121 protein-coding genes, 2 tRNA genes, 1 pseudogene and 1 riboswitch (2 of these 125 running past the window's edge) are annotated in these 115,343 nt (G+C 45.5%); of the genes and pseudogenes, 76 read left to right on the forward strand and 48 right to left on the reverse strand.

The genetic code is table 11. The features are described from left to right. The 22 genes from CD05_RS0100610 to CD05_RS0100715 all read left to right on the forward strand — a co-directional run. On the forward strand, positions 1-1,124 hold the 3' portion of the coding sequence (locus tag CD05_RS0100610) for an energy-coupling factor ABC transporter ATP-binding protein (RefSeq protein WP_028508860.1). The gene continues 358 nt to the left of window position 1, outside the view; only the last 1,124 of its 1,482 coding nucleotides appear in the window; its start codon lies off the left edge, out of view; the stop codon is at positions 1,122-1,124. 160 nt (positions 1,125-1,284) lie between these two features. Further along, on the forward strand, positions 1,285-1,914 hold the full coding sequence (locus tag CD05_RS0100615) for a GNAT family N-acetyltransferase (protein ID WP_028508861.1): 630 nt from the start codon (positions 1,285-1,287) through the stop codon (positions 1,912-1,914). Between the two features lies 1 nt (position 1,915). Next, positions 1,916-2,413 carry a hypothetical protein gene (locus CD05_RS0100620; RefSeq protein WP_028508862.1) on the forward strand — a complete coding sequence of 166 codons (498 nt, stop codon included), beginning with the start codon at positions 1,916-1,918 and terminating at the stop codon, positions 2,411-2,413. A 105-nt stretch (positions 2,414-2,518) separates the two neighbouring features. Further along, complete coding sequence (locus CD05_RS0100625) at positions 2,519-2,932, forward strand: hypothetical protein (protein ID WP_028508863.1); 414 nt, start codon at positions 2,519-2,521, stop codon at positions 2,930-2,932. A gap of 9 nt (positions 2,933-2,941) precedes the next feature. Further along, a complete protein-coding gene (locus CD05_RS0100630) occupies positions 2,942-3,439 on the forward strand; it encodes a hypothetical protein (protein ID WP_028508864.1) in 498 nt (165 codons plus the stop codon). A gap of 15 nt (positions 3,440-3,454) precedes the next feature. Continuing rightward, on the forward strand, positions 3,455-3,955 hold the full coding sequence (locus CD05_RS0100635; RefSeq protein ID WP_028508865.1) for a hypothetical protein: 501 nt from the start codon (positions 3,455-3,457) through the stop codon (positions 3,953-3,955). Between the two features lie 31 nt (positions 3,956-3,986). Then, the gene (locus CD05_RS16835; RefSeq protein ID WP_051588738.1) at positions 3,987-5,072 is read left to right on the forward strand and encodes a 2-dehydropantoate 2-reductase N-terminal domain-containing protein; all 1,086 of its coding nucleotides are present in this window, start codon (positions 3,987-3,989) and stop codon (positions 5,070-5,072) included. A gap of 4 nt (positions 5,073-5,076) precedes the next feature. Then, the gene (locus CD05_RS0100645) at positions 5,077-5,847 is read left to right on the forward strand and encodes an alpha/beta hydrolase (protein WP_028508866.1); all 771 of its coding nucleotides are present in this window, start codon (positions 5,077-5,079) and stop codon (positions 5,845-5,847) included. Beyond that, a complete protein-coding gene (locus CD05_RS0100650) occupies positions 5,844-6,566 on the forward strand; it encodes a DUF6796 family protein (protein ID WP_028508867.1) in 723 nt (240 codons plus the stop codon). The genes CD05_RS0100645 and CD05_RS0100650 overlap by 4 nt, the downstream gene beginning before the upstream one ends. Continuing rightward, positions 6,563-7,177: a hypothetical protein gene (locus CD05_RS0100655; RefSeq protein ID WP_198021556.1), complete on the forward strand. Its 615-nt coding sequence runs from the start codon at positions 6,563-6,565 to the stop codon at positions 7,175-7,177. The genes CD05_RS0100650 and CD05_RS0100655 overlap by 4 nt, the downstream gene beginning before the upstream one ends. Before the next feature lie 10 nt (positions 7,178-7,187). Next, positions 7,188-8,177 carry an alpha/beta hydrolase gene (locus CD05_RS0100660; RefSeq protein WP_028508869.1) on the forward strand — a complete coding sequence of 330 codons (990 nt, stop codon included), beginning with the start codon at positions 7,188-7,190 and terminating at the stop codon, positions 8,175-8,177. Beyond that, positions 8,174-8,746: an MptD family putative ECF transporter S component gene (locus CD05_RS0100665; protein ID WP_028508870.1), complete on the forward strand. Its 573-nt coding sequence runs from the start codon at positions 8,174-8,176 to the stop codon at positions 8,744-8,746. Before CD05_RS0100660 ends, CD05_RS0100665 begins: the two co-directional genes overlap by 4 nt. A 49-nt stretch (positions 8,747-8,795) precedes the next feature. Continuing rightward, a complete protein-coding gene (locus CD05_RS0100670; protein ID WP_028508871.1) occupies positions 8,796-9,047 on the forward strand; it encodes a heavy-metal-associated domain-containing protein in 252 nt (83 codons plus the stop codon). Between the two features lie 12 nt (positions 9,048-9,059). Continuing rightward, the gene (locus tag CD05_RS0100675) at positions 9,060-9,845 is read left to right on the forward strand and encodes a class I SAM-dependent methyltransferase (RefSeq protein ID WP_028508872.1); all 786 of its coding nucleotides are present in this window, start codon (positions 9,060-9,062) and stop codon (positions 9,843-9,845) included. Positions 9,846-9,847: 2 nt separating this feature from the next. Next, the gene (locus tag CD05_RS0100680; protein WP_028508873.1) at positions 9,848-10,360 is read left to right on the forward strand and encodes a hypothetical protein; all 513 of its coding nucleotides are present in this window, start codon (positions 9,848-9,850) and stop codon (positions 10,358-10,360) included. Between the two features lie 6 nt (positions 10,361-10,366). Continuing rightward, complete coding sequence (locus CD05_RS0100685) at positions 10,367-10,855, forward strand: isoprenylcysteine carboxylmethyltransferase family protein (RefSeq protein ID WP_084262058.1); 489 nt, start codon at positions 10,367-10,369, stop codon at positions 10,853-10,855. A gap of 3 nt (positions 10,856-10,858) precedes the next feature. Next, a complete protein-coding gene (locus tag CD05_RS0100690) occupies positions 10,859-11,473 on the forward strand; it encodes a DUF6796 family protein (RefSeq protein WP_156947239.1) in 615 nt (204 codons plus the stop codon). A 17-nt stretch (positions 11,474-11,490) separates the two neighbouring features. Next, the gene (locus CD05_RS0100695; RefSeq protein WP_009985257.1) at positions 11,491-12,135 is read left to right on the forward strand and encodes a DUF6796 family protein; all 645 of its coding nucleotides are present in this window, start codon (positions 11,491-11,493) and stop codon (positions 12,133-12,135) included. A 60-nt stretch (positions 12,136-12,195) separates the two neighbouring features. Further along, a complete protein-coding gene (locus CD05_RS0100700) occupies positions 12,196-12,840 on the forward strand; it encodes a class I SAM-dependent methyltransferase (protein ID WP_028508876.1) in 645 nt (214 codons plus the stop codon). Between the two features lie 17 nt (positions 12,841-12,857). Further along, positions 12,858-13,508 carry a DUF6796 family protein gene (locus CD05_RS0100705; RefSeq protein ID WP_028508877.1) on the forward strand — a complete coding sequence of 217 codons (651 nt, stop codon included), beginning with the start codon at positions 12,858-12,860 and terminating at the stop codon, positions 13,506-13,508. A gap of 23 nt (positions 13,509-13,531) precedes the next feature. Then, entirely contained in the window at positions 13,532-14,155 is a 624-nt protein-coding gene (locus tag CD05_RS0100710; RefSeq protein WP_028508878.1) for a class I SAM-dependent methyltransferase, read from the forward strand. A gap of 25 nt (positions 14,156-14,180) precedes the next feature. Further along, positions 14,181-14,681 carry a hypothetical protein gene (locus tag CD05_RS0100715; protein WP_028508879.1) on the forward strand — a complete coding sequence of 167 codons (501 nt, stop codon included), beginning with the start codon at positions 14,181-14,183 and terminating at the stop codon, positions 14,679-14,681. Positions 14,682-14,744: 63 nt separating this feature from the next. On the opposite strand, the gene CD05_RS0100720 is transcribed toward CD05_RS0100715, so the two are convergent. The 7 genes from CD05_RS0100720 to CD05_RS0100750 all read right to left on the reverse strand — a co-directional run bounded on the left by CD05_RS0100720 (position 14,745) and on the right by CD05_RS0100750 (position 21,489). Further along, entirely contained in the window at positions 14,745-16,478 is a 1,734-nt protein-coding gene (locus CD05_RS0100720; protein ID WP_028508880.1) for an ABC transporter ATP-binding protein, read from the reverse strand. Beyond that, positions 16,478-18,238 (reverse strand): ABC transporter ATP-binding protein, encoded by a 1,761-nt coding sequence (locus CD05_RS0100725; protein ID WP_028508881.1) that lies wholly within the window; start codon positions 18,236-18,238, stop codon positions 16,478-16,480. The genes CD05_RS0100720 and CD05_RS0100725 overlap by 1 nt, the downstream gene beginning before the upstream one ends. 58 nt (positions 18,239-18,296) lie before the next feature. After that, positions 18,297-18,914: a TetR/AcrR family transcriptional regulator gene (locus tag CD05_RS0100730; RefSeq protein WP_028508882.1), complete on the reverse strand. Its 618-nt coding sequence runs from the start codon at positions 18,912-18,914 to the stop codon at positions 18,297-18,299. A gap of 33 nt (positions 18,915-18,947) precedes the next feature. Continuing rightward, positions 18,948-20,258, reverse strand: coding sequence for a site-specific integrase (locus CD05_RS16840; RefSeq protein ID WP_084262059.1), 1,311 nt, complete (start codon positions 20,256-20,258; stop codon positions 18,948-18,950). Positions 20,259-20,438: 180 nt separating this feature from the next. Next, on the reverse strand, positions 20,439-20,780 hold the full coding sequence (locus CD05_RS0100740) for a MobC family plasmid mobilization relaxosome protein (protein WP_028508883.1): 342 nt from the start codon (positions 20,778-20,780) through the stop codon (positions 20,439-20,441). Between the two features lie 237 nt (positions 20,781-21,017). Next, the gene (locus CD05_RS16845; protein WP_037322704.1) at positions 21,018-21,305 is read right to left on the reverse strand and encodes a helix-turn-helix domain-containing protein; all 288 of its coding nucleotides are present in this window, start codon (positions 21,303-21,305) and stop codon (positions 21,018-21,020) included. Beyond that, positions 21,283-21,489, reverse strand: a complete 207-nt coding sequence (locus tag CD05_RS0100750) for a hypothetical protein (protein ID WP_028508841.1) — start codon at positions 21,487-21,489, stop codon at positions 21,283-21,285. The genes CD05_RS16845 and CD05_RS0100750 overlap by 23 nt, the downstream gene beginning before the upstream one ends. A 323-nt stretch (positions 21,490-21,812) precedes the next feature. On the opposite strand from CD05_RS0100750, the gene CD05_RS19305 reads away from it, so the two are divergent. The 4 genes from CD05_RS19305 to CD05_RS0100775 all read left to right on the forward strand — a co-directional run bounded on the left by CD05_RS19305 (position 21,813) and on the right by CD05_RS0100775 (position 26,090). Further along, the gene (locus CD05_RS19305; protein ID WP_028508884.1) at positions 21,813-23,630 is read left to right on the forward strand and encodes a helix-turn-helix transcriptional regulator; all 1,818 of its coding nucleotides are present in this window, start codon (positions 21,813-21,815) and stop codon (positions 23,628-23,630) included. A 75-nt stretch (positions 23,631-23,705) separates the two neighbouring features. After that, positions 23,706-24,599, forward strand: coding sequence for a hypothetical protein (locus CD05_RS0100765; protein ID WP_028508885.1), 894 nt, complete (start codon positions 23,706-23,708; stop codon positions 24,597-24,599). Further along, positions 24,592-25,449, forward strand: coding sequence for a hypothetical protein (locus tag CD05_RS0100770; protein ID WP_028508886.1), 858 nt, complete (start codon positions 24,592-24,594; stop codon positions 25,447-25,449). Before CD05_RS0100765 ends, CD05_RS0100770 begins: the two co-directional genes overlap by 8 nt. A 2-nt stretch (positions 25,450-25,451) precedes the next feature. Then, entirely contained in the window at positions 25,452-26,090 is a 639-nt protein-coding gene (locus CD05_RS0100775) for an ATP-binding cassette domain-containing protein (protein WP_028508887.1), read from the forward strand. Positions 26,091-26,164: 74 nt separating this feature from the next. Here the strand turns inward: CD05_RS0100775 and CD05_RS16855 are convergent, their stop codons facing one another. Then, positions 26,165-26,800, reverse strand: coding sequence for a site-specific integrase (locus CD05_RS16855; RefSeq protein ID WP_084262060.1), 636 nt, complete (start codon positions 26,798-26,800; stop codon positions 26,165-26,167). 268 nt (positions 26,801-27,068) lie between these two features. On the opposite strand from CD05_RS16855, the gene CD05_RS0100785 reads away from it, so the two are divergent. From CD05_RS0100785 to CD05_RS0100815, 5 genes are all read left to right on the forward strand, one after another. After that, positions 27,069-28,781: an EAL domain-containing response regulator gene (locus tag CD05_RS0100785; RefSeq protein WP_028508888.1), complete on the forward strand. Its 1,713-nt coding sequence runs from the start codon at positions 27,069-27,071 to the stop codon at positions 28,779-28,781. Beyond that, entirely contained in the window at positions 28,768-29,103 is a 336-nt protein-coding gene (locus tag CD05_RS0100790; RefSeq protein WP_037322714.1) for an Hpt domain-containing protein, read from the forward strand. The genes CD05_RS0100785 and CD05_RS0100790 overlap by 14 nt, the downstream gene beginning before the upstream one ends. 23 nt (positions 29,104-29,126) lie before the next feature. After that, the gene (locus CD05_RS16860; protein ID WP_051588739.1) at positions 29,127-31,574 is read left to right on the forward strand and encodes a PAS domain-containing hybrid sensor histidine kinase/response regulator; all 2,448 of its coding nucleotides are present in this window, start codon (positions 29,127-29,129) and stop codon (positions 31,572-31,574) included. Positions 31,575-31,587: 13 nt separating this feature from the next. Then, positions 31,588-34,374, forward strand: a complete 2,787-nt coding sequence (locus CD05_RS19310; RefSeq protein WP_051588740.1) for an amino acid permease — start codon at positions 31,588-31,590, stop codon at positions 34,372-34,374. A 392-nt stretch (positions 34,375-34,766) separates the two neighbouring features. Further along, entirely contained in the window at positions 34,767-35,135 is a 369-nt protein-coding gene (locus CD05_RS0100815) for a hypothetical protein (RefSeq protein WP_028508890.1), read from the forward strand. 41 nt (positions 35,136-35,176) lie between these two features. Here CD05_RS0100815 and CD05_RS0100820 read toward each other — a convergent pair whose 3' ends face one another. The 4 genes from CD05_RS0100820 to CD05_RS0100835 all read right to left on the reverse strand — a co-directional run bounded on the left by CD05_RS0100820 (position 35,177) and on the right by CD05_RS0100835 (position 37,218). Continuing rightward, positions 35,177-35,467, reverse strand: coding sequence for a hypothetical protein (locus CD05_RS0100820; protein WP_028508891.1), 291 nt, complete (start codon positions 35,465-35,467; stop codon positions 35,177-35,179). A gap of 501 nt (positions 35,468-35,968) precedes the next feature. Further along, on the reverse strand, positions 35,969-36,130 hold the full coding sequence (locus CD05_RS20475; protein ID WP_156947241.1) for a hypothetical protein: 162 nt from the start codon (positions 36,128-36,130) through the stop codon (positions 35,969-35,971). After that, entirely contained in the window at positions 36,127-36,735 is a 609-nt protein-coding gene (locus CD05_RS19315) for an NAD(P)H-dependent oxidoreductase (protein WP_028508892.1), read from the reverse strand. The genes CD05_RS20475 and CD05_RS19315 overlap by 4 nt, the downstream gene beginning before the upstream one ends. Before the next feature lie 9 nt (positions 36,736-36,744). Next, complete coding sequence (locus tag CD05_RS0100835) at positions 36,745-37,218, reverse strand: HD domain-containing protein (protein ID WP_028508893.1); 474 nt, start codon at positions 37,216-37,218, stop codon at positions 36,745-36,747. Between the two features lie 162 nt (positions 37,219-37,380). On the opposite strand from CD05_RS0100835, the gene CD05_RS0100840 reads away from it, so the two are divergent. The 3 genes from CD05_RS0100840 (at position 37,381) to CD05_RS0100850 (ending at position 39,483) form a co-directional block, all read left to right on the forward strand. Beyond that, positions 37,381-37,935 carry a hypothetical protein gene (locus CD05_RS0100840; protein ID WP_028508894.1) on the forward strand — a complete coding sequence of 185 codons (555 nt, stop codon included), beginning with the start codon at positions 37,381-37,383 and terminating at the stop codon, positions 37,933-37,935. A 350-nt stretch (positions 37,936-38,285) separates the two neighbouring features. Then, complete coding sequence (locus tag CD05_RS0100845; protein ID WP_028508895.1) at positions 38,286-38,771, forward strand: hypothetical protein; 486 nt, start codon at positions 38,286-38,288, stop codon at positions 38,769-38,771. Between the two features lie 295 nt (positions 38,772-39,066). Next, entirely contained in the window at positions 39,067-39,483 is a 417-nt protein-coding gene (locus CD05_RS0100850) for a YjdF family protein (protein WP_028508896.1), read from the forward strand. 68 nt (positions 39,484-39,551) lie between these two features. Here CD05_RS0100850 and CD05_RS16885 read toward each other — a convergent pair whose 3' ends face one another. Then, positions 39,552-40,997, reverse strand: a complete 1,446-nt coding sequence (locus tag CD05_RS16885; RefSeq protein WP_051588741.1) for an MATE family efflux transporter — start codon at positions 40,995-40,997, stop codon at positions 39,552-39,554. Positions 40,998-41,125: 128 nt separating this feature from the next. Here CD05_RS16885 and CD05_RS0100860 point away from each other — a divergent pair, with 128 nt between their 5' ends. The 9 genes from CD05_RS0100860 (at position 41,126) to CD05_RS0100905 (ending at position 50,066) form a co-directional block, all read left to right on the forward strand. Beyond that, a complete protein-coding gene (locus CD05_RS0100860; RefSeq protein ID WP_028508897.1) occupies positions 41,126-41,872 on the forward strand; it encodes an AraC family transcriptional regulator in 747 nt (248 codons plus the stop codon). 258 nt (positions 41,873-42,130) lie between these two features. Further along, positions 42,131-42,319, forward strand: a complete 189-nt coding sequence (locus tag CD05_RS16890) for a hypothetical protein (RefSeq protein ID WP_028508898.1) — start codon at positions 42,131-42,133, stop codon at positions 42,317-42,319. A gap of 15 nt (positions 42,320-42,334) precedes the next feature. Beyond that, entirely contained in the window at positions 42,335-42,895 is a 561-nt protein-coding gene (locus tag CD05_RS16895) for a hypothetical protein (RefSeq protein ID WP_037322717.1), read from the forward strand. 173 nt (positions 42,896-43,068) lie between these two features. After that, complete coding sequence (locus tag CD05_RS16900) at positions 43,069-44,160, forward strand: helix-turn-helix transcriptional regulator (protein WP_037322718.1); 1,092 nt, start codon at positions 43,069-43,071, stop codon at positions 44,158-44,160. Between the two features lie 41 nt (positions 44,161-44,201). Next, complete coding sequence (locus CD05_RS0100880) at positions 44,202-44,789, forward strand: hypothetical protein (RefSeq protein WP_028508899.1); 588 nt, start codon at positions 44,202-44,204, stop codon at positions 44,787-44,789. Positions 44,790-44,806: 17 nt separating this feature from the next. Continuing rightward, complete coding sequence (locus CD05_RS0100885; protein ID WP_028508900.1) at positions 44,807-45,178, forward strand: hypothetical protein; 372 nt, start codon at positions 44,807-44,809, stop codon at positions 45,176-45,178. Positions 45,179-45,651: 473 nt separating this feature from the next. Continuing rightward, the gene (locus tag CD05_RS0100895; RefSeq protein WP_028508901.1) at positions 45,652-47,298 is read left to right on the forward strand and encodes a hypothetical protein; all 1,647 of its coding nucleotides are present in this window, start codon (positions 45,652-45,654) and stop codon (positions 47,296-47,298) included. Continuing rightward, positions 47,291-48,082, forward strand: coding sequence for a hypothetical protein (locus CD05_RS0100900; protein WP_028508902.1), 792 nt, complete (start codon positions 47,291-47,293; stop codon positions 48,080-48,082). Before CD05_RS0100895 ends, CD05_RS0100900 begins: the two co-directional genes overlap by 8 nt. A gap of 163 nt (positions 48,083-48,245) precedes the next feature. After that, positions 48,246-50,066 (forward strand): hypothetical protein, encoded by a 1,821-nt coding sequence (locus tag CD05_RS0100905; RefSeq protein ID WP_156947243.1) that lies wholly within the window; start codon positions 48,246-48,248, stop codon positions 50,064-50,066. 91 nt (positions 50,067-50,157) lie between these two features. On the opposite strand, the gene CD05_RS0100910 is transcribed toward CD05_RS0100905, so the two are convergent. Continuing rightward, positions 50,158-50,847, reverse strand: coding sequence for a hypothetical protein (locus CD05_RS0100910; RefSeq protein ID WP_028508904.1), 690 nt, complete (start codon positions 50,845-50,847; stop codon positions 50,158-50,160). A 471-nt stretch (positions 50,848-51,318) separates the two neighbouring features. Next, positions 51,319-51,684 (reverse strand): TIGR04076 family protein, encoded by a 366-nt coding sequence (locus CD05_RS0100920; RefSeq protein WP_028508905.1) that lies wholly within the window; start codon positions 51,682-51,684, stop codon positions 51,319-51,321. Between the two features lie 206 nt (positions 51,685-51,890). Between CD05_RS0100920 and CD05_RS16905 the strand changes: the two genes are divergently transcribed. Next, the gene (locus tag CD05_RS16905) at positions 51,891-52,544 is read left to right on the forward strand and encodes a GTP-binding protein (protein WP_051588742.1); all 654 of its coding nucleotides are present in this window, start codon (positions 51,891-51,893) and stop codon (positions 52,542-52,544) included. A gap of 53 nt (positions 52,545-52,597) precedes the next feature. Here CD05_RS16905 and CD05_RS0100930 read toward each other — a convergent pair whose 3' ends face one another. The 4 genes from CD05_RS0100930 to CD05_RS0100945 all read right to left on the reverse strand — a co-directional run bounded on the left by CD05_RS0100930 (position 52,598) and on the right by CD05_RS0100945 (position 54,764). Beyond that, complete coding sequence (locus CD05_RS0100930) at positions 52,598-53,032, reverse strand: GNAT family N-acetyltransferase (RefSeq protein WP_028508906.1); 435 nt, start codon at positions 53,030-53,032, stop codon at positions 52,598-52,600. A 6-nt stretch (positions 53,033-53,038) separates the two neighbouring features. Next, the gene (locus CD05_RS16910; RefSeq protein ID WP_051588743.1) at positions 53,039-53,470 is read right to left on the reverse strand and encodes a GNAT family N-acetyltransferase; all 432 of its coding nucleotides are present in this window, start codon (positions 53,468-53,470) and stop codon (positions 53,039-53,041) included. After that, a complete protein-coding gene (locus tag CD05_RS0100940) occupies positions 53,467-53,877 on the reverse strand; it encodes a hypothetical protein (RefSeq protein ID WP_156947245.1) in 411 nt (136 codons plus the stop codon). The genes CD05_RS16910 and CD05_RS0100940 overlap by 4 nt, the downstream gene beginning before the upstream one ends. Positions 53,878-54,146: 269 nt before the next feature. Next, positions 54,147-54,764, reverse strand: coding sequence for an acyltransferase family protein (locus CD05_RS0100945; protein ID WP_028508908.1), 618 nt, complete (start codon positions 54,762-54,764; stop codon positions 54,147-54,149). A 102-nt stretch (positions 54,765-54,866) separates the two neighbouring features. On the opposite strand from CD05_RS0100945, the gene CD05_RS0100950 reads away from it, so the two are divergent. The 6 genes from CD05_RS0100950 to CD05_RS0100980 all read left to right on the forward strand — a co-directional run bounded on the left by CD05_RS0100950 (position 54,867) and on the right by CD05_RS0100980 (position 61,740). Continuing rightward, positions 54,867-55,085 (forward strand): hypothetical protein, encoded by a 219-nt coding sequence (locus tag CD05_RS0100950; RefSeq protein WP_028508909.1) that lies wholly within the window; start codon positions 54,867-54,869, stop codon positions 55,083-55,085. A gap of 38 nt (positions 55,086-55,123) precedes the next feature. Further along, positions 55,124-55,939: an MBL fold metallo-hydrolase gene (locus tag CD05_RS0100955; protein ID WP_028508910.1), complete on the forward strand. Its 816-nt coding sequence runs from the start codon at positions 55,124-55,126 to the stop codon at positions 55,937-55,939. Between the two features lie 194 nt (positions 55,940-56,133). Beyond that, positions 56,134-56,217, forward strand: a riboswitch (cyclic di-GMP riboswitch). A gap of 287 nt (positions 56,218-56,504) precedes the next feature. After that, complete coding sequence (locus CD05_RS0100965) at positions 56,505-57,275, forward strand: hypothetical protein (protein ID WP_028508911.1); 771 nt, start codon at positions 56,505-56,507, stop codon at positions 57,273-57,275. A gap of 83 nt (positions 57,276-57,358) precedes the next feature. Then, positions 57,359-57,652 carry a hypothetical protein gene (locus CD05_RS0100970; protein ID WP_028508912.1) on the forward strand — a complete coding sequence of 98 codons (294 nt, stop codon included), beginning with the start codon at positions 57,359-57,361 and terminating at the stop codon, positions 57,650-57,652. Between the two features lie 138 nt (positions 57,653-57,790). Beyond that, positions 57,791-58,981 carry an anti-sigma factor antagonist gene (locus tag CD05_RS19320; protein ID WP_051588744.1) on the forward strand — a complete coding sequence of 397 codons (1,191 nt, stop codon included), beginning with the start codon at positions 57,791-57,793 and terminating at the stop codon, positions 58,979-58,981. Between the two features lie 20 nt (positions 58,982-59,001). After that, positions 59,002-61,740 carry a glycoside hydrolase family 3 protein gene (locus tag CD05_RS0100980; RefSeq protein WP_028508913.1) on the forward strand — a complete coding sequence of 913 codons (2,739 nt, stop codon included), beginning with the start codon at positions 59,002-59,004 and terminating at the stop codon, positions 61,738-61,740. Positions 61,741-61,796: 56 nt separating this feature from the next. On the opposite strand, the gene CD05_RS0100985 is transcribed toward CD05_RS0100980, so the two are convergent. Next, on the reverse strand, positions 61,797-62,093 hold the full coding sequence (locus tag CD05_RS0100985; RefSeq protein WP_028508914.1) for a hypothetical protein: 297 nt from the start codon (positions 62,091-62,093) through the stop codon (positions 61,797-61,799). Between the two features lie 235 nt (positions 62,094-62,328). On the opposite strand from CD05_RS0100985, the gene CD05_RS0100990 reads away from it, so the two are divergent. The 4 genes from CD05_RS0100990 to CD05_RS0101005 all read left to right on the forward strand — a co-directional run bounded on the left by CD05_RS0100990 (position 62,329) and on the right by CD05_RS0101005 (position 68,194). Continuing rightward, positions 62,329-65,055, forward strand: coding sequence for an ABC transporter ATP-binding protein/permease (locus CD05_RS0100990; RefSeq protein ID WP_028508915.1), 2,727 nt, complete (start codon positions 62,329-62,331; stop codon positions 65,053-65,055). A 222-nt stretch (positions 65,056-65,277) separates the two neighbouring features. Then, positions 65,278-66,366, forward strand: coding sequence for a radical SAM protein (locus CD05_RS0100995; RefSeq protein WP_028508916.1), 1,089 nt, complete (start codon positions 65,278-65,280; stop codon positions 66,364-66,366). Between the two features lie 21 nt (positions 66,367-66,387). Further along, positions 66,388-66,537, forward strand: a complete 150-nt coding sequence (locus tag CD05_RS20480; RefSeq protein ID WP_156947247.1) for a hypothetical protein — start codon at positions 66,388-66,390, stop codon at positions 66,535-66,537. 724 nt (positions 66,538-67,261) lie between these two features. After that, positions 67,262-68,194 carry a hypothetical protein gene (locus CD05_RS0101005; protein ID WP_028508918.1) on the forward strand — a complete coding sequence of 311 codons (933 nt, stop codon included), beginning with the start codon at positions 67,262-67,264 and terminating at the stop codon, positions 68,192-68,194. A gap of 115 nt (positions 68,195-68,309) precedes the next feature. On the opposite strand, the gene CD05_RS20810 is transcribed toward CD05_RS0101005, so the two are convergent. Continuing rightward, positions 68,310-68,552 carry a hypothetical protein gene (locus tag CD05_RS20810; RefSeq protein ID WP_198021557.1) on the reverse strand — a complete coding sequence of 81 codons (243 nt, stop codon included), beginning with the start codon at positions 68,550-68,552 and terminating at the stop codon, positions 68,310-68,312. A 163-nt stretch (positions 68,553-68,715) separates the two neighbouring features. Between CD05_RS20810 and CD05_RS19325 the strand changes: the two are divergent. Continuing rightward, a pseudogene (locus CD05_RS19325) lies at positions 68,716-69,366 on the forward strand (site-specific integrase); the annotation flags it as partial. Between the two features lie 188 nt (positions 69,367-69,554). Here the strand turns inward: CD05_RS19325 and CD05_RS0101015 are convergent. Both CD05_RS0101015 and mobC read right to left on the reverse strand, forming a co-directional pair. Next, positions 69,555-70,577, reverse strand: coding sequence for a site-specific integrase (locus CD05_RS0101015; protein ID WP_198021558.1), 1,023 nt, complete (start codon positions 70,575-70,577; stop codon positions 69,555-69,557). 425 nt (positions 70,578-71,002) lie between these two features. Beyond that, positions 71,003-71,350 (reverse strand): plasmid mobilization relaxosome protein MobC, encoded by a 348-nt coding sequence (mobC, locus tag CD05_RS16925; RefSeq protein ID WP_242841213.1) that lies wholly within the window; start codon positions 71,348-71,350, stop codon positions 71,003-71,005. Between the two features lie 1,040 nt (positions 71,351-72,390). Here mobC and CD05_RS0101025 point away from each other — a divergent pair. Continuing rightward, positions 72,391-73,779, forward strand: a complete 1,389-nt coding sequence (locus CD05_RS0101025; protein ID WP_028508921.1) for a Mur ligase family protein — start codon at positions 72,391-72,393, stop codon at positions 73,777-73,779. Then, positions 73,754-74,464 carry a hypothetical protein gene (locus CD05_RS0101030; RefSeq protein ID WP_028508922.1) on the forward strand — a complete coding sequence of 237 codons (711 nt, stop codon included), beginning with the start codon at positions 73,754-73,756 and terminating at the stop codon, positions 74,462-74,464. Before CD05_RS0101025 ends, CD05_RS0101030 begins: the two co-directional genes overlap by 26 nt. 19 nt (positions 74,465-74,483) lie before the next feature. Here the strand turns inward: CD05_RS0101030 and CD05_RS21015 are convergent, their stop codons facing one another. Further along, complete coding sequence (locus CD05_RS21015) at positions 74,484-75,020, reverse strand: hypothetical protein (RefSeq protein ID WP_028508923.1); 537 nt, start codon at positions 75,018-75,020, stop codon at positions 74,484-74,486. Between the two features lie 46 nt (positions 75,021-75,066). Beyond that, a complete protein-coding gene (locus tag CD05_RS21020; RefSeq protein ID WP_028508924.1) occupies positions 75,067-75,405 on the reverse strand; it encodes a hypothetical protein in 339 nt (112 codons plus the stop codon). A 217-nt stretch (positions 75,406-75,622) separates the two neighbouring features. On the opposite strand from CD05_RS21020, the gene CD05_RS0101045 reads away from it, so the two are divergent. The 4 genes from CD05_RS0101045 to CD05_RS0101060 all read left to right on the forward strand — a co-directional run bounded on the left by CD05_RS0101045 (position 75,623) and on the right by CD05_RS0101060 (position 78,742). Beyond that, positions 75,623-76,294, forward strand: a complete 672-nt coding sequence (locus tag CD05_RS0101045) for a hypothetical protein (protein ID WP_028508925.1) — start codon at positions 75,623-75,625, stop codon at positions 76,292-76,294. A gap of 3 nt (positions 76,295-76,297) precedes the next feature. After that, complete coding sequence (locus tag CD05_RS0101050; protein WP_028508926.1) at positions 76,298-76,840, forward strand: HAD-IIIA family hydrolase; 543 nt, start codon at positions 76,298-76,300, stop codon at positions 76,838-76,840. Beyond that, a complete protein-coding gene (locus tag CD05_RS0101055) occupies positions 76,837-77,673 on the forward strand; it encodes a VanW family protein (protein ID WP_028508927.1) in 837 nt (278 codons plus the stop codon). Before CD05_RS0101050 ends, CD05_RS0101055 begins: the two co-directional genes overlap by 4 nt. Positions 77,674-78,475: 802 nt before the next feature. Then, positions 78,476-78,742, forward strand: coding sequence for a DUF6809 family protein (locus CD05_RS0101060; protein WP_028508928.1), 267 nt, complete (start codon positions 78,476-78,478; stop codon positions 78,740-78,742). A gap of 253 nt (positions 78,743-78,995) precedes the next feature. On the opposite strand, the gene CD05_RS0101065 is transcribed toward CD05_RS0101060, so the two are convergent. From CD05_RS0101065 to CD05_RS0101110, 11 genes are all read right to left on the reverse strand, one after another. After that, positions 78,996-80,543, reverse strand: coding sequence for a serine/threonine-protein kinase (locus CD05_RS0101065; RefSeq protein ID WP_028508929.1), 1,548 nt, complete (start codon positions 80,541-80,543; stop codon positions 78,996-78,998). 27 nt (positions 80,544-80,570) lie between these two features. Then, positions 80,571-81,560, reverse strand: coding sequence for a restriction endonuclease (locus CD05_RS0101070; RefSeq protein WP_028508930.1), 990 nt, complete (start codon positions 81,558-81,560; stop codon positions 80,571-80,573). Between the two features lie 33 nt (positions 81,561-81,593). Further along, positions 81,594-82,406, reverse strand: a complete 813-nt coding sequence (locus tag CD05_RS0101075) for a hypothetical protein (RefSeq protein ID WP_028508931.1) — start codon at positions 82,404-82,406, stop codon at positions 81,594-81,596. Beyond that, positions 82,390-83,430 carry a DGQHR domain-containing protein gene (locus CD05_RS0101080; RefSeq protein WP_051588745.1) on the reverse strand — a complete coding sequence of 347 codons (1,041 nt, stop codon included), beginning with the start codon at positions 83,428-83,430 and terminating at the stop codon, positions 82,390-82,392. The genes CD05_RS0101075 and CD05_RS0101080 overlap by 17 nt, the downstream gene beginning before the upstream one ends. Positions 83,431-83,549: 119 nt before the next feature. After that, positions 83,550-83,894, reverse strand: a complete 345-nt coding sequence (locus tag CD05_RS19330; protein ID WP_278244786.1) for a Fic family protein — start codon at positions 83,892-83,894, stop codon at positions 83,550-83,552. 3 nt (positions 83,895-83,897) lie between these two features. Next, positions 83,898-84,155, reverse strand: a complete 258-nt coding sequence (locus CD05_RS19335; RefSeq protein WP_156947249.1) for a hypothetical protein — start codon at positions 84,153-84,155, stop codon at positions 83,898-83,900. After that, on the reverse strand, positions 84,152-84,352 hold the full coding sequence (locus CD05_RS0101090; RefSeq protein ID WP_028508933.1) for an antitoxin VbhA family protein: 201 nt from the start codon (positions 84,350-84,352) through the stop codon (positions 84,152-84,154). Before CD05_RS0101090 ends, CD05_RS19335 begins: the two co-directional genes overlap by 4 nt. A gap of 123 nt (positions 84,353-84,475) precedes the next feature. Beyond that, a complete protein-coding gene (locus CD05_RS0101095) occupies positions 84,476-87,451 on the reverse strand; it encodes a DEAD/DEAH box helicase family protein (RefSeq protein ID WP_028508934.1) in 2,976 nt (991 codons plus the stop codon). Beyond that, positions 87,448-88,680, reverse strand: coding sequence for a restriction endonuclease subunit S (locus CD05_RS16935; protein WP_051588748.1), 1,233 nt, complete (start codon positions 88,678-88,680; stop codon positions 87,448-87,450). Before CD05_RS16935 ends, CD05_RS0101095 begins: the two co-directional genes overlap by 4 nt. Continuing rightward, positions 88,673-89,023 (reverse strand): hypothetical protein, encoded by a 351-nt coding sequence (locus CD05_RS0101105; protein WP_028508935.1) that lies wholly within the window; start codon positions 89,021-89,023, stop codon positions 88,673-88,675. The genes CD05_RS16935 and CD05_RS0101105 overlap by 8 nt, the downstream gene beginning before the upstream one ends. A 15-nt stretch (positions 89,024-89,038) precedes the next feature. Continuing rightward, positions 89,039-91,126, reverse strand: a complete 2,088-nt coding sequence (locus CD05_RS0101110; protein ID WP_028508936.1) for a class I SAM-dependent DNA methyltransferase — start codon at positions 91,124-91,126, stop codon at positions 89,039-89,041. Between the two features lie 1,023 nt (positions 91,127-92,149). On the opposite strand from CD05_RS0101110, the gene CD05_RS0101115 reads away from it, so the two are divergent. From CD05_RS0101115 to CD05_RS0101145, 6 genes are all read left to right on the forward strand, one after another. Continuing rightward, on the forward strand, positions 92,150-92,443 hold the full coding sequence (locus CD05_RS0101115; RefSeq protein ID WP_028508937.1) for a helix-turn-helix domain-containing protein: 294 nt from the start codon (positions 92,150-92,152) through the stop codon (positions 92,441-92,443). A gap of 228 nt (positions 92,444-92,671) precedes the next feature. Then, positions 92,672-93,019 carry a plasmid mobilization relaxosome protein MobC gene (locus CD05_RS0101125; protein ID WP_242841214.1) on the forward strand — a complete coding sequence of 116 codons (348 nt, stop codon included), beginning with the start codon at positions 92,672-92,674 and terminating at the stop codon, positions 93,017-93,019. Continuing rightward, positions 92,968-94,047 (forward strand): relaxase/mobilization nuclease domain-containing protein, encoded by a 1,080-nt coding sequence (locus CD05_RS0101130; RefSeq protein ID WP_242841215.1) that lies wholly within the window; start codon positions 92,968-92,970, stop codon positions 94,045-94,047. Before CD05_RS0101125 ends, CD05_RS0101130 begins: the two co-directional genes overlap by 52 nt. 100 nt (positions 94,048-94,147) lie before the next feature. Further along, complete coding sequence (locus CD05_RS16940; RefSeq protein ID WP_084262061.1) at positions 94,148-95,428, forward strand: site-specific integrase; 1,281 nt, start codon at positions 94,148-94,150, stop codon at positions 95,426-95,428. 347 nt (positions 95,429-95,775) lie between these two features. Continuing rightward, on the forward strand, positions 95,776-96,048 hold the full coding sequence (locus tag CD05_RS0101140) for a DUF6809 family protein (protein WP_028508940.1): 273 nt from the start codon (positions 95,776-95,778) through the stop codon (positions 96,046-96,048). A gap of 10 nt (positions 96,049-96,058) precedes the next feature. Further along, positions 96,059-96,475: a hypothetical protein gene (locus tag CD05_RS0101145; RefSeq protein ID WP_028508941.1), complete on the forward strand. Its 417-nt coding sequence runs from the start codon at positions 96,059-96,061 to the stop codon at positions 96,473-96,475. Positions 96,476-96,510: 35 nt separating this feature from the next. On the opposite strand, the gene CD05_RS0101150 is transcribed toward CD05_RS0101145, so the two are convergent. The 7 genes from CD05_RS0101150 to CD05_RS0101180 all read right to left on the reverse strand — a co-directional run bounded on the left by CD05_RS0101150 (position 96,511) and on the right by CD05_RS0101180 (position 103,127). Further along, on the reverse strand, positions 96,511-97,176 hold the full coding sequence (locus CD05_RS0101150) for a MutH/Sau3AI family endonuclease (RefSeq protein WP_028508942.1): 666 nt from the start codon (positions 97,174-97,176) through the stop codon (positions 96,511-96,513). A 6-nt stretch (positions 97,177-97,182) separates the two neighbouring features. Next, positions 97,183-97,422, reverse strand: coding sequence for a helix-turn-helix transcriptional regulator (locus tag CD05_RS0101155; RefSeq protein WP_347494863.1), 240 nt, complete (start codon positions 97,420-97,422; stop codon positions 97,183-97,185). A gap of 81 nt (positions 97,423-97,503) precedes the next feature. Continuing rightward, the gene (locus CD05_RS0101160; protein WP_028508944.1) at positions 97,504-98,247 is read right to left on the reverse strand and encodes a DNA methyltransferase; all 744 of its coding nucleotides are present in this window, start codon (positions 98,245-98,247) and stop codon (positions 97,504-97,506) included. After that, the gene (locus CD05_RS0101165) at positions 98,244-100,013 is read right to left on the reverse strand and encodes a DUF262 domain-containing protein (protein ID WP_037323189.1); all 1,770 of its coding nucleotides are present in this window, start codon (positions 100,011-100,013) and stop codon (positions 98,244-98,246) included. Before CD05_RS0101165 ends, CD05_RS0101160 begins: the two co-directional genes overlap by 4 nt. Positions 100,014-100,041: 28 nt before the next feature. Continuing rightward, positions 100,042-100,899 (reverse strand): type II restriction endonuclease, encoded by an 858-nt coding sequence (locus CD05_RS0101170; RefSeq protein ID WP_028508946.1) that lies wholly within the window; start codon positions 100,897-100,899, stop codon positions 100,042-100,044. A gap of 201 nt (positions 100,900-101,100) precedes the next feature. After that, positions 101,101-101,979, reverse strand: coding sequence for a DNA adenine methylase (locus CD05_RS0101175; protein ID WP_028508947.1), 879 nt, complete (start codon positions 101,977-101,979; stop codon positions 101,101-101,103). Positions 101,980-102,131: 152 nt separating this feature from the next. After that, on the reverse strand, positions 102,132-103,127 hold the full coding sequence (locus tag CD05_RS0101180) for a hypothetical protein (protein ID WP_028508948.1): 996 nt from the start codon (positions 103,125-103,127) through the stop codon (positions 102,132-102,134). A gap of 278 nt (positions 103,128-103,405) precedes the next feature. Here CD05_RS0101180 and CD05_RS0101185 point away from each other — a divergent pair, with 278 nt between their 5' ends. From CD05_RS0101185 to CD05_RS0101205, 5 genes are all read left to right on the forward strand, one after another. Further along, positions 103,406-104,866, forward strand: a complete 1,461-nt coding sequence (locus CD05_RS0101185) for a YfjI family protein (RefSeq protein ID WP_028508949.1) — start codon at positions 103,406-103,408, stop codon at positions 104,864-104,866. A 103-nt stretch (positions 104,867-104,969) separates the two neighbouring features. Further along, complete coding sequence (locus CD05_RS0101190; protein WP_028508950.1) at positions 104,970-105,266, forward strand: helix-turn-helix domain-containing protein; 297 nt, start codon at positions 104,970-104,972, stop codon at positions 105,264-105,266. A 4-nt stretch (positions 105,267-105,270) separates the two neighbouring features. Beyond that, complete coding sequence (locus CD05_RS0101195) at positions 105,271-105,453, forward strand: hypothetical protein (protein ID WP_028508951.1); 183 nt, start codon at positions 105,271-105,273, stop codon at positions 105,451-105,453. Positions 105,454-105,902: 449 nt separating this feature from the next. After that, positions 105,903-107,150: a plasmid recombination protein gene (locus CD05_RS19340; protein ID WP_198021559.1), complete on the forward strand. Its 1,248-nt coding sequence runs from the start codon at positions 105,903-105,905 to the stop codon at positions 107,148-107,150. A 113-nt stretch (positions 107,151-107,263) separates the two neighbouring features. Beyond that, on the forward strand, positions 107,264-108,454 hold the full coding sequence (locus tag CD05_RS0101205; protein WP_028508953.1) for a site-specific integrase: 1,191 nt from the start codon (positions 107,264-107,266) through the stop codon (positions 108,452-108,454). A gap of 118 nt (positions 108,455-108,572) precedes the next feature. On the opposite strand, the gene CD05_RS0101210 is transcribed toward CD05_RS0101205, so the two are convergent. After that, positions 108,573-108,647 (reverse strand) — tRNA-Glu (locus CD05_RS0101210). An 18-nt stretch (positions 108,648-108,665) separates the two neighbouring features. Beyond that, positions 108,666-108,742 (reverse strand) — tRNA-Met (locus CD05_RS0101215). 283 nt (positions 108,743-109,025) lie between these two features. Here CD05_RS0101215 and CD05_RS16950 point away from each other — a divergent pair. The 4 genes from CD05_RS16950 to CD05_RS0101235 all read left to right on the forward strand — a co-directional run bounded on the left by CD05_RS16950 (position 109,026) and on the right by CD05_RS0101235 (position 112,996). Continuing rightward, positions 109,026-109,805 (forward strand): flavin reductase, encoded by a 780-nt coding sequence (locus CD05_RS16950; protein WP_037322727.1) that lies wholly within the window; start codon positions 109,026-109,028, stop codon positions 109,803-109,805. A gap of 190 nt (positions 109,806-109,995) precedes the next feature. Then, a complete protein-coding gene (locus tag CD05_RS0101225; RefSeq protein WP_028508954.1) occupies positions 109,996-110,307 on the forward strand; it encodes a hypothetical protein in 312 nt (103 codons plus the stop codon). A gap of 125 nt (positions 110,308-110,432) precedes the next feature. After that, positions 110,433-111,359 (forward strand): cysteine synthase A, encoded by a 927-nt coding sequence (gene cysK, locus CD05_RS0101230; protein WP_028508955.1) that lies wholly within the window; start codon positions 110,433-110,435, stop codon positions 111,357-111,359. Between the two features lie 17 nt (positions 111,360-111,376). Continuing rightward, positions 111,377-112,996 (forward strand): CotH kinase family protein, encoded by a 1,620-nt coding sequence (locus CD05_RS0101235; RefSeq protein ID WP_028508956.1) that lies wholly within the window; start codon positions 111,377-111,379, stop codon positions 112,994-112,996. A gap of 296 nt (positions 112,997-113,292) precedes the next feature. Here the strand turns inward: CD05_RS0101235 and CD05_RS0101240 are convergent, their stop codons facing one another. From CD05_RS0101240 to CD05_RS16960, 3 genes are all read right to left on the reverse strand, one after another. After that, positions 113,293-113,814 (reverse strand): PspA/IM30 family protein, encoded by a 522-nt coding sequence (locus tag CD05_RS0101240; RefSeq protein WP_028508957.1) that lies wholly within the window; start codon positions 113,812-113,814, stop codon positions 113,293-113,295. A gap of 12 nt (positions 113,815-113,826) precedes the next feature. Next, positions 113,827-114,909, reverse strand: coding sequence for a hypothetical protein (locus tag CD05_RS16955; protein ID WP_051588750.1), 1,083 nt, complete (start codon positions 114,907-114,909; stop codon positions 113,827-113,829). A gap of 244 nt (positions 114,910-115,153) precedes the next feature. Then, positions 115,154-115,343, reverse strand: the 3' end of a protein-coding gene (locus CD05_RS16960; RefSeq protein ID WP_051588751.1) for a PIN domain-containing protein. It continues 275 nt past the right edge of the window; the window shows 190 of its 465 coding nt (coding positions 276-465); its start codon lies beyond the right edge, outside the window; it ends in the stop codon at positions 115,154-115,156.

The raw sequence follows: 115,343 nt of genomic DNA on the forward strand, positions 1-115,343 counted from the left end.
CCCGCAAAAACGATGTGGCGAATGAAATGCACATTGAACGGCTACTCGACCGCAGTATATTCGAGCTTTCGGGCGGCGAAAAGCAGATCATCGCCTGTGCAAGTGTCAGCGTACTTTCACCCCATATCATGGTGCTTGATGAGCCTTCCTCGAACCTTGACAGCAGTGCGATAGAAAAGCTGAAAACCATTCTTGCCGACTGGAAATCACAGGGCAAAACTATCATTATCGCAGAGCACCGGCTCTATTTCCTGCGTGAGCTTGCGGACAGAATGCTGCTGCTCGATAACGGCAGAATCGTGAAGGAACTGCAAGCAGATGAGATCAGAGCTCTGACCTTTGCGGATACCGAACGAATGGGCATACGCCCGCTGTCGCTCACAGATGTTACATATACTCGTGAAAGACGATCAAGACCGGATGAAACGCTTACCCTTGAAAATTTCTTTTTCACCTACAAAGACGGAAAGCATGGGATCAATATCCCGAAACTGGAACTGCCTGCACGAAGCGCCATTGCGATCATAGGTCACAACGGTGCGGGCAAAAGCACGCTTGCGCGAAATATCTGCGGACTTGAAAAGAAATGTAAAGGCACGCTCACGCTTGGCGGCAAAACATTCAAAGCAAAAGAGCGCCTGAAAATCTGCTATATGATCATGCAGGACGTCAATCATCAGCTCTTTACCGAAAGTGTCAGGGACGAAGTGATGCTGAGCATCACGGATAAGCAGATAACAGACACAGAGAAAACGCATCGCAGTGACGAAATACTCGCTCAGCTTGATCTGTCCGAATACAGCGATAAACATCCTATGGCACTTTCCGGCGGTCAGAAGCAGCGGACAGCTATTGCATCGGGCATTGCTTCGAGTAAGCCTATTCTAATTTTCGATGAGCCGACAAGCGGACTTGATCTTGCCCATATGAAACAGGTTGCGGGTGAGATTTTGAAGCTTCGTGACATGGGGAAAACTGTTTTTATTGTGACGCACGATCTTGAATTTATACTCTCCTGCTGTGACCATATCGTAAGATTGGAAAAAGGACAGGTGGTCGAAAATTTCGAGTTGAATAAAGATACAGATATCAGGCTGCGTCAATTCTTCACAAATGAGAGTTAAAACACAGCACCATATCTATTTCGTACAGAAGATATCATAGAAAGCCATTCATAATTGGACGGCTTTTTTCTTGCAGCATCTTGCAATTTGAGTTAGCATATGCTATAATATAATCATGAGTTTGTCTATGCTAACTATATTGTGACTGGAGGTCATAGTATTGAAAAAGGTACGTTCGTTATCAAAAGAGAAAATAGATGAGATCTCTGCCCTGATCGGTGCGTCGTTCTGGGATTATCCCTATGAACCCGGGGAAGGCGGATTAAAGCCGTTCTTTCCCTCGAAGGCGGCAATGACCGAATACATGAAGGCATTTGTCATCGCAGGCATTGAAAGCGGAACATTTTACAGCACCGACCACGGCGAGGGCTATATCCTCATCACCGACACGAAGGGCAATCACCCGGGATTTCGGAGCATCGTAAAAATGGCAAGACGTATGAAAAACGCCCTCGGCGGCTGGGGAAAGCTGTTTTCATTTCTGAAGCAGGCAAACAGCGGCTGTGATAAAAAACCGCTTGAAATACAGATGAAAAAGCAGAAAAAGCCCTACGTCAAGGTCGAGATGCTGATCGTAACAGAACAGTATCAGGGACAGGGCTATATGCGTAAGCTCATGGAGTTTGCCTATAAAGTGGCTGACAAAAACGGCTGTCCCTGCATTCTGGACACCGATGCAAAGGGAAAATGCGACCGTTATGTGCATCTCGGCATGAAGCTGATGCAGACACGAACGGCGGCAGGCTGTATGATATATGATCTGATGTACAGCAAGGAAGGTGTGAACTGATATGAGTATCCCTGTTATTCTCGTTGAAATGGCTGTATTTTCCGTACTGTTCACGATCATGTGCTTCAAAACCACAGGCGGAAATAATACTGTGCAGGTCGAAAACTATCCGCCCGATATACAAGAGGAATACTTCAAAACGCATGAACGGATACCGACTGCGCCGCTCTCAAAAAGAGTGATCATTACAAAGTCAATCGCACTTCTTTGTTTTGCTGTGATACTTGTTATCATGGCGCTGCTTGCCGGAGCAAAGTCTTTTACACAAGGCTTTCTGTTTGCATTCGGCATGATGGCGTGGATCGGGGCTTATGATACATTCTTTATTGACTGGGTGCTTTTCGCCAATATGAAGCGGTTTCGTCTTGAAGGAACGGAGCACATGGACAAAGCCTATCATCAGAAATGGTTTCATCTGAAAGGAATGCTGTTTCCGGGGCTTTTGTTTGCTTTGATTCCGGCTGCGATCGTTGGTTTGATTGTGTCGCTGATACGATAAAGAGGTAGATTCTGATGCTTATGACAATTCTTCTGACAATCTGCAATATCATCCTGCTGTGTCTGATGATACTGACAGCAACCGTTTTTATGCCGTATCGGGGGGTTGGCAAAGAACTTTCCGAAAGATGTGCAGGAGGCTCTGCAACCTCGGCTTGATGAAATCGACAGACAGCCAAAAGCACCGAGAGTATTCGGCAGTATTCTTATCATTATTACGTTTCTGCTGTTTGTCGGTGTATTCATTTTCGGCGGTGTTGACGGTGTGCATCATGATTTTACATACAGTCAGTATCTGCTGCGTTTTCTTATCATTGCTTTCGGCATAAAGGGGGTTGATATTATTGCTCTTGATTATTTCCTTCTGACTAAAACATACTTTTTTCCCCATTTCTTCTCCGAAACCAAAGGCTGTGCAGGCTGGCAGCAATTCGGATATAACAGAAAACAGCATCTCGGACAAAGTGTATTTATGCTGATATGCTGTTTCGTATTGGCGTTTGTGTTTTCAAGAATGTAGGAGGCTGCTATGAACTGGTCAAGAACGATTCTGGACGGTATTGTCCTGAGTATCCTGTTTAATGCGGTTGTCGGACTGTTTTTCTTTGTCGTACCGCAGGCTTATGCAATGATGTTTCCGAAAGGCATCAAAGAAGCTGCAAAGCCGTATGTTACACGGAAAGAACTCCGTGTCATGCACCTTGTTCTGTATCCTATGTATCTGCTGATGTTTCTATATATGGCGGTCAGCGCTCATTTTGCCGATGTCAGCGGTTTCCGAAACCTTTTCTGGACGGGGTACATTGAAATGATGTTTGTCAGCGTGAGCGATTTCATTCTGCTGGATGTTCTCGGACGAATCTATGTCATGGATAAGGGACTGATTAAGGGGGCAGAGAATCATCCGGGCTGGGAATGGAAGGAATGGAAGAAGCTCGCTGTACCTGAACACGGCATCTTCTGGACGTTTCTGTTTTGTCCGCTGACAGGATTGATCGTTGCGGGTATCGGTGCTTTACTTGGTTAGTCGGGAGCATGTATTATGATATATGTACAATTATGCTTATACTGCCTGTTATTCACAGCAATAGTCAGATATTCTGTCAGAGGCGGAGCGATAAACGGACTGTATTTCTATCCGAAAGCGGTGCAGGAACGGGCATATGAGATCGGCCTGACTGACAGGGAGACTGTGAAAAAGCAGTGCAAACGCTTTATGACGCTGTTCTATATCGTAATGCTGTCTGCACTTGTACTTATCATTGCCGTGTGGAATCGTGTCATTGATTTCAAGAATGCCTATTTACAGGCACTACTCTTTCTTGAAGTCATGAATATCTATGATGGTGTTGTGATCGACAAGCTGTGGGTAGGACACAGCAAATTCTGGATCCTGAAAGGTACGGAGGATATTCCGTTCGTGCAGACTTGGACACAGGTCTTGAAAAAGCGTTCCTTCCTTGCCCTGATTTGGGTGGTCGGCGCGCTGATCGTTGCAGGACTTGCGGTGCTGGTTTCAGCAATGATAAATTGGCAGCGGTGATTGGACTTGCTACCGGAAAGGATGATTTATTATGAAAATACTGGTTTACGGCTGCGGCGTGATCGGTTCTCTTTTGGTTCATACGCTTTGCAGAGCAGGCAATGATGTAACGGTCGTTTCCAAAGGCGCATGGGGCGATGTATTGCAGAAAAACGGGCTGCGTATTCATCATCAGCTACAGCATAAGGATACTGTCGATCATCCCAACGTTGCAAAAGAATTGCCCGATGACTACTTTGACCTTGTATTCTCTGTCATGCAGGGCTGTCAGCAGAGAAATGTTCTCCACGAGTTAGCGAAAGCTAATACACCTGTCGTAATTCTGGTCGGCAACAATCCCGAAGCTGCTGACATGGAGCGTGAAATACTTGCATTATCCGAATCTCCGAAAACTGTTCTGTTTGGCTTTCAGGGAACGGCAGGTGTCCGCAGTGCCGGAAGCGTAAATTGCCTTCACGTCGGCGCCGGCTCTATGACAATCGGCGGATTACATCGTGCATTGACTGCAAATGAACAGCAAACACTGCTTGAAGCATTCGGAGATACCGGCTATCGGCTGACCTTTGAAGATGATATGGAAGGCTGGCTGCACTGTCACGCAGCGTTCATCCTGCCGATCGTTTATCTCAGCTATCATTATGGTTGTGATCTGCGGAAAGCGAACGGAAAAGACATTGCATCTATGATGAAAGCCGCAGAAGAAGCATACGACCTGATTGCTGCCTGCGGAATTGAGATCCGTCCGAAGGGTGATGCGGATTATTTCAGAAGCAAGCCGAAACTGGCTGTTCTGACAGCAATCATGTATATCATGAGCAAAACAAAGCTCGGTGAGCTGGCTGCGACCGACCATTGCCGGAATGCAGTCACGGAAATGGAATGGCTCGATACAGCGTTTGAAATGCTGCGGCAGGCGCAGCCCGAACAAAGAATGCCGGAATGGGATAAGCTGCGGAAGGCGATGCCGTCATGGGATGAAATTCATAAAATCTACGATCACGGAACAAAGATCACCGTATGTGATCCGTCAGCAAGGCGCAGAAAGGTTGCATCGGTATTGTTGCTTGCAGGCGGGTCAGCTGTTGCGGTCTGCATTTATAAAAAACGAAAGAAGTGAGATAATGACGATTCATGAGTTCGGTACAGAACATCAGCAAGTGATTGTGCTGGTTCATCCCTCTGTTGTGATGTGGGATTATTTTGAGAATGTGATTCCGATACTGGAGAAGAAATATCACCTGATTATTCCGGCATTGCCCGGCTATGATCCCGATCAAACCGATGATTTTACAAGCGTAGAAGAAATTGCAGCAGAACTTGAAGCATGGCTTATAGCGCACGGATACTGCGATATTTCCTGCCTGTATGGTTGTTCAATGGGAGGCAGTATTGTGATCCGTATGTTAGCCGATCATCAGATCAGGATCAGGAATGCGGTGATCGACGGCGGTATCACACCGTATCAGCTTCCGTATCTGCTAACGAGATGTATCGCTGTCCGTGATTTCCTGATGATCTATATGGGAAAGCTCGGCGGAATCAAACTGCTGACAAAGGCGTTTGCGGCGGATGATTATTCTGAGGATGATTTGCGGTATATCGCAAAGGTACTGCATTTTATGAGTGCCAAAACGGTCTGGCGGACATTTGAGTCCTGCAATAATTACAGTATGCCGAGTACATTTGATGCAAGCGATACGAATATGGAATACTGGCTTGCTGAAAAGGAATTGAAAGAGCGAAAATGGGATATTTCCTATATCAGAAAGCATTTCCCCCATTGCAGAATTCGGAAATTTCGTGATCTCGGACATGGCGGACTGGCTGTTGTAAAGCCGGAATTGTTCTCAAAGGCTATGGATTCGATCATCACCAAAAAGAAAAGAGCATGATTTTGAGCAATTACAATGATATCGGCATCGACAATACCCTCGACTGGAAACGTATCCGCAAACTATTTCTCATCGGACTGCTCGGCGGCTGCATGACTTTTGTCGGGGACTGGCTGCTCGGATACGGCGTGTACGATGAAAGCCTGACGGGACTGGAAAAGAAGCTATCGCAGTATCTTGTTTTATCGGACGGCAAGCTGTTCTGGTCTGCTTTTCTCGGTCTGATCGGTATTTCACTGGAAGGACTCTGCTATTTCGGCATCTACAGGCTGATTGCAAGCGGCAGTAGGAAACACGCCCATATATTCCGCAGCGGCGTGTTCGGGTATATGCTGTTTGCAGCCTGCGGCGTTCATGTGCCGTGCCTCTCGACTGTGTTTTTCTATAACCATATGATGCTTGCATCGCCTGAGAACGCATATGATCTGACAATAAAATTTGGCGTTTACTTCCTGCTGCCGGCAATGATACTGTTTCTGATATTCTTCTTTGTTATGAGTTCAGCACAGATTAGTGCTTTTGCCAAAGGACTGACTCCGTATCCGAAGTGGTGCTGGATATTCTCTATGCCGGTCGGTATGGCGGCGACAATGCTGTTGAAATTCGTCGGAAATCATGCTGTTGTAAACGGTTTGACCGCCGCATGGATCAGTATCGGAAATATCTGGATGTTCGGCGGCTTGCTGCTGACAATGAGATTTGCGCAGAGGAAAAAATGATGAAAGATAAAACAAGAAAATACGCAAAAATGTTCTCTAAGGCAATGAAAATGCTCGGCAGAAGTGATTATAAAAGACTTGAGCACGTTTTTTATCAGCGTTACAATGCACACCTGAATTCAGAAATGTATCAGAAGTATCGAAAGAACTATCCTTCCATCGGAACGGATAAGGTCTACTTGGGAATTACATTTGCACAGATCATGCTGAAGCTCGGCTATTCAATGGACGAAGCAATAGAAGCGTGGGGAACGTATATCATGGCTGATAAGTTGCGTATGGTAGAAGGGATTATCCGGCTTGCTGATTTCTTCGGGAAAGGATATCGTCTTTGCGGAAACTGGCTGGACAAGGATAAAAAGACGCGGGATCAGGACGGATCAGTCCTCTATGAATCCTATCACTATAATGACCGTGAGCTGGAATACAAGATACATACCTGTGCCTATGTCAAGCTGTTTGAGCATTATCATATCCGGAAATTCTGCAAGGCATTCTGCAATAATGACCTGTGTATGTGCGTGCTGCATAGGAGCGCAAAATTCATTCGATATTCCGACAAGGTTGACGGCGATTACTGTCACGACAAACTGATCAATCTGTCACGTTAGGGGCTATTTTATGAAATTCGATCAACATGATAAGGTGGTAACAGCACCTGATGCGCTGAACAGTCCGATGTACAGGCTGGTAAAAGCAATCGTGAAGGTTGCAAAGATACGGGACAGCCTTATCGGTACAAAGGAAGAAGTTCTTGCAAAAGCGGCGAAAATGAATGCAAAAAACCGTCATTTTATTATGCCGACAGATAACAAGGCACACTATACCGATCATCTGATACGGGGACAGTATCACTGCATTGAAGTTGACATTGAAAAGAAACGGCGAGATAAAGCGATATTGTTTGTATTCGGCGGCGGCATGATACTCGGCTCTGATAAGGGAGATGTGGGACTTTCCCGAAAGATCGCTGAAACAACCAATTCCGATGTATGGTTCCCGTATTACCCCCTCTGCCACGAACACGATATGCTTGAAAATGTGCAGATGATCTATGAGTGCTATGCAAAAATGCTCACGTTTTACAAGCCAGAAAACATCGTGTTTCTTGGCTTTTCCTCGGGCGGTGCGCTGATACTCGATCTTATCACATATATCAATGAGCTGAATGACAGCGGCAGCAGTATTCCGATGCCCGGACTGCTGGTGCCGGTCTCACCGGGTAGCGTTCCGGTTACACAAGCTGAAAAAGCGGCAATCAATAAACTGGATGAACATGACATCATGATACCGGCGGGGTATATGTATACCGCCCGTGAGATTATGTGTCACGGCAAAGACATTCCTGAAAAGTACATTGCGACTGCGCACGGAGATTTTCGGGGCGCTCCCATAACGCATTTCTATTACGGCAGCGCCGAAACGCTGTATGCCTTTGCGCCGAGCTATGCGGAGAGTTATCGAAAAGCGGGTGCGAAGTGTGTCATTCATGTCGGAAAAGGGATGCATCATTGTTATGCACTGCAATATTTCATTCCCGGCTGCAAGCCTGCATTTGATGAAGTGATGCGGCTGATACAAAACTATTTCAAAAAGGAGAAACGAGCATGAGAACGGAAAATAAATGGAACAAGAAAAATGCTTTGTGGATGCTTCTTTATGTTGTCCTGTATGTTGTGATGTCGTTTATAGTCTGCGTATTGGGTTCGATACAACCAATATTCTTTGTCTGCTATCAGATCACAGCCGGATTGATTGTAACAGGTGTCGCCGCCAAAGCCTTTGATAAGATCAGAGCGTTTGGTGCTGCCTGCTGTTTGTCGATTGGTATGCTTATAACCTTCTTCGCAATGCAGGACGCAAACTTGTGGCATTGTTTGCCGGTTATCATCGTCGCAATCCTTGCTGAGATCATCCGCTTGATTTTTCAGTATAACGCTGCAGGCAATTTGATCGCTGCGGTGATCATGTCCTTTTCAACTTTCGGTTATTACGGACAGATCTGGTTCAACCGTGATTACACCTACGAGTGTGCCGTTGAGGAAATGCCTGCCGGATATGCAGAAGCTCTTATGAATTACAGCCCTGCATGGGCATTGCCTGTTGTCATTATCATTGGAATAGCGGTTGCTGTGGTGAATTACAATATCACGAAAAAGCTGTTCAAATTCGATCAATAATAAAAAGGTACTGCCTCGTAAAATGTAAAAACGAAAGGACTGAAAAGCTATGTATAAGATAACAGTAAAAATTGACGGCATGATGTGCGGAATGTGCGAATCCCATATCAACGATGCCATTCGGAACAAGATGCCCGTAAAGAAAGTATCTTCTTCTCATAAAAAAGGAGAAACAGTCATTATCAGCGAAAATGAACTGACTTCAGAAACAGTAACCGCCGCACTGGACGGTTCGGGTTATACTGTAATGAGTGTAACTTGCGAACCGTATGAGAAGAAAGGCTTTTTCAGCAAAAAGTAAAGGAGAATCATCATGAGTGCAAATTATAAGAACTGGGTACCCAACGGAATGATTACGGCATTGACCGCAGGAACGGCGGTTCTCGGTGTCGGAACAGCAGCACTGATGTGTGTGAATATGAATCCGAATCTGAAAAAAGCACTTGTCGGAACGGCAGGAGCAGGCACACTTCTCTGCGGTGCAATGACGGCTAGGAGCATTTATGCGCACGGAAAATTCTCCTATGACGGCAACCGCCAGCTGTCGAAAGAGATCGTTGAAGGTACTGCAAAATATGTCACACTGCCGGAAGGCGGTATCGGACTGGATGTCGGCTGCGGCAGCGGAGCGCTCACCATTGCTTGTGCCAAGCGGAATCCGCAGGGCAGAATGATCGGTATTGACCGTTGGGGCAAGGAATATGCGTCGTTCAGTCAGCAGCTCTGCGAAGATAATTCAGATGCAGAGGGCGTTCAGAATACGGAATTCCATCAGGGCGATGCTTGCAAGCTCGATTATCCTGATAAGTATTTTGACGCAGTGACAAGCAATTATGTTTATCACAATATTGCAGGTGTAAACAAACAGGAGCTTCTTCGTGAGACTCTGCGTGTGCTGAAAAAAGGCGGAACGTTCGCCATTCATGATATCATGTCAAAGGCTCGCTACGGCGATATGCAACAGTTTGTCAGTGAACTGTATGACGAGGGCTATGAGGTTGTCGAACTGATCGACACGACAAACGGTATGTTCATGTCAAAGGGCGAAGCCCATATTCTCGGACTTAAGGGTTCGTCACTGTTGATCGGAAAGAAGTGAGTATGATGCTTCAGGCATTGGGTTACGGTCTGATCTGGTCGGTCATGTGGAACGTTTATGTATTTCTGATTCTGAAATTCTATCCGTTTTCGATGCTTCACGATTATCCGAAAGATATTCAGGCTGCGGCAACCATTGAGAAGCCGTCAAAAGCACAAGAAAAAGCTGCCAAACGATTCGGCGCAGTCGGTGGTCTCATCATATTTGGTGTACTCCTTGCATTCGGATTACTCCGATTCCACAGCGAACAGGCTTCATTTTTGCAAGTGTTGAAATATATCTTCATCATTGCTATGACATGGAATGTGGTTGATCTGCTGGTCATGGACTGGCTTATCGTATGCACGATCACGCCGAAATGGATCGTATTAAGCGGAACAGAGGGCTGCATGGGATATAAGGACTATCTTTACCATTTCAAGGGCTTTCTGCTTGGGTGCGTGTATACAAGCATTATGGCACTGCTGTTTTCGGGGATAGATTATGCGATCCTCCGATTGGTGATATGGAAATAAGGTGATATGATGAAGAAAAAAGAACATTTGCCGCTGTTCGGTGTCGGACCGATCTATGTTTACACCATTGCAATGATTACGCTGATCGCTTTCCTTTGCAGAAATCTGTCCGTATTTGAAGAAGGAAGGCTCACAAATATCAAAGCAATACTGATAATACTCGGAAGCGTCCTTGTCGTGATCGGAGCAGTTATGTGGATCATGGCGGTGATCGTATCAAAACTAGATGACAATATCAAGAAAAATCATCTTGTAACGACCGGTATTTACTCTTGGGTGCGGAATCCGATCTATTCAGCTTGTATGTTTGCCTGCACAGGCTTTATTCTTATGATCGGAAATGCGTTCTTCTTTGTATTGCCCTTTGTTTACTGGCTTTTCATGACGGTTCTGATGAAGCAAACGGAAGAAAAATGGCTGCGTGCGCTTTACGGTCAGGAGTATGAGGATTACTGCAAGCGTGTCAATCGCTGTATTCCGTTTAAGAGAGGATAAATAATGCTGAAACTATGTTTGCTGACCGCATTTATCGGTCATTTGATGTGCTGGTACTGCGACTGCCTTATCACATATACGCCTGACGGCAGGTTTTCAGCCAAAATGCTGAATGATAATGAACAGCTTTCTGAATTATTCATGGATATGCCGCTGAAAAGACCGATGCGTTCTATTATGCTTGGCGTTTTTGCGCTTGTCATGTCATTCTGCGGATTTCTTGCTCTGAGCGAGTGGATGCGGCAGTTTTCAAGCGTTTATGCATTTATTATGCTGATCGGTGCTGTCTTGTTTACGACTTGTGTGATACCGCATCATGTGATATGCGGTCTGGTGGAATGGCTTTATATTAAGCTCGGACGAACCGATGATGCAAGAAAAGCCGTATTTGATTTTTTTAAGAAAACATCAGCAACAATGATCGTATGCTATACCGGACTGCTTATCTTTTCGGTCGCATTTTTCATTGCAGTTTTTACAGGTACGACCACTTTGCCGAAATGGGCGTGTATCTTTAACACATTGCCGCTGTTCCTAATCATATCACCGTTCAAGGTCGCAGGAAGCGGAAATATTGTCAATGCAGCAATGTTTCTTGCACTTGCGGTACTTATATAAAAGACGGAGGATAAAATATGGATACTGTGATCGGAATATTCGGCATCATAAGCGGCTTTCTTTGTGCGCTTGCAGATACGCCGCTTGCGTATTTCTTTGACGCAAATAATAAAAAGATCGGTCAGCGCAAAGATATTCAGACAGGCTGGCAGACCGCTTCATCCAAGAGATTCTATCTGTCGTTTCTGCTTTCATTTCTCGGTCAGCCCGGCTGCTATCTTGTTATATGGCGGCTCGCTGAAATGATCGGAAAGGAAAATGATACGATATGCAGTATCCTGAAAATCTGCACATTTCTCGGATGCTACACAGGTCTTATCACACACGCAGTCTTCTGTATCAAGCCGCTTGTATACAAGAATATATTTCAGGAGGCATCATTAAAATCCGCAGAAAACGCTCTGCATGAAACTGATAAGCTCACCATTTTGCCCGTACTTGTATGCAGCGTTACGCTGATCATGCTCCCTGCATTTCTGATCTCTGCGGCGATTTGGCAGGGCATTCTGCCTGTATCAAGACTGTGGATCATATTCAATCCCATATTCCTGATGATCGCTATGCTTGCGGTCAAAAAAGCATTTCCTAAGCTGCCGCTGATCGGATTTATGGGTACAAGTTTTATTGTATATGCGGCAATGCTGCTTGTCATAGCGAGGTGAAGAATTATGCTGAGAACGACCATGTATGGTAAGCAGCATAAGATTTTAGGAGGTATACAAATGACTGCAAAAGAATACAAAGACCTCTCCGTGAAGGAGTTTACCAAAGCTGCCGAGATCTATGAATCGGACAATGCAGGCGTCTACAATATGTGCAAAAAGGATTATCCGGATGTGCTGGCTGAGCTTGAAAAAGAACCGTTCACCGATCTTCTGGACTGCGGCTGCGGAACCGGTCCGATGCTCACGCTGCTGCATCGTAAATATCCTGATAAGCATTATACCGGCATTGACCTGACACCCAAAATGATCGAAGTCGCCAAGCGAAAGAATATGAAAGGAGTAGAGCTTGTGGTCGGTGACTGCGAGAATCTGCCATTTGCCGAAGATTCCTTTGATGTTGTGATCTGCTGTGAGAGTTTTCATCATTATCCCAATCCGCAGGATTTCTTCAGCAGCGTCTACCGTGTCCTCCGTCCGGGCGGCAGGCTGATCCTGCGTGATATGACGATGAATTCAGCGGCGGTGCGCTGGTTCTGCAATCACATTGAAATGCCGCTGATACACCTTGCAGGCAAGGGCGATGTACGCATCTACGGCAGAGAGGATATCCGGAAGCTGTGCGATAATGCCGGACTGCACATGGAATCCTTTGATAAGCGAGGTTTCTGCCGTCTGCATTGTGTTGTGAGAAAAATAAGATAAAACGAAAGGATAATAGTATGTATTTATTATTTTCGGCATTAGGACTGATCGGAGGTCTGCTTTGCTGCACGGGAGATATTCTCTTTGATCTGAAAGGCAAAGGCAACGAAAAGCTCGGAACTTCTAAGAATATCGACAGCAACTGGCTAAAAATGGCTGACTGGAGATTTGGTTTGTCTATCGCTCTTGCACTGATAGGCGATGCGCTGGTAGGGCTCGGCTTTTATTCTATCGGTATGCAGATAGCTGAAACACATTCGTCGCTCGGCTATTTGACGATAGGCTTCGGATATTTCGGTGCGATGGCTGGCATTTTCATTCATGCTTTTCTCTGCGTTCAGGCACTGATCTACAAAGGTGCAATGATACATGGTGATCTGCAAATAGCCGATGATATTCTCGAAAAAATATACAAACAGATCATGCCGACATTTCTTTTAGGCTATGCTACGCTGCTTGTACCGACAGTTCTTGTGATAATTGCAATTCTGAACGGCGCACTGGATGTACCGAAAATATGCGTGCTTCTGAATCCGATCGTGTTCCTTATTATTGGAACAACCTGCCGAAAAATTGATCCTGTAAAATTTCAGGATCTTCCCGGAATCATCATGCCGAGCTTCGGACTTTCAATGTTCGGGGTGATCGGAATTCTGAACCTGATATAAAAATCGCAGAGGAGGATAATACTATGAGACTCATGAAGAAGTTTTTTAGTCAGACAAGAAAACCCGAAGGTACACTCGGGAAAATGATGCTGAAAGGAATGAATTCAGGTCATGCAAAGCTGGCAGATTGGGGATTTGAGCATCTTCCGAAACTCTCTCCAAAAAAGGCTGCCGATCTTGGCTGCGGTGCAGGCAGAAATGCAGGAGAGCTGCTGAAAAAATATCCGCAGGCAAATGTGACTGCGATGGATTACTCTGCACTTTCAGTCCAGAAGGCAAAGGAATACAATCAGGCAATGATAGACGCAGGCAGGTGCAGAGTGATTCAGGGCGATGTTTCAAAGCTGCCCCTTGACGCTGACAGCTATGATCTTGTAACAGCCTTTGAAACGATCTACTTCTGGCCTGGACTTGAAAAATGCTTTTCGCAGGTAGCCAACATTCTGAAAGACGGCGGATACTTTATGATATGCAACGAGTCTGACGGAAAAGATCAGACGAGCAAGAAGTTTGAATCCATCATCGACGGTATGCGCTGCTATACACCTGCTGAAATAACAGCAGCTCTGAAAGCGGCAGGGTTTACGAGCGTGAAATCCGATCATCATCCGTCAAAGCCGTGGATCACTGTGATTGCTAAGAAATAATGATTCATCTGAAAGAAGGGACAAAATGGTGCTGTCGATTCTGTTTTCCGTCATGATGATGGCGGGACTGTTCCTGATGCTGTGGGGCGGCGTCGGTTTTATTCAGGACAAACGGTTCTTTTCATCTGCCCCGAAGGAAATCGTTGAGACCGTGCCGGATAGAAAGCCTGAACGCTTCAAAGGACAATATGCGATCGGCTGGCTGATGATCGGGCTTTCGTTTGTACTTATGCTGGGCGCGATTGTTCTGGGTGCCTGGGACGGGATCAGGAATGATTACGGATTCTGGCAGTTCTTTTTGAGATTTGTGATCATGCTGCTCGGTCTGAAAGCATTTGACATCGGTTTCTTTGACTGGGTACTGCTCTGCAATAACGGATTTTGCTTCTTTTCCCATTATTATCCCGAAACAAAAGGTGTGTACGGCCGTCACCTGTTCGGATATAACTGGAAAACCCATCTTGCACATATCGTGCTAAGCTTTCCGTTCGCAGCATTGCTGTCGTGGATATCTACCCTGATATGATACAATAAAAACGAGCCTATACAAATGCGTATAAGCTCGTTTTCGTTTCATATGGCACATTGATCACAGCTTCCAGCTTGCCGCCTTCTGTCTGTCTGTTACAAATGTACGATAAATACCGTCCTGCTGCATGAGTTCACCGTGCTTGCCCTGCTGTACGATTTTACCGCCGTCAATGACGATGATCCGGTCAGCGTGTTCGACTGTTTTCAGGCGGTGTGCGATCATGATGATCGTCTTTTCTTTGGTCAGCTCCTCGATTGCCTTTGTCAGCTCCGCTTCATTTTCGGGGTCAACATTGGCAGTCGCTTCATCGAGAATGATAATGGGCGAATCCTTCATGATCGCTCTTGCAATAGAAATACGCTGCTTTTCGCCGCCGGAGAGACTTGCGCCGCCCTCACCGATCACGGTTTCATAGCCGTCCGGCAGGCTCATGATAAAGTCATGGCAGCGTGCCTTTTTCGCAGCTTCGATGACCTTTTCCATTGGTGCATCAGGCTCGCCGAAGCGAATATTATTCGCAATGGTGTCCTCAAAGAGATACACCCGCTGGAACACAAAGCTGAAATTCCGCATCAGGCTGTCAAAGCTGTACTCCTTGACATTTTTCCCGCCGAGCAGCACCTCGCCGCTTTTTACATCCCAGAACCGTGCCATAAGACTGGTCAATGTGGTCTTTCCGCCTCCGGACGGGCCGACGATCGCAGTTGTGGTATGCTCAGGAATTTTCAGGTCAACGCCGTCTATGATCGTTCTGTTTTCATACGCAAATGTGATATGTTTCAACTCGATATCGTGGCTTGCCGGCGTGATATCCGCACCTTCAATGTCCATTTCCGGAATGGAGAGAATCTCATTTGCCTGATCAACGCAGATCGAGACGCTTCGGATCAGTGCGGAAAAACCCGCCATCACATCAAGGCTCTCATATATCATAAACGAACTGATCGTCATCATGATACAATAAAGCAGCGACATACTGCCGTTTATATAGAAATACACGGATGCGGCGCACATCAGAACGCCGGTCAGTTTTGTGACGATTTCCTGCAGGGTGATATACGGAATCACAGCATATTCAAGGTGCGTGTCACCGTTTTGCTTTGCCTTGATCGCCGCTTCCAGCTTCTTTGCACGGCTGCTGACAAGATTATAGTTCTTGACCTCTGCAATGCCCTGCACAAACTCAATCACTGCGGCAACAAGCTCTCTGTTTGCTTTCTGCTGCGCAGGTGCGCCCTTGCGGGTGGCTTTCTGCATTGCACCGTTGATGAGCGCATAGATTGCTACACCGGCAGTCAGGAGCAGACCGATTCTCCAATCAAAACAGAACACAAAAGCAGTGATAACAATTGTTGTCAGAATACCCTGAGTTGTCAGCATGACAACTCTCGTTGCCACATCGGAAAGCGCTTCCATTGTGTTTGTGGTCACGCTGGTGATATGTCCGAGACTGTTATCGTTGAAATAGCCCATCGGCAGATAGCGCAGATGCTCTGCAATTTCAATACGCTTGTTCGCACAGGAATGATAGCCGGCTTCAGTCTGGAGCATCGTGGTTTTCAGGTTGATGAAAAGCTGACCGAGTACCGATGCAGCGAGAATTGCAACGGCTAACCATATATTCTTGCTTGTCATATTGCCGTCCAGAATGCCCATGACGATCACGCCGATCGCTGAGATGCGCAGCGCCGCAAAGATCGCCTTGACCGTACCGAGCCCGATCGCCAGATACAGCTTTTTCCGGTCTTCTACATCGCAGAAATCAAAGAATCGTTTCAGTGTTGCAAACATCATGCACCCTCCTTTACAGCCATATGCGTTTCCCACATCTGCCGGTACAGCGGCGAATCTGCGAGCAATTCCTCCTGTGTGCCTGCTGCTTCAACATTACCGTTATTGATCAGAATGATCTGATCGGCGGATGCAATCGTGGACAGCCTGTGTGCGATCACAAGCAGCGTTTTGCCCTGTACCAGTTTCGCAACAGAAGACTGTACCAGCGCTTCATTTTCGGGATCGGTGTATGCAGTCGCTTCATCGAGAATGATGACCGGTGCATTTTTCAGCATAGCACGGGCTATGGAAATGCGCTGCCGTTCGCCGCCGGAAAGATGTCCGCCTGCACCGCCGACAACCGTCTGATAGCCGTGTTCGAGCTGCATGATGAAATCGTGGCAGCCGCAGGCTTTCGCTGCATTCATGACATCTTCATCGGTTGCATTCGGGTCGCCCATACGGATATTGTCCATGATCGTTTCGTCAAACAGATAGTTATCCTGCGAAACATAGGCGATATTTCTGTTATACTGTTCCAGTGGGATATTGCGTATATCCACACCGCCGAAGGAAATACTTCCGCTGTTCACATCCCAGAAGGATGCAATCAGCTTTGCAATCGTCGATTTGCCCGAACCGGACGGCCCGACCAGCGCATTGACCGTTCCCTGCCGGATATTCAGGTTGATGCCGTGCAGGATCTCCTCATCTTTGTAGCCGAAATGCACATCATGCAGCACAATATCCGTACCGTGCGGCTTTTCGGTCAGCTTCTCGGGACGGATCAGCTCGTCACGCTCCAGGATCTCCGTCGCTTCGCCGATGATCGTTCCCATTTTCGCAATGCCATCCCAGTAAGAAGCGATCGTCATCACAGGCGAAACCAGACCGAGGGAGAGAATGATTAGCATCAGCAGATCAGCGCCCGAAACTGAACCGTTCATGTAAAACAGCGCACCGAACGGCAACAGCCCAAGCAGAAAATATGGCATGATCAGCAGAGAAATATTCTGCCAGAGATTGCAGCGGCGCATCCAGTCGATGAAGCAGTCCGCACCTTCTTTTGCCGCAATGACGAATTTTTCATAGGAAGTTTTTGCCTTGCCGAACGCCTTGATGACCTCAATGCCGTTGATGTATTCGACAGCGGTATCATTCAGCTTTTTCGTTTTGACAACCGTATTTTCATAGCTTTCCTGACTGCCGACCATCATCAGCATGAAAAACGCTGCACCGACCGGCACGCAGATCAGCGAGATCAGCGTCAGCTTCCAGTTGATCGTCATCATGTAAATGATGAGTGCGACCGGAACGAATGCAGAGGACAGCACCTCCGGAATGATGTGTGCCAGCGTGGTTTCAATGGAATCCACCCGCTCACAGATGATGTTTTTATAGGTACCGCTGGACTGTGACAGCACCGAACCGAGTGGCAGCTTTGACAGCTTTTCTGTAAGCTGGCGACGGATATTGGCAAGCACCTCAAAGGTCGCTGCGTGAGAAAGTGTTGTAGAAATTGCATGGCAGATACGGCACAGTAGCCAGAACACTGCCATTTTGATGATGCTTGCAGTCAGCATTGACATATCCTTATCCAGTGTGCCTGCGTGCATCTCCAGCAGCTTGCCCACAATATCCGCCATATACAGATACGGCATCAGCCCGAACACGACCTTGCACATTGCCAGAATGACGCTCATTACGTAATTTGGCTTCTTCTGCCCTGCGAATGCGATCACCCAACTGATCGCAGAGCGTTTCTTTGTTTCTTCCATCAAAACTCCTCCTTTATGTATTAGCAATCGCTAACCCTATCCCAAAAGATAAACGGCATTAAATGCCGAGTATCTTTTTCCAGCCTGCCGAAAAGAACGCATCCAGCGTTTCCGCATAGTGCATCGCTTCCTCGCGGCTGAAATCGTGGATTACTGCCTCGAACAGTGCCGAGACATTCGCCGTCACCAGCATATGAAATTCCTGCTGTGAGAGCTCGTTGACGGTCATGTTATACTGCTTCATGCGCTCAAAATAGTCAAGCGTCGAGCGTTCCTCCAGCAGCGCCATATCGTGAACAAAGCTCTCAAATCTGGTTCCCTGCGAACGGCAGATCAGCAGCTTGAATGCTTCAAAGTGATCATAGATGAAGCACATCAGCCACTTGGTCTCGCTTTCGCTCTCATTCCAGAGCTGCTGCACATCCCCGCATTTCATGACCTCGTAGCCCTGTTCAACAAACGCCTGATAATTAGCCATTAACTCGTCGATCGTCGGTTCTACAAGTGCTGCAAACATTTTTTCTTTGTTCGGAAAATGGCGGTACAGTGCGCCGACCGTCAGCCCGACCCCAGATGCGATCCTACGCATAGATGCGCTCTCAAAGCCGTATTCCATAAATTCTCTGACTGCGGCGGATATGATTTTTTCGTGCGCTTCGGTTTTATCTCTCGGCATAAGCATACCCCCTTCATCGTTAATGAACACCGTTCACATATATAGAATATCACAATTCAGGTGGCTTGTCAAGATGCGTAAACAATGTTTACTAACATAGCACAAAATCGTTATGAACCGGATCAAGGATATCGGCATTAATAACAAATAGCACCGCCTTCCAAGTTGATCTCTGAAAGCGGTGCTTTTGTATATGACTGTTTTAGTACTTTTATCGGTATGTACTGCTACTGGTATAGTGTTACTATTTGGAACGGGGATAGTTGTACTTATGGCAGAGTGGCCTAAAGCACTCGATACCGTCGCAACATCTATGCCCTCGTTGATGAGAGCAGAAGCATAAAAATGACGCAGGGAGTGAATATCCCGGAACGGAAAATCATTTTTCTTGCAGAACTTCCGCAGCCAGTTGTAGGTCGTATTGTTGTGCATCGGGTGACCGTCAGCGGTAACGAACAGCCTGTCGCATTCAAACCACTTTGTGCCGAGCTTTTGCCTTTCGTTGTCCTGCTCCGTCTTGTGCTCCTTCAGAATATCAAGCACAAGCTGCGGCAGCTTCATAGACCTCTGTGAGCTTTTTGTCTTGGTTGTGTCGGTATAAATGCCCGTCTTTACGGTATAGTTTGATGTCCTCCGCACGCTTACAACACCGCTTTCAAAATCAATGTCCTTCCACTCCAAGCCCATTAACTCGCCCCGGCGAAAGCCCGTATAGACCGCCAGCGTGAAGAACGTGCGGTACTTTAGCGGTGCGTCCTCTAAAAGTGTAAAAAGCTGTTCGATCTCCTCGATCGAATAGATCTCCTTTTCTTTCTTGCCGCCTTTCGGAACATAGACCTTCCTGCAAGGATTGTCGGACACGATGTCCATTCTTACCGCATAGCTAAATACGTCCGAGATAAAGCTCAAATGATGCACAGCGGTCTTGCGTGATAGCGGCTTGCCTGTCTGCATATTTTTGCCGTTGAGCACAAGTTCGTTGATGAATTGCTGTATCTGCCGACCCGTTATTCTGTCGAGTCGCAGATGTCCGAACGCAGGATAAACTCGTTGAGTGACTTGCCGCATTCTTTCAAATGACGACTTCCGCAAGTTCAACCTTGCATATTCCTCAAACCATTGTTCCGCAAATTCCTCAAACTTAACATTTGCTGTGACTTGCCCTCTAAGACACTTTTCCTCAAATAAGATTGCCTGTTTCTGTACTTCCTTTTCTGCCTGCTTGGGTGTCATGCCTTCCGGCGGTTTCCAACTCATAGTCTGCACGACTTGCTCACCGTTCAGCTTGTACCCGCACGATACCCTGATCTGATATGTATTTCCTCTTTTTCTTATGTTTGCCATGTCTGATCCCTCCCATGGTTGTCCGTCAGGACAAACATTGATCAGTACCCTTGACATCTCTGTAATTATCATTATACACCATTTCACGTTGTAAAGCAATAAAGCGAATTGAAAACTTTTTATTACAAAGATGTCGGGCCTGAATCCTTTTGTTCTGTTTCTTTTTAATACAATAATATCCTACACATCATTCCATTCGCAATTGCAAATGAATTTAGTGAGGATATAACTTAGCTCGTCCTGAGATGCTTTTATCTTTTGCATATCCTCCGCATAAATGCTGTTCGTTTCGTTAGCCTTGCGGGCAATCTGATTTATATTATTGGAAATTGTCCGCATACCGTTTATCAGCGGAGCTATTCCTTTCAGATCAAATGTCTTGACGCTGCCCGTCAGAGCGATATGCCTTAGATATGTGCCTGTTTTCATTCCGCAGGCCGCTGCCCTGCGTTCGACCTTTGCCCAATCTTCAAGCGAAAAATCAATCTCCTTGCGGTGGACTTGTTTGTATTTTCTTGCCATTTTAGTTCTCCTTTCAATTAGTAATTATTCTTAGACGCTCCTCGAATGAGGGGCTATTTGTTTAGGGTAAGGGTTCCCTTAACAGCAAAATCGGAGAGGGTGACGCTCCGATTTGGAGGAAAGAGTCAAGGAATACGGCTCTTTCTATACTTGCTAGTATAATGTGAAATATACTTTTATAATAATCACATTTACACGAATTATCTCTGCTTGCTCAATAGGGCTATCAATTCTTTGTCAGCCTATTTCACCCGGATATTTGAGCAGGCTCGACTTATACACAAGTATCTTCCCACGCTCGCCTGCACCGCTGCGCATATATGCGACCTCGCCACGTTTCACAAGCTGCCTGACTGTATGCTCCGAAAGTCCGGGGATAAGTGCTGCACACTCCTTGATTGTCAACAGTTCTGGCATTAAAGGCTTGTTCTCGACCTTTGCAGGTGCAACATCTTCGACCGGTATCATCTGCCGCAGCAGCTCTGCCACCTGCAAAATAAGCTCATTCTTTTCGTTCAGTTTCAAATGATCTCTCCTTACGTTTTGCGATCTCCTCAATTTTCATCAGCATCTCAAGCTGACGGTCCTCGCTAAGCTCAAAACGCAGCCAACGCACAAGTGTCTGCTCGGAAACACCGAGCTCGTGAGCAAGCTCCCAGTGTCGGACACCCCTCGTTTTGAGTTCATCTCTAATGATTTTGTTTGCCATGTTTCATCTCTCCTTTGTTTTTCTATTGAGGGCTAATGACGATAATGCTGCCCTCTGTTAATAATAATAGCATGAAAAATATGTCTGTGCCGTATGTTCCATAATCCGAAAAAATTTCTTTTTGGAGCAACAAAATTTCATATATGAAATGATGATAATGACTGCTTTGCAATATCAATAAAATGCTGCTTTGGCATCAGCTGTACGATTTTTAGTATAGTTAAGCGCAATGTCACAACTGTCCGAAAAATGTCACCGATATTTCCGTAAAGTGTGGTATAATGTAAACAGAAGAGTTACACCATACCGACAGGAGGGATACTATGAAAACTACTATGGGCGAAAAGATCAAAGATCTGCGTGTGGAGCGTCACATGACCACAAAGCAGCTTGCACAGGCAACGGGCATATCAGAGGCGGTCATCAACGGTCTGGAGAATGACAACGGACGTGATGTCGGGTACAGCCGTATCGTTGAGCTTGCTAAGTTTTTCGACGTGCCGACGGATTTTCTGCTGGGCTTTACCGAGAGCCGTATAACGAAGAATATTGAACTTAAACAGCTTGGTCTGACCGACAAGGCTATTGAGGTGCTGCTTGTCAAGCATCAGGATAACGAGCTTGTGAGCAAGCTGATCGAGCACACCGAGTTTGTTAGTTTGATAAACGCTATTGATATTTATGTCCGTCAGCTTGCCGCAAAGTCGATCAACACAATAAATAACCTCACTGCGGTGGTGCAGCGAGGTGTGGAGAATTATACGGCAGCAGGCCAGCCCGAAGGCTATGACGATGCGATGAAGTATATAAACGAGACTAAGGTCGATGAGGACGAGTTCCTGCGGTATCGCATAACCGAGCGTTTCAATCAGATACTGCGTGACTTGCACAGCGAGTTTAATGCCGATGAGCAGATGCCGTCCGTCATCACCGATGCGAATGAGATGTCGGTTAATATGATCAACCTCTTGGATATGGTGAAAAAGAGAGAGGTGGAGATTGAAACTCCTATCTGCACCCTTGACCGTGAAAACATCACAGCTTTGATAAACGAACAGAAAAATCTGACCGCTGCGGACAGTATGATAATAAACATTCCGGAGCGTGCAGCGGTACTTGAATTTACGACACGCACTCCCATGATACCCGACTGGCCGCAGGATTACAGCGGGTTAAAAATAGCATTTGATGAGATGTTTGCCTACTGGTTTCCGGACAAAAAGCCCGACGAGGACTGCCTTTATTATGTTGGCAAGGATTCCCGTGAAAGATGGGATGATGAGGGTCAGCAGACCGAATTCCTGCGTAAGGTCAAGGACAGCAGCAAAGCACTTGACAGCAGCGAGGGCGGCTCAATATACTTGGAATATGACGAGGGAAAAGGCAAAGACGATAAAAGCGGCTGCCTTGAATTCAATTTTGGCCCTGACCCGGAGCTTGCAGGCGTAGGCACACTTGACCGCCGCAGCTTTGAGCGTGGGCGTGAAAAGGCTATTGAGCTGCTTCCTCCTGACAGCGAAAAACGGTTCAAGCTTGCGGATAAGGAAGTGTCAGTTGCCGAGGCAGTTCGCTTTTTTGAGGACAGTATAAGCTCTGCACCATACCCCAAAAAGCCGAACTGCGCATTGAGGGTCGCAGCAGTCGAGGTCTTTGAAGACAACGGTTCCTATGGTTTTTCGATGCGCTGCTCCAAGGACATCGGCGGTATTCTTACAGAGTTTTTCTATGGAGAAGGCAGCTTCTACGGTGAAAGAAAATATGATACCATTATCCCAAGCTTCGGCTATATGCTCCGCAGTGACGAGATAGAAATGCTCCAAAGCTGCATACCAAGCATAATAATCGAGGACGCTGCAAGCTACGACCGCATCAGCCCATTTGAGGACGCTGTAAAGCGGATAAGCTCGGAGCTTACAGATGAAGTCACCTTCGAGGTGCAGCGTGCAGAGCTTTGCTATTGTCAGCAGCCCATAAAGAATGAGCAGGGCTTCTTGGACATTAACGGCTATCCTGCAAGAGTGCTGCCTGTATGGAAGCTGACATTATTTAACCCGAATGACTTGAACACCTATCTCTGCTACGTTTCAGCAGACGGACAAGAGTTCAGCTACTGGGTGAAGAAGGGAGTTTCAAATGAATAAAAAGATAAATGCGCTTGCGGTCGCTGGTGAGTTTTCATATCTATATTACCTCAGCGAACAAGGAGAGGCAGAACAATGATCTTTATTAAGACCACCATTATCAACCTCCGAAAGACCGTAACGGGCTACGGCTTTTGGGTATGCGCAGGCTTCACGGTGATACTCTGTTTCTCAGCAAACATTTACACCGATGTGATAAAAAATGACCGCTACTCTGTGTTTTCTTCCTTACGGACATTTGACAGAGAGTTTATGCTGACTGATACTTCATTCTGTTCATTCAATGTGATCCAGCGCTCTGTCAGCGGTTGGCTTTCGCTGTTTATCCCGATAATTGCAGCCTTTGCATTTATCCCGCTGGTCTGCGACGAGTACGAGGCGAAGTCGGTGCGGTTTGAGATATTCAGAGCTGGCAAAAGGAGCTTCCACCTTTCCCGTTTTCTGACTGCTCTTGTCTGCGGCGGGCTGGCTGTTACAATAGGATTTGCTGTGTTCTCGGTACTTGCGTTCCTGCTGTTTCCAGGTATCGGGGAATACGATCCTATGAAGCGTGAGATGCTGCTTGAAAGCCTCAGCTGCACATTTCCGGAGATAAAAAACAGTCTCGTACTGCCGATGCTGAAAACCCTTGGGGTGGTATTTCTATACGGTGCAGTCTCGGCGGTACCGGCAATTACTCTGACGGCAGTTATCAGAAACAAATATCTTGTGCTGTGTATTCCGTTCTTCCTGAAATATGCGGTGGGGCAGACCTGCATAAAAATGCAGTCACAGGCAGTGGCGGACTACGAGCATACAGATAAAGGTATGATGAAGCTTGCCGGCATCGTCAACCCTGACAGTCTTGCTTATCTGCCGCAAATGGGAGAGCTTAAAGCCGCTGTTCTGTTATACATCGGAGGGCTTGTGCTGGCAGCTCTTGCAGTTTTCATTATCATACAGTCAAGGAGGTCGGACAGCGGTGAATAGAGCAAGATGTATCATTTCAGTGGCGAGGACGGAATACCTCCGCTGGGTGACCGATCCACGAGTCATTATCGTGGGAGTGCTGCTTACTTTTATGCGTACCCTTGCAGTTGAGCCGCTGCTTGAACGTGCGGCTAAGTTCGGCGGCAGACTGAATATATTAGAGCCCTTTGCAGCTGTGGGAAACTCTGGAATGCTTGTTATGCTGATGCCCTGCGTGTTCCTTATCCTCATCAGCGACTACCCGAAAATGACAGGCAGTTCTCTGTTTTTCGTTAAGCGCACAGGCAAGACCAATTGGTTCATCGGTCAGCTTTTGTTCCTGATGGCAGCAATTATCACCTTTCTAATGGTTGTAGTCCTCGGCAGCATTCTCGTTTCGGGAGGAACTATCGGAACAGAGTGGAGCGATACTGTCACCAAGTATGAAGCACGTTTCCCGAATGAAGCCGGCAGCTTTACCTCTCAGCTTCTGCCTTCAAATCTATACAATCAAATTCCGCTTCCTCTCGCAGTTTTGCAGACACTTGCGCTTATGACGATGTATCTGTTCATGCTGTCGCTTATCATCTATTTCTTCAAGCTGATACATATTCAGTCCTTCGGGCTGTTTGCGGCTGTTTTTATAGTTGCGGCAGGAGTCATGACCTGTTCGCTGAAAAGCCCCTCAATGTGGGCTTTTCCAATGGCTAACACTATCGTATGGCTTCACTATGACGAGATACTCAGCAGACGGGTCTTTCCGGTGTGGTGCTCCTACGCTTATTTCTGTGCAGCGATAGCCATCGGACTTGCAGTAAACATAACAGCAGTCAGGCGGCTGCAATTTTACAATATAGAACTGGTGGAATGAATATGGACATAATAACAGTAAAAGATCTTGACCTGACACTTGGAAAGACCGAGATACTAAAGCGCATCAACGTCAGCTTTGAAGAAGGCAAGATACACGGTCTTATCGGCAGAAACGGCAGCGGCAAGACTATGCTTATGAAGTGCATCTGCGGATTTGTCAAGCCGACTCACGGCGAGGTCATCGTGGACGGCAAGCGTGTCGGAAAGGACGTTGACTTTCCGAAGGACATGGGGATAATCATTGAAACGCCGGGGTTTATCCCATACTATTCCGGGTACAAGAATCTGAAGCTGCTGGCAGGCCTCAACAACCGCATCGGCAAAGAACAGGTGCGGGCTTCGATGAAGCAGGTCGGTCTCGATCCCGATCTGCGGCGCCACGTCCGCAAGTATTCTTTAGGTATGCGTCAGCGCCTTGGACTGGCACAGGCGATAATGGAAAACCCGAAGATACTTATTCTTGACGAGCCTTTCAACGGCCTCGACAAAGAGGGTGTTGCGGAGATGCGGGAGTATCTTCTATCATACAAAGAGCAGGGCAAAACGATACTGATCTGCTCGCACTCGGCTGAGGATATTTCTGTGCTGTGCGAAACGGTGCATGAGATGGATAAGGGGGTTATTGAGAAGATATCATAAAAACAGCCTCGGTACTCGAAAGAGTATCGGGGCTGCTGCTTTGCAGGGGAATATGTTGTTTTATACTTGTGATTTTATAAAGATGTTTTCATATGGTTGATATGACGCAAGGAGTGAATATCCCGGAACGGAAAATCATTTTTCTTGCAGAACTTCCGCAGCCAGTTGTAGGTCGTATTGTTGTGCATCGGGTGTCCGTCAGCCGTGACGAACAGCCTGTCGCATTCAAACCACTTTGTGCCGAGCTTTATGCGCTCGCTGTCCTGCTCCGCTTTGTGCTCTTTCAGAATATCAAGTACAAGCTGTGGCAGCTTCATTGAACGCTGTGAGCTTTTTGTCTTGGTGGTGTCGGTGTAAATGCCCGTCTTTACGGTGTAATTTGATGTGCGTCTGACGCTTACAATACCGCTTTCAAAATCAATGTCCTTCCACTCCAAGCCCATTAACTCGCCCCGACGAAAGCCCGTATAGACCGCCAGCGTGAAAAACGTGCGGTACTTTAGCGGTGCGTTCTCCAAGAGCTTGAAAAGCTGCTCGATCTCCTCGATTGAATAGATCTCCTTTTCTTTCTTGCCGCCTTTCGGAACATAGACCTTTCTGCAAGGGTTGTCGGACACGATGTCCATTCGCACAGCGTAGCTGAAAACGTCCGAAATAAAGGTCAGATGATGTATCGCTGTTTCCCTCGACAGCGGCTTTCCTGTCTGCATATTTTTGCCGTTCAGAACGAGATCGTTGATGAAAAGAAATGAAATAAGGCGGTTCTTCGGAGCCGCCTTATTTCTCCCAAAACATTAACAAAAGTAATGGGGTGGGTTGTATGTTTAGTAATTTTTCTTAATTTATTGACTTTTTTTGACTTTTGTGGTATTATTATTATGAGTAGTTATATACTCTGATAACATTGCAGATGTGTTGCCGAACGAACATGAATGCAGTTTGTACTTTATTGGAATAATGTTTAAGGAGTGAGCTCATATGCAGGAACTGTTGGAACGCAAGAAAGGACTTCGCAGAAGCATACTTATCGTTGACGACGATTACATCGCAAGAGAGATACTTGGTACTATGCTCAAAGATATGTACGAGGTATGCTATGCCGAAAACGGTGCGGTGGCTCTCGACATCATAAGAAGGGACAAGCTGAAGCTCTCGCTCGTGATACTTGATCTGCACATGCCTGAAATGGATGGGTACAGTCTTTTGAAGCTGCTCCGTGCCGACAATGAGCTCAGACGTATCCCTGTGATAGTGCTGACCTCGGAAAAGGGCGCAGAGGTCGAAAGTCTGAAGATCGGAGCCGCAGATTTCATTGCTAAACCCTTTGATATGCCCGAGGTCATCTGTGCGAGAGTCGGTCATTCCATAGAACTTGCGGAGGACAGCGTTATTATCCATGAAACAGAGCGAGACGAGCTGACGGGACTTTTCCATAAGGAGTTTTTCTTTCAATACGGCAAAAGGCTTGACGAGCTGAATAATAATATGCCGATGGACGCAATCATAGTGGATATAAACCGTTTCCATGTGGTGAATGAGCTTTACGGCAGAGGCTACGGTAACTCGGTACTGAAAACGATTGGTGAAAGTCTCCATGAGCTTGTCAGCAGGACAGGCGGACTTGCCTGCCGCCGCGACAACGATCAGTTTTGCATTTACCTTCCTCACAGCGATGATATTCGGGACAAGCTGCCGCTGTACATCAAAATGATAGACGAGCGTATAAACGACAGCAATATAAGCCTGCGGTTCGGTGTATATTCCGACGACGGCAGCGAAAATGGTATGGAGCACCGCTTCGACTGTGCTTGGCTTGCCTGCCGCAAGCTCAGAAACAGCTATGTATCCTGCTTTGAATTCTATAACGATGAACAGCACAGCAAAGAGCTTTACGCCGAGCGACTCATAAACGATATGGACAAGGCACTGTCTGAAAAGCAGTTTAAGGTCTATTATCAGCCGAAGTATTCGATAACGGGCGATAAGCCGCGGCTTTCGAGCGCAGAAGCCCTCATAAGGTGGTTTCACCCCGAATTCGGAATGGTCAGCCCCGGACAGTTCATCTCGCTTTTTGAGGAGAACGGACTGATACAAAAGATTGACCGCTTTGTCTGGAATGAAGCGGCGGAGCAGATAAGACAGTGGAAGGATAAATACGGGATCAATATTCCCGTGTCTGTCAATGTGTCAAGAGTTGATGTTTTCAATTCGCACCTTGTAAGCATTCTTGAAAATATAACAGAGCTGAACGGGCTTGATAATTCAAGGCTCCTTTTAGAGATCACGGAATCCGCCTATACCGACGATTCCGAACAGATCATCGAAACAGTGAAAAAACTTCGCAGGCGCGGATTCAGGATAGAGATGGACGATTTCGGCAGCGGTTATTCCTCACTGAATATGCTGACCTCTCTGCCGATAGATGCCCTTAAACTGGATATGAAGTTTATCAGGGGGATATGCGAAAATCAGAAAAAAGCACGGCTTGTCGGCATCATGATCGACATTGCAAGACTTCTTCAAGTTCCCGTCATCGCAGAGGGCGTTGAGACCAAGGAGCAGATGGAGATGCTGAAAAATCTCGGCTGCGACATCATTCAGGGCTATTATTTCTCAAAGCCCCTGCCGCCCGAGGAATTCGGTGCGCTTATCGAAAAAGAGATAAAGGAGAATGACTATGCTTACAATTGATAAACTTAAGGACTACGGCGCGGACGTTGACGAGGGGCTTGCACGCTGCATGAATATGGAGGATTTCTATATCACCCTTGTTGGAAAGGTGCTTGAAGATAACAGACTTCCTCTGCTTGAGCGGCAAATCAGTGAAAAAAAACTTGATGCAGCGTTTGAAACTGCTCACGCACTGAAAGGTATGTACGCAAATCTGTCACTCACCCCGCTGACAAAGCCTGTCAGCGAAATTACAGAATTGCTGCGCAGCAGGACGGATACGGATTATTCCGCACTTTTGGCAGAGGCAAAGGCGCAGTTTGAGGCGCTTTGCAGTTTATGACTCGAAAGGAGGATTGATGCCGTGTGTTCGGCAGGCATTTTGAACTGAATGAACAGACCATGCATATCGTGCAGGAGATCGGACGGCATATGCCCGGCGGCTTCTTCATCTACAAAAGCAGCGGGAACGAGGAGCTGCTCTATGCCAATGCAGCAGTCCTGAGAATCTTCGGCTGCGGGAGCCTTGATGAATTCAAGGCACTGACCGGCTTTACATTCAAGGGAATGCTTCACCCCAACGATTATGAAAAGACCGCACAATCTATCAATGAACAGATTTCTTCAAGCGATGAGAATTTTGATTATGTTGAATACCGCATTATCCGGAAGGACGGCGCTGTCCGCTGGGTGGACGATTACGGACATTATACCGACACCGAAGCCTACGGCGGTATTTATTACGTCTTTATTTCGGATATTACCGATAAGATCATTGCGGAACAGGCACAGCGCGATCAGCGTGATAAAATGATCACTGCGCTTGCTTCCGATTACCGGAGCGTATTTCATGTCGATCTGGACAAAGATATCGCCGTCTGCTACCGTGCCGACCCGACAGACAAGGAGCAGCCCCGTGAGGGCGAGCCGTTCCGTTATTTCGATTGCTTCAAACAATATGCTAAAGATGCGGTGGACGAGAGCTACCGCGAAGGCTTTCTGCGCTTCATCGAGCCGGACAATGTCCGCAAGGCACTGTCGGAAAAGGTCATCATCGCATACCGCTATCTTGTTCACAGAGACGGCGAGGATTACTATGAGATGATCCGTATGGCGGGCGTGCGGCACGCAGCCGACAGAGATGATCATATCGTCCATGCGATCGGACTGGGGCTTACCAATATCGACAGCGAAGTCCGTGAGGCAATGGCAAAGAATCAGGCTTTGAGCGAAGCCCTTGCCGCCGCCGAGGAAGCGAACAAGGCGAAAACGGTATTCCTCTCCAATATGAGCCACGAGATACGCACACCCATGAACGCAATAATAGGACTTGACAGCCTTGCGCTGAGAAACGAGAGTCTTGACCCCGAAACAAGGGAGTATTTAGAAAAGATCGGCGGCAGCGCACGGCATCTGCTGGGGCTCATCAACGATATCCTCGACATGAGCCGCATCGAATCCGGCAGAATGGTGCTGCGCAAGGAGGAGTTCTCCTTCCGTTCCATGCTCGAACAGATCAATACAATGGTCATGACGCAGTGCAGTGAAAAGGGACTGAAATACGAGTGCAGGGTGATCGGCGGCGTTTCGGATTTCTATATCGGCGACGATATGAAGCTCAAGCAGGTGCTTATCAATATCCTTTCCAATGCGATCAAGTTCACAGATCCTCCGGGTGAAGTATATCTGACAGTGGAACGAACGGCGGTCTTTGAGGATCAGTCTACGCTGCGCTTCGTTATCAAGGACACAGGTATAGGTATGGACGCATCATTCATTCCCAAGGTGTTTGACACCTTTACGCAGGAGGATTCCAGCCGCAACAACAAATACGGCAGCACCGGGTTAGGTATGGCGATCACAAAGAGCATCGTTGATATAATGAACGGCACGATCTCCGTGACCTCCGAAAAGGGCGTGGGTACGGAATTTACCGTGGCCGTTACGCTGAAAAACAGTGAGCATAACAACTCCGAGGACTTCTTCATTGATATAAAGGATATGCGTGTCCTTGTTGTTGATGATGAGGAGGTTGCCGCGGAGCACGCCCGTATCGTACTGGATGAAGCGGGCATCATGGCAGATACCTGCCTGAGCGGAACGGAAGCGCTGCATATGCTGGAGATACAGCATCTCAAGCAGCAGCCGTACAATCTTGTTTTGCTCGACTGGAAAATGCCCAACATGGACGGCATAGAGTGTGCAAAGGAGATACGCAAGCTGTACAGCAGCGAAACAACGATCATCATTCTCACCTCGTTCAACTGGGACGAGATCATGGACGAGGCTCTGCATATCGGCGTGGACAGCTTCCTTGCGAAGCCGCTGTTCGCTTCAAATGTGATCGGAGAATTCGAGCGTATCACCCGAAAGAACAATATGGCGATGTTCCGCAAAAAGCAGCGTGCCGAGCTCGCGGGCAGGCGCATCCTGCTTGCCGAAGATGTTTTCATCAATGCCGAAATCATGAAAAAGCTGCTTGAGATCAAAGAAGCAAAGATCGACCATGCAGAAAACGGACGAATCGCAGTGAATATATTCGCAAAAAGTGAAAAGGGCTATTACGATGCGGTACTTATGGACGTGCGTATGCCCGAAATGGACGGGCTTGAAGCCACGGAGACGATCCGTGCGCTGGACAGACCCGATGCAAAAAACATTCCGATTATCGCGATGACCGCCAACGCCTTTGATGAGGACGTACAGCGTTCCTTGCAAGTCGGTATGAACGCACATCTTTCCAAGCCTGTTGATCCGGAGCGCCTGTATCAGACATTGGAGGAGCTGATCTGGGAAGCTGACCAGCGCAAATAACGGAGGCGCAGATATGGAAACTCAACAAAACACATCGCAGCCTCCCCGCTATCTCTCCGTGCTGGATGTATGGGCAATGGCGTTCGGCTGTATGGTCGGCTGGGGAACATTCGTTATGCCCGGAACGACCTTTCTCCCTGTAGCAGGTCCGGCGGGGACGGTCATCGCTATGGTGATCGGGATATGTATCATGCTTGTGATCGGCTGCAACCTTGCCTTTTTCATGAATCGAAGCACGAGGGCAGGCGGTGTCTATTCCTATACAAAGAAAGCATTCGGGCGTGACCACGCTTTTTTAAGCTCATGGTTCCTCTGCCTTTCATACCTGACGATTGTGTTCCTGAACGGCACGGCGCTGTTCATCGTGATGCGGACGCTGTCCGGCGATCTGACGCAGAGGGGGGTTCATTATCACGTTTTGGGAAATACGATCTATATCGGAGAGATACTGCTCTCCGTGGCGGCACTTGCGGGAGTGGGTCTGCTGTTTATCTTCGCAAGGAAGATACTGCACAGGATCAACACACTGCTGGCGCTTGTTCTGATAGGCGGGATCATCGTTGTCACGGCTTTCTGCATTCCCCATATGTCCATGGATGTTTTAAGAACCTTCGGCTCGCAGAATGACAATACCGCCTATGGGATATTCAGTATCGCTTTCCTTGCACCGTGGGCGTTTGTTGGATTTGAAGTCGTTACCTTCGACACCTCTGTATTCAGGTTCAGGGTAAAAAAGACAAAGTGGATAATCTTTACCGCTATCATCGTCGGCGGTCTTGCATATATTGCGATGGCTATCGTCGGTGTTACTGTTGTCCCCGACGGCTACGCAAACTGGGGCGAATATATTGCGGCACTTGATGAGCTTTCGGGCGTGGAAGCAGTTCCCACATTCTATGCCGCAAAGGCGATAATTGGACAGGCGGGACTTGTCATTATTGGGATCACGGCACTTGCCGCTGTGCTGACGGGCATTATCGGCGGCTACCGCGCTTCTATCCGTATCCTCACTACAATGGCGGAAGACAAGATACTTTCCGAGCGCTTTTCCAAGATAAGCAACAGCATTATGTTTATTATGCTGATTTCCGTTTCGCTGGCACTGTTCGGCAGGAATACGCTCAACTGGTTCGTTGACCTGACCTCCTTCGGTGCTATCGTCGGCTTCGGCTATACCTCTGCGGCAGCCTTTAAGCTGGCAAAAACCGAGAACAACAGGCACATTGAAATGACAGGCGCAGTCGGCACGGCGATCTCTGTGCTGTTCGTTATCGTTCAGCTCGTACCGAGACTTACTGCTATGGAAGCTATGGGCGGGCAGGCATTTCTGCTGCTGTCCTTCTGGTGTCTGGTGGGCTTCGTGTTCTACTGGCGCACCGTTACGAAGGGCAGTCTGACCGAATACAGCGGTATGTCCGCTTCGGGCGTGGTGCTGTTCGCGCTGATCGTGTACTCGGCTTTTATGTGGCTCGCAAAACTGATAGCCGCAAAGGAGAGCATAGATGAGGTGCGCTCTGCGCTCGTATATGGAGGTATCGTTCTATTGACCGTTATTTTCATCGGACTTGTGGTCATGCTCCATGTGCAGAATCTTGTCCGCAAAAAGCACGAGGCTTCCGAGCGTGAGAAGATAAGGGCAATGGAGAGCGACCTTGCAAGGAGTCAGTTTCTCTTTAATATGTCCCACGACATACGCACACCGATGAACGCGATCGTCGGCTATACCGAGCTTGCTATGAAACTGCCCGCTTCTGATGAGCTGCACGATTACCTTGTCAAGATCGAACGCTCCAATCACCAGCTTTTGACGCTGATCAACGATATTCTCGAAATGAGCCGTATCGAAAGCGGTAACATAGAGCTTGAATATGCGCCGACTGACCTGACACGCATTTTTGCAGGGATAGACGAGCTTTTTTACGAACAGATGAAGCAAAAGGGACAGGAGTTTGCGGTGCATTTCTCGCAGATAAAAGATCGCTTCGTATGGTGCGATGAAAAGAACCTTACCCGCGTGATCGTAAGTCTCCTCAGTAACGCACATAAATTCACGCCGGAGGGAGGCAGCGTTTCTGCTTCGGTTTCGGAAACAGGCAGCGAGGACGGCTACGGCGCTTACGAGATACGAGTCCGCGACAACGGTATCGGTATGTCAAAGGAATTTGCAGATAAAATGTTCACTCCATTTGAACGTGAACGCACTTCTACAGCCAGCGGTGTTGAGGGAACAGGTCTTGGCTTGCCAATCTCAAAGAGCATAATCGACCTCATGGGCGGTACAATTGATGTGTATACTGCTCCCGGTAATGGCACAGAGATCGTGCTTTTGCTGAAATTCCGTCTTGCCGACGAAAGCGAGCTGCCCCAGAACGATCCACAGGAGAAACAGGAAAAAAAGGTGGACTTTTCGACAAAGCGCCTGTTGATAGTTGAGGACAACCCGGTCAACATGGAGATCGCCAAGATGATACTGAAACAAGCAGGCTTTACAGTGGAAACTGCCGAAAACGGACAAATCGGGCTTGATATGGTGAAGGCTTCGCCAGACGGTTATTATGATGCCGTACTCATGGACATTCAGATGCCTGTGATGGACGGACTTACCGCCGCAAGAAGCATCCGATCGCTTGAAAATCCAGTGCACGCCAATATTCCCATTCTTGCAATCACGGCAAATGCTTTCAAAGAGGACGAGGAAAAAGCGAAGGAAGCCGGAATGCAGGCGCATATTGCAAAGCCGATCGACGTGGACAAGCTGCTCGTCACTTTGGCAAAGGTGTTGTCGGAGCATGAAAAATGAGGAAAACAATGTCTACATAGAGCATTCTCAGAACAATATGCAAGCAGGACTCGGTGCTCAAACAAGCGGATAAACCGATATGATATGTTTGATTTTCTGAAATGTCTGATTCTTTTAGAAAATAGCAATGCTTTATCAAATGACCGTAGTCTATTGGCGCACCTATAAACTGTCCCACACAAGTCCAAATCAGCATTTTGGAGCATACCATATTCTACACATACCCTATTGAAACTGAACACTAACCGCAAGCTCTCGGAAACGCCCTGCAAGCGTTTCTGAGGGCTTTCTTTTTCAGGCGGTTAAGTTTTCCGCCCCGCAGGGGTGGAGGGTGCTGTGGGACTTCTCCGTTCCGCTGACGGGCATTGTCAAGCAGAGGTCGGCTCGGTGATATGGATACAGTAACGATGAAAGCATCATTATCGTATATCAGACTAAACAGAGAAACTCTGAATGATATGACCTTAATTTTATCCCTCCTTGAAATAGGGAAAAGATCGGTATTTATGGGCGCTGTGTATGCAATGGCTTATGATGATGTTATCCCGACAGAACAAGAAATTATTACTGTTTTGGATATATTTGAAAAAAGAAATGTATATGATGATCCATACACCTATGATGCTCAACCGATCATCTCATCAATGTATAAATGGCGAAATGAGATAATTGCTCCGTTTTTAGAACACTATAAACAATACCCTCAGTATGCACATTTTATTGAAAACACTTTTGCAGGAAAGAAAAGTTGCATAGAATAAGCTCGGCAAGGCAAGAAGAACCACTCTCCCTGCCATTATTTTTATTCAAGCTGACCTTTCTTTCTCTTGACAGCCTGTTCGTTCTGTAAGTAGCGATTTATGGTCTTTTGACTGTCACGCTTCTTCTGTGCAAGCCTTGAAAGCCTGTCCGCTTCTTTCTTCAGGGCTTTCTTCAGCTCGTCCTGCAAGTCTTTTATTTTGGGAATGATACCGTCGGGAAACAGTTCTTTCAGCTTTTTACGGCACTCATGATACTGGTCGAGTTCGTAACGGCAGTTCTCTCCGTATTTTTTCTTCGCCTTGCCCTCCAGAGAAGGCTCTGTATCTGGCAACGCATGAGATCGCTAAGAAATGGACTATGCCGCTGCGAAAATGGGGGACAAAGTCCTGGGCGAGCTGGAGACCATGTACCCCGACAGGCTCGGCTGAGCCGCCGGATATCAGCCTGATTCCATTCTGCTGCGCTCCATTTCAGCAGGCTGATATTCAAAGGATCTTGACAAATTACAGTATTCGTTGTATACTTTAAGGCAACACCGCACAAAGACCGCCTGACGGCTTTGTACGCATCTTACTTGCAGCTTTTCCGTCATATCGCCCAAATCCACCTTGAAATACGGTAGTATTCCTGCGGCGGATCTGGGTGATCTGACGAAAAATCTGACTGCGTGATCTGCGCACAATCTTCGTGCGGTATTGCCTTAAAAAATCGGAGCGGCTTTTTTTCAAGCCGCTCCCATGCATCGTTTTATCACAATTTTTGTATTTACAGAGATCGTTTCGCAGAGCCACACAGAACCAATATGGTATCTGATGTATTTTCCTCTGTGCTTTTATATGCTGAACAGCCCTTTCCCCAACTCATACGCTGCTTTTAGATTGCTTTCCCAGTTGATGTCTCTCAGCTCGTTTTCCCGTGAGGTGTTGTCAAACACCACAAACTCCGATCGCTTTACACGGTCAGACAGCCTGTCGCCGAGCATGACTCTTTTCATGCTGTCAAGTAACCCTGACTGCTCAAGCCCTTCTTTTGAATTTCCGGCAGAGCAGATGACCAGACCTTTTTCAAGGGCAACACCGCACAACCATTGTACGTCAGACACGCAGTCAAATTTTTCGTCAGATTGGCTAAATTTGCCGCAGGAATACTAACGTATTTCAAGGTAAATTTGGGTAATATGACGGAAAATTTGCAAGTGGATGGCGTGCAAAGGTATCCGCCGTTGGTTGTGCGGTGTTGCCCAAGAGTTTTCATCGTCCTGTCGCCGTATGCAAAGCCGTAGCTCCACACCCTGTCAAACCAGCCCACCAGCTTTGCAGGCGCATCAGACCAGAACACAGGGTAGATGAAAACTATCGCATCTGATGAGTTTATCTTCTGATGCTCTGCGAGAACGTCTTTCGCTATGTCGGGCGTGTTTTTGTAATAGGCATCTCTTAGGTATTCTTCCTCTGTCATGTCTGTCTTAAAGCCCATTTTGTACAGATCTGATATCTCATATTCGTTCCCGGAATCGAGGATCCCCCCGATAAACTCATCACGGATATGCCTTGTAAATGAATCCTCTGACGGGTGGCAGTAAACTATAAATGCTTTCATATTCTCTCCTTATTCCTTGCTCTCTAACCCAAACTCGGCGCATAGCTTGTCAAAGCGTGCCTGCTCTTTTTCCTTGATAGACTTTGACAGATCGTTCATGCAGTGATGTATAACGTCGGCATCTTTCAGCACCTCGTCCATAGGGCTGTCGGTCACGAGCTTGTCATCATGGTGATAAATTGCAGAGCATATCATATCAGTTTCCGCATCAGTTGTAAGACCGAGCTCTGTAAGTATCTCCCTTGCAAGCTCTGCGCCCTTGTGTGCGTGGTCGTCATACGAGCCCGTCTTGTATGCGTGCAGGTCGTGAAGCATCGCCGCCATAGATGCAAGCTCTGTATCAAGCCCACGCTTTTTTGCTATCATCGTAGCCGCAAGTGATACGCCGTACAGGTGCGCAATTGCACTTGTGCGCTTGTCGGCATCTTCCATTTTGTCAAGCTCTGCGTTAACTATCTTGCGAAGCTCTTTTAATCTGCTCATAAGTTTCTTCCTTTCTGTTTCCGGTGGTGTTTCATATCTTATTATCTTATATTATATCACAGGCAGGGTATAAAGTCAATTTGTAACGCCGGTTGAAAAGCCTCACAAAGCGTGGTATAATAGGGGAGAAGAACATGACCGTGATATGTGGAGGTGGATCTGATGCGGCTTGATGAAAAATGGATAAGAGAGCATCTTCCGGAAGATGTTCGTGATGAAGACCTGGATGTGTTTTCCGGCTTGTATCTTGACGGGCTTAAGGTGATGTCATATGGAGAACGAGGGGACCCTGATACTGTCCATTATGATGCGAAAGACGAGGAAGACTTAAGGTGGTGGCAGCTTGAAAGTATCTGCCATTCTGTTGGGAAAGCTGACAATACAAAGACCTGGCGCTGGTACAGAGACCACGCCGAAAACGGCCGCTGGCTGTATATCGAGCATAAGACTTATGACTACAATGCGATAGAGGATTCAAGACTTCCCGGCTTTGAGAGTTTCCTGCGCAACCTGAAATACGGCTTTCCTGCTAAGGAGTGGGAAAAGAGAGTGCAGGAGTATGTCGCACTGATGAATTACTGGTATGTCACACCCCACTGGGATTACGATAGGGAGAAGCTATGCTTTATCGAGATAAGCGATTCTAAAGAGCACGATGAACACGCCAACATCATCGAAGAACCAAGACCGGGCTCTGTCATAAAGATCGTTGACTGACAGGTGATTATCTGTCTTGCAGGCCTTTTGCTGTGTTTACAGACATGGCGAGGCATACGGCAGCCCGGTTTGCCGGGTTTGTTTTAGGCAACACCGCACAAAGACCGCCTGACGGCTTTGTACGCATCTTACTTGCAGCTTTTCCGTCATATTACACATTTTTTCCTTGAAATACGGTAGTATTCCTTCGGAAAATCTGTGCAATCTGACGAAAAAGCTGACTGCGCAATTTGCGCACAATCTTCGTGCGGTGTTGCCTTTATTTAAAACCTAGCTGTCCAAAAAAATGCATTGACAAATCATGAAACTATGGTATAATGCAGATAAGGATACAGGCAGGGGGTGTTTTTATGAATGACGGCAGCAAGAATTCATCTGACGGATATATGCAGTATAAGCTGTCCTCGGAGCAGACAGGCGGTCATACTCGCAGGAATGGCTCCGGGTCGGTTTGGCTCAGAATAATTGCAGGAATGCTTATTTTGTATATCATAGTTACACTTGTGGATATATTCACGCCAAAATGCGCTCACCCCGGCTGTGACAACGAGCCTTCAGGCAACAGTGATTATTGCGCCCTTCATAGCCATTACTCTGCGCATAGTGTCAACAGCTACACACCAAGGACAACCACTACCACACGCTATACCACCGCAAAAACAACAACATACAAAAAGCGGACAACAAAGAAGACCACCAAAACCACCACAAAAAAGAGTGCCGATCCATATGATGTCTATGATTATGATGATCCTGATGATTTTTACTTTGACAACTATGAGGATTTCTATGATTACGAGGACGCAGAGGATTATTTTTACGAGAATAGGTATTAAGGCAACACCGCACAAAGACCGCCTGAAGGCTTTGTACGGTGTTGCCTTAAAAAACAGATAACAGACGGGTCTATACCTGAGCTTCAGACCCATGTTTTCTTGACCGAACGGCTCAGATATGCTATAATAATATCAGCACAGATCGTGCTGTAAATGACAAAGATAAAAACGCAACGTGTACTTTCGGGTATGCCAGAGCCGGTAGGTAGCCCGGCCGTCCTGTATTACAGGGTAAGTAACCCTCCCCTCCGGGTCGTCCGTTCTTTGTCCATAACATTTCTTAGGAGGGAAAGATATGGACAAGACGAAGGGTATGCTGACGGTGTTTTTCGATGACCCTTTCTGGGTGGGAGTGTTCGAGCTGACTGAAAACGGCAGACTCTCGGCCGCAAAGATCACCTTCGGTGCAGAGCCGAAGGACAGCGAGGTCTGGGAATTCGTTCTGAAGCATTACTATGAGTTGAAGTTCAGTCCTGCTGTCGAAGCAAAACAGAAGCGGACTGCCGAAAACCCGAAGCGGCGTCAGCGCAACGCAAGAAAAGAGCTTGGCAACACCGGCATCGGCACCAAGTCTCAGCAAGCGCTCAAGCTTATGCAGGAGCAAAACAAGACAGAGCGCCGCCAGATCACCAAAGAGCAGCGTGAAACGGAAAAGCAGCGCCGGTTTGAACTCAGACAGCAAAAACGCAGGGAGAAGCACAAGGGTCACTAAACCTTTCTTCCTCAGTAAAAAAGTCCTCACAGCTTCGGCTGCGGGGACTTTTTGGTGTCAGTGTGTTTTTATTCCTGCCCGAGAGGAATGACCGCCTCGGCCTTGAAGACAGGTGTCTCGTCCTCAACGTAGCTTGACAGGTCAAAATGGCTTAGTGTCTCGGTCTTCCTGTCAATGGTGAGCTTGTCTGTCCTGCGGATAAATGCGTTGTAATCCACCAAAACTATCACAGCGCAGACGCTCCATATCACCGGCTCGCAGATGCATACACCGAAGTATCCGAGCCTGGGTGCGAGAACGGCTACGGCGAGGATCTTCAGCAGGAATTCCACGATGCTGCCGCTTACCGGAACGAGCTTTCTGCCGACACCCTGTAAGCTGCTCCTTAAAACAAGAAGAATGCTAAGCACAAAGAAAAATGAGATGTTCCATATGATGTATTTTGATGCGGTCGAGATAACGGCGTCGTCACTTGTGCCTGTGAGTGCCTGTATCAGCGGCCTGCGCAGAAATACGCATACTATGACAGAGAATGCACTCCATATCTCAGCTATTATGATGCTGCACTTTATCCCACGCTTTACTCTGTCTGTCTTTCCTGCACCGTAATTCTGGCTTGCGAAGGTAGATGATGAAAGAGCTATCGTTCCGAGTGTCAGCATGAAAATGTCGTCTATCTTGCGTGCGGCTGTGTGTGCGGTTATCGTGCTCGTGCCGAAGCTGTTGACTGCACCCTGCAAGATAACAGAGCCGATAGAAACTATAGCATACATCAGCCCCATTGAAAGCCCTGTGCTCGTCAGGTCTGAAAGCAGCTTTCTGTCATAACCAAGCTCGCTCTTTCTGAAAACGAGGATATCGCACTTTTTAAGAGCGTAGATAAAGCACAGCATCACAGAAACACCCTGCGAGATAACGGTCGCTATCGCTGCTCCTGCAACACCCATGCCAAAGCCCTTGACAAGCAGGAAATCAAGCCCGATGTTCACAAATGTCGAGACTATGAGAAAATAGAGCGGAGCACGGCTATTGCCTATCGCTCTCATCATTCCGGCAAGCATATTGTATGCTATCGTCACGGCTGAGAATAGAATGATTATCCGCATATAGCTTTCAGTGTTGGCTATTATCTCATCAGGGGTCTTTAAAGACTTCATCAAAGGGTGAAGGATCGCAAGACTTGATGCTGTCAGCACAAAAGCGATGACCGCCGAGAGTATGTATGTCAGAGCGACGGCTTTTTTCAGTTCACGCTCGTTCCTTGCGCCAAAGTATCTTGCGATAACAACAGCAAAGCCGTTTGTCAGGCCGCCTGCAAAGCCTATCAGCAGGCCGTAAACAGGTGCCGAAGCGCCGACTGCCGCAAGTGCGCTGTCGCCTAATATGTTGCCGATTATCGCCGTGTCTGCAACGTTGTAGAGCTGCTGAAAGATATTGCCTATCAGCACAGGCACCGCAAAGCAGATAAGATTTCTGAGGATACTGCCCTCTGTCATGTTTACCGAGTTTTTCATTCATATCAACTTCCTTCAATTAGATTCTATCACAGGTGAAAGGAAATGTACAGCATCTAAATTATATTTTCGTCATTAATCTTGACTAAATCGTAGAATTATGATATTCTGTATATGGGGGTGACACTATGAAAGAGACTATGGACAAGCAGGTGGCATATCTTGAATACCTCAACCGTGAAAACAGCTTTCATCATCACAGATACGATGATGATATGCGCAAGTTTGAACTGCTAAAAAACGGCGATATGCGCTCGGTCGAAGAAGCCGGGCGTAATATGAGGTCGGGCGAGGTGGGGCATCTGTCAGACGACCCGATTAAAAATATGCTGTATCTAAACATCTGCCACGTCACCCTCTGCACGAGGTTTGCGATAGAGGGCGGAATGGACGCCGAAAAGGCATATAACGCCAGCGACCTTTTTATACAGCACTGCGACAAGGCAAAAAGCGTTGAGGAGCTTTATGATTTGCATCTGGAGATGACCGAATATTTCACAAAGCAGGCTGCCGCTGCGAAGAAGGCAAGTGTTTACTCAAAGCAGATAGTCCTGTGCATCGACTACATTCAAAGACATCTGCACGAGGCGATAGTTGTCAGAGAGCTTGCACAGATGGTGGGGCTTAATGAATCATATCTCTCGGTGCTGTTCAGGCGTGAAACGGGTGTGACGCTTACTGAGTATGTTATCCTAAAGCGCATGGAGGCGGCTGAGAATATGCTCAAATACTCGGATTTCACCCTTTCGGAGATATCGGATATACTGCATTTTGCATCATACAGCCATTTTGCGAGGACGTTTCGGAAATACTATGACACGAGCCCGAAAAGATACCGTGACAGCCATTACCGCACGACTGTTATGACTGAGTAGCAAAGAATTAAGGCAACACCGCACAAAGACCGCCTGAAGGCTTTGTACGCAGCTTACTTGGCAACACCGCCGGGCCACCGGCGGATACCTTTGCACGCCATCCACTTGCAAATTTTCCGTCATATTACCCAAATTTACCTTGAAATACGTTAGTATTCCTGCGGTAAATTTAGCCAATCTGACGAAAAATTTGACTGCGTGTCTGACGTACAATGGCCCAGCGGTGTTGCCCTTATAGAATTTCTTTACAAGCCGACCATGTATATATATGCCCCGAAGGGCGATGAGATAGGCTACTGCATCGAGTGCGAATGCCCGTGGGAGCCTGAGCATCAGTGCAACATCGTCATACGGGGCGATAAGGTGCTTTACGTCGGCCCGTCTGAGGGCGAAGACCCCTGGGGTGACGATGAAGATTACTACTGCATATGGGAAGATGAGGATTGACAGGGGAGAGATATTATGAGACATGATGTGACTTTGAATATCCACTATTCAGCGCCGCAGGAGATCTGGGATATGATAGGCGAGGTATACCGTTCAATGGACTACTGGTGCGATGATGCCGGCTGCCCTGCATGGAAAGGTGAGGGCATCGACCTGTGTGCCTCTGTCGAGCCGGGCGGTATACAGATATGCGGAGAAATGCCCGACGATATTTGGGATAAGTGGTACAGCGAATTAAAAGCAAAGCTGACACAAAAGCTCGGCTATGAGATAGGCGAGCCGGAGGACGGATTCGGTTTTAAATACTGGACGCCGTTTGAGAAAGAGTATTCGTGCATTAAAACTATCGACAGCAAAAAGATAGTATTCAGTGATCTCTCGACATTTTTCTGGTTCTTTTTTACCGAGTGCAAAAGGGATATAACCGCAAAGCGCCCCTATTACGCTTTCACGTCACCGCTGATAGAATTATACATCTACTTTGATGACACATCAAAGAATAAACTACAGCAGGAGTTTGATGAATTTCAGTCAAGACTTAATGAGGCAGGAATACGAACTCTTGATATGTCGTAGAGTATTATGCCAAAAGGATACAAGCTGTGAAGCATTACCGCTTTGCAGCTTTTTTATTGCAAATTCGCCCGTAGGTTGAGAAACACTCGCAAAACAGGTTATTGACCGTTAAAAATGAAAATGGTATAATAGTATAATAAAAGAAGACTCTTCTGTTACTGTGAGGTGAATGTATGGATAACTACATTTCAAAGAATCTGCGAAAGCTTCGTAAGGAGCATGACATGACTCAGGACGAGCTTGCCGGGAAACTGGGTGTCAGCTATCAGTCGGTCAGTAAATGGGAGCAGGGTAAAAGCAACCCCGATCTTGCCATGCTTCCTGCGATAGCGGTGCTGTTTGGGGTGACTATCGACGAGCTATACGGCATGGACGAGATAAAGCGTCAGCAGCGGTTAGTAAAGCTGAATAAACGAATAAAGGAAAACTATCAGCTTCATAGGGTAAACAATAATATCCCGTTGATACAGGAGGCGCTTGACGAATATCCCGACTCTTATGACCTGATGTTTGAGCTTGGGCGCTCGTATTTTCTTGCTCATGTTGATGAGGAGGAAACGATCGGCTATCTTGGGGAAGCAAGCGAGCTTTTTAATAAGGTCCTTAAATCTACAGATAATGAAAAGCTGAAAGACGACTGCCGTTACTACTTAAATCTTTGCAGCTATTACAGCGGTGAGAGTGCAGTTGCACACGAGGAAAGTATTGACAGCAGCCGTGAACTCATCAAGAATATCCTGCTTGCCGATGAAACAATGGACACCGACAGGGATATGTCAATGAAGAATAATATTGAGTCATTAACAATGTTTCTTGCAAGACAGATATGGAAGCTCGCCGACCCTGATTGTCTATACCCTGCGACGAGCGTTGCGGCTCAAAAGGCTGCATATCTTATGAAGGCTGCCGATCTGCTTAAATGGCTTTATGATGAGAATGACTTTTTCAGAGTACACAAGGAGCTTTCCGACCTATATCGTGTGAGTGCTGCTATTTATATGTATGACAGTCGTTTTGAGGAAGCGCTCACTGCTATTGAAAAAGCTGTGGAACACGCAATTGCTTATGATACCTCAAATGGTGGAGTTCATAGTTCTCTTTTGGTTCAAGGAATAAATGATGATTTCTGTAGTGCTAATAAGACTTGTGCTCGTTTACTTGCAAATAAGTTAAAGCAGGAAAGATATGATAGGGTGCGCAATAATACGAATTTCAGAGATGCAGTAAACAAACTTGATAGATTCATTAATGAAAATCAATTATAAATCATAATAACTTAAGCGGGTTTTTATGGAGGCCATGAATTATGATCAATAGAATTATAAAAATAGTATTGGTATCAGCTTTGCTTTTTGGAACTGCTTCTCTTGTTTCGTGTGATGATAATGACAGCTCAAACAAATCATCTGATACCGGAATTGCAGCTGAAATCTATGAGGAATACCCGTATTATGAGAGCCTTACTAAATTATCAAATGCAGCGACCGGTATATTCACCGGAAAGATAGTGGGAAAAGAAGTTCTCTATATTAGTGATATAACAGGAGAAACCGCTTTAGATAAGAATGAAACAAGCAACCCCGACGATTATAACTTATATACAGTTTATGAGATCCAACCCACAGAAATATTCTATGGGGAATTCAATAAAGACAATACTGTAAAAGTCAAAATAATGGGTGATGGAGAAACTGTGATCTCAAACGATGCACCTGTTCTGGATATAGCTGAGGAATACCTGTTTTTTATAAATTATTATGGCAGTACTCCCTCATCGCTTTTATCAAATATACAAAGCATATATAAAGAAAACAATGATAGATTTGAACCAATATCTGATAAAAACAATATAGAATTCTCATACAATGAATTAAAGGATATAACGAATAAGTAATGACGGGTGGGATTTATATGAAAACAAAAAACAAGCTGATATTTTTGGGAACAGTATTATTCATCAGTGTGGTTTGTGCTGTATACTCATTTATAAATTATACTACGCCCAATTTTATAAAAGTTTTATATGCTAAATCATATATTCAGGATAACAGTGCATATTATATAGGCGATTCCAAGTATATGGTTTTGAGAAAAAGCAAGATAGATGATACATATCAGAAATTTGTAGAAGCAGTTGACGGAGAAGGCTTAGAGAAAACCACAGACGGTGTCACCGATTTTTATGTTTATAATGATAGTAATGGCGACCAAAAGAAAATCGAAGCCTTAGTAGATACTTCCACACCGGGAAGTGGTATGATAATAAAGATAGTTGACCGCTAAAGACGGAGAGCATACCATCATTACATAAAAGGAGAGAACACAAATGATAATCGACATGCTCACAGCTTTGATCACGTTACTGAACTTAGTAATACTTGCCGGAACAGGCTATCTGGTCTATTATCTGATAAAGCAGATAAGAAAAAAGAATTAGTTATATCTGATAATTGATGAGGCGCAATTTTGGCTGATGTGCCAAAAATTCTGAGAAAGTGCCAGATTTGCCCCCTTTTATGTGTCTTTATATATAGGCAACACCGCACAAAGACCGCCTGAAGGCTTTGTACGCAACTTACTTGCATCTTTTCCGTCATATTACACATTTTTTCCTTGAAATACGGTAGTATTCCTTCGGAAAATCTGTGCAATCTGACGAAAAAGCTGACTGCGCAATTTGCGCACAATCTTCGTGCGGTGTTGCCTATAGAAGGCATTTTCCTGCCATAATGACAGAAAGGACATAGGACACAGCTATGAAAATAACCGACCATATAGACCTGCTATACCCGAACAAAGAAGCCAGAGAGCGTGCCGAAAGGCGCAGGATACAGATGCGTGACAGCGGCAGCCTGTTTATCAAAGACCTGATGTTAGAGGATATAAAAAACTTCATCACCCTCACAGGCTCAGAAAAGCTGCTTGCACTCTGCGAGGAGCTAAGTGACGATATACCCACGATAGAATACCGCCTTGACTGCTTAGAGGACCATCTTAACAACCCCGACCTTGCCGACAGCTTTCGCAAGGTGATAACCGAGCTTTCTGTAAGCCTTGTTTCAAATGACAATGAAGATGTGGGCGCTTTCTATGATGTCAAGCAGAAAATGGACGAGCTTGACGGCTTTTTAACATCTATCGCTGCGATAAACGGCATATATAAGCGCATAGGCACTACCCTTAAATCACAGGCTATGCGGGGTATGTTTGAGTTCTTTTTAGCCCTGCCAGAAAGTGATGACTACAAGGAGATAGCAAAGACACTTACCGAGCTTCAGGGCACATTTGCAAAGACCATTCGCAGCGTTAAGGTGGGCATAAACTTTGATGCAAATATGAACCCCGACTCGGCAGGGCTCTTAGAGGTCGGCTATGACAAGATATACCCTAAGGGCAACATTTTGGAAAAAATAGTCTACGGCGTGCAGAAAAACAAGGAGACCTTTTCGGGCGAGGAGCACCTAAACTCGCTTACACGCCACACGCCAGCCGACATTGACACGGCACTTTTCAGAGAACTGACAGAGTACACCAACGTCTTTGCAAAGCGCATATCGGAGACGCTCAAAAGCTACCGCAGCAGCTTTTTCTCTGACATAAAGGAGATAGAGCGCCAGCTTGACTTATACGAGGGCGTTGCCAACTTCATTAAGGGTGTGCGTGCGCACGGAATGAAGATGTGCCGCCCGAAGATACTTCCTGCAAGCGAGAGAAGGACAGTGCTCAATGGCGCATATGACCTTGTATTCTATAAAGAAATGGTGATGCGTGACCCCTCTGCCGTACTTACTGACAAGATAAAGACAAACGACATCACCCTTGATGACAGCGCAAGGCTTTATATGGTCACGGGCGCAAACAACGGCGGCAAGACGACCTTCGCAAGAGCGTGCGCTATCTGTCAGGTGCTTGCGCAGGCAGGGCTTTTCGTGCCTGCCGAGTATGCCGAGCTTTCGGTCTGCGACAATATCTTCACACACTTCCCCCGTGACGAGGAGGCAGGCATTGACACGAGCCGCTTTACAAATGAGATAAAAGACCTAAAGGTGATTGCACAGAACATGACTAAGCACAGCCTTGTTATCTTAAACGAATCGCTGCAAAGCACGACCCCTGAGGAGTGCTTAGAGATAGCGAAGATTCACACCGAGCTGTTTGCAGCGGCAGGTGTGAGGGGGCTTTATGTAACGCACCTCACGGGGCTTTACAAGGCGTTTGAGGAGCTTAACAAAAAGGACTACCCTACAAAGCTCGACAGTCTTGTGTCGGTCGCAGGCGAGGGCGACGAGAGGCTTTACAAAATAGTCAGACAGCCGCCCTCGGGCGAGAGTCTTGCTATGAGCATTTACAAGAAATTCGGCGCAACGCTTGACGACATAAAAAGCGGTGATGTGAATGGATAAAAATGAGAAGATAACCCAGTTTCTTGACTACGGCGGAAATGAGCTTTTCTCGTCCTTGATGTGCGAGGGCGTAAAGCACTCTGAGGGGATAGACCGCCTTGTGCAGCTGCTTTGCGCATACAGCGACAGGTGCAGATTTATCCACGGCAGAAGTGCCGCCTACCGCTTTATGATAGCAAGGGCAAAGCTAAACCACTGGCTCGGCCCCGGCTCAAATGACCTCAAAAGCCACAGGCTCACCGCTGATGACAGAGAGCGCATAGAGGGGCAGGTAGGTGATTACATAAAATCGGGCGGTGCAAAGAAAAGATATGCAAAAAGGCTTGCCGAGTGCGCTGCGGTCGTGGCGGTGCTTATCACGGCATATTATCTGGTCTATATGAACATTAAGGACAGGATAGAGAACAACCGACAGCTTGAATATTACAACGAGCAGATAATCGTCGAGCTCAAAGATGCAACAAAAAACGAGCTGAGCCTCACTATCCACACTACCGAGAATGCCCCGAAATTTGTGTTTCTTGACAAAATGCCCAAGATAAACTGCAACACTGTAAACGGCGATAAGCTCGAGCTTGAAATTGATATTTCTGAGGAGATACAGACAAGTCAGGACGACAGGGCAGACTACACACATAAACCCGAGACGCTGCACCTTTTCGGGCGTGATTATTACTGTGATTTTGAGCAGGGAGATTACAGGGCGGAACTAAACTTTTACTACTTCGATGATGATGGCAGCAGGGTAGACCTTCCGACCAAAACATTTGAGTTCTCGCTGTGATATGTTTAGCAGCTGAAAAGAAAAACACTTACCGGGCAGGGGAGCAGCTCTTGCCCGGCTTTTTATGCTGTCAACGCTTTAGGTTTTCTGCCCGGCACTTGAAATATGACAGATAATGGTGTATAATATAAGCGGAGATAAAAAAATGACAGGAGAGAAAAATATGAAAAGAAAAAGGATAATGGCTTCGTTGGCGGCGTGCGCTATGGCTTTTTCGGCAATGGCTTCGCAGACAGCTTTTGCCGCAGACGATGAGCCTGTTACTGTCGAACTTAACAGCGGTGCAAAACGCAGCTCGGAGGTGGTGTCGGCAAATGACAGCATCACCGTTGACAGCAAGCAGCTGAAAGTAATAGCAACAGGCCTGAAAGATGAAAACAAAGCAGCGTTTGTCAAGGCTATCGAGGATAATTTCACACTCGATGCCGACAAGCCTGTCAAGATAATTGATGAAGCGTTTGTCGATTCCGAGAAGGCATCTGTCACGAGCGTTTTGCATGAAAGCTCGCTTTGCTGGGCGGCTTCGGCTTCAAACCTTCTCTGGCTGACAGGCTGGGCGCAGAATTATAAAGCCCCCGGCAGCGATACAAGCTTTGATTCTGAAGATGCAGTGTTTGATTATTTTTCGGAGAGCTTCATTAACAAGGGCAGCTATGTGGAGCAGGCGATAGACTGGTTCTTTATGGGCGTGTATGTCAACGAAGGCACAGGGGCCGTTGCTTTCCCGGTAGGCTCGGATGACCCGGCATACGGCCTTGACAAGGATTTTGTCAGCAGCCTTGCGCTGGAGAAATATTCTCTGACAGATGACTACACAAATATCAAACAGCTTGAGCGCACAGACAGAAGCTGCGAGTCGCCGCTGGTATTTCAGGGCTCTATCGGCACGACGTATGACGGCGACCTTTCAGAATCCGAGCATTCGATAACCATAGGCGGCGTTATCATCGACCCCGAGGCAGAAACGCCTGACGAGCGCTACAAGGGCGTTTTCATAATTGACAGCGATAACGACGGCGACAGCGACGAATTCGAGTTAGACGAGGAATACCCCGACGATGTAAGAAAGGCAAGCAGAGAGAGCAGGCCTAATTCCTACACGCTGTATGACCTAAGACCTATTGAGCTCAAAAGCGGCAGGAAATGCTGGGAGATAGTAAACTACAAAATAAACGAGGATAACTCGCCTTACATAATCTATGATGTGACAGCATTTCCTCTTTACGATGAGGCGATAAAAGAGAAATACACAGAAACAGAGGGCAGCAAAAAGCACTACGAGAACCCCGACCTTTATATATCAGATGCGTTCACAACATCAGAAGACGAGCTGCTCGAAGCGCCTTTTGAATTTGTAATGGCAGACCGCACAAAGACTGTATTCAGGCAGGGAGAGCATATAAACATCAATTTCTTTGTCGGTAATAAGGGCACTGTCTCGCTTGATGAAGGCTATGCAGAGGGCAACACCTTCAATATCGACTGGAGCGTCAAAAACACTCAGACAGGCGAGGTCATAGCCTCCGGCAGACAGCCGATAACAGCGGAGATCTACGCAGGCGTTACAGCCGGCAGAATGATAAACCTGAATATAGAGGACGGCGAGTTTGTCAGCTGGGATACCGGCGAATATGAGCTGAGCTTAGAAGTAAACCCCGACAGAATGATAACCGAGTGCTATTATCTTAATAACACCACATACAAGACCACATTCACCATTGTAGAGGGCGATAGTACGGAGGATACCCCCGACCCTCACAGCTACCCGGAAGAAGAAAAAACACCCGACTATACCGATGATGCCGGCACAACTGACAGCGGCGAAAACACCGAGCCTGCCGATGACAGCAGCGAGAGCAAAGACACCGCCCCTGCCAAAACTGCCAAGACCGCCAACCCACGCACGGCAGCCAGAGCAGGTGCAGCAGCGCTGATGCTTGCTGCAGTGGGTGCTGTATTCACACGCAGCAAAAAAACAAAATAAAGTGATAATAGCAAAGGGACTGTTGCAAGCCGCAGCAGTCCCTTATATTATTATTATGAGTGCTCTACCGAGTCAAATACTTCAAGAGAGTTTATAGGCAACACCGCACAAAGAACGCCTGAAGGCTTTGTACGCAACTTACTTGCATCTTTTCCGTCATATTACACATTTTTTCCTTGAAATACGGTAGTATTCCTTCGGAAAATCTGTGCAATCTGACGAAAAAGCTGACTGCGCAATTTGCGCACAATCTTCGTGCGGTGTTGCCTATAACATCAACAGACAGGTCGCTGTCGCAGGTCGTGCCCATGCCGTAGAGATATATCCAGCGGTCGGGAGTTGACAGATCTTCGCCGATGATGACATACTGCTCGCTTATTTCCTGACCCTTGAGCCTTACACCGTGCCACTTGAAGTTGTTGAGAGTGAATTCCGGGATGTCCTCCAATGTTAAGTCGGGGTCGTCCTTTTCTCTCTCGATAACATCATCGAGCCACCTTGTTGCGTTGAGCTCGTCGGCTTTTCGGAACTTAAGGCGCTGTTTTCCGTCAGGTGAATAGAATTCTGAATTATCCATGTCGTCATTGCCTGTGCCTGTTTCTCTGATGAAATTCTTGCCCTTTATCTGTACTGTGTCTGACGAATCAACTGTAGTGTCGTCAACCCAGAAGAAGCCGTGTATCTGATCGAGCAGGTCGTAGTATGTGCTCTGATCTTCAAAGTATTCCTTGACCTCCTGTGTCGAGAATGACTTGTAGGAATCTGACGTGGCTATGGCCATCTGAATAACGCCGTAGTGTGCGTTTGCAAAGGTCTCCTTGTCGCAGAGATCAATAGTCTCAGTCGAGTTGTCAGAGTATACATCATATCTCGGCGGAAGGATAAAGTTTACATCTGCAGTGCAGTCATGAATGCTTCCTGCATCATATCACGGGCGGTGTCCTCGTTTGCGACTATTTAGAGGCAGGTAAAATACACAGCTCTTTCCGTTTCCCTGTAAAGCTGCTCAAAGGCTTTCTTGTCGCCTTTCCTGGTCGCCTCTACGCCCTGTCGCCATTGATCTTCGTTCATATTTCCTCCTTAGTTTTCCGACATTTTTCAGCCTGGCTTTTTGCCTCTGCATATAATAGAGCCATTAGCGCCGGAAAATTCCATTGTTTTTTTGAAAAATATTCTGATTTGTAGAAACTCACAATGGAGCGTGCTTTTGTAAATGTCGCTTAAGGTATATTGCACAACAAATCATCACTTTTTAAACCGTCTGATCCGGATATTCCCAGAAGCCGCCCTTGTGGAAGTTCTCGTTTCCTAATGGCTTTGCTGTCAGCCTGAACATCACGCAGCCGTCAGGGCATACTACTGTCTTGGTGTACTTGCTGTCACCGCCGAGGTTCTCCAGGTCACCGCCGCTCCTGATAGCCTCCATGAGCGGATAAAGCATCATCATCGTCTTTGAGCAGATGCCAAAGCCCTGTGTATTCACCGGGCAGCCGTAGGTGCAGGTGTATTTGTCGCCTATCTCCTCGCCGTTGCGGCAGTACTTTTCCGTGCGGTCGCCGTGCAGGAACCCTGTGACTTCAACTGTAAACTCATATTCTTCGTCATACCATTTTTTCATAATTATCCTCCGTTATCTGTAGGGCGTGCTGCTTATTAGAATATCATGGCTCAATTATACCACATCGGGGCAGATAGGTCAATCATTATATATGGGCAACACCGCACAAAGACCGCCTGAAGGCTTTGTACGCAACTTACTTGCATCTTTTCCGTCATATTACACATTTTTTCCTTGAAATACGGTAGTATTCCTTCGGAAAATCCGTGCAATCTGACGAAAAAGCTGACTGCGCAATTTGCGCACAATCTTCGTGCGGTGTTGCCTTAAACAAGACCGACCTGCTTGATGAGTCGCAGCTTGAAGAAGTCAAAAAGGTGCTGCGTGACTATCAGACAAAGGCGCCTATGATATCCTCGGTCAAGGGCAGCGTTGACCCGAAGCTCATAATGCACGGCGAGGAATTTGATTATGACGAGGTGCTTGATTCATCAGCCATACAGCGTGCCCTCGAATCAAACGACCCCGAGGACAGCAAGGCCTGTGTCGATGAATACGGCATAACCTCATTTGCGTTTGAGGAGCGCAGGCCTTTTAACAGAGAGCGCTTTGAAAAGCTCGTTGGCAATTACCCGACAGAGCTTATCCGCACAAAGGGCTATATATGGTTCTCTGATGATGACGAGCATATCCAGCTTTTTGAGCAGGCAGGCCGCAACTGCGCACTGACCCGGCTCAACGAATGGATGGCGAGCTACCCTCAGGACGAGCTCGATGCGCTGTTCGAGGCTTTCCCCGACCTTAAGGACGACTGGGACGAGCGCTACGGCGACCGCATAAACCAGCTCGTTGTCATAGGCAAGGGCTTTGAAAAAGCAAAGATAGTTGACCTCTTGAACGACTGTCTTGAAGCGGTATAATAATGACCGGGCAGGGGAGATTTCCCTTGCCCGGTGTTTGCATATATGAAAGTTTAAAGCCACTGAATGAATGCCGTCTTGTCGCTGCTGTTGTAGCCTGCGCTTTCGTAAAAGCGAAGTGTCTCCGGCTTTTTTGAGCCTGTCAGGAGCATCATCTTGTAGCAGTTCTCACTTTGTGCTATCTGCCTTGCATAGGCAAGACACTCGCTTGCATAGCCCTTGCCACGGCAGCTTTCGTGCGTCACGACATTCTCAACGAATGCATACGGCCGCACACCTCTTGTGAGGTTCGGTATTATCACGCATACGCATGATGAGACTATCTTTCCGTCCTGCTCGTTGACTATAAGATGATGCGCTTTGTCAAAGATTATCTGCTCCCAGGTGTTTTTGAGATGATCATTATGCTCGGGTATGCTGTCCTCGTGAAGATAAAGATACAGCTCAAGCAATGCGTCAAGGTCTTCTTTTCTTGCTTCTCTTACCATGTGCGCTCACTCGCTTTCTGTTATCAGGTCTTTTCTGTAGCCTGTCTGATGATAGCCCTCTACCTCATACTTGTCTTCGAGCACGGCAAACCTTTCATACCCGTGCTTCTCGTAAAAGACAGGGTTTATCCTGCCGGCTGTCCATAGATATATGTGCTCCATGCCGATATCTGCTGCTTTTTGCTCTATCATCACAAGCAGCCTGCTGCCAAGCCCACGCCGCCGGTGCGAGCTTTCTATCCACAGGTCGGTGAGATAAAACCATTTGTGCTCGGTTATCCCCGAAACGTAGCCGATGACCTCGCCGCCTTCTTCCAATACATACTGATACCTATCGGTCTTTCTTTGCGGCACGCCGTCGGCTTGCTCTATCCTGCGGAAGTCGTCATAGATAAAGTCGAGCTCCTTTTTTGTTATCTCTCTGTCTGTGATGTTCATGGCTTAGCTCCTTGTTGTGTTGAAGTGCTTTTTCTGCCTGCCGGCTTTGTCCCGAGCAGCAGGTACAGCACAGGTATGTGAATGCATATCTCGCATGAGATGAGCGTTGCGGCATATGCCGGCAGCAGCGGCAGTAAAAACATAAGCGCCGTATTGCCGCCAAGGCTGTCGTACAAGATATACTGGAAAAGGACTATCCATATATAATGCAGTATGTAAAAAAGAAACGAGCGCTGCACCATGTATCTTGTCACTGTGTTCTCCCTGTCAAAGCGTGCCTTTGCAAGCCCTGTGACTGCAAGCAGCATCAGCCATTCTGCAAGCGTGCGTGTAAGCGTGTTTGCTGCCATTACCGCCGCTGTATCCTGGTCACACCACAGGAAAAGGTATGTGTTGAGCACGCTCACGCAAAGCCCTGCGCATAGCATCGGCCGCCTGTGAGTCGACAGATTACCGATAACGTCATCGTCCGAGAAAATGTGATACCCAAGCATGAAAAGATAAAGGCAACACCGCCGGGCCACCGGCGGATACCTTTGCACGCCATCCACTTGCAAATTTTCCGTCATATTACCCAAATTTACCTTGAAATATGTTAGTATTCCTGCGGTAAATTTAGCCAATCTGACGAAAAATTTGACTGCGTGTCTGACGTACAATGGCCCAGCGGTGTTGCCTAAAGGTATTCAAGTATGCTCTTGCCGCCGATAGACAGCAGCTCGTGGAATACTATGATTGGCAACCCGGCAAGCAGTATCATCACGGTCGGGTGTCTGCTGCTTTTTAAGACGGCTGTGTTTATCCTTTTTTGCAGCCCTGATGTGGCAATGAAAAGGCAGGATATCACAAACAGATATGCCAGAAACCATAGATGCCCGACAGAAAACCCACCGTCAGCACCTGTCATGTCCGTGAGCTTTGTGAAGAACACTTTGTAATGCAAGACAAACGAGCCGCTATATCCGCAGTTGAAGCGGTCGGCAAGGTATGTCATTACCGGCATTATCATCAATGTTCCGATAGTAAGAGGTATAAGCAGCTTTGTGACACGCTCTTTTATGTATTCGGCGGCCGTCCTCCTGCATAATGAATACTTAGTGCTCACCCCAGCCAGCAAAAACAGCAGCGGCATAAGAAAAGGGCTTTGAAAAACGACTATGCTGATAACGGCACGGCTGCCATGCAGGGTGATGTAGTTGGGCTCGCCCCATGTGTTGAATGCCATAGCTGCGTGGTATATTATAAGAACGCTTATAGCGCTCCACCTGATATTGTCAATGTAGTGCTTTCGCATTTTCGGGTTCACCCCCCATGGTCTTATTATATCAGACAGGCTATTAAAAGTCAATTGACTGATTGCAGGCCTTGTGGTATAATAAGATAGCGAGGTGCAGCTATGAACAAACACAAAACAGTAATGTATAACGGAATGGAATGTACGCTGTATGACAGCTATCTTGGCATAGACAGCGGACCTGTCGTAAGGATAAACAGTCCACAGGATACCGACAAGGCCTATGCACTCGGCTTTGAGTGTGTAGGGTTCCCTGACGAGTTGGTAAAGCCTGTCACAGCGGAGGAATACGAGCAGCTTGTTATGACCGGGAGCTGTTGAATACCTGTAAAGGCAAGCCGAAAAAGGAGGTGCATCGTATGCGCTCAAAAACGATAACAGAGCTTAAATATTCAAACACCAACACATATCTTATCACCGGCAAGAAAGGCAGCCTGCTTTTTGACACAGGCTGGGCAGGGACTTTCCCTTTGCTTTGCCGGGCGCTTGGCGAGAAAAAGCTGAGGCTGCAGGATATTGACTGCCTGCTGATATCGCACTTTCACCCCGACCATATGGGCATAGCGCAGCAGATAGCAGACAGCGGCGTGACTATAGCAGTCGCAGATGTGCAGCAAGGCTTTTTGCACAGCAGCGACCATGTATTTGAAAAGGAGAACAACACACAGTTTATCCCGATAGACGACAGCAAAGTGAGGGTGATAACAATTGATACCAGCCGCAGCTTTCTTAGCGGGCTCGGCATCGACGGCGAGCTGATACACACCCCCGGCCACAGCGACGACAGCATATCGCTATGGCTCAAAAGTGAGTGTGCGCTGTTTGTGGGTGATCTAAACCCTCTCTACGAGCTTGAGGTGCACAAGGGCACGCAGATAGAGCAAAGCTGGAACACGCTGCTTGCACTTGAGCCGAAGACAGTTTACTACGGCCATGCAAAGCCTGCACAGCCTGACAGTCGGGCGGCTCAGAAGCCCGGACTTTCCGGCAAGGATACATACGCACTTGTCAAAAGGATAACCAAGATGGTAGACAAGGGATATACTGCCGAGGATATAGAGCAAAAGACCGGGGCGGATAGGGTGTTCATTCAGGACGTTGCGAGAATGTATCTGACACATCAGAACGTAAGCGTTCAGGGCATTCTTGACAGGATAGAGATAAAGGGAAGATAAAACATCACCTGGCAGGAGATACCTGTCGGGTGTTGCCTTTATTATTCAGGACGGAGCAGGGATATGTCAAATGGTGGGAGAAACAATGTCATCATACACAATATATAGTCCCCTTATTTATCTAATGTGCCAATAATTAGTGATAAATGCCGCTTTCTATTGACAAGCGGACTCCTTAGTGGTATAATTTATGTATAGTAAATGGGCAAACCTGCCGAAAGGCAGCGACGCAAAGCCAAGGGTCTAACCTCGTATGAGTATGACAGCCGGTTGCCGGGGGCGTGAGCTTCTGTTATATGGCAATTATTGTTGGCAATGCGTTTATTTGTGACGTGTTGTCTTTTTTGTTTTTAGCTTCGTCAGAAAAGACAGCATGATATGCTTGAGGGTTTCCTCCTTTATCCCGATAAAGCGATTTTTCATATTACTACCCCTATAGAATAAGGGCTTGGCACCGGGATGTGTCAAGCCCCTATTTTCTTTTTGTGGTATTGCAGGTGCTTGAAGCGGCCGCAAAAATGTGGTATAATAGCAGCATAGTATAACAGATGCAGGAGTGAGCGATATGACAGAGCTTGAAATAATGAAGCGTGCAAAAATGTATCTTGACAGCCTTGCAATGGGTGTTGATCCTCTGACCGGGCAGCCTGTCAGGGAAGGAGACATCGTGAGAAACCAGCGTATATCAAAATGCCTGACGTATGTCTCGGGCGTGCTCGAAAGTGTTATCGAGGAAGGCGCTGAAAGAGAGAGGACAGTGCGCCTTCGCAGTGCCGATAAGGAGTATTTCTCGCTGACTGAGGAGCAGATAGACTCGCTGCAGCCGACAGTACAGCCGCTATCAGTCTCAAAGCTGGCAGCATATATAAACGAGCTTATCGACAGCGGAAGAATGCGCAAGCTCACAAGAACGGCCGTCGTCGCATGGCTTGTTGATGCAGGCTTTCTGAGCGAGGAGACAACTGACGCAGGACGGAAAATAACAAAGCCCACAGATGCAGGCCGTGAGATAGGCATATACGAATCAGAGCTTGAAGACGAGACGGGCAGGGTGATAAGGTATGTCACCTACAACAAAAGCGCACAGCAGTTTGTCTTTGATAATATCACCGCCATAGCCGAGGTCTGCCGACAGGAGGCTGACCTTAAGGAAGAACTTAAGCGCAGCAAGTATGAAAACCGGGGCAAGCCCTGGACGCAGGACGAGACTGAGAGCCTTCGTGTGATGTATGAATGCGGCATGAGCCTTAATGACATCTCGGCAGAGCTTCGCCGTACAAGGGCAGGCATCAGGGAGCGGCTCATCTTTATGGGGCTTATGAGCCGTGGGCAGTAAGGCGATGCGAAGGTGACATATGATAACAAACTCCTCCGGGTAAAATGTGAACGCCCGGGGCATGGCTGCGGAAAGTAGCTTGAATGGATCTCCAGAAGTTTGTCGATGCTATGTATTCGCCTACCTGTATAGTGTCTGTGGAAAAAACACCTGACGGCGGCTATGGCAGTATCTGTATCGCTGCTGTGAATAACAAATACGGCGAGATGATAGAAAAGCGTGTTAAGGACGAGCTCGGGGCAACAGATTGGGAGTTTGTGCCGGGGCTGCCCGCTCTCGCAGGACGATGCCGCAAGCCTTGTCGCAGGCGAGCAATAGCTTTTTTCCCCCCCTTGCTGCAATTGCCGGTGAGGGGGAGTTTTTATTCTTGCCAATAGGTCAAAATGATGAAAAACCCGGCGTTATTTTATTGTTAAGTACAATTGACAAAATGCCCTGTTTCTGCTATAATTAAAGTGATAAAGGCTGCCCTTATCATTTTTGATTCGCAGCCGGTATGAAATGGAGGTATCGCTATGGGAATGACAATAACACACACACTTGATAACGGGATACTGACTGTCAGCTTAGGCGGCAGGATAGATACTACAAACGCAGCAGAGGCCGAGGAGAAGGCGCTTGCGGCCGTGTCGCAGAGCGGTGCTTCAAAGCTGATACTTGATATGTCAGAGCTTGAATATATATCAAGCGCAGGCTTAAGAGTGCTCATGAAGCTGAGAAAGCTCTCAGACGAGCCGCCGCAGATGATAAACGTATCTTCTCAGATATATGACATACTCGAAACGACCGGCTTTACCGAGCTGTTTGAGGTGTCAAAGAAAAAGCGTGAGATAAGCGTTGACGGCTGCGAGATAATAGGCAAGGGCTTCTACGGCACTGTTTACAGGATAGATGATGAAACGGTGGTCAAGGTCTATGAATCGGCCGACAGCCTTGCTATGATACAGAATGAAAAGCGCCTTGCCAAAACAGCGCTTATAGCAGGCGTGCCTACTGCGATATCCTATGATATCGTCAAGGTCGGCAACAGCTACGGCTCGGTGTTCGAGCTGCTTAATGCGAGGACGCTCAACGACGTGCTGAGAGAAGACACCTCCAGAGTGGTGGAGATAACAAAGCAGTATGCGCAGTTTTTAAAGCTCGTCAACAGCCAAACTGTGCCTGAGGGCAGGCTCAACAGCTCGAAGCAGCAGTTTCTGGGCTACCTTGAAAGGATAAAGGACTGCCTGAGTTCGGATATGTACGAGCGCCTGAAAATGCTTCTTGACAGCGTGCCGGAGCAGCACAACGTCATTCACGGCGACGCTCAGATGAAAAACATTATGGTCGTAGACAATGATCCTATGCTCATTGATATGGACACCCTTTCTGAAGGGCACCCGATATTTGACCTGCAATCGGTTTATGTAACATACTTTGCGTTCGGTGAGGATTACCACCAAAACAGCATGGAATTCTTGGGTATGCCCCATGAGGTGGTAGAGCAGGTGTGGCAGAACTTCATAGGCTTCTACTTTGACACAGAGGACGATGCCCGCATAACAGAGCTGCGTGACAAGATAACGATAGCCGGCTGCGTGAGATTTCTGTTTTTGATAAACATAAACCCCGACTACCAGAGGGAGCTCTACGATATACGCACCAGGCATACGCTTGAGCGCCTTGAAAAGCTGATATACAAATACGACACACTGCTTTTTGACTGACCTTCTGAAAGGAGAACTAAATGTCTGAAATAATTCTTGACTGGAATAAATATCTTGATAAGGCCGCAGAGGTCTGCGCCGAGGGCGCAGTGCTGCTAAGAAACGAGGGCGGCGTGTTGCCGATCTCACGCAATGACAGGATAGCAGTCTTTGGGCGGATACAGTTAAATTACTATAAGAGCGGCACAGGCTCGGGCGGCATGGTGAATGTTTCCAAGGTCACAGGCGTTGTTGATGGGCTCAAAGAGCTCGGCGCAAAGATAGATGATGAGCTGCTTGAAACATACAAGGCCTGGGTCGGTGACAACCCCTTTGAGCTCGGCGAGGTGTGGGGCGGTGAGCCCTGGTCGCAAAAGGAGATGCCGCTTTCGGACGAGCTTGTGAGCGCAGCCGCAGACCGCTCGGATATAGCTGTAGTCATCATCGGCAGAACAGCCGGCGAGGAGCAGGACAACACGGCAGACGAGGGCTCTTTCCTGCTATCAAAGGGCGAGCGTGATATGCTTAAAACCGTCAGAAAGCACTTTGCCAAGGTGGCAGTGCTCCTTAATGTCGGCAATACTATAGATATGAGCTTTGTTGACGACTTCTCGCCCGATGCTGTGATGTATATCTGGCAGGGCGGTATGACAGGCGGCCTGGGCGCTGCAAAGGTGCTTCTCGGTGACGTTTCTCCGAGCGGCAGGCTCCCTGACACCGTCGCATACAGCATCACAGACCACCCGTCTGATAAATTCTTCTACGGCAAGGAGAAAAACTGCTACGGCGAGGATATTTTTGTAGGCTACAGGTATTTCGAGACATTTGCTAAAGACAAGGTGCGCTACCCGTTCGGCGCAGGGCTGTCGTATACTGATTTTGAGGTCAGTGCTAAAGGCAGCGCCGATGCCGCAAACGGCACAGTTTTGATAACTGCCGGTGTTAAGAACACAGGCATCGCAGGCGGCAAGAACTCGGTGCTCGTTTACTGCTCTGCCCCTCAGGGGAGCTTAGGCAAGCCTGCAAGAGTGCTATGCGGCTTTGACAAGACAAAGACCCTTGCCCCGGGCGAGAGCGATACATTAAAGATAGAGATACCCTTCTCGGCCTTCGCTTCGTATGACGACAGCGGCGTATCAGGCCATGCATATGCGTGGGTGCTCGAAAAGGGCTGCTACCGCTTCTATGCAGGCGGCGATGTGAGAAGTGCACAAGAGGTCTTCTCGTTTGAACTTGATGAAGATGTGGTGACAGAGCAGCTCAGCCAGACGCTTGCCCCGGTCGAGAGCTTTGAGCGAATGGTCGGCGGCGGTGATGAGCCACGCTTTGAGCCTGTGCCGCTTTCCAAAAACAGCGAGGAGGAAAAAAGGCTCTCGCATCTTCCCAAGGCGCTCGCACAGACAGACGGTGAAATAAAGCTTACAGATGTAGTAAGCGGCAAGAATACTCTGTCGGAGTTTATTTCGCAGCTTACTGATGATGACCTCTGCTGCCTTGTGCGTGGCGAGGGAATGTGCTCGCCTAAGGTCACACCCGGCACTGCTGCGGCATTCGGCGGCGTGTCAGAAAGGCTATCAAAGCTCGGTGTTCCCTGCGGCTGCTGCTCTGACGGCCCGTCGGGAATGAGGCTCGACTGCGGCACAAAGGCTTTCAGCCTGCCAAACGGCACGCTTATCGCTTCTACCTTTGACAAGGCGCTTGTAGAGGAGCTTTTCGCACTCACAGGGCTTGAAATGTCCGCCAACAAGGTAGACTGCCTGCTCGGCCCCGGCATGAATATACACCGCCACCCACTGAACGGCAGAAATTTTGAGTATTTCTCGGAAGACCCTTTCCTGACCGGCAGCATAGCCGCCGCAGAGCTTAAGGGTCTGCACAGCGCCGGCGTGGAGGGAACTATCAAGCACTTTAGCGCCAACAATCAGGAAACAAACCGCCACAACATCGACAGCGTCGTTTCCGAAAGAGCGCTGCGTGAGATATATCTGCGTGGCTTCGAGATAGCCGTCAGGCAGGGGAATGCACGCTCGATAATGACTACCTACGGCAAATTAAACGGCCTGTGGACTGCCGGCAGCTATGAGCAGAACACAGAGCTGCTGCGTGACCAGTGGGGCTTTGACGGCTTTGTCATGACCGACTGGTGGGCAAATATCAACAGGCGTGGCGGCGATGCCGACAAGTCAGACCTTGCGGCTATGGTCTCGTCGCAGAATGACGTATATATGGTCGTTGCCGACAGCGTGTCAAACCCCGACAACTTAAAAGCCGCCCTTGCTGACGGCTCCCTTACAAGGGGCGAGCTGCAGCGCTCGGCTGAGAATATTCTATCATTCCTTATGGGCACGCACGCCATGGAGCGTATCATCGGCACAGGCGACACGGTGAAGGTGATAAACAAGCCCGACGACGACACCGACGAAAACGCCGGCAGCGAGGTGTTCGAGCTTGATGGCAAGACTGTGATAGACCTTACCAATGTAAAGACCGGCCGCAACAGCCAGTATTCATTCACGCTTGATGTCAGGAAGCTCGGCTTCCACACTTTTAAGCTGACAGCCAGCTCAAAGGCCAGCAAGACAGCCCAGATGAACGTGACAATTTACAGCCTCGGCACACCGTTTGGCACATTCACCTACAACGGCACCGACGGCGAGCCTGTGTCGTTCACGACAGGCAACGTGCCGCTGTTTTCACGCTACTCGATAATCAGGCTGCATTTCAGCCTTGGCGGCCTTGACCTTATAAGCCTTGAAGTCGAGAATGTCCAGCCCTTCTGATAATACAAACAGTATGCCCCGGCAAAGCTGATGTGTGCTTTGCCGGGGCGTTGGTTTTATTCGTCATCATATAGCCCGTTATTGAGAACACTATTGTAGGCTTCGTTTGCACGCAGGCTCTCTTTTCTGTCACGCCACCTGTCGATGTCGCTTTTAATGGCTATCATCTCGTCTGCTATAAGCTCGACCCTGTCAGGCTTTTCGCAGTTAAGATACGATATCATGCGCTCGATCCCCTTCGGGCTGCCTATGTGCCTTGCGATAACATCGCCGAGCTCGGCCGGGTATCCGAGCCTTACAAGTGTGTCTGTCAGCCTGTTTCGTGTGTCAGCCCAGTATGCTTTGCTGTCCATGTGATATACCTCTGTCTTAAGTTGATGATCTCATTATACATCATCAGACCTCCAAGGTCAAGGCAGGGGAGAAAAAACGTGACCCATTTATACAATATATTGACAGATAAGGCCGCAAGAATAATATTTTTGTCATAAATACTATTGTTTCTGTTTACAAATTATGTTATAATAATGATATAGTATATTCTATAAAACATTTTTGATTTTTGGTAAAGGAAGGACTGTCACATCAATGCTTCAGGTGAAGAATATCAAAAAGCAGTACCGGACAGGTGAGCTCGTTCAGCAGGCGCTCGACGATGTAAGCCTTAACCTGCGTGACTGCGAGTTTGTATCTATCCTCGGCCCTTCGGGAAGCGGTAAGACCACCCTTCTAAACGTCATAGGCGGCCTTGACAGATACGACGACGGTGACCTCGTCATCAACGGCATATCCACAAAGCTCTATAAGGATAAGGACTGGGATGCTTACCGTAACCACACTATCGGTTTTGTTTTCCAGAGCTATAACCTTATCCCTCACCAGACAGTGCTCGCAAATGTTGAGCTCGCACTCACTATCGGCGGCATCTCGGGCAGCGAGAGGAGAGAGCGTGCTAAAAAGGCTCTCGAAGAAGTAGGCCTCGGCCAGCAGCTGCATAAAAAGCCCAACCAGATGTCGGGCGGCCAGATGCAGAGAGTCGCTATAGCCCGTGCGCTTGTCAATGACCCGGATATACTCCTTGCCGATGAGCCCACCGGTGCGCTCGACTCGGAAACATCTATCCAGGTAATGGAGCTTCTCAAAAAGGTCGCAGAAAAGCGCCTTGTTGTTATGGTAACACATAACCCCGAGCTCGCTGAGCAGTATTCGACCCGCATAGTAAGACTTAAGGACGGTAAGATCATAGACGACTCTGACCCGTTCGTTCCCGAAAATGAGCAGCCTGCTGAGAACAAGAGGATAGGCAAGGCTAAAATGGGCTTTGCGACCTCGCTCGCACTCAGCTTCAATAACCTGCGCACCAAAAAGGGCAGAACGCTGCTCACGGCTTTCGCAGGCTCTATCGGTATCATAGGTATAGCGCTCATTCTTTCGCTGTCTACCGGTGTAAATAAATACATCGACAAGATACAGCGTGATACGATGAGCTCGTATCCTATCACCATTACCGCACAGGCCATGAAGATAGATTCACTGTTTGACCTGGGCGACACAGGCAGCGACAAGGATAAAACAGAAAACAAAGACGGCGCAGTTTACGCAAGCTATGAAGAGCTTGAAGCCGAGAACGAGACGAATTCTCTGCTTATGGAGAACGACCTTACCGCCTTCAAGAAATACCTCGATGACCCCGACAGCGAGATACACAAGTACCTCGGCGAAAACGGCATAGTTTATAACTATGATGTCAGCTTTGAGGTGTTCACACATGATATGAACGGCAAGCTCCTCAATACAAACGCAAGCCCCGAAAAGAAAAAGGGTGCTCTGACAGGCGGCGAGAGCCCTGCTGACCTTATGGCATCGCTCACAGGCTCAAAGAGCTCGGGCGCTGATAACTTCTCAGAGCTTATGAAGGGTGCCGGCAAGGACCCTGTAAGTGCTGTTATTACCGACGGCTATGACGTGGTATACGGTGACTGGTGTAAGGAATACAACGAGGTTGTGCTCGTGCTTGATAACAACAACTCGGTTTCCATCAAGTCGCTCTATCAGCTCGGCGTTATCTCCGCTGATGAGTATAACGAGGCAGCAGAGCTTATCAAGAACGGCAAGGACGGCCCCGAAAAGCAGTTTGACTATAAGGATATCTGCGGAAAGAGCTTCTACCTTGTTCCTGCCTGCGACAGATACGAGAAGAAGGACAACGGCACATTTGAAATGATAAACGAGCTTGACGAGAGCAAGCTGTTAAAGAACGCTATCGAGCTCAAGATAACGGGTGTTGTAAAGAAGAATGACAAGGCTACCGAGACTATTGATACGGCAATGGCTTATACATCACTTCTTACAGAGAATATCATCAACCACTCGAATGAGAGCGATATAATCAAGGCTCAGGAGGCAAGCAAGGACACAAACGTGCTCACAGGCAGGCCCTTTGATGCGGCAGATGATGCAGCTAAGACAGCAACTGCCAAGGACTACATAAACAGCCTTGATATAAACGACCTTACAAGCCTTATCACAATGGCTTCTTATATGGGCTATGTAGATGCAGACGCTGTGTCAGGCAGCGCAGATGCTGACCCGAAGGCTATGGCACAGCAGCCCGATATGTCAAAGATGCTTGAAACGATGATAAGCGGCGACAAGGGCAACGATTTCCTGCTCTATGTTTACGACCAGTATCTTGCAGGCGCTACATATGATGACAATATGAAGGAATTCGGCAAGGTGAGCTTCGATGCTCCTTCCTCTATCAGCATCTACACTGACAGCTTTGAAAACAAGAACAAGGTCAGCGAGTGCATCGAGGACTACAACAAGAACGTTGACGACGACAAGAAGATAACCTACACCGACTATGTAAAGCTCATCACATCGGGTATCACAACTATCGTAGACTCTATCTCATATGTACTTATCGCATTCGTTGCGGTATCTCTGATAGTTTCCTGCATCATGATAGGCATTATCACTCACATCTCCGTTCTTGAAAGAACAAAGGAGATAGGTATACTCCGTGCGCTCGGCGCTTCAAAGAGAAATGTTTCTCAGGTGTTCAATGCAGAGACATTCATCATCGGCTTCTGCGCAGGTGCTCTTGGTATCATCGTCACCGAGCTGTTTATCATACCTATCAATATGGTCATATCAAAGCTTGCTGATACTACTGATGTCAAGGCACAGCTCCCCATTATCTCGGCTGTAGTGCTCATACTCATAAGCATGGGTATCACAGTTCTCGGCGGTCTTATCCCTGCTAAGAAGGCAGCAAAGAAAGACCCTGTAATAGCACTCAGAACAGAGTAATGCACTTGACGCATAAGCGTAAATGACCGACTAACAAATACGAACAGCCGCCCTTGCGTTAAGTAGGGGCGGTTATTTTATCAAAATTTTAAGATAGGTCTTGACAAATTAAATTATGTGTGATAAAATATAGTTGTAACAGATATAAATTATGGGCAGGAGCATATATCCGCTCTCAGAGAATAGATAAGACAAGGACTTTTAGTATACAGAGGTGATAATATGCAGGGGGCTTTTGATCTTCAGAATTATCTTACCGCAGGCGTGGAGCGCATAGTTTCCGAGGCGGTCAGGGCAACTCTTAAAAACCCGATGGAAAGTGCATTTATGCTGAGATTCTCGGCGGCGAGCGTGGCTGCTTCAAAGAAGCGCCGCAAGGCTGAGGACAGGGGAGAGCACATACCCCCGTTTCTGATAGCGAGCATCACGAGCAGCTGCAACCTGCACTGTGCAGGCTGTTATTCACGCTGCAACCATGCGACAGTTGACAGCGAGCCTGTAAAGCAGCTGACCGACGACGAGTGGCAGAATGTCTTTGACGAAGCCGAGCAGCTTGGCATCAGCTTTATACTGCTCGCAGGCGGTGAGCCGATGCTGCGGCGAGGGGTGATAGAGGCGGCAGGCAGGCGGCAGAATATCCTTTTCCCGATATTTACAAACGGCACATATCTTGACGAGAAGTATCTGGAGCTTTTTGGCAAACGCCGCAACCTTGTACCCATAATGAGCATCGAGGGCGACCGTGAGCACACTGATGAAAGGCGTGGCAAGGGGATATACGACAAGCTCATCTCCAACATGGACGAGATAAAAAAGCGTGGGCTGATATTCGGCGCATCGGTGACTGTCACCACAAAGAATTACAGGCAGGTCACATCGCAGGAGTTTTTGGACAGCTTGTCTGAGAGGGGCTGCAAGGCGGTCATTTTCGTCGAGTATGTCCCCGTGACCGAGCAAAGCAAAGAGCTTGCACCGACCGACACCGAGCGTGAGTTTATGCAGAGCGAGATAAAGCGGCTGAGGGAGACTCACCCCGAAATGGTGTACATATCATTCCCCGGAGACGAGAAAAGCTCGGGCGGCTGCGTGGCGGCAGGCAGAGGATTTTTCCACATCAACTCCCACGGCGGCGCAGAGCCGTGCCCCTTCTCGCCGTTCTCGGATATAAATGTAAAGACATCTTCACTAAGAGAAGCGATGAATTCGCCGCTGTTTAAAAAGCTGAGGGATGAGGGCTTCCTGCTCGAAGACCACGACGGCGGCTGCATATTGTACGAAAAACGAGAGCTGGTCGAGCAGCTCATAAACTGATGATTTAAGGAGGTCAAGACAATGAAAGGTATCATTATTTCTTTAGCCGTATGCGCAGCTTTATTATGCTGCTGCTTTACTCACCGCCGTGTGATAAAGGCGCTTTTAAACCACGAGCCCATGCCTCCTGCCCCCAAGTGGCACTTCTGGTGCAAAAACAGGAGGGGATGAGATTACAAGCCCGGGCATGAGGGGCGTTAAAGGATAAAAGAGTAAAGAGCCGGTAGCGATACCGGCTTTTTTTATGGTGGTATTCTTTATCATAATGAACAAGCAAAGAACAAGCGCTATCTGCTGGGGATATATGTGGTGACGCTCGCTTAAACATAGATGAAACATTTATATTATCGTTATCCTTGATCTGCTTTTTGAATTTTTTGCACCCATATCTCTGCTTGTAGGGTATTACTTATGGATGTACTTGAAATTTCTGAGAAAAAATAACATAAAATGTATTTTTGGGAGGAATAGGCTATGGCGATAAATCAGGAACTGTTAAGGCAACACCGCACGACCACCGGCTAATGCCTTTGTATGCCATCTACTTGCAAATTTTCCGTCATATCACACAAATGCTCCTTGTCTTGCGTCAGCAAAACTGCGTTGCATTTGGGCGATCTGACAAAAAATTTGACAGCGTATCTGACACACAATGGTCGTGCGGTATTGCCTTAAACAAACTGAATACCCTTGCGGCAGAGGGGAAGTATAAAGAGCTTGCGCAGTTTATGATAGACACGACTGCCGAATCTACTATGAAGGCAGAGGCACATATAAACGGTGCAACTGATGACCTGGATACGATCAACTCATTTATGTTTACATTAGGTGAGGTACCGCCTGAGCAGGAGATAGATCCTGCAAAAAAGGCTGTTGCTACGGGCTTACCGAAGCATTGGCAAATATACGTGACAATGCACTTGTTGAGACGGGCAAGAAATACAAGGAATGGAAGCAGCGTATAGACAACGGCGAGGTAGAAGAAGCAAACCTTATAGGTGAAGAAAAAGTAAATGATGCGCTTGCTAAGGATATAGCTCTGTTTGGTACTCAGAATGGCAAGGATCTTTACTATGCCTATAATATAAACAGAATGCTCAGCTCTGTTCTCGGCGGTTCGAGCAAGAAGTGGCAGGAGGAGATAACCAAGCCCGAATTCAACAAGTATCGCAATAATGTGAGCAACACTGTCAATACGCCTGTTATCAAGGAGGTGCTTGATGCCCATACTGAGGTGAGCGAAGAGGACAAAAAGCTGTTTTTTGATATTTACGGCATAAACCCTCAGGCAAGCAGCGGCAGCTATGGCATTGCAGTCAAGCCCAACTTCAATATGACTGACGGGAAGATAGAATATAAGGGCTTACCCGCTTACATCACGGATATAAACAACGCAAAGACCCCCGAAGAGCTTGATGAGCTTAAGCAAAAGCACCTTGATATAATTGACACCGAAAAGGAATTTGAAAAGACATCAAAAGAACTCGCAACTGATATACATACCGATCTGACTGATATTGTTGATTCGGGCAATAACAGTATCAAGAATAATGATGAATACAAGAACTTCAAAAAATCGCTTAGAAATCTCAGCAAAATAGGCAACGGCATTAACCTCAATGTGGGCGGCAAGATATTCAAAACTAATGATTATAAGCCGCTTACGAACTACAATGCCGTTTCTGAGGCGCTTGAGCTTGGCGAAAAGTATTCGGCTACAAGAAAGTCATCAACAACATTTCCAAAGCTGAATTGGAGCTGCTTAAAGCCTATCCGCAAGCCAGAGAGTTATTTGAGAAATATCAGAACGCTCAAATCGAGCTTATAACCATTGATAACAGGAGAGAGTTTGTTAATGGGTTTAGGATAGGGGCAAAGATGATAATAGAAATTTTTAAGAATATTGAATAGTATTATAATGGCTGTGCTTACGGGTACAGCCATTATTTACATAAGTAAGAAAACAAGCTTACATATCCATCTTGAGTTTTTCTACGAAATCCTTTCCAATCATATCTATTTTTGCAGGTATCATCGATTGCTTTTAAAAACAGTTCTACTTCTTCTAATAAAGGTTCTATAATATCTATCTGATTTGATAATACGGCTGCGACTTGTGTATATGATGACGTAATGTAATCTGGATTAGTTTTATTATTCTGATAATTATTTATTCTTTCTTCCAAAATTGCACATCGAAGCAAGTTTACACCATTTTATATGGATGCAAATTTTATAAATGTATCTTTTTTAAATGAAAGAAGTCTATTTTCAATTGCTTAGTTTTGAGCAGAGAGCCTGAAAATACTTTTTGTGATATTCAATGGTGTAATACTCATTTATAAAAATAGGATCTACACCTTAGAGCAGGTCGAAAGATTTCTTTCTCTGCTGAACGATGAGCCCTTGAAATACCGCACTTTCTTTAACTTGATGATATACAGCGGTTTCCGAAGGGGAGAGATGTTAGGGCTTGAGTGGAAGGACGTGGATTTTGAAAGCGGAGTGATAAGTGTTCGCCGCACCTCAAACTACATGGCAAAGCAGGGTACATACACCGACACTACCAAAACACAGCGCTCACAGCGCTCTCTTAAATTTCCTAAGGAAATAATGGATATGCTGAGAGAGTATAAGGCAGAGCAGGACGAGCAGGCTCTCAAATGCGGTGACAAGTGGGTGGAAACGGACAGGCTCTATACAAAGTGGAATGGCGAACCTATGCAGAACGGCACACCTTACTTCTGGCTCGGTGAGTTTTGCGAAAAGCACGATCTGCCATTCTACGGTCTGCATAGCTTCCGACACTTGTTCGCATCGCTTCTCGTCAATCAGGGAGTGGATATCGTGACCGTTTCGGGAGCGTTAGGACATTCGACGGTTTCTACAACAAGTAATATCTACTGTCATATGTTGGAAGAATCCAGAGCAAAAGTCTCCGATGCCGTCAGCTCGGCACTCGATTTCTCAGGCAAGAAAAAAGAGCCGAAGGGTGCTTGACCAACGGCTCACTACTCCGTATTTTCAAAATAAAGACCAGACAAATACCACCCGTTCCCATCATCCCACGAAAGCACGCTATTTCCGAGCATTCATTACTTGCAAAAGAACCGATTGGTCAACAAATGGTCAACTTTTAAGATACTCAAAATAATCAAAAGCTGCAACATAGTGGGCTTTTTGTTATCTTATCCTGTCTTGTGCTTTGGCATATCCGGGAGCACTTTGGTAACGGCTTCACAGCAATGTACATCATTGTTTTTGAGCGTGTGGGCGTATATTGAGAGTGTAACATCGGGCCGGGCATAACCTGCACGTTTGGATACATCCGGTACACTTATTCCTGCCTGAAGTTGCAGGCTGATAGCCGTATGCCTGAATTGGTGAGGATGTATTCTTTTTATTTTATTCTTTTCAAGAAATCTCCTCAGCCATTCCCTGACAGTATTGGGGCTCAAATAATCCCCCTGCTTATTTGGAGATACAAATACCGCCCTTGTAAAAACATTCCACTTACTTCCATGCTCCATAGCTTGCTTTATCCAGAGCATTCTATAGGCTGTCAGCATTTTCATAATGCTGTTATCCATATACAGCCAGCGCTCTCCTGCTGTAGTTTTACATCCGTCTTCAACGTGTCTTCCACTTTTATCAAGCACAAAATGCTTACAGATGTGTATTCGGTTATTTTCAAAATCAACATTATCCCACGATAATGCGCATAGCTCTCCGATACGGCAGCCCGATGCAAGTAATAAGCTGAAAAACACCTGATAGACATAATTCTTTTCATCAGCATATAATGCTTTGAAAAAAGCCGAAAGCTGTTCTTCAGAAAGCGCTTCAACTTCGGGTCGTATCTTTTTGGGTGGAGTAGCAGCACTTGCATAGTTGCGAGGGATAAGCCCTTCCTTAAATGCCATACCCAAAACCGTATGCACAAACGTATGCAGTTCACGAACATATTTTTTTGAGATTCCTGCATTTATCATATCCGTGTATGCTTTGTTCAAGACTATCGGTGTGAGATCCTTAAGCTTGATATGTCCGATAAACGGAGCTAAACGCTTTCGATGATAGCTATAATTTAATGCTGTTGATGCCGCTAATCCTGCTTGCTCTTTTATTCTTATCACATATTCAGCGTATGGATCAAAGCTTATTCTTGAATCAGTTGCAGTCTGTTCCTCTATCCCCTTTTCAAAGATCACCGCCTGCTTTTCGGCATTCTTTTTGTTCCATGCCGCTGACTTAGTATCGTCATACTTTAATGACAATGTTCGGAACACCTGCTTGCCCGTCTGAGCATCACGATGATCGAAAACACGAATACGGTATGAGGTTATCTTGCCTTTTTTGTTTTTGCGTTCTTGTATGTTCATTCTGCCACCACCTTTCGAGTGGTGGTTTTATTCTGCTGTCTTATCATTTTAACTCCTTTCCGACAGCGGAATATATCGTATCCTCAGTATAACACATTCCGCTGTTTTGTTCAATATAAAAGTTGCGTTAAATCTTTGAATATTTATCGGTGGTGTTTCTTTTTTGGGGGCTGCTTTTTCTGTTCCTGCTCCCTATTTATAACAAAGATACCCTGTCCTGATCCTATTTTTTTATCTTTTGATGATTTCTTACCCTATACATCATTCCACTCGCAATTGCAAATGAATTTAGTGAGGATACTGCTAAGCTCGTCTTGCGCCGCTTTTATCTTTCGCATATCCTCGGCATAAATGCTGCACGTTTCGTTTGCTTTCTTCGCCACCTGATTGATATTTCTTGATATGACCCTCATACCATTCAGCAAAGGTGCAAGCTCTTTTAGGTCAACAACTTTTATCTTCCCATTCAGCGACATCGCCCTTATGAAGGTCGCAGTTTTCAAGTGACAAGTCTTAGCCTTCTCCTCAATTTGTGCCCATTCCTCCGCCGAATACACTATCTCCTTGCGGCGGAGCGTTTTGTTTTTTCTTGCTATTTTCATCAATCCTTTCTTTTTGATTATCGTTCTAATGGCTCACTTTTCCGAGCCTGCGTTTAGGGCTGCAAAGCCTCTAAACACCGCAGAGGTTAACCACGTTAACACCTGCGGGAAAGTGCCGGTATTTTGCCGGGACTTTCTGTACTTGCGTAATGAAGAAAAAATGTATTTGAACGATCAAGAAAAATCCGACCGTTCATATCACCCGTTTAGGGTAGCGTTTTTTTCGGTCAGTCTGCTACTCCAAGATACTTTAGCAGGCTCGCTTTGCTCACCAAAATCTTACCCCTCCCTCTGCTTAAATGCACTCGGTCTGCAAAGTGACTTTGCTAAACATCCTTCCAATAGACACTACATAATGCGGCATATTTTTAAGTGATATTTCGCTATCAAAAAACAAATTCTCTGTATTCAACAAAACAGCCATATGGAAAATGTGTGACTTGCACAGTTGTACTTGATATTTAGGGACTGGTGGTTTCATCAAGAAATATTTTTCATCGAAAATAATAGTCTCTCACTTATACCTAGGATACAGGGCAAAAAGTTAAGGCAAGACTGCCATCGTTCACAAAATATTTAGATTTACAACAGAATGACAACCCAATATAAGACATCGACCGTTCAGAACATAAACCTTGTTCTGAACACGATAAAAGCAGCCAAGGGAAAGAAAAAGGGCACTGAGGAGTTTCAGCTCTACAGTGACCAAGGATTTCAATACACTTCACAACCGTATTTTATCCTAATTCAATCATAAAACATTACGCTGTCAAAAACAAATTATACTTTATGATCCGGCAGCCGGGTTTTGAGCCCGACTGTTTTGTTTTATGATGCGGAGGAGATAGTTGCGGTAAACGAGCAATAAAATGTCTGCCTCAACAGATGCATAGTGACCATTCATAAAACAAAGTATTTATTGTCAACTACTTTGATTTAATTATACATCCGTTCATGTATTAGTGTTGAAATATACATAATATTGTAGTATAGTTAAAAATGGACTTAAAACAATTATTATATGGAGAAAATCTTAACTAATGAAACCCATACGTTTTTACTTTTCGATAATATGCGGAAAGATGAGTATTGCAGTTCTCACGCTTCTAAAAAAACGTGCGACCAATTTTCCGGGGTCAGTTGTGCTTGCGATCTGCCCTCAGTTTCTTAAATATATAGACAAGCCCGAAAAGATAATTGCTATAACAGGCACTAACGGCAAAACTACCGTAAGCAATATGCTTCACGATATACTTGCCGATAACGGCTATGATTGTACGAATAACAGCTTCGGCGGAAATGTCGATACCGGTATCAGTGCGGCTCTTCTGAAGGACAGCACACTTTCCGGCAAAGCAAAAAAGAAATACTGCATTTTGGAAATAGATGAGCGCAGCGCTGCAAAGATCTACCCATATATTGAGCCTGATCTACTTGTGGTCACAAACCTGACCCGTGACTCCTATAGGAGAAATGCACACGTTGAGTACATTTTTGATATTCTTGAGGGCAGTATCCCTGACAGGACGCATCTTATTCTCAACGCAGACGATCTTATAAGTTCATCACTCAAAAAGGATAACAAGCGGACATATTTCGCAATGCAGCCCCTGGAGGGCGAGCAGCCGTCGTTCAACATAGTGCGTGATATAACTGTTTGTCCCCTGTGCGGCTCACCGCTCGAATATGATTACCTCCACTATAACCATATAGGCAAAGCCCATTGTTCAAAGTGCAGCTTCTGTTCGCCAAAGGCTGATGTTGAGGTGATATCGGCAGTTCGGACAGGCAACGGGCACAGCAGCATAACGCTGATGAATAAGGGAGTCCGTGAAAACTATGATGTCCCCTGTGAAAGAATTATAAGTCTTTATAACGCTTTGGCTGCTATCACAGCACTGCGAACATTCGGACTGAGTGAGGATAAGCTGAGAGCTTCATTCAAAAAGATAGAGGTAGTCAGGTCAAGATATGAGATAGATGAGATCAACGGGCGCACTCTCAGGTGCATAATGGCAAAAGGATACAACCCCATAGCCTGCTCCCGCTCGATCAGCGTGGTAAAGGATAGCCCCGACACATCGGTTGTGCTTTTGTGGGACGGCTTTTTTGACAAAAAGGAATCCTCCGAAAATACGGCGTGGTACTATGAGGTCGATTTTGATGTGCTTGCCGGGGATAATATCAAGCAGATAATAATTGCAGGCAAACGTGCCAATGACCTGCATTTGAGCCTGCTTATAGCAGGTGTACCGGAGGACAAGATAAAAACCACCGAGCTTGAAACTGATGCAGCACAGCTGCTGGAGCTTAGCAATACCAAAAACATCTACATTCTGTTTAATATGTATATGGATAGCTATAAGGACACTGTAAAAGCAAAAGTAAAGGAAATGATGAACAATGCAGATCGAAGTGCTATATCCTGAACAGTGCAACCTTTTCGGTGATCTTGGCAACATCAGGTATCTGAAAAAATGCCTTCCCGATGCACAGTTCATCAGCACCTCGCTGAATGATGTACCTGCCTTTGTTTCAGGCAGCCCCGATATGATATATATGGGTGCCTGTTCCGAAAGAAGCCAGGAAAAAATAATAAAATGCCTCAAGCCCTATGGTGACAGGCTGAAGGCATTGATCGACAGCGGCACAGTGGTGCTGTTCACAGGCAACGCACCGGAAGTGCTATATAAATACATAGAAAAAGATAACAAAGAACATCTCGAGTGTCTGGGATTGTTCGACTTTTACGCTGAGCAGAGGCTGTTTGAGAGGTACAACACACTTGTGCTGGGCAGGTTCGGTGAGCATGAGCTTGTGGGCTTCAAAACACAGTTCACTCAGGTCTTTGGTGACAACAGCAGCAATTACTTCGCCAAGGTAGAACGTGGCTCGGGGATAAACAAGGACTCCATGCTGGAGGGCATACACGTCGGCAACTGCTTTTTGACGAGCCTTGTAGGTCCTCTGCTTGTAATGAACCCATACTTCACCGAATACATCATGGGGCTTCTGGGTGTCAGCGATCCCGAATGTGCTTTCAGGGAGCAGTCGCTCAAAGCATATAATGACAGGATAGCCGATTTCAGAAGCTGCAAGCTTGTATCGGAATAAAGGCTCTTTGTTATCTGCCTTATCTCAGCAAGCGTTTCATCATCTGTTTCAGCGGCCTATAGTTAATCGCTGCAACGATCACTGTTATCAGCAGTTGTGATACTATGTAATATCTCGGATGATATATCGTCAGGGCGCACATACCCAGAAGAAGCAGGGTGTTTGTGATGTTCTTTGAAGCATGGAATCTGAAGGGAACGAATCGCCTTGCATCTATTATCCTTGCCCAGAAGCAAAGCAGATAGCTGATAAATGTAGCCACTACTGCTCCGATAAATAAAAAAGATTCATAAGCCGAGTATACTTTTTCATAAAAGATATTTCTGTCATTGGCTTCATTTTCACTTATTGCGGACATATTCCACGCCTTCATAAAAATTGTTGACAGCATTGAGATCATACCGGGTACTTTAGACGCAGCAGCATATATGCCTGCAGCGGCTTCACCGATAAACACCTTGCTGCTTTTCATGTTTCCTATAAATATCTGATTTGAAAAGCCTGTAAATGTCCACATAACGATGGTGGGCACCATTGGCATGGAGAATTTGAGCATTGAGACCGCCAACTTGCGGGACCAGGCTTTGACCGAAAAATATCTTTTAAGATTTGCTGCAATAAACAGAAATAAAGACGAACACAGATCGGAAAGAATAGTAGAGAGCATAAATCCGGTCACGCCCATATCGTAATGGCTTATGAACAACAGATTTGTTGTAATGTTTGTCAAGGCCGAAACGGATCACCGACTCGGTTATCGCAAAGGTAAAGACCGGGATCAGAAACAGGGCAAGGGTCTCGAGCATTGATTTTTTAAACATATCGTTGGGGCTGATATGCTTTGTGTACAGATTGTTGAGCAGAAGTGAGATGATCTTTGACCCGAAGCTGCCTAAGGTAAATACGACGGTATTTATAGCAAGAAGCCTGTATTTATTCATGTTGTTTGTTGATTTCTCCTTGAATCATCAATTATATAAATAAGTAAAAGGATATTGCTTTTTGTGAATTACAAAGAACACTTCACTTATTATAGCACATTTCAACATGATTTGCAATATATGTGTGAATAATTAAGCTTTATGATGGTTGACGTTTTTGTCGAATTATGATATAATATAATTGGTATTATGCAGATTATAATTATGGAGGAAACAAATGAAGGAAATGCCGCAGTTGATAGTAATGCTTACTTATAACGATATGACAGTAGAAAACGCAGCAGAGGTATTTGAAAAATGCAAGGATTCACAGGCGAAATACTTTGGTATGAAGGAAGAACCCCTTGCCGCAGATGAAATGAAAAAGCTCTATTCAAGAATGAAAAAGTGCGGAAAAACAACAGTTTTAGAGGTAGTGGCATATACTGATGAGGAATGTATCAAGGGTGCGGAGCTTGCAGTAAAGTGCGGGTGTGATATCCTTATGGGCACTGTTTTTTCTGATGAGGTAAATGAACTTTGCAAAAAGCACGGTCTTAAATATATGCCGTTTGTGGGCAACGTCTATGACAGACCCTCGGTGCTTGACGGCGAGATAGATGACATTATCGAAGAAGCCAAGGGCTATATTGCAAAGGGCGCTTACGGTATAGACCTGCTGGGCTACAGATATGTCGCCGATGCAAAGCTGCTTAACAGCCGCCTTGTTGAAGCCCTTGATGCACCTGTCTGCATTGCCGGCAGTGTCAACAGCTACGAAAGGCTTGACGAGATCAAAAAGACATCGCCCTGGGCCTTTACCATAGGCAGCGCTTTCTTTGAAAAGGATTATGATGACGATATGTGCACCGCTATAAATAAAGTGTGTGAGTATATGAATAAGGATTAAGCTATGCTGGAAAAGTATTATCCATACGAGTATGCAAGAAATGTTTTTGCGATAGATTATAAAAAGCTGTATGCGCAGGGCTTTCGGGGTCTTATATTTGATATTGACAATACCCTTGTTCACCACGGCGAGCCTTCTACAGAAAGGGTTGATAAGCTGTTTTTGTATCTTAAAAAGATCGGGTTTAAAACTATCCTGCTCACCAATAATGACGAGAACAGAGTGCAGCTTTTTATAAAGAATATTGATACGGATTATATCTGTGATGCTGACAAGCCGTCACCGGAGGCTTATCTCAAAGCCCTTGAAAAGCTGGGGCTTCCGAAGGAGCAGACCGTTTCCCTCGGAGATCAGATGTTTATTGATATCGTAGGCGCAAACTGTGTCGGGATACCTACGATACTTGTTCATTATGTCAAGGCTCCCGGGGAAATATGGCTGGGCTTTAAAAGATATATCGAAATGGCTGTAATGCTTGTTTACAGGCTAAGGCCAAAATATACACATCGTCTTGGTAATATAATCAAAAGAGGGAAAAGAAAATGAGAATCGGTAATAAGAATATTCTTTTTTGCGAGATAAGTCCTACAACTTATGCTATCTCGGAAGAGAAGGAATCGTTGCTAAAGCATATCAGAGAATTGTTTTCTGATGAAAAGATAGCCAGGAACAAGAGCCGCAAAAAGCTCAGAAACGTGGTATCCAAAAAGGATTCGGAACTTATAAAGACGGGCAAAGGCATTGATCCTGTTTTGCAGGAAAACAAGGCTGTAAATATTGACATTGCCTGCAAAAAACTCAATGGGCTTGTAATTCACCCGGGCGAGACTTTTTCTTTCTGGCAGACCATCGGCAGAACAACAAAGAGAAAGGGATATAAGGCAGGACGTGTGCTCAGAAGAGGAAAGCTCTATCCGGGTATCGGCGGCGGACTGTGTAATCTTGCAAATGTACTGCATAATCTGGTGCTGCTGAGCCCTCTCAAAGTAACCGAATTTCACAGTCACTCCGATGCACTTGCTCCCGATCACGGAGAGAGGGTGCCGTTTAGTGCAGGTACTTCCGTAAGCTATTACTACAACGATTACAGGTTTTATAATAATACGGATATGGATATCCAGCTTGTGTTCTGGTGTGCAGATAATCAGCTTCACGGTGAGCTGAGGAGCGAGAAACAGTTCCCGTATACATACTCTATCTCGGAGGAGGATCATCATTTTTCTCCCGAGGGCGATGAATACTACCGCATCTCAAAGATCTATAAGAACACTTTCTCCCGTGAAACGGGGGAGCTTATAAATAAAGAGCTTGTGCTCGACAACCATTCAAAGGTGCTGTTCGACCACAGCGAGATACCAAAGGAGCTTATAAGAGTATAGCAGAGAGCTACGACCGGGACCGTAGGTTATCATCAACAAACTGATTTTATCGAATAACAGAGGCTGCTGCATTTCTGCAACAGCCTCTTCCTATTATTTACGGTCTGATCTTTACACAGCACTCGTCCTGAGTTCCGATATTCACAATTCGAGTATTCTATAGACAGGATTATCAACATGATACTGTTTTGCTAAATATCAAAATAATCAAATAATACTGTATTGGAATGTGTAAATCAACAGGCGTAGGGAATCTGTAAATGCAGTTATGGCAGAAGCCCTGAGATTTGCCTTCAAGCATCTCTAAGGGCTTCTTACTGAAATTATTTACAATATATTCCGCTGTCTTAGTCTTTCTTGGACAACTTTTGGTCAACAAAGTTATATGAAGTTGCCTAAATCTGAACGAATGTGGTTTTGGCTATCTTTTTATAAACGCCTGTTTTGCGACGTTTGAGCGAAATTACTAAACGTTTGTTTAAGATGCGAAATGCGGGTGTTTTAAGAACAGATAAAGAACAAAGCCTATTTTCGGTATAAAAGAAAAACTCGGAAACAACGTAATTACGCTGTTTCCGAGCATATGATTTGGTGACCCGTACGGGATTGGAATCAAGGAACGAATGTTCTATACAATTTTGTAACTTGCTGAAAACTGCGTAAATACGCTATTTCAGAGCAAGTTACATAAACCAAGTTATTGTAAGTTTTAACGATTTTTCATATCAATAAGGCCCAAATAAGGCCCAAGACCATTGGATATTTCTGCAAAATACTATACAAAGAACAGAGAGGTATCCAAATGAAAAGTATAATTGAGCAAATGTATGACGGAGATCTTTTTCCGACAGGTACATATGAACACAGCAGCATGGAATATAAAATAGCAATGGATAAGCTTGTAGCTTCCGAGTCCGAACTGCTTGCATCTTACCCACAGATCAAAGAATTGTTTGACCGTTATCAAAGCGCCCAAATTGAGCTCATAAGCATAAACAACCGACAGGAGTTTGTGAATGGATTCAAGATAGGTGCAAGGATAGCATTGGAAATCATAGGGTCAATGTAATAGTTTTAGGGAGCCGACCAAAATCGGCTCCTTATTTTTTCTCCTTTAGCCGATAAGTTCTGTTCCTGTTAGCGCCCTCGGCAACAATGACCCCATCAGCAATCAGAGAATTGAGAATATGCTTTCATCAGCGGTGATGCTGAGAAGATGCTCGGTCTGGAGAACTGCTTTGTCTACATGGCGAGAGAAGCGGTGTTTGAGTGTATGATTTATATTTGATAGTTTACGGCTGTGCCTTCGGGTGCAGCCGTTTTTATGCTTCAAATGCTAAATTCTCAATCTGTGATAAAAACTGATCTTCGTTCAATTCTTTAATCTCAGATCGATATAAACCTGTTACATTTAATAGTATTTCGCCCATTCTTTCATATGGCAGATAAAACGGTTCAGTCTTTCTCTCTTCGGTCATCAAGCTAAAATTGTTCTTGTTGTTTAATACATACCAGTCTCCAAATATTTCACCACTATCAACAAGTATAATATTAAATCCTAAATCGTTATGATTTTTTATTATTCCAAAGGCCCAGACAGCTTTTCCTTTGTAAAATAACTTGGTATCCTTATTACGATATTGAGGTTCTTCATACCAATAATCATAATTATAACGGCTAGTGTCTTCTTTTTCATCGTCAATACAATACATCATTTCAATTATTATAAATCTTTTTTCGTCTATCCTTATCTCATAAGAAAACCATTTTTCATTATTATATTTGTTACTGAAATATCCATGAATAGAATCTCCAGCATATTGCTCATTAAAATCCTCGATAAACTCTTCCAGAGGAGAAATTATATCATTTTCAAACTGCGAAAGAATTTTTTTCTTAAAATTTTCCTCTTCTTGCTTTTTTTGTAATCTTATACTATCTTCTTTCTTTTTAGCTTCGTTTTCAAGATTCCTTGCTGTAATAGCTTTCATTACTACACTTGTGTGAGATGTTGTACAAGAATTCTGATTGTTTAATAGTTCTACTATTTCATCCCAATTATTGAATCGCTTCTTTGCAGATTTTTCCATCATTTTGTTTATAAGCGATGCCAACGCTGGACTTAATGAACGATTTACTCTTTCCGGACTTGTAGCAGTAGAATATAAATGCATATTTTTTAAATCTTCTAGAGTATTCCCCTCTATTTGGTATGGATATGTATTTGTGGCTAATTTATAGAAAATTATTCCCATTGAATAAATATCCATTTGAATGGTGTTCTTCTTGCTATAGTCCCAAGCTTCAGGTGACATATATGGCGGAGTTCCACTACCTTTAAACGTCATTGTACGTGTTCTTTCTGATGCAATTTTAGCAAGACCAAAGTCGGTTATTTTAAAAGTTCCATTACATATCAGAATATTATCTGGTTTTATATCTCTATGTACCAGAATATTATTTACTGATTTCATTCCGTTTGCCAATTGTAAGAAATAGGTAGTTAGAGTATCGTTATCATAATAGTCGTCCATTTCATCTTTTAGAATAGAGTTCAAAGTGCCACCTTCGGCATATTCCATTATTATGTACGGAGGTAGATTTTCAAATTCATCGCCATTATGGACGTATTCATATTTAATTACATTTTCGCCTTGTACTTTAAGTGCTGTTGTTATCTCGTTTTGAAATGAAATCTTTTCATCTTCACTGTTGAATGATGGTAAAGAAACTTTAATTGCAAAAATGCAATTATCTTCTTTTCGTTTAGCTTTATAAACATATCCGAAGCCGCCCTGCCCTAATTTGTCTTCTAATATGTATTCATTTCCTTTATCATCAAATACTACTGAACCAATATTTAAAAACATATCTTTCTCCAAATATTCATAGAAGTTTTATTCGCAACTTTTTACCGGTATATAAACCATCTTCAATGGTATCATCTTCCTGTACTTCTCACTGAGACTGTCGTAATATTTCAATATCAGATCAACCAGCTCTTTACCATTGATGCCACGGATAATAGGTGTATTGTCGAGGTATTTCTGTGCCTTTTTAGTGTAGTTTGAGAGTGTCACAAACAGACCATAATCACCCTCACGCATAGCACCTTTCAGCGACTGTATAGTTGTCTCCTTAATATCACCGTCCTGGCTCTTGACCTGAACAAGTATCCTTGGTGGAAGCTCGTCTTTATAGGCGGTAATATCAATACCGCTGTCACCGCCGTGTGGGGAAATGGTTGTCCTATATCCCATAGCACTCAAAAGATCAGCCACAAATTCTTCAAGGTCATAGCCTTTAAGATTTCGGCTCAGTTCTTTAAGAATGTAGTCCCTTGTGTTTTCGATGATCTCATCTGCCGTTGCAGCAACAGTTTCATCATCGGCGGTATCTGCTGAAACAGTACCTTTGAAGTTCTTGTCTAAAGCTGCAAGAAATTCGTCAGCATAGTTTCTGACTGAAAAGAAAGACATAGCCGAACCAATCTCATACAAAGCACCCTGCGAAAAAGCTGTCCTCGGAAGATGCTTCAACCATTTGACTTTACGCTGCTGAACGTAACTTTCCGTATCAGGTTCGTATATGTAGTCGCTCTCAACAGTTCCGATATTGATCTCTCGGTTGATCTTTGACGGGAATACAATATAGTCACCGATCTGGACTTCATGGGCAAATCGGTATAGCATACCTGCACTGGTTGCAACTTTCATCTTCTTATCATCGGGATATGTCTCGATGTATTTTTTCTTGAATGCATCACGGTCCGGAGTGATTTTGCTAAGGTCACCAACTTCATTCCATCCGATAGCTACAACGTTTTCTTTTAAAAACAGGTTATCGTCAAGGGTATGTATTCCCCATACTCTTTTTTCTTCTGACATGGTTTAACACCTTTATTTCCATATTTTTAATTGCTATGACAGGATGGATATAATTTCATTCATATCATATGTTTCGTATTGAATTGATTTTTTTAAATAGTTGATTCTATCTGAATTTATCATTTGCAATATATTACTATCTTTTAAGTCTTGAAGTGTTAATTGAAGCCTTTTGTAAGGTATAGCAACAACGGCATATTCTTCTTGAAAACAAAGTATAAAATCATTATCATTATGTATTGTTGCAATCAAATCAAAAAATGAATTATCATCTAAACTTTCAGCAAAATTGTTCCAGATTTCTAGATATGAAGGCTCTAAAAAAGATGCACATCTGTAATTAACTATTTCCCTTGCATTCATCATCCATTCGTAAGCATCCATATTATCAATATTGTTAGATAATAATTGATCTGACAAATGGAATAAATCTCTATGATGATTTATTGTGCCTTCATGAGTTGTATTGTATTTTCTATTTGTTGTGCTAAACGGTTTTTCATTTTCTCTTATTATTAATCTATACATTGATTTATTTCTGAGTAAAATAATATTTTTAGATGCAAGAGAAGAACGGATAAAATAATAAATTGAGTAATATAATTGAACTGTAGCCCAAGAAAAATGCCATCTCAATATGTTGTTAATACCATCCGAAAAACTGATTATTCCATTATAGAAAAAATTTATAGCATCTTCTTTAGCAGTTCCTTTTAATAGATCAACTTCATCCTGAGTTAATGTATGATTTTTAAATAAATTTTTGTCTACCTCTTCAAAAGAAGACGCTCCGATAATTTCTTCATATTTAACCTGAGAATGATTTCTGTTAAAATTTATACTCATTGCTTGATGGCACATCCCTTAATAATGTACTCTTAAGATAATTGTAAATAATTGAACGCTGTTCTTTACCTTGTTTATTTTTTATCTCATCTCTGTATAGCAGTCCATCAATATCTAAGGGTAGCATTTCTGATATTACTGATATTTCAAAAGATTTCTTTTCAACACATTTTGTAATCATTTCTTTGCACATAAAATCAATTCCAGCATAGCATCCGGCGTTTGACATAAAAGGATTTACGCTCTTTAGCCAGTTACCTTCTTTTTCATAATAGTTCTTTAGAACCGTAAAAAAATTAGCAATGATTTTATATTGTGATTCAAAATCTGATAGATTATATTGTTCAAAAATCCCATCATCTTTTGTGAACTGTTTTAAAGCATTAACCATCGTTGACAAATCAACTTTACCCATTCCCTGAGACGCTCCTGGCATCTTTACACACTGATAATAGGGAGAATCTTTGGAGTTGTGTAACATATTAGCAATATCAGTTGCTCTAACAATATAGTAATTCTTATCTTTTACCTCGCCAAACAAGTCATATACCAAACTATTAGGTACAGGTTTCTGTTCAGTATTAATGTTCAAGAAGATTTTGGCTGCATTCTGGGTTGTTAAGTGCTCTAATAATAACACTGAGATAAACATTTCTCCAATTTGAGGATCTTCGTCATAAGCCTGTTTAATCCCTTCTAATCGATGCTGTCCATCGATTACTTGAGCTCCTTTGGAGACGGATGGAATTATCAATTTGTTATTTTTTTCGTTGATATTATAATCATTATTTGACCAATTTAAAATAAACAAATTGTAAAACGTATTACCACTGAGCACAAAATCTTTAATTGATGATATACGTCTCTTACTTAATACTCTTTGAACAGCTCCTTCTTCATTGTCTTTTCCTCTTACTGCAACGTAGTATATCGGAAGGATCTCTTTAACTTTGATGAAAAAGATTTTAACAGGAATATCTGCAATTGTTTTGCTGATGTAATTTTCAATGATTATATCACTCATAATTATACTCCTTTTTATTATGACTAATTAAATACAGCCTTATTTATTCTCGCTTCACAAACCTTATGTGCACATTTAACTTCAAAAACTGCGCGCCGCTTCTTTCGTATAAAGATACTCTATCCCTCACCAACACACGCCACGATCACATCACAAAACGCCCTGTCATCCACCACCGACTTTACCGCCGCATCGAGCATCGTATCACGATCCACACAGCTCCAGTCCAGCGTAAAGCCATAATGCAGAGCCATATACCGTATCAGCTCACGAATACTTCTGCCGTTGCCTTCACGGAACGGGTGAATGATATTTAGCTCGGACATGATATAGGAAAGGTACTCGATCTGGCGATTTCGGTCCGTTTCTTGCAGCATTTTCTCGCTATGCAGCTTGGCAAACACCTTGTCAAGCTCCTGATTGATTAGATGCGGCGGATAGAACATGGTATCGCCCTTGCTGATCTGCTAACGGCGGATAAGTCCTGCAAACGGATAGATATCCTCAAACAGAAAGCGGTGGATATTCATAAGCTGCGTCTTAGAAAAATGCCCTTTGATCGGCGTTTCCATAAGCATATACTGTTTGAGGGCGGTGATCTCCTCCTCCGCCCTTTTAAGCTCGTCACTATCTCTTATATTCAGCTTGTTTTTCAGCACATCTGAACCCGGATAACAGTAGAGCGACTGCACCGTGGTATAAACATCATATTTTGAAAACATCATTCCGCCCTCTGGTACTTTGCTTTCAGCTCTGCCATGATCTGCTGAAAATTCGCCTGACCACTGGCATATCTATCAAGGTTGCGCCTGCTTGCTTCACTCAGCGTGAGCCCCTCAATCGCCATTGTTCCGGCAACGCTCTGTACTCGCTGTTTATGGATTTTATCGGTAACAGGCTTTTTCTGTGCTTGTGGTTTCATGATTACGCCTCCTTGCGAGCTTAAAACAAGTCTTTAGATAATTATACCATACTCTATAGCAAAAAAGCAATAGCGTTTTCAGATTTCAAGGTATTCTATGCATAGTATTGTTTATAAGTATTCCTATTCCTCATCAGCTTTTTTCAAAGAATTATAGATCTCCTCTGTAAAGATACCGAGCACTTCACGCTTGATCTCCTCGTCATTGAGCAGCAGAGAGAAAAAGTCTTGATTCTGCTCCAGTCCTTCGATCAGTGCATCGTCAATATCATCAAAATAAGAGAACTCAAAGTCTTTGACCGTGTTATTCTTTGCACTTGCTTTCAGCTTGTCAGACTTCATCAGAATATCCCTGATCTGAAGCATCGCCTTTACCGCAACATCGCTGTCATAGGATTTGCCTGTCCTTGCATTGATCGCTGCGATGATCTCCGAGAGCCTTTCTTCCTTTGCAGGAGTAAGACCGAATGTTTCGGCAGAGGGCAGCTTCACAACAGGCTTTGCGACAATATCGGACTTGGTATGTTCGTCCTGCTTCTTCTGCACGAACTGTGTCGCTCTGATCTTGCCGTCGAGGTTGAAGCCTGGACCTGGGTGTTTGATATTGATGTGAGATTGCAGAAGAATGATGTAGTTATATTTTTTGTGCAGCTCTGTATCCTCAAAGCTGGATACTTGGATCATAAACTCATAGAAACGGACGAAATGACGGAGGTCAACCACGATCTCACGCTGTTTCTCGATACTGTAATGCTCGATCAGTTTTTGCGACTTATCAAGACAGAAGTTGATTTTCTTCTTATCAGGTGCAAGTATCTTTTCCTTGTATAGGAACTCATTTACCTTGTCCACATCATCTGGATCAATAATTGCATAAGCATCTATCTGAGCTTCAAGATCATATATAGCGGCAGGAGTGACTGAATTAGATAAAAGTGTTGTAGTATAGAATGGTGCAAAGGCATTAACTATATCCTCATAGCTATTGACAAAATCGAGGATAAATGTCTTTTTCTCAAATGGTGGACAAATTCTGTTCAGACGGGAAAGTGTCTGTACCGCATTGACACCCTTGAGTTTTTTCATGATATACATTGCACAGAGCTTCGGCTGGTCAAAGCCAGTCTGATACTTGTTAGCGACCAAAAGCACCTGATAATCGTCCTTGTCGAACTCTTTGGTGAGCTGATCTTCGGGAATACCGTTGATACCCGGCTCTGTGTATTCTGTATCATCATTAGGGAGCTTTACCTTGCCGGAGAACGCAACAAGCGCCCGAATGCCCTTGTATCCTTTTTTAGAGCAATAATCCTCAAATGATTGACAGTATTTCACGGCTGCCTGTCTTGAAGCGGTGATGACCATTGCCTTTGCCTGTCCGCCAAACTCCTGCATAACAGTTGTGCGGAAATGCTCTACAATGACCTCGATACGCTGGGCAATATTCGTTTCGTGCAGCTCAACGAACCGAGCAATCTGCCGTTTTGCACTTGCAGTCTGCATCTTCGGATCTTCCTCTATCTCCTTGTTGATCTGATAGAAGGTCTTGTAAGTGGTATAATTCTGCAATACATCGAGGATAAAGCCCTCCTCGATAGCCTGCTTCATCGAATACACATGGAACGCTTCACGCTGTCCGTTGGTATTGATCGTGCCGAAAAGCTGTAAGGTAGTCGGTTTCGGAGTAGCTGTGAAAGCGAACATCGACACATTCTGCTGTTTGCCGTTTCTTGCAAGCTCTGCGGCGATCTCGTCCTCCATATCCTGATACAGCTCATCGCCCATACCGAGGGACTGTGTGACCGCTGCCATATCCTTGCCTGCCGTAGAAGAATGTGCTTCGTCGATAATGACCGCAAAGCGCTTATTCTTTAAGCCCTGAACGCTGTCCACAATATACGGGAACTTCTGGATCGTTGTTGCAATGATCTTCGTATTGCCGTTAAGGGCGATAGCGAGATCGGCAGAGTTGCATTTTTCGTTCATCACACGTATAAGTCCCGACTTATGCTCCATTCCCATGATCGCTTTTTGAAGCTGTCTGTCAACAACCACTCTGTCGGTCATGATGATAACATTATCGAAAATAATCTTGTTGTCGGCATCGTGGAGCGTAGCAAGGCGATACGCAAGCCAAGCAATAGTGTTGGTCTTGCCGGAGCCTGCACTGTGCTGTATCAGATAGTTGAGCGAGGTGCGGTTTTCCTCTACATCGGCAAGGAGCTTGCGGACGGCATCTAACTGGTGATAGCGAGGAAAAACTACACTTTCAGTGATTTCTACCTTGCCTGTCTTTTCGTTTTCTTTTTCTTCGGTCTTTACAAAAATGAATTTGGAGATCAGGTCAAGTATCGTGTCTTTGGTGAGAATATCGTCCCACATATAATGCACAGGATAATCGTCCTCACAGGGAGCGTTTCCTGCACCTGCGTTGACGCCCTCGCCGTTGCCTTGATTGAACGGCAGGAAGAATGTCTTTTCGCCGTCGAGCTTCGTTGTCATATAGACTTCGTGCAAGTCCATAGCGAAATTGACAAGTGTGCCTGCCTTAAATAAAAACAGTCTGGACTTCGGATCACGCTCCATACGGTATTGATAGATAGCATCGTCCGTGGACTGTCCTGCATAGTTGCATTTCAGCTCCATAGAGATAATTGCAAAGCCGTTGAGGAATATCACAACGTCGATACGCTCTTTATCATTCGCCCAAACTTCTTCCATGACGGTAAAGCGGTTCATTTCATATTTCCGCATCAGATCTTTATTGAAAGTGGTCGCAGGCTTTGTGAACATCAGCTCCAGATTATGCCCCGACAGCTCGACACCGTGACGGAGGACTTCAAGCAGGCTGCCCCTTTTCTTCGTACACTCCGCATTGATGAACGAAACAATGGTATCTTCGAGCCTGTCCTTATGTATCTTGCGGAGCTTCTCCATTGTCTCAGGCTGGGTATCGTTCAGAAAGCAGAACAGCATCTCACGGTCGATCGCAAAACGGCGGTCAAAGTTGGCAGCATTTCTGATCATAAAGCCGTTTTGGTCACGGAGTATGCCGAGCAGTTCGGCTTGATAGTCTTTTTCGGTCAGTATATTATTCATGATCGCACCTCTTTCTTCCCCGTCACATACTCAAATATCAGCGATTTCTTGTATTCCTCTATTGTTTCGATCTGCTGTTGTTTGTCGGCAATAATAGTGTCAATTTCGGATATTTTGGTATCGAGGTAATTTGCGATTTCACGCTGTTCTTCGAGTGGAGGTACAGGTATCATAAAGTTATTGAAAGCAGAAGTCTGTAATCTCCACCGCCCTAAATTGGACACGCCTTGACCAAGAGAATAAAAGATACGGCTCATGTAGCAGCATTGCATGACATATTTGAAATAAGTAAGGTCATTATTCTCTTTATCTCGCAGACGGAACACACGATAGTCAGGGCTTGTTACGCCGAACATCGTAGAGCAGTCCACCCAGCCAGTCAGCAAGTCCATGTGGTTCATAACATAATCAGTAGGATAGACAAATTGATAACCTGCGTAGCTTTCTGCTTGCTGTCCGTTGTTACTTTCAATATCCTTGACCTTCAACCCTTTTTGAGTAACTGAAAGGACATCAAAGCCCTCTTGTCCTGCAATTCGCTTTACGATCTCAAACACATATTTTATGTCGATCAACTCCCAGGTTTCGGGAATCGCAGTCCATACATCAGAAACGGTGCTTTTCAAAGAGGCTTTCTTAATTCCCCTTGAAATAATACGGAACACCAAAGATTTCTTGTATTCTTCAAGGGCTTCGATTTGGGATTGAATATCGGAGATTAAAGTACTGATTTCTCCGCACTTTGTATCGAGAAATGATGAAATAATGTTTTGTTGATTGTATGGAGGAACTGGTAAATACTGCTTATCCCACACCCCCACTGACCAAGTAGCGATACTTACCGAGTCGACTACTTCGGAATAAATGCTCTGTTGTAGACAGTAACCAATATATTTTTTATCATACTTTTCATTAAGCGAAACTCTTATAATGTGATCTGTATACATCGCTCCAACAAATGGGAAGTAGACATAGGGTGTACCATTTCTCGCTAACAGTAAATCGTTGGGCTTTGTGTATTTCCACGCAGGAAACATTTTGTAAGTAGAGTGAATCGGCTTTAAGCCTGCTGTGTAAAACAACATATCGTTACTGTCATTTGACCAAAACTCTTTGTCAACAGCTTCGCCCACATTTGAATTATTGTGAAAATATTTGAATTTCCTGGTAATCCAATTGTTAGGCAATTGTCCAATCCACTCTATCCCGCTGTCTTTCATTTTACGCATTGCCGTTCACCTTCTTGTGCTTTTTTATAAATCTCATTATAAAGACCGCAAATATACAAATACAGATTGTGCCTATTATTGAGCTGCTTATCAGCAGGCATAATTTCCAATTTCTTATTACCCAAATCACAGCACGAGCAACCGCCCATATTATAAAGTATATAAAAATCCTTATGCTCCAATGTGCAAGCCTTGCTTCTGTGCCGCTTGCTCCACTTTCGCCAACAATATAAAATGCAATTCTATATGCTATTTCCCCGATTATTATCATTATTATCCATTCGATTATCGGGTTGATAGGCAGACCGAGGGGGTCTGTCAATAAATCAAATAATATTTTCAATTCGTTCTCCTTTCATTATCCAAACAGCCGTGCGATACGCTCACTTACCGACTTTTCAAGCTCCAAGAACCGCTGTTCAAGCTCCTCGCTGGGCTTCGGCTGCTGATACTTATAGAAATATCTTGTAAACGGGATCTCCGCACCTGTCTTGACAACAGGCGACTTCTTGCTCAGATCTTCCTCAAAGAACCACTGTGCATCGGGAACATGGGGAAGTACCTCACGAGCCATATAGTCCTCGATGCTCTCGTCAAACTTCACGATCTCCGTGTCCTTTGTCTCCTTATCGTAGATGATGTTACCCTTCTTGTCACGCTGGATCTCAGCAGACTTGGTCCTTTCCGACAGACCGTCAGCGATCTTGTCAATGAGCTTCTTGTCTGTTGTTGCCGTGCTGAGTATCTTAGTCAGTACGGGCATGAACTCCGCAGGGGACAGATATACCGCATCGGAAACAGCACCGCTCAGCGATTCAATGATCGCATCGTAAACGGGCTTGTTATTCTGATAGCTTTCGAGCTTCTTGACCTCTTTGCCCGTCAGCTCCTCTGCGTTTTCAAGCTCTGCCACCTTTGCAGGATCGTACAGCGAGGACAGCGAACCCTTTGACAGCATTGCCTGGATACGCTCCTCGGTCACAGCGTAGCTTCTCTGCAACGGCTGCATGACCGTGTATTCACGATAGATGAACTCGGTGTTCGGGTAGATCTTGCAAAGCTCGTTCTCTGTGAAGTCAGCATACAGCTTCGTGATAGCGGAACGGTCTTCGGGACTGATCTCGTTTTTCTTGTTGCCGAGTGCCTTGCGGAGCTTGTGGAAGATAGAGCCTGCATCAATGAGCTGAATCTTGCCACGGCGCTCCTCACGCTTATTCTTCGACAGCACCCAAATGTATGTAGCGATACCCGTATTATAGAAAAGGTCAACAGGAAGTGCGATAATTGCTTCGATCAGGTCATTTTCAAGCAGCCACCGTCTGATCTGGCTCTCGCCCGAAGATGTACCGCCCGAAAACAGCGGAGAGCCGTTCTCGATGATAGCAGCTCGACCGAGGGCATTGTCCATCTTGTTCACAGCCGACTGAATGAAAAGCAACTGCATATCGCCTGAACCCGGCAGTCCTGCACCGAAGCGACCGTCAAAGCCCTTCTGGTTCTCCTCCTTGACAGCCTGCTCAACACCCTCTGCTGCGTCCTTACCGCCCCATGGCGTACCGAACGGCGGATTTTCGATCACGAAACGCATCTGTCTGTCAGGGAAACAGTCAGCCTTCATCGTGTCCTGCATACGGATATTCTCGGCATTCTGCCCCTTGATGAGCATTTCAGCCACGCACATCGCATAGGACTCAGGGTTGATCTCCTGCCCGAACAGACGCACATTCGCAGTCGGGTTATAGCGATGAATGAAGTTATAGGAAGTTGAGAGCATACCGCCTGTGCCTGCTGCCTGGTCCAGTATGGTGATCTCCTTGTGGTCATCGAAAATATCGTCACAGCCCTCTGCAAGCAGAATATTGACCATGAGCTTGATAATATCTCTGCCCGTGTAGTGATCGCCGGCTTCGGCATTTTCGGAGAATCTACGGATCAAGTCCTCAAATATGTATCCCATTTTAACATTGTCAATGGTCTTGGGATCGAGGTCAAGCTCCGAGAAAGCCTTTACTACCGACAGCAGACGGTTGTTCTTATCCATTTTGTCGATCTGCTTGTCAAAGTCAAGGCTCTTGATGATGTCCTGCACATTGGCAGAAAAGCCCTCGATGTAGTTTCTGAAATTCGCCGCAAGGTGGTCGGGATCATTGACAAGCTCCGCAAGGGTGTACTCGCTCGTATTGAAGAACTGATACCCCGACACACGGCACATAGCCTTTGCAGGGTACGCAGGATTTTTCTTGTACTGCTCCACGACAGCCTGCTTCGTAGCTTCCAATGCACACTCAAAGCGGCGGATAATGACCATAGGAATGATAACATCCTTGTACTTGTCGCTCTGGTATGTACCTCTCAGCTTATTTGCAATAGACCAAATGAAGCCTACTTCGGTCGATACATCAATGGGGGCATCGTCCCACATTACATCTATTTTCTTATCAGTCATATTTTATTACTCCAATCATGAATTATATAAAAAAACCTTTAGCACATTATAACATATTATCTCAAAAATGTAAAGATTTTGCAGTCCGATAACTTGGACTGTATTGTAATATATTTATTTGACACACCCCTTCTAAACAAAGCCTATATTGTTGAGGGGTAATATAGTTTGTGTTACCCCTGACATATCCTGTTTTTATTTGTAATAATCACTTACCCGGTCAATTGATCCTTGTGGTAAAATCATCCAAATGCCCGACGGTAGATATTTATTGAATTATACAAAACGGAGAATTTGTTTCTTGCCCTCCTGTTTTGCCTTAACTCTAACCCTAAAATCCTAGGTATAAGTGAGAGGCTATTGTTTTCGATAAAATATTTTTTTTGATAAATCCCATCAGCTCCTCATTATTAAAAATGCTGTACAAGTCACACATTTTACATAGGGCTAATTTGTTGAATACAGAGAATTTGTACCATGATAGCGAAATATCACTTAAAAATATGCCGCATTATGTAGTGTCTTATGGAGGGAGTTTTACTCAATCGTTATGCAGACCGAGTGCATTTAAGCAGAGGGAGTATTCCGCAGCATCTATATGCAACCCATACATTTTCCATAGGGCTGATTTGTTGAATACAGAGATAATTATTACAGCTTTCCCGAAACCGCTTATATAATCGGCTCAAAATGTCGGTACTATTGAAGGCTATGCTGCACTCGCTACTGTCTGCACATATTTTGCAATAACTGCACACCCCAACACTCGCCCTTTGTGCAACCCTACGATTTTTTCAAAAGCCAATTAACTATTACGCTCGTCATTCAGAATTAACTTATGAAAGGCACAGTTTTTCCTGCCTCGCCAGCAGAAGAAAATTGCCATACCAATACACCCACAACCGTTCAGACCCGAAAGGAGGAAACAGCAGCGTACATTAAAACCATACAAAATAAAAACCATGTTGACGCATGACCTATCGCCAAGTCAAGCAGAATCAAAATCAGATAGAAGAATGACATTTGAATTTAACAGAAAAACAGCAGATCATTTCGCAGATAGCCCAGCTATTAGAACAGCTTATAGAAGCAGAAACGTCCGAGCCTTCACCGCAGCAAGATCAGACCGAAACTCAGCCGCTTGAAATGCTCACAGTCAAGGAGTGTGCTGCACTTGTAAATGGCTTATCCGAACACACAGTCCGCCAGCTTGTCGCACAGGACAAGGTCGCCTATGTAAGAGCAGGCAGCGGTGTGCGTGGCAAGATACTTGTAAGCAAAGCGTCTTTGCTAAAATATCTTGGAGTAGCAGATTGACCGCCAAAAAATCAACCCTGCCGAGAACGGCAGGGTGAAACGTGTAAATGCGTTTATTTGAATTTCCATTTCTCATAATTACGCAAGTACAGAAAGTCCCGGCATTTTACCGGCACTTTCCCGCAGGTGTTAACGAGGTTAACGCTGCGGTGTTTAGAGGTTTTGCAGCCCTAAACGCAGGCTCGAAAAAAGTGAGCCATTAGAACGATAATCAAAAAGAAAGGATTGATGAAAATAGCAAGAAAAAACAAATCGCTCCGCCGCAAGGAGATAGTGTATTCGGCGGAGGAATGGGCACAAATCGAGGAGAAGGCTAAGGGTTGCCATTTAAAAACCTCGACGTACATTAGGGCGATGTCGCTAAGTGGTGAGGTAAATGTTATTGATTTGAAAGAGATTGCACCCCTGCTCAATGGTATGAGAGTCATATCAAGAAATATCAATCAGGTGGCGAAGAAAGCAAATGAAATGTGCAGCATTTATGCTGCTGATGTGGAAAAGTTGAGAGGAGATGTGAGCCAGCTTTGCCATACTGTAAATCTGTGGCTATCCACCGTAATGTCAAACAAACGCTGACCTACATTCTCAACCCTGACAAGACCGACGAGCGAGTTTTGACAATCTCGCGGAATTGCATGACCGAGCCCGAGTACGCCTACACGCAGATGAAGACGGTTTACGAGCAGTACGCAAGGCGCAGCTACGATGCCCCTCCGAGCAAAAGCGGCAAAAGCCCCGTCAAGGCGATACATTACATAATGAGCTTTGCGGATTCTGAGAACGTCACGCCAGAGCTTGCACACAAGATAGGCATGGCATTTGTCCGCAAGATGTTCGGTGACGATGTGCAGGCGGTCATAGCAACTCATGTCAATACCGATCACGTTCACAATCATATCTTGATAAATTCTTACTCGCTCACCAGCAAGCGGTTTTATGACAACAAATCCACCGTCAGAAAAATGCGTGAGGTCACGAACGGGGTGTGTCGGGCATTTGGAGTTGAACCTGCCCTCAACTTTGAGAATGAGGGTAGGTCTATTAGTTACTCCGAATGTCAGCACAAGAAAAAGGGTACTTCTTGGAAAGAGCATATCAGAAAAGCAATTGACAGCTTGATACCCAGCGTCAGCAGCTTTGATGACCTGCTTGCGGAACTTGAAATGCAAGGGTTTACCGTCAAGCGAGATAAGAACATCTTGATAAAAGCCCCCGGGCAGCAGCGTTCGGTCAGTTTGTGGAAATTGGGAGAGGACTATACCGAGGAGTCGCTCAATGCGAGAATAGGTATGATTCAAGTTTTTGCAAAGCCTATTATAAAACAAGTTGATGTTTACAAACTCTCGGAGATGTTGTCTGTTATCAGCAAAGATCATATTTCATCAATCAGTGATCTGGAGGGGAGAATCATGCGATTGAGAAAAGAATATGAAAAGACTAAGGGTGAGGAATGTCGGGAGAAACTGAGAGAGTATTTGTATATTAGGGATACTTACAATGAGATTTCTAAGGGAGATTACATTTCAAAGCTCGTTAAGGAAGAAAAACTCCGCAGGGAGAAGGAACAGAAAAAGCAGCCGTACAGAAAGAAATTAAAAAGATAAACAGAACAGGAGACCAGCAGCGTATCTTGACTTTAAATCGTAAAAGTAATATAATAAAAGTGCAGAAATACGCCAATGGTCTCCGAAAGGAGGTAGCCACATGGCATCAATTGAAAAAAGAGGAAACAGTTACAGGATCAAGGTATCCTGCGGTTACAAGGTTGACGGAACACAGGTAGTGCATCGAATGACTTGGACTCCCGAGCCCGATATGACGCCCAAGCAGATCGAAAAGGAATTGCAAAGGCAGGCGATTCTTTTTGAGGAGGAGTGCAGTCATGGGCAGGTCGCTTCGGCGGTCAAATTTGAGGTACTGTCGGAGGAATGGTTCGAGCAGTATGCAAAGCTCAATCTGAAAAGCACTACATACACCAGACAACGCCAACTGACCAAACGTGTCTATAAGGCGATAGGTCATATCCGCATCGACAAGCTGACCGCAAGGGATATCCAGAAATTCATCAACAGCCTTGCCGGGGAAGGAGTAAACGAGCATACAGGCAAACCGCTGTCACACAAAACAATGATCCATTATTTATCGTTCATATCGACGGTGCTCGACTATGGTATAAAAATGGATATGCTGTCGGACAATCCGTGCAGGAGAGTGACCGTCCCGAAGGGCAGCAAGAAAAAGCGGCATATTCTCACAATGGAGGAAACACAGCATTTCTTTACGCTGCTTGATGAGCACGCAACGATCAAATGGAAAGCATTTTTTACGCTGATAATTTACAGCGGTATGCGTCGGGGGGAGATGCTCGGACTTGAATGGCATGACATTGATCTTCAAACGGGAGTTATCCACATTGAGCGAACGTCGAATTACACAAAGGCAAGGGGCATATATACCGATACCCCCAAGACCGAAAGCTCGGTGCGCTTCATAAAAGTCCCGATGAATGTGATAGACGTTTTGAAGGAATACAGAGAATGGCAGGATAGTGAGATCAGGCGACTCGGCAGCAAGTGGAACGAAACAGACCGCCTGTTTACAAAGTGGGATGGACGACCCATGAATCTTCAAACTCCATATGGCTGGCTGAAGGAGTTTTGCGAGGAACACAGCTTCCCATTTTATGGAATTCACCAATTCAGACACTTGCATACCAGCTTACTTATCGGTGCAGGTATCGACCCCACAACGGTTTCGGGCGTTTTAGGCCATGCCCAAGTTTCTACAACTTTGAACTTGTATTCTCATATGTTCAGAGAGAATCAGGTCAAGGCCTGCGATGCAGTTGCAAAGGCTCTGAGCTTTAACAATCCAGAACCTACACCTCCTAAAGATCCTGAACCGACTGTCACGGCAGACAATTGTAATGAAAGTGACATCAACCGTGCGAATATCATCTGCATCAAGACAGGGTACGGTGCGTGAAGAAAGCATAAGTCCCAAGTAAGTCCCAAGAGCGATTTTTCGGAAAATAAAAAACTCGGAAACTGGCGTATTTACGCTGTTTCCGAGCATATAGTCTGGTGACCCGTACGGGATTTGAAAATCCCCCACCCATTTATCTGATTTTCAGTAAATTTGAAAAAATGCGGAAAATACGGCATTTCAGAGCAAGTTGCAAAAGCTCACTTACTCTGTTTTATGCCAACTTTTTGTGATGATAAAGAACAAATAAAGAACAAGAATCACATCACGGCGTATCTTTTCAAATCTATTGTTGATCGGATTATTTTCATTTCAGATGAAATGAAAGCCAAACTGGAGGTTTTACAATGAGTAGAAACATTCTTGATGAACTTTACGACTATGACCTGTTTCACCTGACCGAAATTGAGGATGTGGACGGTTCATACAAGGCAGCACTCGACAGGCTCGTCAAGGCAGAAGCTGAGTTGAAGAAAGCCTATCCCGACCGTACTGACATTCTTGACGAATATCAGACAGCGGACATTGAACTGCACAACCTCTCCAACCGTAATGAGTTCCGCAAGGGTTTCAAGGTCGGCGCACAGCTCGTCCTTGAAATGATCAAGCCCATAAAGTGAGGTGGACGCTATGAGCAGATACAAGAGCGAACAGACCGCATACAGCCCACTGAAAAAGAAATACGTTCCGCTGTGGAAACTGGACACCAACAACGTGACTGTCACCCACTTCAATGCCGATACACAGACCGAGCAGAGCAAGACGTACAACACCGACTTCATCAGGTATCATCTTCATTTCTCTGACAGCCATTGCCCCGACAGGCTTCGCAGGCTCGTCAGCGAGGGGAAGATTATTCAGTACCTTGATGATCTGGAACGGAAAGTCAGCGATGCTATCTCCCGACAGGTGGAACTTTGTAAGCAGACTGATAGTTGCTATCAGAAAGCTGTCCTCAGTTGTGATGCTGAGAAAATGCTCGGTCTGGAGAACTGCTTCGTCTATATGGCAAGAGAAATCATCTTTGAATGTATGGTTTATATTTGAAATCAGACGGCTGTGCCTTCAGGTGCAGCCGTTTATTATACCATCATTTTGCGAATATCATAAACAAATTGCTTTTGAAAATAGAAGGCGTGATTTTTGTTTGATACATATCTATCATATACATCTGAGTAAATAGGGTGATAGTTACCATTTCTATCACGCGCATCCTTACTTCTAACTTGAATATGTATACCATTTGATGTATGGATAAATCCATCAGGGCTATTCTCAATATGGTTTCTAAGTTGTTGGCATATAGAGTAATAGTCGGCACGCCATATATCTTTTAGAGTTGCAAATTTACGAAGTGATAAATCAATATGAATGCTTGGTAAAAACATCCAGTCTTCTGGACGTCCATCTTTACATACTGGAACATACAGTATATTGCTTATTTTTTCAAATAGATGAGTTTCTTCAAATGTCCTTTCCTCGATCAACTCGTCAATAATGCTGCTAATTTGTGTAATAAAAACTGTTTCTTTAGGATTACCACGTGAATCACATTTGTTGGTTTTTAATTCACCATCATCAAAATCCATATTTGAACTTGAAAGATGTAATCCAAGCGCCAATTCAAGTAATTGACCTGTTTTCCCCTTATTAACAATGATCATATTCATATCATCTGGAGAAAAAAGTTCTCCAAATTTTATCCCAGCAATTCTGTTAAAACGAACACACGCCTCATCAAGATACATGATTATTCACTCCTTAAAAAACTCAGTAATTTCAATACTCAGCGTATTAGCTAACAAGTTAAGAAAAGAAAGAGAAACACTCTTATCACACTTAGCAGATTCCAGTTTCGTAAGATAGCTTAAACTGATTCCAGTTTTCTCACACAACTGAACTTGTGTTAGTCCTGCAATCGTCCTATACTTTTTTATATTTTTGCCGATAACCGCATACAATTTTTCGTCCGATTCAAACAACACATCGCTCACCCTTTCTCTATGATAATTATAACATAAAACTAAAAGCCGTATGTTTCACATATAGTGAAACATACGGCTTAATGCTATTATTTACTTTCTGAATACGAATAAGTATTCATGTGCTATCAAAAGAAAATTATACTTGACACTGTTAGTTTTCCAATATCCCGTTGCTTTGCAGTTATGTTGCTCTTTAATGATAAGCTCTTTCAGCGTAAATCCTGCTTCTTGGAATATCTTCATTACGTCAAAGCTCATAGGTATCATACAGCCCTTTTGACGAGTATCACCCATAAGCACAGCACAGAACTTTCCTTTTTTCAGCACACGATAACACTCAGCTGCAACAGGCTTCATAGCTTCCAGAAAGTCTTTTACTTTGAGCTGCGATAAATCCTCGGGTATTCCGTCACTGTATTTGATTATATCAGCATAGGGCGGGTGGGTGCATATAAGGTCTACGGATTCATCACTCTGGAAATACAAATCACGAGCGTCACCCTTATACAAAAACACTTTGCCCTGTGCAGGAGGATAGTCAAAATCTATTTTTTCACGGCAGCGTGTGAGTGCTTCATCATTGCAGTCAACACCAATTATATTTCTGTTGAGCAGCTTGGCTTCAACGAGGGTTGTTCCACCGCCTGCGAACTGATCAAGAACTAAATCGCCTTCCTGCGAATATCTGAGAATGATATTTCTCGGTATATATGGCGACCAGTTACCACGCCACTTAGCATCGTGGGTTGCCCAATCCCCACGTTTCGGAAATGACCAGTGCGTAGTCATTTCAAGTTCAAAATCATCGGGCTCCCATTTTTTGATTTTTTTCATACTTGTATAAATCTTTGCATTAATGGTATAAAATCTTTTGTAGGTATTTTTTCAACATTAGCACCTGACCTTTGATAATATTCATTTTCATACATTGCAGGTTCTGATAAGCCTTGTACCTTAAAGATTAATACCATTTTTCCGCCATAATCAAGAAACTTGATATTGTTTAATATGTCTTTTTTGTACGATTCTGATATGTCAATTTTCTGAATTTTATTAACTATATATTGGTAAAATTTATCTTCTCCCTTTCCGAACATATCAATATCAAAATTCACACCTGTAACATAGTAACTATGATATTGTACGGGTTTATACTTTTCATCAATATTAACAAGTTTATCAGAATCAGTTTTTTTGTCAGCAACTCCAACTATCACATATCCAATTGAATTCTTTCCTGCATTTGCCATTGCTGTGAGTGTTAATAATATTTTACATAATACATCATCGTTAAATTCTCGCTTAACTTTATTATAAAAGCCGAGTTTAAAATCAAAACAGGTTTGTTCTGTTTTTGATTGTTGTAATATAGTTTCTAATTGTGTACTCCATAGAACTGTAGCAGGGTCATCTAAGTTTTCAACAAAGTGATTCTGGATAATTCCTACAACCGCTGATATATTTGTTTCTCGTTCTTTAGCACTCCAATTTCCTCCACCTTGACTTAATCTAATATGGTTTGTTATTCCATTTAATGATGCCGATATTTCAGAAATACTCGTTAGTTTTTTATTCTGTTTAATCATTATATTATATAATGCTAAGAAGATTATTTCAAAATATCTTGGAACTTTACTAAAACTTCTACCACTTGAAATTAAGGAATTAAATGATTGTTCTGAGAAGTTTAGAATTGATTTAATTAAGTCATAAACTTTAATAAAATCATCGTGCGTCTTTTCAATGGAGGTCAACAGTATTCTGTTTTCTATTTCAGATGCTCTCTTGTTTTCACCTTTTAAAGAATAATAATCATCTAAGATATTACTATTTGAAGCGGGTATTTCATCAGATAGAATTGTTGCAATTATATCTGCTATTATTTCTTCATCTTTTGATTCACGAACCTGCTCTCTAGAAATAATTGCATTTTTCACCCAGAAAACTTCATCAACATTTATTCCATAATCAAGATCCCTAGATGTAACACTTATCATAGCCATTTTATTTAATTCAACTTTATCAGTTAATGATGTATCTCCTCTTATTTCTGAGGAAATTTTTCTAACCATATCAGCAAAATTTGATATAGCTCCTGCTTGTCTTATTTCTTGGCGTGATAGATGTTTGCCATTAGCATTAATTCTCCTGAAAACCTCATCTATTTCTTCTGCATTTGCTCCACGATATGTTGACATAGGTAACAAATATCCTGCAATATCCGAGCAAATAACTCTGTCAAGAATTGGTTCTTTTTGTTTAATTTTATTAGTATCCAGTAAGAGTTTTGTTTCTGCCATGGTTTCTAAATCAAAGTATTTACCGTTGACAGGAAATTCATTTTCAATAAATGACACGATAGCATTGAGTCGTTGCATTCCGTCTATTATTTCTAAATCAATATCTTTTTCATTTCCAGATTCAGCAAGTAGAATTAGCGGAACTGGGTATGATTTCATGATCGAATCGATGAAAGCAGCCTTTTCATCAATTGTCCAGACCAGTTTTCTTTGATATCTTCTATTTACAATGAGTTTTCTATCCAAATAGTATTTGTATACTCGTTGAATATTATCTGAGGTTACATTTAAATCTTTCATATAATACACCTTTCTTATTATCTGTTCATTATAAAAAATTATAAATAATCCCATTCTCCATATCCGATATAGAATACATTGTATCCAGCACATCAAACGTTTCCTCAAGGTTACGTCTTGCACTCTGCCACCCCTTGCCATCGGTGAACCACACGAAAGTAAATCCGTCTATGGTATCAACTTCCTGTGCTATCTGCTTATAGCTTCTTGCGGTTTCATTCAGCTTTGACCCACCACTTGCATAAAAGTTGGTTTCAATACCATAAATCATATTCTCGGTCTTTATAACGAAGTCAAAACGCTTTTCCGCCTTGCCCTGATTGGATATAGCAGAAAGGTCGATGCCCCATTTCTCGGTTATTTCGTGTATGTACATTTCCTTGAAATAATTCTGACCCTTGATATATCCCGCTTTTTTGATAAAGCTCTCAACAAGGTCTTCCATGAGATGCCCGCCACGATTTTTTCTTCCGTTGGAATCAAGACCTGTTTCAACACCTGTTGCATAATCGACCAGACTGTGGATGATATGCTTTTCCATAAGATCAAACAAGCCTGTCTTACGCATGAATACAGTGTACTGCTCGGGAGAGTAGTTCATCTTCTTGAAGTTATAAGAAAACTCCCCGTCACCGTCTATTGCATATATTTCATTCGCCCTGACAGCAAGCAGCAAAGGAATACATTTCAGCGTTTCGGGATACTTGCTTACTATTTGCATAAACTCGTTTTCAATATCCTTTGAGCCGACTAAGGCATTCAGAATATTAAGCTCAACCTTTATGCTGTCAACGTTCCTATGTACCTTTGCAAAGTCAATATAGTATTCATAGTTTGCTATACTATCCCGGAATTTTCCGAGCCATTCGTTAAAGTTTCGTTTCATAAGTTACCTCTTAACTTTACATGGCTTTCCTGCTTCGCAATGAGCACTTCTACATTCTCTACAATATGATTGAGGAATGGTTTTATTATTCGGTGTTCTCCAACCGAAGTATTTTTCTATATCATCTAATCCTTTTGCTGTTTTTTTACAGCAAGGACAACGAGCTTCAATAGTGTATGGCATAGATATCATCCTTTCGTTTCAATAATTGCATATCAACAGTTCACTGACTGTTCCTCGACCATTTGATTTGCTGTTTATCATTCTTGTAGCGGCAACTCTGTCAATGAAAAACATCTTGTAAATATCATCAAAGAAATTATCATTTTCATCTGCATTATGCGGATCAGAATTACTCGCTACAACCTTAGCACCCTTTTCAGAAATCTTTTCAATGAAATGTCCAAGCTGTATCTGCTGTTCATCGCCGAACTCTGTTTTGGCGTAAGAGGTAAAAGACGAAGTTGCATTCAATGGGCGGTATGGCGGATCTATGTAGACAAAAGCATTATCAGTAATAAATGATTCGCATTCACTATAATCGCCGCAGTGAACGTCTACTCTTTTTAGAAGTTCACTTATTGTGCGAATATTTTCAGCATCGCAAATAGGTGGTTTCTTATATGAACCAATAGGAACGTTGTACAGCCCTTTGCCATTGACTCTATAAAGTCCGTTAAAGCAAGTCTTGTTAATGAAAATAAATAAAGCAGCTTTTTCTTCAGTCGATGCACTTTGCTTTATAAGTTCATTAAAGCGCTCTCGCTGAGAATAAAAGTATTCTTTACGCTTTTCATCATTCATATCCCAAAAATCGCCCTGCATCTCTGAGAGCGTAGCAATAACACTTTCAGCATTATCTCTTATCTGAATATAGGTATTTGTCAGTTCGGGATTGATGTCGTTTATCAGCACTTCCTTCGGCTGAAAATTTGCAAGCACGTCAAGAAGCACTGCTCCGCCGCCGACAAACGGTTCACAGTAACGTTCGATCTTGGCAGGGTATTTCTTTCTTATTTCTTCAAGAAGCTGGCTTTTGCCGCCTGCCCACTTTATAAAAGGTTTTACAGTTGTGTACATTTCAATCACCCTAAAACAGCCTAATTATAGTTATCAATATTCAATTTACATTATAGCACAAAGGAAGCGAAAGATCAATGCTTTCGGCTATTATTTCCGCCATTTTTCATTAAATTGTAACTTTGGATCCACCGGAATCAAAGTCCCCATAATCACTTATTCTCCGCCAGCGCTTTATCCCTGAAAGCCTTGATAACAGCTTCCTGTTCCTCGATCGTATGAGCCAGCTCCGCAACAGGCAATCCAAATTCAACACATTCTGCCAGCTTGCTGTCAACGACAGACTTGCATTTCTTTTTCAGATCATCAAACTCGTCCATGACGTATGGGCTGACTTTGGCTATCCTCAAATCTTTTTTCTTGTTTCTGACATAGGCGGTGTAATTATCCATGTCACGGGTGTAGTCACTGTTTTTACGTTTCTCCCTTATCATCTGATTTTTCAGCCTTTTATTTTCAGCAAGACATTCTTCACGTTCACAACACACAGCTTCTTCCGTTCCGAGAAAATGGCGGTGACAGAACCTGCACTCGCATACTTTTAGCCCCGCATTGAACACTGCGAAACTGAATTCATAGAAGAAAGTGAGCAGAGGCTTATCGGCAACACGATACACTATGTTTGTATTTTCGGTGCGAATGACAGCAAGCTGCGATCTCGGAGTGGCAACAAGTATTTCGCCCGTAGCCGAGTAGTCAAAATTACGCTCATCGTTCATAGCCTGCAATATCTCGTCAAATTGCTTTTGAAGCTCGGCTCTTGCCGTTTCCACCAGCTTTTTATGGTTGAATCTCTCCTTAACATAGTCCTTCGGCATCAGGATAGGCTCACCGATGTTCATATAAGCTACCGTAAGCAGATTACTGTAATACTTGAAAAATACGTTGTCACTGTTTTGGATAACAGCAGACCCGACATTTTTTACAAGCTCCTGAACCTTGATACGCTCATTCAGACCGCTCATCATAGTGATACGGAGATTTTCAAAAATCTCGCTGCGGTTGTTGCGAAAATCCTCAAGCTGAGACAGTATCTCATCAAACGTATAGACCTTTTCTTTTTCAGAAGCCGACAGAAGTTCATTCTTATTGATAGACCACACGATACTCACGGTGTGGTCTTTTTCATTTATACGGTATAACAGCATATTCCAACCTCTCCTTTGATACGAAAACTTGTTTATTCGTATATACTGATTATACGCTTGATACGGTATCTTGTCAAGGATTTTTGCGTATTTTTTCAAAATTCACCGTATATTTTACAGTATATACGAATTTCATTTGCTTTATTATCGTTTCGTATGGTACAATGTTCATGTCAGCAAGAGAAAGACAGCTGACAGCGGAACAACATACTTCATGCTGACCGCAACAATTATAAAGCGCTTTATAAAATATCAAACGAAAGGACGATGATTTATCGTTGAACAATGAAACACAGTGGGCAACACCCACACCCTTACGTCCCGACGGAACAAACCTCCTGCCGTTCCCTGTGAACGCTTTGCCACCTATTATTGGTGACATGGCTGACGCAATTGCGACAACCACCTCAACGGACGTTGCAATGGCAGGGATTTCAATACTCTCGGCGGTGAGCTACTGCTTTTCGGGAGTTTACAGAATGTCCGCTAAGCGTGACCACACCGAACCGCTTGTGCTTTACTCTCTCACCGTGGCAGAACCCAGTTTCAAGAAATCGCCTGTTATTTCTTTGGTGAAGCGTCCTTACGCCACATTCGCCCATGACTGGAACGAGAGCAACAAGCAGGACATTTTCAAGTCGCAGGCTGAACGCAAGCTGTTGCAGAGCAAGCTGGAAGCCCTTGAAAAGAAGAAAGACGTTACCGCAGAGGAGATAGCAAAGCTGCAAACAGAGCTGAGCAACATTCCGCCCAGCAACTTCCGTAGGATAGCCGTGGACGATGTTACCCCCGAATCCCTTGTGAACCTGCTTGAAGAAAATGGCACTCTGCTGATGATCTCCGATGAAGCCGGAATGCTCGGCAATTTCAGCGGACGCTATTCCAACAATGTCCCCAACATTGACCTGCTGTTGAAGTGCTGGAACGGTGAAACGTTCATCAGCGACCGAGCAACAAGGTCGAGTATCGTGCTGAAAAAGCCCTATATGAGCATCTGCCTTGCCTGCCAGCCCTATGTTTTTGACAGCATGATAAACAACACGGCGTTCCGTGGAAGCGGTCTTATCGCACGTTTTCTCTACTGCTTCCCGAAAAGCAATATCGGCACACGCAAGTATGACACGCAGGCTGTCTCCGAAGCGGTGACTGTGAACTACAAAAATTTGGTCTACAAGCTGTTGCAGGACAAGTTCACTTTTCACAGCGATATGGAGAAATATCTCCATTTTGACAGCAAGGCTTACAGCGAGTTCGTTGACTACTACAACAACTACATAGAGCCTCAGCTTGTCACGGACATGGCGTTTTGCAAGGATTGGGGCGGCAAGTATCACGGACTTATCCTGCGTTTGTGCGGTATAATTCACTGCATCAAGTGTGCGCTGAATGGCTGTGATCCTGTTGAAGTTCGTGTCAATCTGGACACCTTTTGCAACGCCATTGAGATAGGCGAGTATTTCCGTGAACAGGCGATATACGCATACAGTTTGGGCGACACTGATTTCGCAACCGTCAAAGCCGAGAGGGTACTTGCCAAGATACGTTCAAAGCATATTCAGCAGATAAGGCAGAATGACCTTTACAAGCTGTGCAGATGTACACTTTTCAAGAATGCCGCCGACTTCGCTGAAACTGTGGAGATGTTGGAGGAATACAACTATATCGTCCGCACCACGAGCAAGGGAACGAACAACAAAACAATGATTGACGTGATCGTCAACCCGAACATTTACAGATGATGAAATCTGTACTTTCCGCATTTTGCACACTTTGTACTTGCAAAATGCTCAAAATGTCCAAAGTTCATAAAACACAAACCATAGAAAAAGAGAGGTTTACACTATGACTACAACAGAAAAGAAAGCTATCGTAGACAACATTCTGGAGCTGCTTATTCAGCTCACCGAGGACGGAGAGAACTCCGCTCCGCAGACCACCAAAGCACCGACCACCGACAAGGTCGAGATGCTGACTATCAAGGAGAGTGCCGCCCTCATCAGCGGACTTTCCGAACACACCGTCCGCCAGCTTGTGAAGCAGGGCAAGGTGAAGTCTGTTCGTACCGGCGAGGGCAGGAATGGAAAAATCCTTGTGAACAAGGCTGACCTGATCGCCTATTTCAACGGGAAGGGGGTGTGAAAAAATGGTCGATATGGAAAAGGTAAAAGCGTTGACTTCTATCCTTGAAGAAAGAAGCGGACTTGAAGTGCGTGAAGCACTGGTTCGTTACTATGATTTTTTGACGGACGATGAAGCTTGGGACTATGATACTGAGCTGGGTTTTCTTCTCAATAAATTCAATATTGAGGTGGACATTCCATTCTGATTTTTGCGATTTTTATGATCGCATTTTGGAATTTTTGTAATGCGTTTTCTGCATTACTGTGTCCACATTTTCGGCTGCTTTGTTAGCCGTCTTAGCCTCGCAGAGCGCAATAGATACTTCTGATAGACGGTCGCTCGGCTGTCGGAAGTGTCTTTGCGTTACTCTTGCCAAGAGTAACAGAAGCAAATTCGGCTCATGCCGAATTTTTCGGTGCTGCGCACCGCTTGCCTGCTGTGCAGGCTTCGATATATATGCCGCTCCGTCGGCAGTTGGCGAATAGCCTTTTACCGCTGTGCGGTATCAAAATTTTAGGAGATGATATTATCGTAAAAAGAACCCTGAGCGGCTGTATCGGCAAGGGTGATCTGAACCACAACAACCGCTCGATAATCACGGCGAACGTAGATAAAGAAAAGATCGCCGATGACATAATAATTTGTCAGCGTTCATTGAAAAAATTATACCATGAACTTTTCGATGAAGCGCTTGAAGAATTCAACGCAAAACAGACAAGGCGTGACAGGAAGATTGCAAACTATCAGGAACATATCCGTCACAGCCGACAGGAGAAAGAATTCTATGAAGTTCTGTTCCAGGTCGGCAACCGTGATGATACGGGTGTGGACTCCGAAATGTGCAAGGAAGCGGCGGCTGTTCTGGAAGAATATGCCCGTTCATTTGAGGAGAGAAATCCCAATTTGAAGCTGTTCAATGCCGTGATACACATGGACGAAAGCACGCCCCACCTGCACCTTGACTTTGTGCCTGTGACCGATGAGAAAAGAAAGAACGGTCTGCGTGTCCGCAACTCGCTGACGGGTGCTTTACGTCAGCAGGGCTGCGAGAGCAAGGGCATCGGCAGGACGATCACGATAGACTGGCTCGAACAAGAGAAGGCTCACATCGGTCAGCTGATGCTGGAACGTGGCATCGAATGGGTGAAGCTGGAAGAAGCGAAAGAGGGTCTGCCGCTGAAAGAATTCAAGCTGAAAAAACGTCAGGAGGAACTTGACGCTGCCGACAAGCTGATAGATATGAAGCTGTCTGAACTGAGTGCTGTGGAGGACAAAGTGCGGTCGGCTGAAAGCACGCTTGCAGTCACAAAGAAAGATATTTCCGAAAGCGAGGAAAAGCTTTCCTCGGTGACAGCAGAAACCGAAAAGGCAGATGCCAAGCTGTCACAAAAGATCGAGCAGGTCAACAAGGCATTGACCTATCTTCCCGATATGGAGAAAAACTTTGATGATGAACACGAATATCTTGTAGCCGTTTCGGAACTCGACAAACTGCTGAAAAGCGGTATGTCAATACTCAGGAACAAGGATTCTATCCTCAGTTGGATAGATACTTTGAAGAGCCTCACGAAAACGGCTATGGAGAAGCAGCGCAAAGCAGACCGCACCATTTTCAGCCTGCACAAGCGTGGTGATGAGTTTATCGCCGAGCGAGATGAAGCCCGAGCGGAACTGAATGCTGTCAGAAAAGAAAATTCGGGGCTTTCTTCCGAGCTGAAAACGGTCAAGTCCGAAAACAGGAGATACAGCGAGGTGTATTCAATGCTTGAAAGGATAGCACCCGATATTCTCGGACAGGCGAAAACGTTGGTGCAGGAAGAAAAAGAACAGCGTCAGCGAGAGCAGGCACAACAGTTAGAATACCGGTCCACTAAAAAGAAAAAATCGTGGGGACTGGAATAACGCAAGATAGAACAAGAGAAAAAATGTTACAGCGCACCTTGACAATGCCGATATATTGCGCTACAATAGGTATTGAAAAGGTACGCTGTGATATTACCGAGGAGGTACATATTATGGCAACTATACAGAAACGTGGCGACAGCTACTCTATCAGGGTGAGCTGTGGCTACGACAGCAAAGGCAAGCAGGTGATCCAGTCCATGACTTGGAAGCCTGAGCCGAAAATGACAGCAAAGCAGATCGAGAAAGAGCTGAACCGTCAGGCGGTCATGTTTGAGGAAGCCTGCAACAAGGGCTATCAGAGCAAGGCTATCAAGTTTGAGGTTTTCGCAGAACAGTGGTTTGAAGAATACGCACGTCCGAACCTCAGAAATACCACATATGAACGAATGCTCCAACTCCGCAAGAGAGTGTATGCCGCTATCGGTCATCTCCGAATGGACAAGATCACTCCGAGACAAATTCAGGCTTTCGTGAACTCGCTTTCAAAGGACGGTGCAAACGAGCGCACAGGCAAGCCACTCGCCCCTAAGACGATAAGGCATAACCTTAGCTTCGTGTCCGATGTGTTCGCCTACGCCGTGAAAATGGGCGTGGTCAGCGACAATCCCTGCGCAAAGGTCACGCTGCCGAAGAACGAGCAGACTGAAAAGAAAATCTATACTCCCGAACAGGTACAGAGATTTCTTTCTCTGCTGAACGATGAACCCTTGAAGTACCGCACTTTCTTCAACCTGATGATCTACAGCGGTTTCCGCCGTGGCGAGATGCTGGGACTTGAATGGAAAGATGTGGATTTTGAGAACAACATCATCAGTGTCCGCCGTACAAGCAACTATACGGCAAAGAAAGGCGTTTACACCGACACCACCAAAACACGCAAGTCCCAGAGAACGCTGAAATTTCCGCAGGAGATCATGGATATGCTCAAAGAGTATAAGGCGGAACAGGACGAGCAGGCGCTCAAATGCGGTGACAAGTGGGTGGAGACAGACCGTCTGTATGTCAAGTGGAATGGTGAACCTATGCAGAACGGCACTCCTTACTTCTGGCTCGGTGAGTTTTGTGAGAAGCACGACCTTCCGTTCTACGGCTTGCACAGCTTCCGACACTTGTTCGCATCGCTTCTTGTCAATCAGGGAGTGGACATCGTGACCGTTTCGGGAGCGTTAGGGCACTCGACAGTTTCTACAACAAGTAATATCTACTGTCATATGTTGGAAGAATCCAGAGCGAAAGTCTCCGATGCCGTCAGTTCGGCACTCGATTTCTCAGGCAAGAAAAAAGAGCCGAAGGGTGCTTGATCCACGGCTCAAACCTCCGCATTTTCAAAATAAAGAACAGATAAAGAACAAGGCGGATTTTCACTATAAAAGAAAAACTCGGAAACGGCGATATTACGCTGTTTCCGAGCATATGGTTTGGTGACCCGTACGGGATTTGAACCCATGATGCCGCCGTGAAAGGGCGGAGTCTTAACCACTTGACCAACGGGCCATAATTTATGGGGCTAAATGGTAGCGGCAACTGGATTTGAACCGGTGACACCCTGGGTATGAACCAAGTGCTCTAGCCAACTGAGCTATGCCGCCATTTATGCCCCATAAACGACTATATTATTATACACTGAATTCCCCGATTTGTCAAGCCTTTTTTGAAGATCGGGCGATTTTTTTTATTTTTGTAGGAACGCCTAAAATATCGCCGAAAATTTCGGCAGCTGATTGTGCATTTTGGCTTGAAAAACGTCCGAAAATGTGATATAATAATTAAAATCATTAATGACTGGGGAATAATTCATAAGATCTGCAGGGAATTTGCTCCCAATGAGAGCCTGCTGATCTTGTAACGACTAAAAGAAAAGAGGTAATAACTATGGCAGATAACCCTATCTATAAGCTCACCTACGGACTTTTCGTGGTGACGGCGAACTTAAACGGTAAGGATAACGGCTGTATCACAAATACAGTCGGGCAGGTGACGAGTGAGCCTAACCGTGTAAGCCTGACCGTCAATAAGGCAAACCTTACCCACGATATGATAGCTCAGACGGGTAAGTTCACAGCATCTATCATAAGCCAGGAGGCTGACTTTGAGCTGTTCAAGCACTTTGGCTTCCAGTCGGGCAGGGAGGTCGATAAGTTTATAAGCTTCCCCGATGTCAAGCGTGCTGAAAACGGCACCCTCGCTGTAACTCAGGGCACTAATGCTTTTATCAGCGCTCAGGTCTGCCAGTCGATAGACCTCGGCACGCATACAATGTTTATCGCAGATGTCGGTGAAACGGCTATGCTCTCGGCGGCACGCTCGGCTGACTATGCTTATTACCTTGAGAATATCAAGCCAAAGCCCAAGCCGATAGCCGTGACAGATGAGGGTCTGACAGTGTGGCGCTGTATCATCTGCGGCTATGAGTATGTGGGTGAGGAGCTGCCTGAGGACTTTGTGTGTCCGCTCTGTAAGCACCCGGCTTCCGATTTTGAGAAGGTAGTCTATGAGCCCGGCGCTGTTCCGGCAGGCATAGCAGGCGACGGCAGTATCATCTGGCGCTGCACTATCTGCGGCTATGAGTATGTCGGCGACGAGCTGCCTGAAAACTTTATCTGCCCGATATGCGGTGTGGACTATCAGAACTTCGAGAAGAAGAAAAGGTAGCGCTGTGAAAAAGCTGATATCATTTTTACTGACGGCTCTGCTGTCTGCTTTCGCTTGCAGCACTGCCCTGCTCGGCTAAGGAGCCTGCGCAGACATAGGCACCCAAGCATGATGACTTAGATGATATGGTGATGACAGAGCCGGGAAACGGTGGGCCGCTGGTCGAGTATGAGGGCGAGGGCTGCAAGATATGTTTGATACAGGCGAGACAAAAGCGCCTTTTCTTGCCGGCGATATGAAAGACGTCATCAGGATAGTAAGGACTGCAAAGCCGGGGTATATGAGCGAGGACGAGGAGAAGCTTTTTAAGCAAATGGCAGAGAAAAACGGTGAATCAGATCTTGTACACGTAAGGATATACCCGGTATATTTTGACGGGCATATCAAGCTTGATAGGAATATCCGTGTGAGGATCGACATACCCGTCGGTGCGCTTGACGGAGGATTGCTGTTGGGTATTTTAGCAACTGTCGTGATAATGAAGATGAAAAACAAGAAATGACATAATGCCGCATGGATATCGTCCGTGCGGTGTTTTTATAGGATATGTTAAAAACATATTATTGCCTTTTGGCTCATAATATGGTATAATAGCTTGTGGAAAAATAAAAGATGAGGAGAATAATGATGATATGCAATAATATACTCGAAGCTCTCGGGCATACGCCGATAATAAGGCTGGGCAGAATGAACGAGCCCGGCAGTGCTCAGATACTTGTCAAGTTCGAGGGGCTAAATGTCGGCGGCTCGGTCAAGACAAGAACTGCCTACAATATGATAAAGGCCGCCGAAAAGCAGGGGCTTATTAATAAAGACACTGTGATAGTCGAGCCGACAAGCGGCAACCAGGGCATAGGCCTTGCTCTTGTCGGTGCGGTGAGGGGCTATAAGACTGTCATAATCATGCCCGACTCGGTCAGCGAGGAGAGGCGAAAGCTCGTAAACCACTACGGCGCAGAGGTCATTCTTATCCACGATGACGGCGATATCGGCAAGTGCATTCAGACCTGCCTTGATACGGCGCTTGAAATGGCCGCCAATGACCCGAACGTCTATGTGCCGCAGCAGTTTGAAAACATCAACAACACCTACGCTCATAAGTATAACACCGCCCTTGAGATACTTGAACAGACAGCCTGCCGGATAGACGGCTTCTGCTCGGGCATAGGCACAGGCGGAACTATCACGGGCATAGGGGAGACACTAAGGTCTCAGAATCCAGATATGAAGATATGGGCAGTCGAGCCGGAGCACGCAGCTATTCTTGCAGGCGGCACGGTCGGTACGCACCTGCAAATGGGCATAGGCGACGGCGTGATACCCCCGATACTCAACACCGGGATATATGACCATATACACATAGTCACCGACGAGGACGCAATAAACACAGCCAAGCGCCTTGCATCTGAGGAGGGCATCATGTGCGGCATATCGAGCGGCACAAACGTTGCAGCCGCCCTTGAAATGGCAAGACAGCTCGGTGAGGGCAAGACGGTCGTGACTATTCTTCCCGACACCGCCGAGAGATATTTCTCAACACCGCTTTTTGAATAACTCTAAGGAGAAATAATATGAAAAAACGACTTATCCCTCTGCTTGCTGCGGCGGCTATGCTTGCCGGCTGTGCAGGCAGCGATACATCGTCATCTCAGTCGCTGACCGACAGCTCCGTTGCTGAAAGCAGCAAGGCAGACAGCAGCAAGGCAGACAGCAGCAGTGCAGAAAATGTTAGATCATCAGACCTTGCACTTGGCGACGTGATGCCTGTGCTTGCGATAGAGACAGAAAAGCAGGGCAGCGATGCGCTCGACTTTGCAACAAAGCCTGTGGCACGCCATGTCGCAGAGAACATCGCCGGCTGGACACCCGGTTATCAGATACCTGACGAGCCCTACTACGAGCAGTGCAGCATAACCGTCACCGGCACGGACGGCACAAAGTCGCTTGACAGCGTGGGCGCACAGGTCAAGGTCAGGGGCAACTGGACTACGACCTACGACAAAAAGCCCTTGCGCATAAAGTTTGATGAAAAGCAGTCGCTCCTCGGCCTAAACGGCGGCAATGAATTCAAAAACTGGGTGCTGCTCGCAGAGTATAAGGACGGCTCGATGCTCAGGAACAAGGCGGCATTTGATATATCAAACGATATCCTCGGCAGGGACGGGCTGTATGCTTCCGATTCGCAGCTTGTCGAGGTGACTATAAACGGTGAATACTTCGGCGTGTATCTGCTGTGTGAGTATTCGCAGGTAAACCAGAACAGGATAGATATAACAAAGCCCGACGAGGGCTACGAGGGCACGGATATCGGCTATTTCCTCGAATTTGACGGCTACTACAGCAATGAGGACAAGCTGCACGGCTTCAAGGTCGGCTATAACGGCGATGCAAAGCTCACCCCATACGACGGTGAGGGCGGCGGCAGGCAGCAGTCGCCTCTTAGCGGCGGCCGCAACTCTGTCGGCATAACGATAAAGAGCGATATCTACTCGCAGGCGCAGCATGACTTCATAGCAGGCTTTGTAGATAACGTATATAACATCATGTATCACGCCGCATATGATAACAAGGCATATGTCTTTGACGATGATTTTTCAAAGATACACGAGACTTCTTCGCTTACCCCTCAGCAGGCGGTGGAAAAGGTCGTCGATGTCGATTCGCTGGCCGATATGTATATCATAAGCGAGCTTACCTGCGATGCAGACCTCTACTGGTCGAGCTTCTTTATGTATGCAGACTTCGGCGAGGGCGGCAGTAACAAGCTCATCTTCGCAAACCCTTGGGATTTCGACTCAGCCCTCGGCAACAAAGAACGCTGCGAGGACGGCACAGGATATTACGCCGCAAACACCCTCTATGATGTCAACAACAGCTACACGACCATAAACCCCTGGCTTGCCGTGCTCATGTATCAGGACTGGTACACCGACATAATAAAGACCAAGTGGAAGGCAGCATACGACAGCGGCATTTTTGATAAGACTGTCAAAATGATAACCGACTCTGCCGATAGTTTAGCTCCTGCATTCGAGCGCAACTACGACAAGTGGGACAATATACGCCGCAATCAGGCCGCAAACGAGCTCTCACGCTCAGCCGCCGCCTGCAAGACTCAGGCCGAGTGCGCCGAATATCTTGCCGAGTGGCTCAAAAAGCGTGTGGAGTTTATGAACGGCTGCTGGAACTGATAACAATGCATAATGCATAATGCACAATGCATAATTGAGGTATCGCCCTTCGGGCGATGTATGGCCATTCGGCCTGTGGTGGGGGCAGCTTTCCTTCAAGGCGGCTCTCTCGCTGATCCCACGCTACGGTAGGGGGGCGCAGCTGCCGCCACCCCCTTCGGGTGCAAAGCCTACGACTTGATCGAAACCGTGCGACCAACACGCCCGAATGGGCATCTGCGGCTTTGCCGCACACCTTCATTATGCATTATGCATTCTTAATTATGCATTTAAAAAAGCCCCCGAGGGGGCTTTTTTTATTTTTCTCCATTTGCGTATCTCTGTGCATCGGTCATGGCGGCTCTTTGCTCTGACTGTTCTTCGAGCGATGAGAGGTCGTTCTGGAACTTTGAACTGTTCACCGTCTTTGAAGCGGCTATCGACGCATCGGCAACGGCATTCCTTGCGACTAACATATCGAGCCGTGCTTCGGCCTTGTTTATCTCGTCCACCATTTTGTCGTGGAGCTCTACCGCCTTGCAGCGTGTCTCATACACCTGCTCACGCTGGGGAGTGATGTCAGCGACCTTTTTGTCAAACTTGTATTTCTCGTTTAAGAACACCCTTGCATCAGCCTCACTGCCGGCTGCGAGAGCCTTCTTGGCGTATGCTGCGTATTCGTTGCTCTTGGCCTGGTAAGCGCTCAGGTCAGCATCTATCTCGCTCAGGCGCTTTGTCAGGCTGCCTACCTGCTCTCTGACATTTGCGAGCCTGACGGTTATGTCTGCTATCTGCAGCTTCAGCTCGTTCTGGTCTTTTGACTTGTCAAAAAGCCCCATGCGAGCACCTCCTTACATAAGGTCGTTATTCATGTTGTCGTATTTTTTCTTAAGCTCGTCTACCTCTGCTGAGCCTGATATGTCAGGCGGCGGTGTCGGGCCCGGGTTGGTCACAGTCGCTCCGGCGTTTGTCTGATAGCCTGCCGTGCTGAATGTGTTCAAGTCCTGGTCTATTATCTGCTGAGCCTTGTTGAGCTCTGCGAGCTTGGCCTTCTTGCGCTTTGACCACCATGTGAGCGATATCACCAGCACGATTATTATCAGTATGATGATAACGGCTATCCACCCGTAGCTCGGGGTCACGGTCATCATTCTGTCGGCCGACTCCCTGAATGCCCTTGCAAACATCTCGTCCTCGTCAAGGTCTGAGTAATAGTAGTGGTCGAGGTAATCAAGCAGTATCTCGCCGCCCTCGTCATCTACCACCGTCTTTGCCTCAACGCCCGTGACATAGCAGGTGTGGTATTCGCCTAAATTCTCATAAAAGACCACCACAAGATGAGCTTCGTCCTCAAACTCCTGGTCGTAAACGTCGTTTGCGAACCTCTCCATCTGGTCTTCGGAGTAAATGCCGCTGCCGCCTATCGAGTCGGTTATCACAAGAAACGGCTGCACGCCTGTCTGCTCGTAAAAGTATTCCATTCCGTCTTCAAGCGTCTTGCTTGATTTTATCCAGCCGAGCCGGTCTGAATAGTAGTCGTCCGACTCTACCAGTGCAGAGGATTCGAGCTTTTCACGCTGGGCGGTCGATCTCTGTATTCCGCCGTCAAGTGCCGAGCCGGCTGATGAAGATATCACCTCTGCAAGGATATACAGCGCAAAAACAATGATAAAAATAATTGCGCCCACCTTGTCAGAGCTGCTCGTGCCCGATACCGAGCGCCTTCTCGGGTTGCTGCCCGAGACCATAGAGCCGATTATATAACCGCTTGCAAAGCTGCTGCCTGAGCTGTGGCGGCTGCTGTGGGAACTGCTATGATAGCTGCTGTGCGAACTGCTGTGGAACGAGCTTCCCGAGTGCGAGCCGAAGCCTCTTGAACCGCCGAAGCCGCCGCCTCTTGAACCGCCGCCTCCTCCACGTCCTGCTCTGCCCATAGTCATTACCTCTTTTCATATAGTATCAAGGCAACACCGCACAAAGACCGCCTGAAGGCTTTGTATGCAATTTGCGCACGATCTTCGTGCGGTGTTGCCTTAGTATTTCTAATAATACTATACCAAATTTTCCCCCTCTTGTCAAGATAAAAGAGCCCCTGAGCGCAGGCGCAATAAAGAGGTATCGGCCTTTGTCCGATGATATTCAGATCATCGTCGCAGCCGATACCCTTATTATTTCTTATTATAGCAGCGGTGATGCTGACTCTGGCATTGTGATATGTCTTTGCCACTCATTTACCAAAATGCATTTTATTTCCTTAAACTGTTTAAGCTGAATATCATTCGTTAAAAAAACATCGCAACCAGAATAAACCGCAGCTGCAAGCTGTATTGAATCCATTGCTTTAAAATTCGGATATTGCGCTCTGATG

The sequence above is a fragment of the Ruminococcus sp. NK3A76 genome (assembly GCF_000686125.1).
In the GTDB taxonomy this organism is placed as follows: domain Bacteria; phylum Bacillota; class Clostridia; order Oscillospirales; family Ruminococcaceae; genus NK3A76.

Coding starts and splice junctions, on each gene's coding strand:
- CD05_RS0101160 (WP_028508944.1), bottom strand. CDS start 98,247: ATGAAAAAAATCAAAAAATGGGAGCCCGATGATTTTGAACTTGAAATG.
- CD05_RS0101235 (WP_028508956.1), top strand. CDS start 111,377: ATGAAAAAACGACTTATCCCTCTGCTTGCTGCGGCGGCTATGCTTGCC.
- CD05_RS0100685 (WP_084262058.1), top strand. CDS start 10,367: ATGATGAAGAAAAAAGAACATTTGCCGCTGTTCGGTGTCGGACCGATC.
- CD05_RS0100930 (WP_028508906.1), bottom strand. CDS start 53,032: ATGGTAAGAGAAGCAAGAAAAGAAGACCTTGACGCATTGCTTGAGCTG.
- CD05_RS0100750 (WP_028508841.1), bottom strand. CDS start 21,489: ATGGCAAACAAAATCATTAGAGATGAACTCAAAACGAGGGGTGTCCGA.
- CD05_RS0100905 (WP_156947243.1), top strand. CDS start 48,246: ATGAAAAGAAAAAGGATAATGGCTTCGTTGGCGGCGTGCGCTATGGCT.
- CD05_RS0100850 (WP_028508896.1), top strand. CDS start 39,067: ATGGACAAGACGAAGGGTATGCTGACGGTGTTTTTCGATGACCCTTTC.
- CD05_RS0100700 (WP_028508876.1), top strand. CDS start 12,196: ATGACTGCAAAAGAATACAAAGACCTCTCCGTGAAGGAGTTTACCAAA.
- CD05_RS21015 (WP_028508923.1), bottom strand. CDS start 75,020: ATGCTCAAATTCTCCATGCCAATGGTGCCCACCATCGTTATGTGGACA.
- CD05_RS0100690 (WP_156947239.1), top strand. CDS start 10,859: ATGCTGAAACTATGTTTGCTGACCGCATTTATCGGTCATTTGATGTGC.
- CD05_RS0100705 (WP_028508877.1), top strand. CDS start 12,858: ATGTATTTATTATTTTCGGCATTAGGACTGATCGGAGGTCTGCTTTGC.
- CD05_RS0100980 (WP_028508913.1), top strand. CDS start 59,002: ATGTCTGAAATAATTCTTGACTGGAATAAATATCTTGATAAGGCCGCA.
- CD05_RS0101090 (WP_028508933.1), bottom strand. CDS start 84,352: ATGAAACCACAAGCACAGAAAAAGCCTGTTACCGATAAAATCCATAAA.
- CD05_RS0100645 (WP_028508866.1), top strand. CDS start 5,077: ATGACGATTCATGAGTTCGGTACAGAACATCAGCAAGTGATTGTGCTG.
- CD05_RS16890 (WP_028508898.1), top strand. CDS start 42,131: ATGTATATATATGCCCCGAAGGGCGATGAGATAGGCTACTGCATCGAG.
- CD05_RS0101165 (WP_037323189.1), bottom strand. CDS start 100,013: ATGAAAGATTTAAATGTAACCTCAGATAATATTCAACGAGTATACAAA.
- CD05_RS19320 (WP_051588744.1), top strand. CDS start 57,791: ATGGGAATGACAATAACACACACACTTGATAACGGGATACTGACTGTC.
- CD05_RS20480 (WP_156947247.1), top strand. CDS start 66,388: ATGAAAGGTATCATTATTTCTTTAGCCGTATGCGCAGCTTTATTATGC.
- CD05_RS0101050 (WP_028508926.1), top strand. CDS start 76,298: ATGCTGGAAAAGTATTATCCATACGAGTATGCAAGAAATGTTTTTGCG.
- CD05_RS0101150 (WP_028508942.1), bottom strand. CDS start 97,176: ATGTATCTTGATGAGGCGTGTGTTCGTTTTAACAGAATTGCTGGGATA.
- CD05_RS0101170 (WP_028508946.1), bottom strand. CDS start 100,899: ATGAAACGAAACTTTAACGAATGGCTCGGAAAATTCCGGGATAGTATA.
- CD05_RS0100680 (WP_028508873.1), top strand. CDS start 9,848: ATGATGCTTCAGGCATTGGGTTACGGTCTGATCTGGTCGGTCATGTGG.
- CD05_RS0100970 (WP_028508912.1), top strand. CDS start 57,359: ATGGATCTCCAGAAGTTTGTCGATGCTATGTATTCGCCTACCTGTATA.
- CD05_RS16840 (WP_084262059.1), bottom strand. CDS start 20,258: ATGGCAAACATAAGAAAAAGAGGAAATACATATCAGATCAGGGTATCG.
- CD05_RS0101125 (WP_242841214.1), top strand. CDS start 92,672: ATGAAAATAGCAAGAAAAAACAAATCGCTCCGCCGCAAGGAGATAGTG.
- CD05_RS0100635 (WP_028508865.1), top strand. CDS start 3,455: ATGATATATGTACAATTATGCTTATACTGCCTGTTATTCACAGCAATA.
- CD05_RS0100630 (WP_028508864.1), top strand. CDS start 2,942: ATGAACTGGTCAAGAACGATTCTGGACGGTATTGTCCTGAGTATCCTG.
- CD05_RS0101180 (WP_028508948.1), bottom strand. CDS start 103,127: ATGCTGTTATACCGTATAAATGAAAAAGACCACACCGTGAGTATCGTG.
- CD05_RS0100790 (WP_037322714.1), top strand. CDS start 28,768: ATGCTTACAATTGATAAACTTAAGGACTACGGCGCGGACGTTGACGAG.
- CD05_RS19305 (WP_028508884.1), top strand. CDS start 21,813: ATGAAAACTACTATGGGCGAAAAGATCAAAGATCTGCGTGTGGAGCGT.
- CD05_RS0100910 (WP_028508904.1), bottom strand. CDS start 50,847: ATGGCCATAGCCACGTCAGATTCCTACAAGTCATTCTCGACACAGGAG.
- CD05_RS0101145 (WP_028508941.1), top strand. CDS start 96,059: ATGAGCAGATACAAGAGCGAACAGACCGCATACAGCCCACTGAAAAAG.
- CD05_RS0100880 (WP_028508899.1), top strand. CDS start 44,202: ATGATCAATAGAATTATAAAAATAGTATTGGTATCAGCTTTGCTTTTT.
- CD05_RS0100725 (WP_028508881.1), bottom strand. CDS start 18,238: ATGGAAGAAACAAAGAAACGCTCTGCGATCAGTTGGGTGATCGCATTC.
- CD05_RS0100950 (WP_028508909.1), top strand. CDS start 54,867: ATGAACAAACACAAAACAGTAATGTATAACGGAATGGAATGTACGCTG.
- CD05_RS0100985 (WP_028508914.1), bottom strand. CDS start 62,093: ATGGACAGCAAAGCATACTGGGCTGACACACGAAACAGGCTGACAGAC.
- CD05_RS0101195 (WP_028508951.1), top strand. CDS start 105,271: ATGGTCGATATGGAAAAGGTAAAAGCGTTGACTTCTATCCTTGAAGAA.
- CD05_RS0100840 (WP_028508894.1), top strand. CDS start 37,381: ATGCGGCTTGATGAAAAATGGATAAGAGAGCATCTTCCGGAAGATGTT.
- CD05_RS0100955 (WP_028508910.1), top strand. CDS start 55,124: ATGCGCTCAAAAACGATAACAGAGCTTAAATATTCAAACACCAACACA.
- CD05_RS16895 (WP_037322717.1), top strand. CDS start 42,335: ATGAGACATGATGTGACTTTGAATATCCACTATTCAGCGCCGCAGGAG.
- CD05_RS0100715 (WP_028508879.1), top strand. CDS start 14,181: ATGGTGCTGTCGATTCTGTTTTCCGTCATGATGATGGCGGGACTGTTC.
- CD05_RS0100990 (WP_028508915.1), top strand. CDS start 62,329: ATGCTTCAGGTGAAGAATATCAAAAAGCAGTACCGGACAGGTGAGCTC.
- CD05_RS0101070 (WP_028508930.1), bottom strand. CDS start 81,560: ATGTCAGAAGAAAAAAGAGTATGGGGAATACATACCCTTGACGATAAC.
- CD05_RS0100650 (WP_028508867.1), top strand. CDS start 5,844: ATGATTTTGAGCAATTACAATGATATCGGCATCGACAATACCCTCGAC.
- CD05_RS0101055 (WP_028508927.1), top strand. CDS start 76,837: ATGAGAATCGGTAATAAGAATATTCTTTTTTGCGAGATAAGTCCTACA.
- CD05_RS0100845 (WP_028508895.1), top strand. CDS start 38,286: ATGAATGACGGCAGCAAGAATTCATCTGACGGATATATGCAGTATAAG.
- CD05_RS0101110 (WP_028508936.1), bottom strand. CDS start 91,126: ATGACTGATAAGAAAATAGATGTAATGTGGGACGATGCCCCCATTGAT.
- mobC (WP_242841213.1), bottom strand. CDS start 71,350: ATGAAAATAGCAAGAAAAAACAAAACGCTCCGCCGCAAGGAGATAGTG.
- CD05_RS0100895 (WP_028508901.1), top strand. CDS start 45,652: ATGAAAATAACCGACCATATAGACCTGCTATACCCGAACAAAGAAGCC.
- CD05_RS0101080 (WP_051588745.1), bottom strand. CDS start 83,430: ATGAGTGATATAATCATTGAAAATTACATCAGCAAAACAATTGCAGAT.
- CD05_RS0100695 (WP_009985257.1), top strand. CDS start 11,491: ATGGATACTGTGATCGGAATATTCGGCATCATAAGCGGCTTTCTTTGT.
- CD05_RS16955 (WP_051588750.1), bottom strand. CDS start 114,909: ATGGGCAGAGCAGGACGTGGAGGAGGCGGCGGTTCAAGAGGCGGCGGC.
- CD05_RS0100765 (WP_028508885.1), top strand. CDS start 23,706: ATGATCTTTATTAAGACCACCATTATCAACCTCCGAAAGACCGTAACG.
- CD05_RS21020 (WP_028508924.1), bottom strand. CDS start 75,405: ATGAATAAATACAGGCTTCTTGCTATAAATACCGTCGTATTTACCTTA.
- CD05_RS20475 (WP_156947241.1), bottom strand. CDS start 36,130: ATGAAAAGAGTCATGCTCGGCGACAGGCTGTCTGACCGTGTAAAGCGA.
- CD05_RS0100815 (WP_028508890.1), top strand. CDS start 34,767: ATGGATACAGTAACGATGAAAGCATCATTATCGTATATCAGACTAAAC.
- CD05_RS0100620 (WP_028508862.1), top strand. CDS start 1,916: ATGAGTATCCCTGTTATTCTCGTTGAAATGGCTGTATTTTCCGTACTG.
- CD05_RS0100785 (WP_028508888.1), top strand. CDS start 27,069: ATGCAGGAACTGTTGGAACGCAAGAAAGGACTTCGCAGAAGCATACTT.
- CD05_RS0100835 (WP_028508893.1), bottom strand. CDS start 37,218: ATGAGCAGATTAAAAGAGCTTCGCAAGATAGTTAACGCAGAGCTTGAC.
- CD05_RS0101240 (WP_028508957.1), bottom strand. CDS start 113,814: ATGGGGCTTTTTGACAAGTCAAAAGACCAGAACGAGCTGAAGCTGCAG.
- CD05_RS0100860 (WP_028508897.1), top strand. CDS start 41,126: ATGAAAGAGACTATGGACAAGCAGGTGGCATATCTTGAATACCTCAAC.
- CD05_RS0100740 (WP_028508883.1), bottom strand. CDS start 20,780: ATGGCAAGAAAATACAAACAAGTCCACCGCAAGGAGATTGATTTTTCG.
- CD05_RS0101065 (WP_028508929.1), bottom strand. CDS start 80,543: ATGTTTTTAAATATTGGTTCAGTAGTATTTGATGATAAAGGAAATGAA.
- CD05_RS19335 (WP_156947249.1), bottom strand. CDS start 84,155: ATGATGTTTTCAAAATATGATGTTTATACCACGGTGCAGTCGCTCTAC.
- CD05_RS16910 (WP_051588743.1), bottom strand. CDS start 53,470: ATGAACATCACAGACAGAGAGATAACAAAAAAGGAGCTCGACTTTATC.
- CD05_RS19310 (WP_051588740.1), top strand. CDS start 31,588: ATGGAAACTCAACAAAACACATCGCAGCCTCCCCGCTATCTCTCCGTG.
- CD05_RS16940 (WP_084262061.1), top strand. CDS start 94,148: ATGGCATCAATTGAAAAAAGAGGAAACAGTTACAGGATCAAGGTATCC.
- CD05_RS0101060 (WP_028508928.1), top strand. CDS start 78,476: ATGAAAAGTATAATTGAGCAAATGTATGACGGAGATCTTTTTCCGACA.
- CD05_RS0100675 (WP_028508872.1), top strand. CDS start 9,060: ATGAGTGCAAATTATAAGAACTGGGTACCCAACGGAATGATTACGGCA.
- CD05_RS0101030 (WP_028508922.1), top strand. CDS start 73,754: ATGCAGATCGAAGTGCTATATCCTGAACAGTGCAACCTTTTCGGTGAT.
- CD05_RS16900 (WP_037322718.1), top strand. CDS start 43,069: ATGGATAACTACATTTCAAAGAATCTGCGAAAGCTTCGTAAGGAGCAT.
- CD05_RS0101225 (WP_028508954.1), top strand. CDS start 109,996: ATGTTTGATACAGGCGAGACAAAAGCGCCTTTTCTTGCCGGCGATATG.
- CD05_RS0100670 (WP_028508871.1), top strand. CDS start 8,796: ATGTATAAGATAACAGTAAAAATTGACGGCATGATGTGCGGAATGTGC.
- CD05_RS0100965 (WP_028508911.1), top strand. CDS start 56,505: ATGACAGAGCTTGAAATAATGAAGCGTGCAAAAATGTATCTTGACAGC.
- CD05_RS0100660 (WP_028508869.1), top strand. CDS start 7,188: ATGAAATTCGATCAACATGATAAGGTGGTAACAGCACCTGATGCGCTG.
- CD05_RS0100885 (WP_028508900.1), top strand. CDS start 44,807: ATGAAAACAAAAAACAAGCTGATATTTTTGGGAACAGTATTATTCATC.
- CD05_RS0101140 (WP_028508940.1), top strand. CDS start 95,776: ATGAGTAGAAACATTCTTGATGAACTTTACGACTATGACCTGTTTCAC.
- CD05_RS0100920 (WP_028508905.1), bottom strand. CDS start 51,684: ATGAAAAAATGGTATGACGAAGAATATGAGTTTACAGTTGAAGTCACA.
- CD05_RS0100775 (WP_028508887.1), top strand. CDS start 25,452: ATGGACATAATAACAGTAAAAGATCTTGACCTGACACTTGGAAAGACC.
- CD05_RS16885 (WP_051588741.1), bottom strand. CDS start 40,997: ATGAAAAACTCGGTAAACATGACAGAGGGCAGTATCCTCAGAAATCTT.
- cysK (WP_028508955.1), top strand. CDS start 110,433: ATGATATGCAATAATATACTCGAAGCTCTCGGGCATACGCCGATAATA.
- CD05_RS0100730 (WP_028508882.1), bottom strand. CDS start 18,914: ATGCCGAGAGATAAAACCGAAGCGCACGAAAAAATCATATCCGCCGCA.
- CD05_RS0101190 (WP_028508950.1), top strand. CDS start 104,970: ATGACTACAACAGAAAAGAAAGCTATCGTAGACAACATTCTGGAGCTG.
- CD05_RS0100995 (WP_028508916.1), top strand. CDS start 65,278: ATGCAGGGGGCTTTTGATCTTCAGAATTATCTTACCGCAGGCGTGGAG.
- CD05_RS0101045 (WP_028508925.1), top strand. CDS start 75,623: ATGAAGGAAATGCCGCAGTTGATAGTAATGCTTACTTATAACGATATG.
- CD05_RS0101075 (WP_028508931.1), bottom strand. CDS start 82,406: ATGAGTATAAATTTTAACAGAAATCATTCTCAGGTTAAATATGAAGAA.
- CD05_RS16950 (WP_037322727.1), top strand. CDS start 109,026: ATGGCAGATAACCCTATCTATAAGCTCACCTACGGACTTTTCGTGGTG.
- CD05_RS0100655 (WP_198021556.1), top strand. CDS start 6,563: ATGATGAAAGATAAAACAAGAAAATACGCAAAAATGTTCTCTAAGGCA.
- CD05_RS0100665 (WP_028508870.1), top strand. CDS start 8,174: ATGAGAACGGAAAATAAATGGAACAAGAAAAATGCTTTGTGGATGCTT.
- CD05_RS0101205 (WP_028508953.1), top strand. CDS start 107,264: ATGGCAACTATACAGAAACGTGGCGACAGCTACTCTATCAGGGTGAGC.
- CD05_RS19315 (WP_028508892.1), bottom strand. CDS start 36,735: ATGAAAGCATTTATAGTTTACTGCCACCCGTCAGAGGATTCATTTACA.
- CD05_RS0101025 (WP_028508921.1), top strand. CDS start 72,391: ATGAAACCCATACGTTTTTACTTTTCGATAATATGCGGAAAGATGAGT.
- CD05_RS16855 (WP_084262060.1), bottom strand. CDS start 26,800: ATGCAGACAGGAAAGCCGCTGTCGAGGGAAACAGCGATACATCATCTG.
- CD05_RS16935 (WP_051588748.1), bottom strand. CDS start 88,680: ATGCGTAAAATGAAAGACAGCGGGATAGAGTGGATTGGACAATTGCCT.
- CD05_RS0100710 (WP_028508878.1), top strand. CDS start 13,532: ATGAGACTCATGAAGAAGTTTTTTAGTCAGACAAGAAAACCCGAAGGT.
- CD05_RS0100945 (WP_028508908.1), bottom strand. CDS start 54,764: ATGCGAAAGCACTACATTGACAATATCAGGTGGAGCGCTATAAGCGTT.
- CD05_RS0100720 (WP_028508880.1), bottom strand. CDS start 16,478: ATGTTTGCAACACTGAAACGATTCTTTGATTTCTGCGATGTAGAAGAC.
- CD05_RS0100900 (WP_028508902.1), top strand. CDS start 47,291: ATGGATAAAAATGAGAAGATAACCCAGTTTCTTGACTACGGCGGAAAT.
- CD05_RS0101175 (WP_028508947.1), bottom strand. CDS start 101,979: ATGTACACAACTGTAAAACCTTTTATAAAGTGGGCAGGCGGCAAAAGC.
- CD05_RS16835 (WP_051588738.1), top strand. CDS start 3,987: ATGAAAATACTGGTTTACGGCTGCGGCGTGATCGGTTCTCTTTTGGTT.
- CD05_RS0101095 (WP_028508934.1), bottom strand. CDS start 87,451: ATGAATAATATACTGACCGAAAAAGACTATCAAGCCGAACTGCTCGGC.